The following is a 100,819-nucleotide window of genomic DNA, read 5'->3' as shown; positions in this document are numbered from 1 at the left end:
ATAAGCGCAGCCCCAGCAACTCACTGGCCCGGAAGCCATGAATAAACGCCATCAGGATTAAGCAGCGGTTTCTTTCCGGGAAGGGCATTCTGTCAGTCGCTGACAGCAGTTTTTCGATCTCTTCTTGCGTAAGATATTTTCTTTTCACTAATCATCCTCATCATAATCAAGTAAGAAATAATTTAAAAAGTTACTGATCTGATGAGCTTAATTTTTTATTGAAAAACCTCTATGAGGAAACATCTTAAAATCCAGTTAGTTATTATCATGACATCAGTGTTTTGACTACATAGATTATTGTGTTCTCCGTAACTTGGGTGGATTGTAACTATCCGGCATAATCAATCTGCCAACGAAGGAGAACGCTATGCGTAAAGCTCGTTTTACTGAGCAGTAAATTATCGCTGTGCTTAAGTCGGTTGAAGCCGGACGGACTGCTAAGGATGGTCTGCCACAAGACCTGTATCTCTGAAGCCACCTGGTACAACTGGAAGTCTAAATAGTGAGAAGTTGAAGGAAGATTTTCCGAAGCAACAAAAACGGGAACGTTAAGTCCCCGTTTTTGTTTTTAACAATTATCGATATTACATATTCGCGATAATCGCGTCGCCAAACTCACTACATTTCAGCAGCTTAGCGCCTTCCATCAGGCGTTCAAAGTCATAGGTCACGGTCTTCGCGGCAATCGCGCCTTCCATACCTTTAACGATTAGATCCGCCGCTTCGAACCACTGCATGTGACGCAGCATCATCTCCGCAGACAGAATAATGGAGCCTGGGTTGACTTTATCCTGGCCCGCATATTTCGGCGCAGTCCCGTGAGTCGCTTCAAACAGCGCACACTCATCACCGATGTTCGCCCCCGGTGCAATACCGATACCGCCAACCTGAGCCGCCAGAGCATCGGAAATATAGTCACCGTTCAGGTTCATACAGGCGATAACGTCGTATTCCGCCGGACGCAACAGGATTTGTTGCAGGAACGCATCGGCGATAACATCTTTAACTACGATCTCTTTACCCGTATTCGGATTCTTAATTTTCAGCCACGGACCGCCGTCGATAAGCTCACCGCCAAACTCGTCGCGCGCCAACTGGTAGCCCCAGTCTTTAAACGCGCCTTCGGTGAACTTCATGATATTGCCCTTATGCACCAGCGTGACGGAATCGCGATCGTTGGTAATCGCGTATTCAATCGCCGCGCGAACCAGACGTTTGGTGCCTTCTTCAGAACACGGTTTGATACCGATACCGCAGTGTTCCGGGAAGCGAATTTTCTTCACGCCCATCTCTTCGCGCAGGAACTTGATTACTTTCTCGGCGTCTGCAGAGTCAGCTTTCCATTCAATTCCGGCGTAAATATCTTCAGAGTTTTCACGGAAGATGACCATATCAGTCAGTTCCGGATGTTTCACCGGGCTTGGTGTGCCCTGATAGTAACGAACGGGACGCAGACAAACGTACAGGTCAAGCTCCTGACGCAGCGCCACATTGAGAGAGCGAATGCCGCCGCCAACTGGCGTGGTCAACGGACCTTTAATCGCTACACGGTAATCACGAATTAAATCAAGAGTTTCAGCGGGAAGCCAGACATCCTGGCCATAAACCTGTGTGGATTTTTCTCCGGTGTAAATTTCCATCCAGGAAATTTTACGCTCGCCTTTATAGGCTTTCTCGACGGCGGCATCGACCACTTTAAGCATGGCTGGAGTGACATCAACACCGATACCATCGCCTTCAATAAACGGGATAATCGGATTCTCAGGAACGTTGAGTTTGCCGTTTTGCAGGGTGATCTTTTTACCTTCCGCCGGAACAACTACTTTGCTTTCCATTCACCTCTCCTTCGAGCGCTTCTGGTTTGCTCGTCTGTCATCGCGCTGCATGTGCAATGGCGTCCTGCTGCACGACTGCGTTAGAGCAATTTTTTGTTAATGTTTTGTAATGAGCATGTCAATACTACCCTATTGTTTGCCGCCATGAAAGATACTCGTTATTGCGCTATAATGCGGCAATTAATAAGTTCTGAAAATACCATGCAAAAAACTTCTTTTAGAAATCACTACGTTAAGCGATTCAGCTCACGACAGGCATCTAAACCACGGAAAGAAAACCAGCCAAAACGCGTGGTTTTGTTCAATAAACCTTACGATGTGTTGCCACAATTTACGGATGAAGCAGGCCGCCGCACGTTAAAAGATTTTATTCCTGTGCAAGGCGTTTATGCCGCAGGCCGCCTGGACCGCGACAGCGAAGGACTTTTGGTGCTGACTAATGACGGCGCGCTACAGGCGCGTCTTACGCAACCGGGCAAACGTACCGGCAAGATTTACTATGTTCAGGTAGAAGGCATCCCGGATCACGAAGCGCTGCAGGCGCTTCGTACTGGCGTCACGCTCAACGATGGCCCTACCCTGCCCGCCGGTATTGAGATTGTCGCGGAACCGGACTGGCTGTGGCCACGCACCCCGCCGATTCGCGAACGCAAAAATATCCCTACCGCCTGGTTAAAAGTCACTTTATATGAAGGTCGTAACCGCCAGGTAAGGCGTATGACAGCGCATGTTGGTCATCCAACTTTGCGCCTGATACGTTATGCGATGGGAAACTATACGCTGGATAATCTTGCCAACGGTGAATGGCGGGATGCGACAGAATAAGGAAAAAACATGTTTAAACCGCACGTGACCGTCGCCTGCATAGTACATGCCGAAGATAAATTTTTGGTGGTGGAAGAAACCATCAACGGTAAATCGTTATGGAATCAACCTGCCGGACATCTGGAAGCAGATGAAACGCTGGCGCAGGCCGCCGCGCGTGAACTGTGGGAAGAGACAGGCATTACGGCGCAACCACAGTGTTTTATCCGTATGCACCAGTGGATTGCGCCGGATAAGACCCCGTTCCTGCGCTTTTTATTTGCTATCAAGCTTGATCATATTTGCGCGACCGAACCCCATGACAATGATATCGATTGCTGCCGCTGGGTGAGTGCCGACGAAATTCTGAACGCGCCTAATTTACGATCTCCGCTGGTGGCTGAAAGCATTCGCAGTTATCAAACGGGACAACGTTACCCCTTATCCATGGTGGGCGAATTTAACTGGCCATTTACAGAGGGTGTCAAGTAAAGGGCTGCGTGGTAGAATACGCCGCCTTGAAGTTCAATGTCGCGAGTATTCCAATGTCAGAAAGCCCAAAAAAAGTGATCGTCGGCATGTCCGGCGGTGTCGATTCCTCCGTTTCCGCCTGGCTGTTGCAACAACAGGGTTATCAGGTAGAAGGCCTGTTCATGAAGAACTGGGAAGAGGACGACGGTGAGGAATACTGTACCGCAGCAGCCGATCTGGCTGACGCGCAGGCCGTCTGCGACAAGCTCGGCATTGAACTGCATACCGTCAATTTTGCCGCAGAATATTGGGATAATGTCTTTGAACTGTTCCTTGAAGAATACAAAGCAGGCCGTACGCCGAACCCGGATATTCTGTGTAATAAAGAGATCAAATTTAAAGCCTTCCTTGAATTCGCCGCAGAAGATTTAGGCGCCGACTATATCGCCACCGGCCACTACGTCCGTCGCGCGGATGTAAACGGCAAAAGCCGCCTGCTGCGCGGACTCGACGGCAACAAAGATCAGAGCTACTTCCTCTATACGCTTGGCCATGAGCAGATTGCGCAAAGTCTGTTCCCGGTTGGCGAGCTGGAAAAACCGCAGGTGCGTAAAATCGCCGAAGATCTGGGGCTAATCACCGCAAAGAAAAAAGATTCTACCGGCATCTGCTTTATCGGCGAGCGCAAATTCCGCGACTTTTTAGGACGCTACCTGCCCGCGCAGCCGGGGAAAATCATTACCGTTGACGGCGATGAAATCGGCGAGCATCAGGGTCTGATGTATCATACGCTCGGTCAGCGTAAAGGGCTGGGAATTGGCGGCACCAAAGACGGTAGCGAAGACCCCTGGTATGTGGTGGATAAAGACGTTGAAAACAATGTGTTGATTGTCGCCCAGGGGCATGAACACCCTCGCCTGATGTCAGTAGGCCTCATCGCCCAGCAACTACATTGGGTTGATCGTGAACCGTTCACCGGCACCCTGCGCTGTACGGTAAAAACCCGCTACCGCCAGACCGATATTCCGTGCACGATTAACGCGCTGGATGACGATCGTATTGAGGTCATCTTTGACGAGCCGGTTGCCGCCGTTACGCCGGGCCAGTCCGCTGTCTTTTACAGCGGCGAAGTCTGCCTGGGCGGCGGTATTATCGAGCAGCGACTGCCGCTGACGGTCTGATTATTCAATACACAACATCATTCAAGTCGCCTCAAAGCGGCTTAAAAGATGAAGTGTATTTTATTTGATACAAGGAAGCAGTGATTGTGGCAAAGAATTATTATGACATCACCCTCGCGCTGTCTGGCATTTGCCAGTCGGCACGCCTGGTACAACAACTGGCGCACCAGGGGCACTGTGATGCCGACGCGTTGCACGTTTCACTCAACAGTGTCATTGATATGAATCCCAGCTCTACTCTGGGCGTGTTCGGCGGCAGTGAAGCTAACCTGCGTCTTGGTCTGGAAACGCTGCTCGGCGTGCTGAATGCCAGCAACCGACAAGGACTTAACGCCGAACTGACTCGTTATACACTTAGCCTGATGGTGCTGGAGCGCAAGCTGTCATCCGCCAAAGGCGCGTTGAATACGTTAGGCGATCGCATTAACGGCCTTCAGCGCCAGCTTGACCATTTTGATTTACAGTCAGACACGCTAATGAGCGCCATGGCGGGTATCTACGTGGATGTGATTAGCCCGTTGGGCCCGCGCATTCAGGTGACGGGCTCCCCGGCCGTACTGCAAAGCCCGCAGGTTCAGGCCAAAGTCCGCGCCTCGCTACTGGCAGGTATCCGCGCAGCCGTGCTCTGGCATCAGGTAGGCGGTGGTCGCCTACAGCTTATGTTTTCTCGTCATCGCCTGACGACTCAGGCAAAACAAATTCTTGCTCATTTAACCCCGGAGTTATGATCTATGGAATTATCCTCACTGACCGCCGTTTCCCCTGTCGATGGACGCTACGGCGATAAAGTCAGCGCGCTGCGCGGGATTTTTAGCGAATACGGTTTGCTGAAATTCCGTGTACAAGTCGAAGTACGTTGGCTGCAGAAATTAGCCGCGCACGCAGCGATCAAGGAAGTTCCTGCTTTTGCTGCCGACGCAAACGGTTACCTGGATACTCTCGTTGCAAACTTCAATGAAGAAGATGCCGCGCGCATTAAAACCATTGAGCGCACCACTAATCACGATGTGAAAGCGGTTGAGTATTTTCTGAAAGAAAAAGTCGCCGCGATCCCGGCGCTACATGCCGTTTCCGAGTTTATCCACTTTGCCTGCACCTCTGAGGACATTAACAACCTGTCACACGCGTTAATGCTCAAAACCGCGCGCGATGAAGTGATCCTGCCCTACTGGCGTCAGGTGATTAACGCGGTGAAAGATCTCGCCACGCAGTATCGCGACATTCCTCTGCTCTCCCGCACCCACGGCCAGCCAGCAACGCCTTCCACCCTGGGTAAAGAGATGGCGAACGTGGCATATCGTATGGAGCGTCAGTTTCGCCAGCTAAACCAGGTGGAGATCCTCGGTAAAATTAACGGCGCCGTAGGTAACTATAACGCGCATATCGCCGCCTATCCGGAAGTTGACTGGCATCAGTTCAGCGAAGAATTCGTCACCTCGCTGGGCATCCAGTGGAACCCCTATACCACCCAGATTGAACCGCATGATTATATTGCGGAACTGTTTGACTGTATCGCGCGCTTTAACACCATTCTGATCGACTTCGATCGCGATGTCTGGGGCTATATTGCGTTAAACCATTTCAAACAGAAAACCATCGCCGGGGAGATCGGTTCTTCCACCATGCCGCATAAGGTTAACCCCATTGACTTTGAAAACTCAGAAGGCAACCTGGGTCTGTCTAATGCGGTGTTACACCATCTGGCAAACAAACTGCCGGTTTCCCGTTGGCAGCGCGATCTGACCGACTCAACCGTCCTGCGTAACCTGGGCGTCGGCATCGGCTATGCGCTTATCGCTTATCAGTCCACCCTGAAGGGCGTCAGCAAGCTGGAAGTGAACCGCGATCGTCTGCTTGACGAACTGGATCACAACTGGGAAGTATTAGCCGAACCGATCCAGACCGTCATGCGCCGCTATGGTATTGAAAAACCCTATGAAAAACTGAAAGAATTGACCCGAGGCAAGCGTGTCGATGCCGAAGGAATGAAACAGTTTATTGATAGTCTGGCCCTGCCGGAAGCTGAAAAAACGCGCCTTAAAGCCATGACGCCGGCAAATTATATCGGTCGCGCCGTGACTCTGGTCGACGAACTTAAATAATGCGTGCCTCACCCTCTTTTCTTCAGAAAGAGGGTGACTATTTGTCTGGTTTATTAACTGTTTATCCCCAAAGCACCATAATCAACGCTAGACTGTTCTTATTGTTAACACAAGGGAGAAGAGATGATGCGCGTACTGGTTGTAGAGGATAATGCATTATTACGCCACCACCTGAAGGTTCAGCTCCAGGATTCAGGTCACCAGGTCGATGCCGCAGAAGATGCCAGGGAAGCAGATTACTACCTTAATGAGCACCTTCCGGATATCGCTATTGTCGATTTAGGTCTGCCGGATGAAGACGGTCTTTCCTTAATACGCCGCTGGCGCAGCAGTGATGTTTCACTGCCAGTGCTGGTGTTAACCGCGCGCGAAGGCTGGCAGGATAAAGTTGAGGTTCTCAGCTCCGGGGCCGATGATTACGTGACGAAGCCGTTCCACATCGAAGAGGTAATGGCGCGTATGCAAGCGTTAATGCGGCGTAATAGCGGCCTGGCCTCCCAGGTGATCAACATCCCGCCTTTCCAGGTGGATCTCTCACGTCGGGAATTATCCGTCAATGAAGAGGTCATCAAACTCACGGCGTTCGAATACACCATTATGGAAACGCTTATCCGTAACAACGGTAAAGTGGTCAGCAAAGATTCGCTGATGCTTCAACTGTATCCGGATGCGGAACTGCGGGAAAGCCATACCATTGATGTCCTGATGGGGCGTCTGCGAAAAAAAATACAGGCCCAGTATCCGCACGATGTCATTACCACCGTACGCGGACAAGGATATCTTTTTGAATTGCGCTAATGAATAAATTTGCTCGCCATTTTCTGCCGCTGTCGCTACGGGTTCGTTTTTTGCTGGCGACAGCCGGCGTCGTGCTGGTGCTTTCTCTGGCGTATGGCATGGTTGCGCTGGTCGGCTATAGTGTGAGTTTTGATAAAACCACATTTCGTCTGCTGCGCGGCGAAAGCAATCTGTTTTATACCCTCGCTAAATGGGAAAATAATAAAATCAGCGTTGAGCTGCCTGAACATCTGGACATGCAAAGCCCAACCATGACGCTGATTTACGATGAAACGGGCAAATTATTATGGACGCAGCGCAACATTCCCTGGCTGATTAAAAGTATTCAACCGGAATGGTTAAAAACGAACGGCTTCCATGAAATTGAAACTAACGTAGACGCCACCAGCACGCTGTTGAGCGAAGACCATTCCGCGCAGGAAAAACTAAAAGAAGTACGTGCAGATGACAATGATGCGGAAATGACCCACTCAGTAGCGGTGAATATTTATCCTGCTACGGCGCGGATGCCGCAGTTAACGATTGTGGTGGTCGATACCATTCCGATAGAGCTAAAACGCTCATATATGGTGTGGAGCTGGTTCGTGTATGTGCTGGCCGCCAATTTATTATTAGTCATTCCTTTACTGTGGATCGCCGCCTGGTGGAGCTTACGCCCTATCGAGGCGCTGGCGCGGGAAGTTCGTGAGCTTGAAGATCATCACCGCGAAATGCTCAATCCGGAGACGACGCGTGAGCTGACCAGCCTGGTGCGTAACCTTAATCAACTGCTAAAAAGTGAGCGTGAACGTTACAACAAATACCGCACGACCCTGACCGACCTGACGCATAGTTTAAAAACGCCGCTCGCGGTTTTGCAGAGTACGTTACGCTCTTTACGCAACGAGAAGATGAGCGTCAGCAAAGCCGAACCGGTGATGCTGGAACAGATCAGCCGGATTTCTCAGCAGATTGGCTATTATTTGCATCGCGCCAGTATGCGCGGTAGCGGTGTTTTGTTAAGCCGCGAACTACATCCCGTCGCGCCGCTGTTAGATAACCTGATCTCCGCGCTAAATAAAGTTTATCAGCGTAAAGGCGTGAATATCAGTATGGATATTTCACCGGAGATCAGTTTTGTCGGCGAGCAAAACGATTTTGTCGAAGTGATGGGCAACGTCCTGGACAACGCTTGTAAATATTGTCTGGAGTTTGTCGAGATTTCGGCTCGCCAGACCGACGATCATTTGCATATTTTCGTCGAAGATGACGGCCCAGGCATTCCCCACAGTAAACGTTCCCTGGTGTTTGATCGCGGTCAGCGCGCCGATACCCTACGACCAGGACAAGGCGTGGGGCTGGCTGTCGCTCGCGAGATTACGGAACAATACGCCGGGCAGATCATCGCCAGCGACAGTCTGCTCGGCGGTGCCCGCATGGAGGTCGTTTTTGGCCGACAGCATCCCACACAGAAAGAGGAATAAACATTTCTGTGCGTTCTTCCACGCATCTCGTTAAGCATCCGTTATAATCGGTGTCAGATACCAGCCTGCGGATACTTAACATGGAATACCAATTGACTCTTAACTGGCCCGACTTTCTTGAACGCCACTGGCAAAAACGTCCGGTGGTCTTAAAACGTGGGTTTACCAACTTTATCGATCCGCTCTCGCCGGATGAGCTGGCGGGGCTGGCGATGGAAAGCGAAATCGACAGTCGTCTCGTTAGCCATCAGGATGGCAAATGGCAGGTCAACCACGGCCCTTTCGAAAGCTACGATCATCTGGGTGAGAGCAACTGGTCGCTGCTGGTGCAGGCGGTAAACCACTGGCACGAACCAACCGCCGCGTTGATGCGCCCGTTCCGCGCGCTGCCGGACTGGCGTATCGACGATCTGATGATCTCCTTTTCCGTTCCCGGCGGCGGCGTAGGCCCGCACCTGGATCAGTATGATGTGTTTATTATCCAGGGAACCGGTCGCCGTCGCTGGCGCGTGGGCGAAAAGCTGCAAATGCGTCAGCACTGCCCGCATCCCGACCTACTGCAGGTCGATCCGTTCGACGCCATTATTGACGAAGAACTGGAACCGGGCGACATTCTGTATATTCCGCCTGGATTCCCGCATGAAGGTTATGCCCTGGAAAACGCCATGAACTATTCGGTCGGTTTTCGCGCGCCCAATAGCCGTGAGTTGATCAGCGGTTTTGCCGATTACGTCCTGCAACGGGAGCTGGGCAACACATACTACAGCGACCCGAATATGCCGTCTCGCGAACATCCGGCGGATATCCTGCCGCAGGAGATGGATAAACTGCGCAATATGATGCTCGATTTGATCAATCAACCCGCGCATTTCCAGCAGTGGCTTGGCGAGTTTATCTCCCAGTCACGCCATGAACTGGATATCGCGCCGCCGGAGCCGCCGTATCAGCCTGATGAAATTTACGATGCCTTAAAGCAAGGCGAGGCATTGGTACGTCTCGGCGGGCTTCGCGTATTGCGTATCGGCGATGATGTCTATGCGAATGGCGAAAAAATAGACTCCCCGCACCGCCCCGCTCTGGAGGCGCTCGCCAGCCATATGGTACTGTCCGCCGACAACTTCGGCGCTGCGCTGGAAGACCCGTCTTTTCTCGCGATGCTGGCGGCGCTGGTGAACAGCGGATACTGGTTCTTCGAAGGATAAATTAACTGTAGCGCCGGATGGCGCTTCGCTTATCAGGCCTACAGGGTCAGCGATCCTGTAGGCCTGATAAGACGCGTTAGCGGCGTCATCTGACTTTGCGCCATCCGGCACTCAATCATCCGGCCGCAACATTACGGCTGCTTCGCCGTCAGCTCCGCAATGCGTACAATCACCTGTACCGCTTTTTCCATCCCTTCCAGCGTCACAAACTCATGTTTACCATGATAGTTATATCCGCCAGTAAAGAGATTAGGGCACGGCAGGCCCATAAACGAAAGCTGCGCCCCATCGGTACCGCCGCGAATCGGTTTCATCTCCGGCGTAATATGACAGTCGCGCATGGCCTGCTGGGCGATATCGAGAATATGCGGATACTCAACCACTTTGTCGCGCATATTGTAATAACTGTCTTCAATCACCAGTTCGATGTAGCAGTCCGGATGCAGCCCCTTACCGACTTTTTTGGCAATCTCCATCATTTTGCGTTTGCGCGCTTCAAATTGCTTACGGTCGAAATCGCGAATAATGTAATGCATGTCGGCCCGGTCAACGGTGCCCTTCATGCTGGCCAGATGATAAAACCCTTCGTAGCCTTCGGTGGTTTCAGGCGCTTCATCCGTCGGCACTTCCGCGTGAATCCTCGCCGCCAGCGACAGCGCATTGACCATTACGCCTTTCGCCGTACCGGGATGCACGTTATTGCCGACAATTTTGATATTCACCGAGGCGGCATTGAAGTTTTCAAACTCCAGCTCTCCCACGCCACCACCGTCGACCGTATAGGCCCACTGCGCGCCAAAGGCCTCAACGTCAAAGTGCTTCGCGCCTTTCCCTACCTCTTCGTCAGGCGTAAACGCCACTTTAATTTCGCCGTGGGGAATATTATTCCCTTTCAGCACCGCCAGCGCGGTCATGATCTCCGCAACACCGGCTTTATCGTCCGCACCCAGCAATGTCTTACCATCGGTAGTAATCAGCGTCTGTCCCAGCAATTGATGCAGTACCGGGAACATCACGGGTGACAACACCTCATCGCCAATCCCTAATGCAATATCGCCGCCGCGGTAATTCTCGACAATCTGCGGGTTAACGTTTTTACCGCTGAAATCCGGAGAGGTATCCACATGGGAGATAAAACCAATGGCGGGAATATCACCCTCAACATTGGCCGGGAGCGTCGCCATCAACGTCCCTTTTTCGCTTAATGTAATGTTAACCAGCCCCATCTCTTCGAGCTGCTGTTTGAGCAAACGTAGTAACTTCCACTGTCCCTCAGTGCTGGGAACCTGCCGAACACCCGACTTTGATTGGGTATCCAGCGATACGTAGTGTAAAAAACGCTCAAGTAGTTTATCCATGCAGTCACCCTCACTTTTCGTGACAACATTATTCATAAGCAAGAAAAGACAAATATTGCGTCAGGTCACTTTTATCCCTGCAAACAAGAATATTTCACTTTGACACGCTTTCTGACTATAAAGCTAAGTCAGTAATTCGCAACAAGGATTGGCGATTACAGTGGTTTGCCGTAGAATGACCGCCCTCATTAAGAGTGATTAAGGTGGTTAACCACAAACCCCGCAGCGGTCAGCCATCCGTTGCGTCTACATGGGACAGAGTAAGAAATTGAATAAACAACCGCGTTCGCTTTCACCGCTGGTGCTTTTGTCGGGAATTAGCAAAAGTTTCGATGGCAAAGAGGTCATTTCGCAACTGGATCTGACCATTAACAACGGCGAATTCCTCACGCTGCTTGGCCCTTCCGGCTGTGGTAAAACAACCGTTCTTCGCCTGATTGCCGGTCTGGAAACCGTTGATGCCGGGCATATTATGTTGGATAACCAGGATATTACCCACGTTCCCGCCGAAAATCGTTATGTGAATACCGTATTTCAAAGCTACGCTTTATTTCCGCATATGACGGTGTTTGAAAATGTCGCGTTTGGCTTACGAATGCAAAAAACACCCGCTGCCGAGATAGCGCCTCGCGTAACCGACGCGCTGCGTATGGTGCAGCTTGAAGAATTTGCACAACGTAAGCCGCACCAGCTTTCCGGCGGACAGCAGCAGCGTGTGGCTATCGCCCGCGCGGTAGTGAATAAGCCTCGTCTGTTATTACTGGATGAGTCGCTCTCCGCGCTGGACTATAAATTGCGCAAACAAATGCAAAACGAGCTTAAAGCATTACAGCGTAAACTCGGTATCACGTTTGTTTTTGTCACTCACGATCAGGAAGAAGCGCTAACCATGTCCGATCGTATCGTGGTAATGCGTAATGGCGTTATTGAGCAAGACGGCACGCCGCGTGAAATCTATGAAGAGCCTAAAAATCTGTTTGTCGCTGGTTTCATCGGTGAAATTAACCGCTTTGACGCTACCGTCATTGAACGGCTTGATGAGCAGCGCGTCCGCGCCAATGTCGAAGGTCGGGAGTGCAATATTTACGTCAATTTCGCTGTCGAACCAGGTCAAAAGCTGAATGTCCTGCTGCGACCCGAAGATCTACGCGTCGATGAGATCAACGATGATAACCACATCGAAGGGCTTATCGGCTACGTACGCGAGCGCAATTACAAAGGTATGACGCTGGAGTCGGTGGTTGAACTGGAAAATGGCAAAATGGTGATGGTCAGCGAATTCTTCAACGAAGACGATCCTGACTTCGACCATTCACTTGACCAAAAAATGGCCATTAATTGGGTAGAAAGCTGGGAGGTCGTACTGGCTGATGAAGAACACAAGTAAATTCCAGAATGTAGTGATTGTCACTATCGTCGGTTGGCTTGTGTTGTTTGTCTTTCTGCCCAACCTGATGATCATTGGCACCAGCTTTCTGACCCGTGACGACGCCAGGTTCGTCAAGATGGTCTTTACGCTGGATAACTATGCGCGCCTGCTCGATCCGCTCTATTTTGAAGTGCTTCTGCACTCTCTGAATATGGCGCTGATCGCCACCCTCTCCTGCCTGGTGCTGGGCTATCCTTTTGCCTGGTTTCTGGCGAAGCTACCGGAAAAGATACGCCCGTTATTGCTGTTTTTGCTGATCGTTCCTTTCTGGACCAACTCGCTGATCCGCATCTATGGGCTGAAAATTTTTCTGAGCACTAAAGGCTATCTCAATGAATTCCTGTTGTGGCTGGGTGTGATTGATACGCCGATTCGCATCATGTTCACCCCGAGCGCAGTTATTATCGGCCTGGTTTACATTTTACTGCCGTTTATGGTCATGCCGCTCTACTCCAGCATTGAGAAGCTCGATAAACCGCTACTGGAGGCCGCACGCGATCTCGGTGCCAGTAAAATACAAACGTTCATCCGCATCATTATTCCATTGACCATGCCGGGCATTGTCGCCGGTTGCCTGCTGGTGATGCTGCCGGCAATGGGACTGTTTTACGTCTCCGATTTGATGGGTGGCGCGAAAAACCTGCTGATTGGCAACGTGATTAAGGTGCAGTTCCTGAATATCCGCGACTGGCCGTTTGGTGCGGCCACCAGCATTACGCTGACCATCGTGATGGGACTGATGCTGCTGATTTACTGGCGGGCTTCCCGCTTGTTGAATAAGAAGGTGGAACTTGAATGATCGGTCGACTGCTGCGTGGCGGTTTCATGACTGCCATCTACGCGTATCTGTATATTCCCATCATTATTCTGATTGTGAACTCCTTCAACAGTTCGCGGTTCGGCATTAACTGGCAGGGCTTTACCACTAAATGGTACGAACTGCTGGTCAATAACGACAGTCTGTTGCAGGCCGCTCAACATTCGCTGACGATGGCGATTTTCTCAGCAACCTTCGCCACGCTAATCGGCTCGCTGACAGCGGTGGCGCTTTATCGCTACCGCTTTCGCGGGAAGCCATTCGTCAGCGGGATGCTGTTTGTGGTGATGATGTCGCCGGATATCGTGATGGCGATCTCCTTGCTGGTGCTGTTTATGTTACTCGGCATTCAACTGGGCTTTTGGTCGTTGCTATTCTCGCATATCACCTTTTGCCTGCCGTTTGTGGTCGTCACGGTCTATTCGCGCCTGAAAGGCTTTGATGTCAGAATGCTGGAGGCCGCAAAAGACCTGGGGGCCAGTGAGGTAACGATTTTACGTAAAATCATTCTGCCGCTGGCGATGCCAGCGGTGGCGGCGGGCTGGTTGCTGAGCTTTACGTTGTCGATGGACGATGTGGTGGTCTCGTCGTTTGTCACCGGGCCGGGCTATGAAATTTTACCCTTAAAGATTTATTCCATGGTAAAAGTCGGCGTTTCACCAGAAGTGAACGCGCTGGCGACCGTGTTATTGGTGCTGTCTCTGGTAATGGTCATTGCCAGCCAGCTTATTGCTCGTGATAAAACCAAGGGCCGGTAAGGCCCGTAATTCAGGGGACGTTAAATGAAAAAATGGTCACGCCACCTGCTCGCGGCGGGCGCCCTGGCGCTGGGTATGAGTGCCGCTCATGCCGATGACAACAACACACTCTATTTCTATAACTGGACTGAGTATGTACCGCCTGGACTGCTGGAACAGTTCACGAAGGAGACAGGCATTAAGGTTATTTATTCAACCTACGAATCGAATGAAACCATGTATGCCAAACTCAAAACCTATAAAGATGGCGCGTATGACCTGGTTGTTCCTTCTACATACTATGTCGACAAAATGCGCAAAGAAGGCATGATCCAGAAGATCGATAAGTCGAAATTAACCAATTTCCACAACCTCGATCCGGAAATGCTCAACAAACCGTTTGACCCCAATAACGATTATTCTGTTCCGTATATCTGGGGCGCAACGGCGATTGGCGTGAACAGCGATGCTATCGATCCAAAAACCATTACCAGCTGGGCTGACTTATGGAAACCGGAATATAAAAATAGCCTACTTTTAACCGACGATGCGCGAGAAGTATTCCAGATGGCGCTGCGCAAGCTGGGGTATTCCGGTAACACCACCGATCCGAAAGAGATCAAAGCAGCATATGAAGAGTTAAAAAAACTGATGCCAAACGTAGCGGCCTTCAACTCCGATAATCCGGCGAATCCGTATATGGAAGGGGAAGTCAACCTGGGGATGGTGTGGAACGGCTCGGCCTTCGTTGCTCGTCAGGCTGGCACGCCGCTGGAGGTCGTCTGGCCGAAGGAAGGCGGCATTTTCTGGATGGATAGCCTGGCTATTCCGGCGAACGCGAAAAATAAAGAGGGCGCGCTGAAGCTAATCAACTTCCTGCTGCGTCCTGACGTTGCGAAAGAGGTGGCGGAAACCATCGGCTACCCTACCCCAAACCTGGCGGCGCGTAAGCTGTTAAGCCCGGAGGTCGCCAATGATAAGTCGCTCTATCCGGATGCGCAAACCATCAGCAAAGGCGAGTGGCAAAACGATGTCGGCGACGCCAGCGCAATTTATGAAGAGTATTATCAGAAGCTAAAAGCCGGACGCTAATTCAGCCAAAGCGCCTATCTGGCCTACAGATGAACGTAACATGAATGTAGGCCGGATAAGCGCAGCGCCATCCGGCAAATAGAACTACAGACCTTTCAAGAGCTTATCAACAAATTCCGGCACGACCTGGCTTGCCGGGCCGTAGTGCTTCTCTTCAAACTCGCTACCGACCTGACTTGGCTCAAGATTCAGTTCCACCGTATGCGCGCCGTGCAGTTTTGCTTCATGCACAAAACCCGCAGCCGGATAGACATGACCGGATGTACCGATGGCGATAAAAATATCCGCCATCGACAGCGCCATATATATTTCATCCATGCCGAGCGGCATCTCGCCAAACCACACCACGTGCGGGCGTAGCGGCGCCGGGAACTGGCAGCAGTGACATTTATCTTCCGGCATCACATCACCGTTCCATTCCAGAATCTGGCCACTCTGCGAACAGCGCACCTTCAACAGCTCGCCATGCATATGAATGATGTTGCGATTACCCGCGCGCTCATGCAAATTGTCGATATTTTGCGTCACCAGCAAGAAGCGATCGCCAAGCGTCTCTTCAAGCCTCGCTAACGCCAGATGCGCCGCATTAGGTTGAATTTCCGACTGTTGAAGCTGCTGACGGCGGGCATTATAAAACGTCTGCACCAGCGCCGGATTGCGGGCGAATCCTTCCGGCGTCGCCACATCTTCAACCCGATGCTCTTCCCAAAGACCATCCGCCGCGCGAAACGTACGAATACCAGACTCTGCAGAAATTCCTGCACCTGTAAGGACTAATACTCTTGGGTTTTCCATCATTTCCGGCACCACTCTGTCTCTGAAAAAGATCCGCTGACGCAGACGTTCACGCAACAGACGTTTATTTTTACGAAAGCGGCTTAATCGATGAAACCGACGCGACTGCATAACAACCTCTTTTTTAATTAGTCGGTAAGATGTAAAAAAGCAGCGCCACGCATCCCACCGGCATCCCCATGCCGCGCACGCTCAATACGCGGAACGCGGGCAACAGGGAGGAGATGGCGCGGCAGTCTTTCCGCCAGTTGCGTTGTTATTGCCGTAAAGTTCGATAGTCCGCCTCCGATCACCAACAGGCAGGGATCGACAATCGTCAGTATATTCCCCAGACAAACCGCCAGTAAATCCAGATAGCGCTCAACATGCGCGTGCGCCTGTTCATCGCCCTGCTCCCACAAGGCGATAATCTCCGGTGCCTGTAGCGATTGATGATAATAATGCTGATATAGCCACGCAAAGCCACGCCCGGACAGATAATTCTCAATGCAACCCATCTGACCGCATCCGCAGCGGCGGAGAGGAAAATCAAATCCCATCAACGTTAGCGCGTCCACCGGCAAACGCATATGACCAAACTCGCCGGTGATATAGCTCTGACCGGTAATCGGCTTCCCATTTAGCACCAGACCGCCGCCGACGCCAGTGCCGAGGATAAGGCCCATAACCAAAGGGTATTGCGTGAATTCATCATCCCAGGCTTCGGATAAGGCAAAACAGTTAGCGTCATTGTCCAGACGCACATCGCGATCCAGACGGGCGCTGAGATCGGCGCGCAGTGGCTTACCGCTGGCCGCCGGAACATTCGCGGCGTACAGCGTGCCGTCTTCGGTTTCCGGCATACCGGGTATGCCAATCCCTACCGACCCTTTTACGCTAAATCGCTGGTCGGCTTCCGCGACCAGTTCGCACACGGCGTCTAAAAAGGCGCTATAGCCGGTATGGGGCGTGGGAACCCGTTTTTCCCACAGCAGCCGCCGCGTCGAATCAAATACGCCTAACGCAATCTTTGTCCCGCCAATATCAAACCCGTAATACATCACCGCTCCTTGTTTTTATATCCCGCGATTACTGGCCGCTCAATACTCGCGCAGGGTCAATGTTGCTCGCCCGCCGCGCCGGATACCAGCTCGCCAGTAAGCTTAACAACAACGCCGTGACCAGTACGTAAACAACGTCCAGCCAATGCAATTCGGATGGCAGGAAGTCGATAAAATAGATATCGCCGGACAAAAACTGATGCCCGATCGCCTTTTCAATCCCATTAATAATGGCAGTAAGCTGAAGCGAAACGACAACGCCGATCGCCACGCCAATCAAGCTGCCTAACAAGCCCGCCAGTAGTCCGTACCAAACGAAAATGGCACGAATTAAACCATCTTTCGCCCCCAGTGTTCTTAATACCGCAATGTCGCCGCTTTTGTCTTTTACCGCCATCACTAAGGTGGAAACGATATTAAAACAGGCCACGCCGATCACCAGAATCATCGCCAGATACATAATGGCGCGAATCATCTGGATATCACGATACATATAGCCGTAAGTGCCGATCCAGCTCTTAATGTAGACATAGCTGTTAGTCACCTCACCCGCGTCACGCACGAGTTTATTGGCGTTAAACACGTCATGGACCTTAAGCGCGATACCGGAAACGCTGGACCCCATATCCAGATACTGCTGCGCATCCTCAAGCGGGATCATGGCGAAGCTGTGATCGAGCTGGCCGCTCAGTTGCAGAATCCCGGTGACATGCAAACGCACGCGTTTGGGCTGGAGCAGCTTATGGTCGGCATTCGCATTGGGGATCATGATGGACACCCAGTCGCCCTGTTTCACTTTCAGCGCATCGGCGACACCTTTGCCAATAATGACCTGCTGCTCGCCCGCTTTGAAATGATCCCAGGCGTGATTTTGCACAAATGACGGTAGCGCGCTAAGCTGTAGCTCTTGCTTAGGGTCGACGCCTTTAACCTGAATGGCGCGCAAATTCGCCCCGCTCTCTACCAGGCCGGTAAAGTTGATATACGGCGCGGCGGCGGCAATGCCCGGCACCTTCTGCACTTTTGCCAGAGCTTCACGCCAGTTGGTCCACGGCTGATTGACGGCTTCAATCTCCCCGTGCGGCACCACCGCCAGAATACGATTATTCAGCTCGCGTTCGAAACCGTTCATCGCGCTTAAACCGACAATCAATACCGCTACGCCCAGCGCGATACCGATGGTAGAAATGACGGAAATGAGCGAAACCATACCGCCGCGCCGCCGTCCACGGCTAAAACGCAACCCAATTAACAATGATAAAGGCGACGCCATTACTCAGCCCCCATCAGGCTCAGTTCCGCCGTCAGGCGACCATCGCGCATCTCAAGCTGGCGGCTCATACGTTTCGCCAGTTGCAAGTCGTGAGTCACCACCAGAAATGCGGTTCCCTGCAGACGATTTAACTCGCCCAGAAGCTCAAAAATACTGTCGGCATTACGCGCATCCAGATTACCGGTCGGCTCATCCGCCAGCACCAGACGCGGGTTATTCACCAATGCGCGCGCTATCGCGACACGCTGGCGCTCACCGCCGGAAAGTTCCGAAGGTCGATGGGTTGCGCGATGCTCCAGCCCTACAGCGTGCAGCATTTCTCGCGCCCGCGCGTCAATCTCCGCCGGTTTCTTTTTGCCAATCAATAATGGCATCGCCACGTTTTCCAGCGCCGTAAAATCCGGCAGGAGATGATGAAACTGATAGATAAACCCCAGTTTCTGGTTACGTAATTCCGCTTTTGCCGCAGAAGAGAGTTTGCTCATCGGCTGGCCGCTAAAAATCACATCGCCGGAGGTGGGCGTATCCAGCCCGCCTAACAGATGCAGCAACGTACTTTTACCCGAACCGGAACTGCCGACGATCGCCATCATTTCACCTTCGCCGATACTGAAGCTGACATCGTGCAACACGTCTGTTTGTACGGTGCCTTCCTGATAGCGTTTGCACAGGTTGTCGCATTGCAACAGGATCTTATTCATAACGTAAAGCCTCAGCGGGTTGAGTGGCGGCAGCGCGCCAGGAAGGATAAAGCGTAGAAAGCAGCGCGATGGCCATTGCCACCAGCGCGATAACGATCACCTGTAACGGCTCTATCGCCACGGGCAACGCGGCGCCGTCCAGAAACGCGCCGATGACTGGCATCAGGTTATTCAGTTGGCTGGCAAGCAATGCGCCCAGCGCGGCGCCCAACAGCGCGCCGATAATACCGGCGCTGGCGCCCTGCACCATAAAGACCATCATAATTTGTCGGGGCGTCAGCCCTTGAGTTTGTAAAATCGCCACTTCGCCCTGCTTCTCCATGACCATCAGGCCCAACGAAGTAATAATGTTAAAAGCCGCGACCGCTACAATCAGACTCAGCAGCAATCCCATCATGTTCTTTTCCATGCGCACAGCCTGGAACAACTCGCCTTTGCGTTCGCGCCAGTCCTGCCACTTCGTGCCTTGCGGCAGCGTCTGCTGACTAAGGGTATCGACTTTCAGCGGTTCATCCAGCCATAGACGCCAGCCGGTAATATTGCCTGCCGGGTAGCGCATTAAACGCGACGCGTCCTGAATATTGACCAGCATTTCATAACCATCGACCTCGCTATTGGCGGCAAACGTGCCAATCACCGTAAACAGACGCTGGCTGGGCAGGCGTCCCATTGGCGTAAACTGACTGGCAGATGGCACCATTAGCCTAATCTGATCGCCGCGGTTGACCCCTAACTGTCCGGCGAGCTGCTCGCCGAGGATGACATTATACTTACCCGGCTGTAGTTCGCTTTGCTTCACATTGACCAAATACGGCGTTAACGGATCTTTTTGCGCCGGATCGATACCCAACATCACGCCAACCGCAACACTACGTGCGCTTTGCAGTACAACATCGCCCGTTGTCAGCGGCGCAATACGGTTAACGCCTTGCAGATTCACGGCTTTTTCCGGTATCTGATTCGGGTTAAGAGAGCCATGTTCAGCAGAGAGGATGGCCTGAGGCATCAGACCAAGAATGTTATTTTGCAGTTCGCGCTCAAAACCGTTCATCACCGACAATACCGTGACCAGCGCCATCACCCCCAGGGTAATGCCGATAGTGGAAAGCCAGGAAACGAAGCGACCGAAGCGATCTGCTGCACGCCCGCGCATGTAACGCAGGCCGATGAATAGAGCGACAGGTTGATACATGTAATCCGTCTGGTTGCTGTTAGCAAAGTCCCGAGTATATAAGCGAAAGCGGAATGCGTAAATGTCTGAACCGTAAGAGTTCGTCAGCGTTATTCTGAAAAATGCCGATAAATCAAGTCACTTATGCGTTCATACTTCACCTGTCCGGCGTGTTATCCGGCGGATTCAATTTGCTAATAGGCAACGATCGCGGATAATAAAGAACATTGCTTATCAGTCATATGCCCCTGAATACCTGAGCCCTTCATGCTGTTCCGGCGCGCAGCCAACCATGAAGCAGCCTGAAGGATGACGCGTAGAGTGCGGCGTAAAACAAAAAGAGATACTGACAACCGTTATGCCTGAAAAACAACGTTACACGCTGCCGACAAAAGCGGGCGATCAGCGCCAGTTGGGCGAGCTTACCGGCGCCGCCTGCGCCACGCTGGTGGCGGAGATAGTCGAACGACATGCTGGCCCGGTGGTACTCATAGCGCCTGACATGCAAAATGCTCTGCGACTGCATGATGAAATCCGCCAGTTTACCGATCAGATGGTCATGAACCTGGCGGACTGGGAAACGCTACCGTATGACAGTTTCTCCCCGCATCAGGAAATTATCTCTTCTCGTCTGTCCACGCTCTACCAGTTGCCATCGATGCAGCGTGGCGTCTTGATTGTACCGGTAAACACCCTGATGCAGCGTGTTTGCCCACATAGCTATCTGCATGGTCATGCGCTGGTGATGAAAAAAGGCCAGCGGCTGTCCCGCGACGCTCTGCGCGCGCAGCTCGACAGCGCCGGTTATCGGCATGTCGATCAGGTTATGGAGCATGGCGAATACGCGACGCGCGGCGCGCTGTTGGATCTCTTCCCGATGGGCAGCGAACAGCCTTATCGCCTCGACTTTTTTGATGATGAAATCGACAGCCTGCGTCTGTTTGACGCGGATACCCAGCGTACGCTGGAGGAAGTCGAGGCCATTAATTTGCTGCCCGCGCACGAATTTCCTACCGACAAAACCGCTATTGAGCTTTTCCGTAGCCAGTGGCGCGATACCTTTGAGGTAAAACGCGACGCCGAGCACATCTATCAGCAGGTCAGCAAAGGCACCCTGCCCGCCGGGATCGAATACTGGCAACCGCTCTTTTTCAGCGAACCGCTGCCGCCATTATTTAGCTACTTCCCCGCCAACACTCTGGTGGTGAATACCGGCTCGCTGGAAACCAGCGCCGAACGCTTTCAGGCCGATACGCTGGCGCGTTTTGAAAATCGCGGCGTCGATCCTATGCGCCCGCTTTTGCCGCCGGAAGCCCTTTGGCTACGAGTGGATGAGCTCTTTTCCGAGCTTAAACGCTGGCCTCGCCTCCAGCTTAAGACCGACCATCTGCCGGAAAAAGCCGCCAATACCAATCTCGGTTTCCAGAAATTACCAGATTTGGCTATCCAGGCGCAGCAAAAATCGCCGCTGGACGCGCTACGTAAATTCCTCGAATCTTTCAACGGCCCGGTGATTTTCTCGGTGGAAAGCGAAGGACGTCGCGAAGCGCTGGGGGAGCTCCTTGCTCGCATAAAAATCGCGCCGAAGCGGATTTTACACCTGGACGAGGCGCAGGATGCGGGACGCTATCTGATGATTGGCGCCGCGGAACATGGCTTTATCGACACCCAACGCAATCTGGCGTTGATTTGTGAAAGCGATCTCTTGGGTGAACGGGTCGCGCGTCGCCGCCAGGATTCCCGCCGCACGATCAACCCGGATACGTTGATTCGTAACCTGGCGGAGCTTCACGTCGGCCAACCGGTAGTGCATCTGGAGCACGGCGTCGGGCGTTATGCCGGCATGACCACTCTGGAGGCTGGCGGCATCAAGGGCGAATATCTGATGCTCACTTACGCCAATGACGCCAAACTGTACGTACCGGTCTCCTCATTACACCTGATTAGCCGCTATGCCGGCGGCGCGGAAGAAAGTGCGCCGCTGCATAAACTGGGCGGCGACGCCTGGTCGCGCGCCCGGCAAAAAGCGGCGGAAAAAGTGCGCGATGTGGCGGCGGAACTGTTGGATATTTATGCGCAACGGGCGGCAAAAGAGGGTTTTGCCTTTAAGCATGATCGTGAGCAGTACCAGTTATTCTGCGACAGCTTCCCGTTTGAAACGACGCCCGATCAGGCACAGGCGATTAACGCCGTATTGAGCGATATGTGCCAACCGCTGGCGATGGACAGGCTGGTGTGCGGCGACGTCGGCTTCGGCAAAACCGAAGTGGCGATGCGCGCCGCGTTCCTGGCGGTGGAAAACCACAAACAGGTGGCGGTACTGGTGCCGACTACGCTACTGGCGCAGCAACACTATGACAACTTCCGCGACCGTTTCGCCAACTGGCCGGTACGTATTGAGATGCTGTCCCGCTTTCGCAGCGCCAAAGAGCAGACGCAAATCCTGGCGGAAGCCGCCGAGGGTAAGATCGATATTCTGATCGGTACTCATAAACTGCTACAGAGCGATGTGAAGCTGCGCGACCTCGGCCTGCTGATTGTCGATGAAGAGCACCGTTTCGGCGTGCGCCACAAAGAGCGAATTAAGGCGATGCGCGCCGATGTCGATATTCTGACGCTCACGGCTACGCCGATCCCGCGGACGCTGAATATGGCGATGAGCGGTATGCGCGATCTTTCTATTATCGCCACCCCCCCTGCACGCCGTCTGGCGGTAAAAACCTTTGTCCGCGAATACGATAGCCTGGTGGTAAGGGAAGCGATTCTGCGTGAAGTTCTGCGCGGCGGTCAGGTTTACTATTTGTACAATGATGTCGAAAATATTCAGAAAGCCGCAGAGCGGCTGGCGGAACTGGTGCCGGAAGCGCGAATCGCCATTGGCCACGGGCAGATGCGCGAACGTGAACTGGAACGGGTCATGAACGATTTCCACCATCAACGTTTTAACGTGCTGGTGTGTACTACGATTATCGAAACGGGAATCGACATCCCCACCGCTAACACGATCATCATTGAACGCGCGGATCATTTCGGCCTCGCGCAGTTGCACCAGTTACGCGGCCGCGTAGGGCGCTCGCACCACCAGGCCTACGCCTGGCTGCTGACGCCGCACCCTAAAGCAATGACCACCGATGCGCAAAAACGGCTGGAGGCGATTGCGTCGCTGGAGGATTTAGGCGCCGGGTTTGCGCTGGCGACCCACGATCTGGAGATCCGCGGCGCGGGCGAACTGCTTGGCGAAGAGCAAAGCGGCTCAATGGAAACCATTGGCTTCTCACTCTACATGGAACTGCTGGAAAACGCCGTCGATGCGCTGAAAGCAGGCCGCGAACCGTCGCTGGAAGATCTCACCAGCCAGCAAACGGAAGTCGAGCTGCGAATGCCGTCGTTACTGCCGGATGATTTTATTCCGGATGTTAATACCCGGCTGTCATTCTATAAACGCATTGCCAGCGCTAAGAACGAAAACGAGCTGGAAGAGATCAAAGTGGAATTGATCGATCGCTTCGGCCTGCTGCCCGATCCGGCGCGTAATCTGCTGGATATCGCTCGCCTGCGCCAACAGGCGCAAAAGCTCGGCATCCGAAAACTGGAGGGTAACGAGAAAGGCGGAACGATTGAGTTCGCCGAGAAAAACCACGTTGACCCCGCCTGGCTTATCGGGTTGTTGCAAAAACAGCCGCAGCATTTCCGTCTGGATGGCCCGACCCGCCTCAAGTTTATTCAGGATTTAAGCGAACGTAAAACGCGTATAGACTGGGTACGCCAGTTTATGCAGCAACTGGAAGAAAACGCTATTGCATAAGCGTCAGGCCGGGCGTCATTACCCTGCGTCCGGCCTAATCTTTACAAATTCTTTGCACTTCCCTGCAGTTCCAGACACAGCCAGCCGCCATAATTCTTATTTCCTCTTTTATAAAAATAACCACATAATAATCATGGGCTTATTATAATGTTCGAAAATACGCGACTCTCTCGCTGGTGGGCGTTGCTTGCGCTTACCGCGACCATCATGCTTGCTCTTCCCGCGCAGGCGAATACGTGGCCTCTTCCGCCTCCCGGCAGTCGACTGGTAGGGGAAAATAAATTCCATGTCGTCGAAGACGACGGCGGCTCGCTGGAGGCGATCGCCAAAAAATATAACGTGGGCTTTTTAGCCCTGTTACAGGCCAACCCCGGCATTGATCCTTACGTGCCACGCGCAGGCAGCGTGCTGACGATTCCGCTGCAAACGCTGCTACCGGACGCGCCACGTGAAGGTATCGTCATTAACCTCGCGGAATTACGGCTTTATTATTATCAACCGGGGAAAAATACGGTCACGGTCTACCCTATCGGGATTGGTCAACTGGGCGGCGATACCCTGACGCCAACGATGGTGACAACCATTTCGGATAAACGCGCCAATCCAACCTGGACGCCGACCGCCAATATTCGCGCCCGCTATAAAGCGCAAGGCATCGATCTCCCCGCCGTGGTGCCTGCCGGTCCCGATAACCCGATGGGGCATCACGCGATTCGTTTAGCGGCCTACGGCGGCGTCTATCTGTTACATGGCACTAATGCCGATTTTGGCATTGGTATGCGCGTCAGTTCCGGCTGTATCCGCCTGCGCGACGGTGATATAGAGACGTTGTTCCGTCAGGTCACGCCGGGAACCAAAGTGAATATTATCAATACGCCGATTAAAGCCTCGGTGGAGCCAGGCGGCGTGCGACTGGTGGAGGTTCATCAGCCGCTGTCTAAAAATATAGGCGACGATCCGCAGGTGCTGCCGATTGTGCTGAATGGCCCTATACAGACGTTTAAGGACGCGCCGCAGACCGACGCCGCGGTGATGGAACATGTTATGGAAGTGCGTTCCGGAATGCCGGTGGATGTAACCCGTCACCCGGAGACAAAACCGCAGTCGCTGTAAGCGTTACGGTATTTATAGGCCGGATAAGTAAAGCACCATCAGGCTGGTTTACGCCGGATAGCGGCATAACCGCCTTATCCGACCGACAAAAAAGCCTCGCGATACATCGCGAGGCTTTTTCTTTTTATTGTGGCAATCGCAGTGACATTAATGAGGGTTAATGCTTACTTGTAGATTACCGCCGTACCGTGAAGGGTATTCGGACCGGTGACAGAGGTAATACGAAAAGACTTCGCGCCCATCTCCTCCGCTTTCTGCGCCAGCTGATCTTCCAGCGATCCCAGATTTGTGCCGCCATTCGCAGAAATGGTACCAAACTTCTGTTGACCGTCTGGTGTTGCCTGGACTTCAACGGCGGCGAAACTGGCGAATGAGAGCGAACCAAGTACCACAGCAGCGATGAGGGTTTTTACGTTTTTCATAGTTATGACCTTTAGCAGATGAATGAGTGTCGCAAGCATTAACTTAACGATCGATAAATTAATCATAGATGTGATCTGCATCACGCGTCAATTTCTTTTTATAATGATCGTTATATAATTTATAAAGATGTTATTTTTCATGTGAATAGAATTGATTTATTTTTCTAATGAACACGCTGGAGCCAGAAGTCGTTTGTTTTTATAATAGAGATCCCCCCTTTAAACAGGTACAACGGCATCATGACAACGGATACCACGAGTTGCGCGAAGAAAAGCCGTGGCCGACCAAAAGTGTTCGACAGGGAAGCCGCGCTTGATAAGGCCATGACCCTCTTCTGGCAACACGGCTATGAAGCAACTTCGCTTGCCGATCTCGTAGAGGCTACCGGGGCGAAAGCGCCTACTCTCTATGCGGAATTCACTAACAAAGAAGGATTATTTCGCGCTGTCCTGGATCGCTACATCACTCGCTTTGCCTCAAAGCACGAAGCCCAGCTCTTTTGCGAAGAGAAAAGCGTGGAATGCGCGCTGGAAGATTATTTCACAGAAATTGCTGCCTGTTTTACCAGCACAGACACGCCGGCTGGCTGCTTTATGATTAATACGTCCGCCACCCTGGCCGCCTCCTCGCACAATATCGCCCGTACAGTAAAATCACGCCACGCCATGCAAGAGCAGACGCTCATTCAGTTTCTGCGTCAGCGCCAGGAGCGCGGTGAAATTCCGGCGCACTGTAACCCGCAGGCGCTCGCAGAATATATAAACTGTATTTTACAGGGAATGTCGATTAGCGCCCGTGAAGGAGCCACCTTCGAACAACTGATGCAAATCACGCGCACGACTCTGCGCATCTGGCCTGAATTGCTCAAACCCTGAACGACGCAGTTTCGGATAAAAAAAGCCCCTCAGCCTGAGCGAATGAGGGGCTAACTTGCAGAGTACAGCTTTTTTATGCTTTGTTATTCAGAACCAGTTGGCCATTGCCGTCGAGGGGAATTTGCGTTCCGGGGTCTTTATCCATGCGGATTTTGCCCTGCTGATCGCCAATTTTGTACGTCACGTCGTAGCCAAGCATCTTTTCAGATTTGTCATACACCGTCTTACAGCGTTGCTGCGTGGTAGTGTAAGTATCACTTTCCTGCATTGATCCCTGGATTTGGTTGCCAGCATAACCGCCGCCCAGCGCCCCGACGACCGTCGCCACATCTTTACCACGACCGCCGCCAAATTGATGTCCAATCACGCCGCCTGCTACTGCGCCAAGCACTGAGCCGGCGATACGGTTTTCGTCCTGGACCGGTCTGCGATGCGTGACGGTGACATTACGGCACTCCTGACGCGGCGTTTTTACCGTCTCTTTAATCGGTTTAGCCGATATCACCTGCGCATATTGCGGACCACGATCAAATACGTTGAGACTGGCTACTGCCGCCACGCCCAGCGCAGCCGCTACGCCAATCCCTATACCCGCCAACATTGATTTATTCACGGGAGTTCCTCCTTCGTTGCTATTGGTAACAATTTTGCAACCAGTATGCGAACAAAGCCAATCGGAATGAGGATGAAAAGTGTGGGATGAGACGGTAAATCTGAAGGATTCGGACAACTCCGAAGAAAGATACGGAGAAGCGCTCACCGGTGCGAACAACCGGTGAGCCGCAGAGAAATTAGTGCAGTTTCAGGCGCGGACGAATGACGCGGTTAATACTTCCCACCAGCATCATCAGGCCGGTTTTAAAGTATCCATGCAATGCTATCTGGTGCATACGGTATAACGAGATATACACGAAGCGGGCGATACGTCCTTCAATCATCATTGAACCGCGGGTCAGGTTCCCCATCAGACTACCAACGGTAGAGAAGTTGGACAGCGAGACCAACGATCCATGATCTTTATACTGATAGGATTTCAGCGGCTTGCCATTCATCTGCGCCAGAATGTTATTCATCGCGCAGGTAGCCATCTGATGCGCCGCCTGAGCGCGAGGCGGTACAAAGCCTCCCTCCGGACGTGCGCAGGAAGCACAGTCGCCAATCGCATAAATATCAGGATCGCGCGTGGTTTGCAGCGTCGGTTCCACCACCAGTTGGTTAATGCGGTTAGTTTCCAGACCGCCAATCTCTTTCATAAAATCTGGCGCTTTGATACCCGCCGCCCACACCATCAGATCGGCCTGAATATACTCGCCTTCTTTAGTATGCAGACCGCCTTCGTCGGCGCTGGTGACCATAGTTTGAGTCAGCACGCGAACGCCCAGTTTGGTCAGTTCATTATGCGCAGCGCTGGAGATACGCGGCGGCAACGCAGGCAGAATACGCTCGCCAGCCTCAACCAACGTCACGTTCAGCGCGTCGTTGGTCAGTCCCTTATAACCATAGCTATGTAGCTGTTTTACCGCATTATGCAGTTCAGCCGACAGCTCAACCCCCGTCGCACCGCCGCCAACGATGGCGATATTGACCTTACCGTTCGCTCCCAGATTAGCCGAATATTTGAGGAACAGGTTCAGCATCTCCTGGTGAAAACGGCGCGCCTGATGCGGGTTATCGAGGAAGATACAGTGCTCTTTCACGCCCGGCGTGTTGAAATCATTAGAGGTACTGCCCAGCGCCATCACCAGCGTGTCATACGCGATTTTGCGCTCCGGCACCAGCAGTTCGCCCTTTTCATCACGCAACTCGGCAATGGTGATGGTTTTTGCTTGCCGATCAATATCCATCACCGACCCCAGTTGGAACTGGAAACCATGATTACGCGCATGAGCCAGATAGCTCAGCGCATCCACGCCTTCGTCCAGAGAGCCAGTCGCCACTTCGTGCAGCAGTGGTTTCCACAGGTGGCTGTGATTTCTGTCTACCAGCGTGATTTTCGCTTTTTTCTTGCGCCCCAGTTTATGGCCTAACTGCGTCGCCATTTCCAGCCCGCCAGCGCCGCCACCGACAATCACGATCCTTTTTAATGGTGTAGTCAACGTGACCCCCTTAAATTTATTAACCAATTGTTAATTAAAAGTTATTGCCTTAACCTTTAATTAACAACAAGTTACGTTATTGGACATTGGCTTCTGATATGAGAATAGCATGAACGGTGCATTGGTCATACCAAAATTGATGTGCATCAAGTTTTCATGCTGAAAAGATAGACAACCTGCGAGAATTGAGCATAAAAAAACCAGCCATAAGGCTGGTTATCCCGTTATCGATAATGCCGGATGGCGTTACCCCAGCGTTTTAAACGCTTTGATACGTTGCAAATGCGGCGAAATATTTTTAAATTTGTGAGTCTGTTCCTCATCCCACACAATTTCATAATACTGGTGAAGCGCTTGCGATGATCGTTGGCTGTCCAGCGCTTCGTCATGGCGCGAGAGGATCACCAGACAACGATCGCGATTTTTTTCGCGAAAGTTAGTCACGCACTTTGTGGCGATGTCCGCATATTCTTCCGGGCGATCGATTTTCCCCTCCATGTTTTCATAGGGGAAAAGGTTCGGGTTAAAGACCACCTGACGGATATCGCACAAAAAGCCAATCCGCTCCGCCCAGTAACCGCCCAGCCCCACGCCACAGATTAAAGGGCGATCGTCCACATTCAACTGCAACATTTTGTCCACTTCTTTCAGCAGATGCTGCATATCGTGCTTAGGATGCCGCGTACTGTAGCTTACCAGCCGGACATCCGGGTCGATAAACTGTAATTGCAACACTTTCTCATGGTTGCCCGGACTATTTGAATCAAAACCGTGTAAATAAATAATCATCTGGCACCCTCACGAAAACTCGAGTTAATGACCTGCTTTTTCTTCCTGCCAGCGTTCATGTAACTGGTTGAGCTGGGCGCTGGCTGTTTTCCAGCGCGCTGAGTCCATGAGCTCCCGGCGTGAAAATGAACCTTTATGATACAAACGTGTAACACGTTCTGCTTTGATCGGCGACAGATTATCCAGCACGCTGACTGCGCCTTTACGATTATTGCAGACCAGAATCATATCGCAACCCGCATCCAGCGACGCCTGAGCGCGCTCAGCATAGCTGCCCATAATCGCCGCGCCCTCCATAGACAGATCGTCGGAGAAAATGACGCCGTCAAAGCCCAACTCCTGACGCAGCACCGTTTTCAGCCAGTGCGGCGAACCGCTTGCCGGACGCGGATCGACAGCGCGGTAGATCACGTGGGCAGGCATAATCGCATCCAGCTTATTCTCGCTAATCAGCGTGCGGAACACCGACATATCTTTGCCGCGAATATCCGTTTCAGAACGTGGATCGCACGGCGTCTCTTTGTGGGAGTCCGCCGTGACCGCGCCGTGACCGGGGAAATGTTTACCGGTCGTTTTCATCCCGGCATCATGCATGCCGTCAATAAAGCGCGTCGCCATTGCCAACGCTTTTGCGGGATCGGCATGATAGGAGCGCTCGCCAATCGCCGCGCTGATATGCCCGACGTCCAGCACTGGCGCAAAACTGATATCAATATCCATCGCGATCATTTCGCTGGCCATCAACCACCCCGCCTCCTGCGCCAGTCGTCCCCCCTCTTCCAGCCCATGTAGCGCAAAAAAAGATTGCGCCGCAGGCAGGCGGGTAAATTCTTCGCGGAAACGCTGTACGCGACCGCCTTCCTGATCGACGGCCACCACCAGATGGTTACGCGATGCCGCCCGAATCTGGCGCACTAATTCGCGCAACTGTTCCGGGTCATGGTAATTACGCGTGAACAGAATAAGCCCACCAACCCGCGGATGCGCCAGTATCTCACGCTCTTCCGCATCCAGCTCAAATCCTTCGACATCCAACATTACTGGGCCCACACTGCTCTCCTCATCCTTTCATACGTAGCTGGCGCCAGGTTTCATCGGCCAGCCTGATAAATTGTTGCTCGCCGGTTTGCCGCCAGCGGTATTCGAACCATCCTGCTTTCAGCATAATAACCCAGGGTTGCCATAACCGTATCTGCCGCCATAGCTGCCGCGCGTCGATTCGCGCGCGCGCGGCATAAGCGTTTGCCAGTTGTCGGTGCTGCCGTTCATCCTCAACCCATACCGCCGCCAGCTCCAGCGCAATATCGCCGTCGCCGGCATACTCCCAGTCAATCAGTCTCAGTCCGGCGGGCGTTAATACTATATTGTCGCCATGGACATCCATATGCACAGGCGCAAGCCGCAGCGGGCGGGGTTCACCGTTTTTTTGCAACTGTTTGAGCCGCCGCAACCAAAACGGTGTACGCCTCGCCGGATCGCAACACACCCAGTACTGCGCCAGCAGTGGCGATAGCGCGATACGCCAGCCAAAACGCGGCTGTTGATGCAAATGATACAGTAAGGCCGCCAGCTCGTCGGCATCCGGCAGAGCGGAATTTACCGCGCCATGCAGATATTCTACCGCCATCCAGCCTGACGTATAAAAAAGCGCTCGCGGCGCAAGACTGACCGGCAACCGGGATAAGGCGCGGTAATGACGTAAAAAATGGGCTTGTGGAGCGTCAGGATCGTGATGACGGCGCAAGACGATACGATGCGTATCGTGGGCAATAATACAGCTCCCGCCGCTTAGCCCCTGCGATACGGCGGCGACGGGACGATACTGTGGAAAATAGCGCGACAGGATCTCGTCGCGCGTTAAGGAATTATTGTTGTTGGACCGCACCTTTACCTGACCAGATTATCTCGCCAGTTTGCACCAGCATTAACTGCATCTGTAATGCAGGCGCGTTAACATTACCGGATGCGCTGGAGTAGAGCACATATTGCGCCCCGACATTGCGCGCGATACCGATCGCTTTACTGCGTGTTCCCAGACTATCCTGCGGAGACAACCCTAACTGCTGTTTTGCCATCGAGAGTTGCTGTACGGAGACCAGCGTAAATTTACCATTGTTAGCCAGCGCATGACGTAATGTTTCGGTTGCCTCGTTCGCATTTAACGACCCATTCGTTCGGTTATTCACGCTGTCGACAAGCAATACGCTTCCGGCCGTCACGCCATCAGCCTGCAACATTTTGCTGACCAGCGGTTGCATCGCGCCGTTCCAGTCATAGTGGCGCACCTTAGGCGCTGGCTGGCCCGTTTGATCTTCATGTTCGATCGGCCCCGGTTGCTGGGGAATCGTCGGTACAGACGGCACAACAGGAGGCTGCGGCGGCTGTGCAGGTTGTTCTGGCGCTGGTTTGACCTCTTCAACTGGCGCAGGCTCGCGTTGCGCCATACACCCGGAGAGAAATATCGCCAGCGCTGCGATTGCGGCGTAGCGATGCATTTTTGTCATCAAAGTTCACTCCTCACAAATAAAGATAAAGCCTGACCTTGTGCGCCCCCAGATAATTGGCGCTGCCAAATAGCGTTACCGACGAACGCGCGGGTATGGTTACGCTACGCGGCGCCTCCAGCGGATGCATCTCCAGCCCCCGTGCGTCATACCAGTAGAACCGATAATGAACGGTAATGGGCTCTTGCCTTTCGTTATAGACGCGTGAAGAGGCTGATGGGTGGATATCAGACGCCGTCAGTTCAGGCTGCTCGGCGGTGACGCCCGCCGCCAGAACCGTGGACTCCATCACCAGCGACTGCGCGTCGCTTACCGGAATTTCAGGGTGTGACCGGCAGCCGGTAAGCAGCAGCAAGCCCAGAGAAACCGCGATGCATCCTTTGATCATACTTACAAGCCTTTATGCGCTAGCATCGGACCAAGCGGGCGACCGCCCAGCAGATGCATATGGATATGATAGACCTCCTGGCCCCCATGACGGTTGGTATTCATGATTAAACGATACCCATCTTCGGCAATGCCTTCCTGTTCGGCGATTTTCGCCGCCACGGTGATCATCCGACCTAACGCCTGTTCATGTTCCGCCGTCGCGTCATTGACGGTTGGGATCAGGATATTAGGAATAATCAGAATATGCGTAGGCGCCTGCGGTGAAATATCGCGAAATGCGGTGACCAGATCGTCCTGATAAACGATATCCGAAGGGATTTCACGACGAATAATTTTGCTGAATATAGTTTCTTCTGCCACGACGTTTTCCTTTTTCATAATAGCCCTTGCGGCGCACATGCTACGCCGAGCCATACTGCGAGTATAGAGTATGAGCGAGTTACCGACGCTCTTTCAACTTTAACCCACGATTTATTAAGCGAAAAATGCCTACATGCCGGACTTGCCGCCATATCCCCCTGCCATGACGCCTTCGTACGCTTAAAAAATATTTTCAGTTTCACGGTTTATACCGTTTTACACACTTAATACAAATGCGTATATTTCTCATTTGCATTTTTATGCGCATTAATTGACAAAGAATGAAAAGGTTCAACGTTTTACGTCCTGAACTTACTCCAATAACAAGCAAGGATTTTCAGATGTCTTTCACTCAATACCGCCGGGATAAACACATTCAGTCTACCGCCGCACCATCGTTGTTAGCCATGGGTATTGCGATGGCGTTTATGCCTGCCGCCTTCGCGGCTGAGGATACTGTTATTGTCGAGGGCGCGACGACCATTGACGCCGTAAACCGCGAAGAACAGGATTACAGCGTGAAAACGACCGCAGCGGGCACCAAAATGCCGATGACACAACGCGATATTCCACAGTCGGTCAGTATTGTCAGCCAGCAACGTATGGAAGACCAGCAGTTGCAGACCCTGGGCGAGGTAATGACCAATACGCTGGGGATCAGCGGAAGCCAGGCCGACTCCGATCGCATCAGCTATTACTCCCGCGGGTTTGAAATTGATAACTATATGGTTGACGGTATTCCAACGTATTTTGAGTCCCGCTGGAATCTTGGCGATGCGCTAACGGATACCGCGCTGTATGAGCGCGTGGAGGTGGTTCGCGGAGCGAATGGGCTGATGACCGGAACCGGTAATCCCTCCGCTTCGATCAATATGATCCGTAAACATGCCACCAGTCGGGAATTCAAAGGTAACATCTCAACAGAATACGGTAGCTGGAATAAGCAGCGTTACGTCATGGATTTGCAAAGTCCGCTCACCCCAGACGGCAACGTCCGTGGGCGCATCGTGGCGGGTTATCAGAATAATGATTCCTGGCTGGACCGCTATAACAGTGAGAAAACGTTCTTTTCCGGAATTGTCGATGCCGATCTGGGGGCAACCACTGGCCTTTCAGCCGGTTATGAATATCAAAAAATTGATGTCAACAGTCCAACCTGGGGCGGTCTGCCGCGCTGGAACACCGATGGCAGCAAAAACAGCTATGACCGCGCGCGCAGTACCGCCCCGGACTGGGCTTATAATAACAAAGAGATTAATAAATTCTTCGTCACGCTTAAGCAGCGTTTTGCCGAAAGCTGGCAGGCGACCCTGAATGCGACCCATACCGAGGTCAAGTTCGACAGTAAGATGATGTATATTGATGCCTTAGTGGATAAAGAGACAGGCGCTCTGGCGAGTCCTTACGGCGCAAGCTACCCCGTGGTCGGCGGTACTGGCTGGAACAGCGGCAAGCGCAAAGTAGATGCCATAGATCTCTTTGCCGATGGCGCTTATGAGCTGTTTGACCGTCAGCACAACATGATGTTTGGCGGGAGTTATAGTAAGCAAAATAACCGCTATTTCAGCGCCTGGGCGAACGTCTTCCCGGACGACATTGGCAACTTCAGCGCCTTTAATGGTAATTTCCCGCAAACCAACTGGGCGCCACAAAATCTGGCGCAGGACGATACCACGCATATGAAATCGCTGTATGCCGCCACGCGCATTTCACTGACCGACCCGCTGCATCTGATTCTTGGCGCTCGCTATACCAACTGGCGTGTTGATACTCTGACCTACAGCATGGAGAAAAACCATACCACGCCGTATGCCGGGCTGATTTATGATATCAACGACAACTGGTCCGCTTATGCCAGTTATACCTCTATCTTTCAGCCGCAGAATAAACGCGACAAAGCGGGCCAATATCTGGCTCCGATTACCGGTAACAACTATGAAGCGGGACTGAAATCCGACTGGATGAACAGTCGTCTCACCACTACGTTGTCTGTGTTCCGCATTGAGCAGGATAATGTCGCTCAGGCGACCACTATTCCCATTCCTGGCAGTAACGGGGAGTTCGCCTGGAAACCTACTGACGGAACGGTGAGCAAAGGCGTCGAATTTGAAGTGAACGGCGCAATCACCGATAACTGGCAGATGACTTTTGGGGCCACCCGTTATATAGCCGAGGACAACGAAGGTAACGCCGTGAACCCTAATTTGCCGCGCACCAGCGTGAAGTTATTCACCCGCTATCGTCTGCCGGTGATGCCGGAACTGACCGTCGGCGGCGGCGTGAACTGGCAGAATCGGGTTTACAAAGAAACCACTACGCCGTATGGCACTTTCCGCGCCGAACAGGGCAGCTATGCGCTGGTCGATCTGTTTACCCGCTATCAGGTGACGAAAAATTTCTCCGTACAGGGAAACATTAACAACCTGTTCGATAAAACCTACGACACCAATATTGATGGTTCCATTGTTTACGGCGCGCCGCGTAACGTGAGCCTCACCGCCAATTATCAGTTCTGACAGACTGCCGGATGGCGACATAAATGCCTTATCCGGTCTCCCCCTGTAGGCCTGATAAACGCAGCGCCATCAGGCAATGTAAAACGCCATTAAAAAAGGCAGCCGAATGGCTGCCTTAGTTCTCCCCAACATCATTACTGCTTAGCTGTTACGGATGTACTCATCCATTTCCGTTTTCAGGTTATCGGATTTCGTACCGAAAATAGCCTGAACGCCGGAACCTGCGACCACAACGCCCGCCGCGCCCAGTTTCTTCAGGCCAGCCTGATCCACTTTCGCTACATCGGCCACGCTCACGCGCAGACGCGTGATACAGGCATCCAGGTTGGTAATGTTCTCTTTACCGCCAAACGCCGCCACCAGAGCTGGTGCCATTTCGCTGGTCGCGCCCGCTTTTGCATCATCAGTGGAGTCTTCACGACCCGGCGTTTTCAGATCCAACGCTTTAATCAGCACGCGGAAAACGGTGTAGTACACAATCGCATAACCGGCACCAACAATCGGGAACAGCCACAATTTGCTGCTGTTGCCGGACAGCACGATAAAGTCGATCAGACCATGGGAGAATGAGGTACCGTCACGCATCCCCAGCAGAATACAGATCGGGAATGCCAGACCTGCCAGAATCGCGTGAATAATGTACAGGATCGGCGCCACGAACATGAAGGAGAACTCGATAGGCTCGGTGATACCGGTCAAAAACGAGGTCAGCGCGGCGGAAATCATGATACCGCCCACTTTCGCGCGGTTTTCCGGTTTAGCAGAGTGCCAGATGGCAATGGCCGCCGCCGGCAGACCGTACATTTTGAACAGGAAACCGCCGGATAGCATACCCGCCGTCGGGTCACCCGCCATATAGCGCGGAATGTCGCCGTGGAATACCTGACCCGCTGCGTTAGTGTACTCACCGATCTGCATCTGGAAAGGAACGTTCCAGATATGGTGCAGACCAAACGGCACCAGACAGCGCTCGATGAAACCGTAAATACCAAACGCCACAACCGGATTCTGGTAAGCCGCCCACTGCGAGAACGCCTGGATAGCTGTACCGATTGGCGGCCATACGAAAGACAGCACTACACCGGTAAAAATAGCGGCCAGACCCGAAATGATCGGCACGAAGCGCTTACCCGCAAAGAAGCCCAGATACTCAGGCAGTTTGATACGGTAGAAGCGGTTAAACATATACGCTGCGATCGCACCGGAGATAATACCGCCAAGCACACCCGTATCAGCAAGGTGTTTTGCGGCGATCTCTTCAGCAGGTAAATGCAGAACCAGCGGCGCAACCACAGCCATGGTTTTCACCATGATGCCATACGCCACTACCGCAGCCAGAGCCGAAACGCCGTCGTTGTTGGTGAAGCCTAATGCCACGCCGATAGCAAAAATCAGCGGCATATTGGCAAAAACAGATCCGCCCGCTTCCGCCATAACGTGCGATACAACGGCTGGCAGCCAGCTGAAGTTAGCGGAACCGACACCCAGCAGGATACCTGCGATAGGGAGTACGGATACCGGCAGCATCAGCGATTTACCGACCTTTTGCAGGTTAGCAAATGCATTCTTAAACATAATTGAGAGTGCTCCTGAGTATTTGTGCTTTTCTACGTTCTCACGCATTGGCGAGGGGGGAGAACCCCGCCGTGGACAGGACATCTAAGTGCCCTTTTATTTATTACACAGAGTAAAATAAATACGTCTGATTTTGTTTGACGGCTATCACGTTTCAGCGCCAGATAGCCTAAAAAGTATCACATTCTGACAAAATAGGTTTCTGAATGTTTCTATAAGCTCGTTCACCGCCCATTTTGTGGCGGTGAACTTTACGCGTATTACTTATTAATTACGAGCTTTAAAAAAACTCGTTTAACGGATAGATGACAGGCGAGACGCGTCGATATGGAACAAGCGAGCAAAGTTATCGGTGGTGATCTGCGCCAGTTCTTCAACGGCAACCCCTTTCAATACCGCCATATATTCTGCGACGTCGCGTACCATCGCAGGCTGGTTCTCTTTACCGCGATGCGGCACCGGAGCCAGATAAGGAGAATCGGTCTCTACTAATAAACGATCCAGCGGCACATAACGCGCCGCATCACGCAGTTGTTCGGCATTACGGAACGTTACGATGCCGGAAAAAGAGATATAAAATCCCAGATCCAGCAATTTGCCGGCCGTTTCTCTGTCTTCTGTAAAACAGTGTAGTACGCCGCCGCAATCCGTCACCTTTTCTTCGCGCAGGATAGCCAGCGTATCGGCACGCGCGTCGCGAGTATGCACAATCACCGGTTTTTTCAATTCACGACCAATCTGGATATGATGAATAAAAGACGCCTGCTGGCGTACTTTGGTCTCAGGCGTGTAAAAGTAATCAAGCCCGGTCTCACCCATCGCCACCACATCGTCTTCTGCGGCAAGGAGGCGCAGCGCTTCTACGTCATACGCTTCATCCTGATTTAACGGATGCACGCCGCAGGAAAAAACCACGTTATCGCGCTTGCCCACCAGCTCGCGCATATGGCGATACCCCGGCAGCGTCGTCGCCACCGCTAAACAGAACTTCACATCGCGCACGGCGGCTTTCGCCAGCACATCGTCCACGTCCTTATGCAAAGATTGATAATCCAGGCCATCAAGATGGCAGTGTGAGTCGACTAAAAACATGATGTCTCTCTCAAAGATGAGGAACAGGCAACAGGGCGCCTGGTTGCAGGTAATGCTCGATGCGGAGAATGAGATCGGTTAATACCAGTTCGCGGTTTAATCCGGTCACATGAAGTAATTGTTCACGACAATGGCAAACATCGTTCAGGATTGCCTGAATACGCGCCGGGGATAGCAGCCCCGCCAGCGCGGCAACAACCGCGTCCGTATCAACATTGGCCAGATACGACGCGCCGTGCTGACGTTTAAGCGCGTCTACCAGCAGCGTAGCCAGCCAGTGCAGGCGCGCCGGGGCTTGCTCATGATTGAGCGCCGTTAATAACGCATACCAGTCGCCCGTATGCAAACTGTCCATTAACGCCTGACACAGCGCCTCACGCTGCGCCCAGCGTTCAGACTGCAACAGCGCCAGCGCGGCGCCGGGCGACCCCGCGCTCAGGCGCAACGCCGCGAGTAATGCTTCTTGTGACGATGTCACTTCTCGTGACAACCATGACATCGCATAAGATTCGGACGGCGGCGCCAGATGATGCAGCCGACAGCGGCTACGTAATGTCGCCAACAGACGAGCCGGCTCCGGGCTGGCAAGGAAAAACCAGGTTTGCTCCGGCGGCTCTTCCAGCGTTTTTAGCAACGCATTGGCGGCGGCGTCGGTTAATAACGCCGCATCCGCAATCCACACCACCTTCGCGCCGCCCAGACGGGAGTGCTCGTACAATTTCTCGCTAACCTCGCGTACCGCATCTACGCCGAGGCTGCTTTTTCCTTTATCCGGCGTCAGCGTGTAATAGTCCGGATGCGTGCCAGCCTGCATAAGCTGACAGCCACGGCAATGCCCACAGCTTTTGTGGCCCTCAGGCTGCTGGCATAACAGATAACGGCTCAGCGCATAGCTCAGCGCCTCGTCTCCCATGCCAGCTAAGGCTTGAATCAGTAGCGCATGGTGCCCACGCCCCGCCTGGTAACTTTCTACCAGTTTTTCATAGGCGGGCCGTAACCATGGATACCATTTCATGCCGCTTGCTCCTGCACCCACTTCGTCACCGTGGCGCGAATGTCGCGCATGACGGCATCCAGCGGCTGGGTCGCGTCAATCGTGCGGATACGCGAGTCTTGCGCCGCCAGTTCCAGATAGCGCGCGCGGGTCCGGTTAAAAAAATCAAAAGATTCCTGCTCAATGCGATCCAAATCGCCGCGCGCTCTGGCGCGTTTTAGCCCGACTTCCGGCGTGACATCCAGATACAGCGTCAGGTCAGGACGAAAATCGCCCAGCACGGCATCGCGTAGCGTCGCCAGCATGGTTTGATCGATGCCGCGCCCTCCTCCCTGATACGCCTGGGTCGAAAGATCGTGGCGATCGCCGATCACCCATACGCCTTGCGCCAGCGCGGGTTTGATTACCGTTTCGACGAGCTGTACGCGAGCAGCGTAAAACATCAGCACTTCCGCTTTATCGGTAATCACTTCGTCACCTACCGATCGGATATCCAGCACCAGACTTCTTAGTTTTTCGGCAAGCTGCGTACCGCCCGGTTCGCGGGTAAAAATCATATTGCGAATACCCAGTTGCTCAAGGGTCTCCACCACCACGTCGCGCGCAGTGGTTTTTCCGGCGCCTTCCAGGCCCTCGATGACGATATAATTACTGCCCATTTTTTTCCTTAAGCACTTTCAGGTACTCCTGCACTGACCGATTATGGCTGGCAAGATTGGTGTTAAACGTGTGGCCGCCTTTACCGTCGGCGACAAAATAGAGATACGGCGTTTTCGCCGGATGCGCCGCCGCTTGCAATGACGCTTCGCTGGGCGATGCAATCGGTCCTGGCGGCAGCCCGGTTATGGTATACGTGTTATAAGTCGTCGGCTTTTCCAGATCCGCACGCGACAATTTACCATTATAACTCGCCCCCATCCCGTAAATCACGGTGGGATCGGTCTGAAGGCGCATACCGATTCTCAGACGATTAATAAAAACCGATGCCACCTGATCGCGTTCTCCCGGGACAGCCGTCTCTTTTTCAATAATTGAGGCCATTGTCACCAGTTGGTTCTGATCTTTATAAGGCAGCCCCTCGGCCCGGCCTTTCCAGACAGTATCGACAGCCTTCACCATCTTTTGGTGCGCTCGCTTGAGAATAGCGACATCGCTGGTGTTGGCGGTGTACATCCAGGTATCGGGCCAGAACCATCCCTCCACCCATTCCGGGTGCGCAAGCTTTAATGCCTGAGCGACAGTGGCGTAATCATCATCCGGCAACGTATGGCGGATATACGGCGCTTCTCGTAACTGTTTGAGGTAGTCGCTAAGACGCATCCCTTCCACAAACCGCAACGGGAATTGCGCCTCTTTTCCGCTCTCCAGCAGCTCAAGCATCTCCCGTACGGTCATACCCGGCGTAAAACGGTAGGTTCCCGCTTTAAAGTGCGATAACTCAGGCTCAACACGCAGCAGCCACTGCAATACCCGAGGGCGATTAATGATTTTTTCATCATAAAGCTGGTCGCCAAGCGCCAGCCGTCCCGTTCCCGCCTTGAGCGTAAAGATAGTCTCGTCTTTAATAAGTAACGTGCTGTTCGCCAGATGGCGAACCTTCCACATCCCCACGCCTGCGGCAATACCCAGCACAACCAACAGCAGAAGGAAAACGCCTGACAATTTTTTCATAACTAATTCGGATGCTCACAAAATGGGGCTAAAAATTGAAACAGTGTTCGCGAAGAATACGACGCGCCGTCATAGGCGCGTATGGGAATAATCGGCATTAGCGCGTTGCAGATGATGACCTCATCCGCCTGCCTGACCGCCTCCTCTCTCGCCTGTACTTCGAGGATCTGGAAAGGGGACTGCGTCAGTTTGCGCAAACAAAATTGCCGCATAATACCGTTCACCCCTGCCTGATCCAGACGCGGCGTAGAAACAATGTCGCCTGTACGCCAGAACAAATTAGCCGCACAGCATTCCGTAACCCATCCCTCGCTGTCAAGAACCAGCGCCTCATCGGCGTCCGTCCGCTCAAGATGAGAGCGAATCAACACCTGTTCCAGGCGGTTCAGATGTTTTAATCCGGCAAGATAGGGGTTACGCCCAAGAGGGACAGGGCTAAGCGTAAGAGCAATGCCTTGCTTGCGCCACTGAGAATAATAAGCGGGATAAGCAGAAACGGAGAGGATCCGGGTAGCTGCCTGACAATTCATGGCGCTGTATCCCCTGCCACCGCTACCACGACTAATGATCACTTTCAACACGCCTGAATCATGCCCTACGGCCAACATCGTCATTTCTTGCCGCAGGGTCGCCCAATGGCTAAAAGAGATTCGTAATTTTTCACAGGCAACCTGCAAACGTTGGAGATGCGCTTCCAGATGACAAATGTTGCCGTCAACAATACGTGCGGTCGTAAAGCTGCCGTCGCCGAACTGCGTCGCCCGGTCGCTTACAGCAAGCTTATCCTGCTCATGGCCATTAATTAAAAACATAGTGGCTCCTTATCCGTAGCCTGCTAGTGTGGCAGGATGAATAACACAGAACAAGGGGTGACTTGCCTAATAAAAAAGGCCCGCTAAGCGGACCTTTTCAGTAATGTCTGCCTCTGGCATTACTTAGATCTTTTTAAAGATCAAGGAACCGTTAGTACCGCCAAAGCCAAAGGAGTTACACAGAGCGTACTCCAGTTTTCTTACCTGTCGCGCTTCGTGCGGCACGAAGTCCAAATCGCAACCTTCATCCGGGTTATCCAGGTTAATGGTCGGCGGAATGGCCCGATCGCGCAGCGCCAGAACAGAGAAAATAGACTCTACTGCGCCTGCGGCGCCCAACAGATGGCCGGTCATCGATTTGGTCGAACTCACCATCACTCGGCTTGCGGCATCGCCAAAGACCGACTTAACCGCCTGCGCCTCGGCTTTATCGCCCGCTGGCGTCGACGTGCCGTGCGCGTTGACGTAGCCAATCTGAGCAGGCTCAATAGCAGCATCACGTAACGCGTTAACCATCGCCAGCGCAGCGCCTGCGCCATCTTCCGGCGGCGACGTCATATGGTAAGCATCGCTGCTCATACCAAAGCCGACGATTTCGGCATAGATTTTCGCACCACGCGCTTTTGCATGTTCGTACTCTTCAAGCACCAACATACCGGCACCGTCGCCCAGTACAAAACCATCGCGCTCTTTATCCCACGGGCGGCTGGCCGCCTGTGGATTATCGTTGCGGGTAGAAAGTGCGCGCGCCGCGCCAAAACCGCCTACACCCAGCGGCGTACTGGCTTTTTCAGCGCCACCCGCCACCATCGCGTCCGCATCGCCATAGGCGATGATACGCGCGGCATGACCAATGTTATGCACGCCTGAAGTACAGGCAGTTGCAATAGAGATGCTTGGCCCACGCAGGCCATACATGATAGTCAGATGGCCTGCTACCATGTTAACAATCGTCGACGGGACGAAGAACGGGCTGATCTTACGCGGTCCGCCTTTTACCAGCGAACTGTGGTTTTCTTCAATCAGACCGAGACCACCGATGCCGGAGCCGATAGCGGCGCCAATACGGCTTGCGTTCTCTTCCGTCACTTCAAGGCCAGAATCCTGCATGGCCTGAACGCCAGCGACAATTCCATATTGAATGAAGGCATCCATCTTGCGCTGTTCTTTACGCGAGATAATGTCATCACAGTTAAAATCCTTTACTAAGCCAGCAAATTTCGTTGCATAGGCGCTAGTATCGAAATGGTCGATCAGGCTGATGCCACTCTGACCGGCAAGGAGAGCTTTCCAGGTAGACTCTACGGTATTGCCGACAGGAGACAACATGCCCAGTCCGGTCACAACTACACGACGCTTAGACACGGTTGTCCTCCAGGGAGGGAAAATGATTCTAGTGGGACAAAAAGATAAAACTCAGGCGGTCGAACGACCGCCTGGAGATGTTCACTTACGCCTGGTGGCCGTTGATGTAATCAATGGCAGCCTGAACGGTGGTGATTTTCTCAGCTTCTTCGTCCGGAATCTCAGTATCAAACTCTTCTTCCAGAGCCATTACCAGCTCAACGGTGTCAAGAGAATCTGCGCCCAGGTCTTCAACGAAAGAAGCATTGTTGGTAACTTCTTCCTGCTTAACGCCCAGCTGTTCGCCGATAATTTTCTTAACGCGTTCTTCGATAGTGCTCATACTCTTAAATTTCCTATCAAAACTCGCTTTCGCGATGGTTTTCGTAGTGTATAAAATGTTGAAAAATTTGCAACTAAATCCCGGCAGGTCTTACCACGATTTTACGTTATTTTGCGGCCATTCACCCTAATAACGCAAATATTTTTCTACACGTCTTTTTTCAGGCTGACTCATCGTTGGCTGCGTCCTCTTACTCCGGTCACATAGTAATCTATGCTCCCGGGCTTCTCGGTCTTGCCGCCTTGATTCAACCAGAATAATTTTGTGTATCCCGTGATTAAACCATATACATTCCGCCGTTGACGTGCAGAGTTTCACCAGTGATGTAACTCGCTTCATCAGAGGCTAAAAATGCAACCGCACTGGCGATTTCCTGAGCGCCGCCGAGGCGACCCGCAGGCACCTGCGCCAGGATACCCGCACGCTGATCGTCAGACAGCGCACGCGTCATGTCCGTTTCAATAAAACCCGGAGCCACAACATTGACAGTAATACCACGGGACGCAACTTCGCGCGCCAGTGATTTACTGAAACCGATCAGACCCGCTTTCGCCGCAGCGTAGTTTGCCTGACCTGCATTTCCCATGGTACCAACCACAGAACCAATAGTGATAATGCGACCACAACGCTTTTTCATCATAGCGCGCATTACCGCTTTTGACAGACGGAAAACGGATGATAAATTGGTTTCGATAATATCGTTCCACTCATCATCTTTCATTCGCATCAACAGATTATCACGAGTGATACCGGCATTATTAACCAGGATATCCACTTCACCAAATTCTGCGCGAATATTTTCCAGAACAGATTCAATAGATGCAGGATCGGTCACATTCAACATCAAACCTTTCCCGTTGGCACCTAAATAGTCGCTAATGTTCTTCGCACCATTTTCACTGGTTGCAGTCCCGATAACTTTCGCGCCGCGGGCAACGAGAGTCTCTGCAATTGCGCGGCCTATGCCACGACTTGCACCAGTCACCAGCGCAATCTTTCCTTCAAAGCTCATGGTTTTCCTCTTTTATTGCGTAAGTGCCGCAGACAGCGCCGCCGGCTCGTTCAGCGCCGACGCTGTCAGGGTGTCGACAATACGTTTCGTCAGACCAGTGAGGACTTTACCTGGACCCACTTCATAAAGATGTTCAACGCCCTGCGCCGCGATAAATTCCACGCTCTTCGTCCACTGTACCGGATTGTACAACTGGCGAACCAGCGCATCGCGGATAGCGGCAGCATCGGTTTCACATTTCACGTCAACGTTGTTCACTACCGACACCGTTGGCGCGCTAAAGGTAATTTTGGCTAATTCAACCGCCAGTTTCTCTGCCGCTGGTTTCATCAGAGCACAGTGCGACGGCACGCTCACCGGCAGCGGCAGCGCGCGTTTCGCGCCAGCGGCTTTACAAGCTATGCCCGCACGTTCTACCGCCTCTTTATGCCCGGCGATAACCACCTGCCCCGGCGAGTTAAAGTTAACCGGAGAAACAACCTGGCCTTCGGCAGCTTCTTCACAGGCTTTAGCAATAGAAGCATCATCCAGACCGATGATCGCAGACATGCCGCCGGTGCCTTCCGGAACCGCTTCCTGCATGAATTTACCACGCATTTCCACCAGCCGAACGGCATCAGCAAAATTGATGACGCCAGCACAAACCAGCGCGGAATATTCGCCCAGGCTGTGCCCTGCCATTAACGCAGGCATTTTACCGCCCTGCTGCTGCCAAACGCGCCAAAGCGCGACGGAAGCGGTCAATAACGCTGGTTGCGTCTGCCAGGTTTTATTCAGTTCTTCCGCCGGACCTTGCTGGGTGAGCGCCCACAGATCATATCCCAGAGCCGCAGAAGCTTCAGCAAACGTTTCTTCTACGATAGGGTAATTTGCTGCCATTTCGGCCAACATCCCTACGCTCTGAGAACCCTGACCGGGGAACACAAATGCAAATTGTGTCATGTTTAAATCCTTATACTAAAAACGAATCAGCGCGGAGCCCCAGGTGAATCCCCCCCCGAAGGCTTCAAGCAATACCAGTTGGCCAGCTTTAATTCGCCCGTCACGCACGGCTTCATCCAGTGCGCACGGGACAGAAGCCGCGGAGGTATTACCGTGTCTGTCCAGCGTGACGACAACATTGTCCATCGACATGCCGAGTTTTTTCGCTGTCGCGCTAATGATACGCAGGTTAGCCTGATGCGGCACCAGCCAATCGAGTTCTGAACGATCCAGGTTATTGGCCGCCAGCGTCTCATCGACAATATGCGCCAGCTCAGTGACAGCCACTTTAAAGACTTCATTGCCCGCCATCGTCAGGTAAATCGGGTTATTCGGATTTACGCGATCGGCATTCGGCAGGGTCAGTAATTCACCGTAACGGCCATCGGCATGAAGATGGGTGGAGATGATACCCGGTTCTTCAGAAGCGCTCAGTACGGCCGCGCCTGCGCCATCGCCGAAAATAATGATCGTACCACGATCGCCAGGATCGCAGGTGCGGGCTAATACATCGGAACCGACCACCAGCGCGTGTTTAACCGCGCCGGATTTAACGTACTGGTCGGCAATGCTTAACGCGTAGGTGAAACCTGCGCACGCTGCCGCGACATCAAACGCCGGGCAACCTTTAATACCGAGCATACTTTGAATCTGACATGCCGCGCTTGGAAATGCATGCGTTGCTGATGTAGTAGCCACCACAATCAAGCCAATTTGGTCTTTATCGATCCCCGCCATCTCAAGCGCGCGATTCGCAGCGGTAAAGCCCATCGTCGCGACAGTTTCATTTGGCGCGGCGATATGGCGTTCACGAATACCTGTACGAGTGACAATCCACTCGTCAGAGGTCTCAACCATTTTTTCCAGATCGGCGTTAGTCCGCACTTGTTCGGGCAGATAGCTGCCAGTACCAATAATCTTCGTATACATGTACGCTCAGTCACTTTTCGGTTATATACCGTTACCTGTAAACGTCTGGCACGCTGGCGGCGCCGGGAACACAGCGTTATTATCTGTGCGCCCGCAGGTTTACGCCTTTGCCATCGTCCAGCGGTTCAAATCCGGCTGGGTATACAGATTCCAGGCGAGCGGCAATTCGCTGAGGAACTTGTCGCTGCACCGCCTGCACTGCCTGTTCAATCGCGACTGCAAATGCTCGCTGATTGGCTGCACCATGACTTTTTATCACCGTGCCACGCAATCCTAACAGACAGGCGCCATTATACTGGTCGGGGTTGAGGTGACTGAATCGCCTCGTCAGGCTTTTTTGTAACCAACGTTTTAATAACAGCAGCCACCACGACCGTTTTTTCCCCTCGCCCTGTGATTTCAGCAGTGAAAGGAACATTCTGACAACACCTTCCATCGTTTTAAGTGTGACATTGCCTGTAAAGCCGTCACACACCAGTACATCGGTTTTTCCCGTCAGTAATTCATTCGCCTCAAGGTAGCCGATGTAGTTGATGGTTGGGACTGTTTTTAGCATTAAAGAGGCTTCGCGAATACTGTCGAGGCCTTTGGTTTCTTCTTCCCCGATATTGAGTAGCGCCACGCGGGGATTTTTGATCCCGACGACCTCTTCCGCCAAAACGGCGCCCATCACGGCAAACTGCACCAGCATGGTACTGTCGCAATCGACGTTGGCACCCAAATCAAGCACTACCGTTTTGCCCTTTTGCTGATGCGGTAATACCGTCACCAACGCCGGACGCTCAATCCCCTCAAGAGGCTTGAGCAATAATTTCGCCAGCCCCATCAGCGCCCCGGTATTACCGGCGCTAACGCAAGCTTCGGCTCGGCCTTCTTTCACAAGCTCCAGGGCCACACGCATGGATGTCCCGCGACTGGCGCGGATCGCCTGCGAAGGCCGGGCATCACTGGCAATAACTGACTGTGCAGGGATAATCTGCAGACGCGAACGTTGTTCAAAGTCAGCTTTGGCAAGTAATGGCGTGATAATATCGGGATTCCCGACTAAAAGAAGAGTGAGCTGCGAATTAGCGTTCAGTGCCTGCAATGCTGCAGGCACCGTCACGGAAGGGCCAAAATCGCCCCCCATGACATCTAACGCCAGGGTTAGACGTGTCAAGGTATCGTCGCTGCCTGGTTCGGTGTTTCTCCGCTTACGCGGAGAAATCCTCACTAAGCTTTATCACGCTTGTACTCTTCGGCTTTTACACCACAGGCGCACCTGTGATGCAAAAGGCATTGAGTATCGCGCGATTACTTAGCGATGACCTTACGGCCGCGGTAGTAACCGTCGGCAGTGATGTGGTGACGCAGGTGTTTTTCACCAGAAGTTTTGTCTACAGACAGGCTGGTGACTGCGGTCAGAGCGTCATGGGAACGACGCATGCCACGTTTGGAACGGGTTGGTTTATTCTGTTGTACGGCCATGGACCTTACTCCTCAATTACGGTTTATCCCTGCGTCCGCGGGGAAGACCTATTACTTACGCTTTAAGCTGGCTAATACGGCAAATGGGTTTGGCTTTTGCGCTTCATCAGGCAGTTCGCCAAAGACCATGTCCGCCTCGGACACTTCACAGTGTTCAGAATCATGCACCGGAACTACTGGCAAGGCGAGGATGATTTCATCTTCAACCATTGCAAGCAGATCGATTTCGCCGAATTCGTTTACCTCAATCGGCTCATACGCTTCCGGCAGTGCTTCAGCCTGCTCGTCGGAACGAACAGGGCTAAAACAATACGTTGTGTGAACCTGATGGGTAAACGGTTTCCCGCAACGCTGGCATTCGAGCGACACCGTAACTACCGCATCGCCGGTTAAAACGGCGAGACGCTGGTTATCGATAGCGAACGACATGGAGCATTCCACATCACTGTCCACACTGACTACGGATTCGACGACGCGCTCAACCTGATCGGGGGTATAGATACCCTGGTAATCAAGGCGTTTTTGAGCGGTACGAACCGGATCAAGAGTCAGGGGTAATTTTACCTTTTGCATAGGGCGCGCATATTAACTTCGTAACGTCATATAGTCAAAGAAAAAGGCAGCCTGCGGTTGCCTTTTGCCAATAATTCGCACACATTGCGGGTTATAGACTTATTTTCGCTCAAGACGAGTCAGTATGACCGGCTTGAAGACCGAAGAGCATAGTTTAAGATGGCTCTCATCATTACGCTATATCTGAGGGAAAAAATATGCCCCGCCTCATCCTTGCGTCTACCTCTCCCTGGCGTCGCGCGCTGCTGGAAAAACTGACTATTCCTTTCGAATGCGCCGCGCCGGACGTTGATGAAACCCCTATGCCGGGCGAAGCGCCGCGTCAGTTGGTGTTACGTCTGGCACAGGCTAAAGCGCAATCGCTCGCCGCGCGTTTCCCGAATCATTTGATTATTGGCTCCGATCAAATTTGCGTTCTGGACGGTGAAATTACCGGCAAACCGCTGACGGAAGAAAAAGCGCGTCAGCAATTAGCCAAAGCCAGCGGAAATATTGTGACGTTTTATACCGGACTGGCATTGTATAACTCCGCCTCCGGACACTTACAAACCGAAGTGGAGCCTTTTGACGTTCATTTTCGCCATTTAAGCGAAGTGGAAATAGACGACTATGTCCGCAAAGAGCATCCGCTGCACTGCGCGGGAAGTTTTAAAAGCGAAGGTTTAGGCATTGCATTATTTGAACGTTTAGAGGGCCGCGATCCGAATACGCTGATCGGATTGCCGCTTATTGCCCTGTGCCAGATGCTCAGACGGGAAGAGATGAACCCGCTTAACGCATAGTCGGAGAAGTTTGTAGCACTGTAGGCCTGATAAAGACACGCAAGCGTCACCATCAGGCACTTTCTTACCGGATAACGCTGTAAGCAGCTTATCCGGTCTACAAACGCGTCAGGCAGGCTTACGTAATACCTGTAAACACCGTTTAAGCTGGTCATCCATTGGCGCTTCAATGCGCAATACGTCGCCTGTCCCCGGATGGGTGAATTTCAGCGCGGCGGCATGAAGAAATAGACGCGATAATCCCGTACCCGCCAGTTGCTTATCAAATTCCCGATCGCCGTAGCGATCGTCGAACGCAATAGGATGACCGGCATATTGGGTATGCACGCGAATCTGATGCGTACGGCCCGTTACCGGGCTACAGCGCACCAGCGTGGCGAACGCATAGCGCTCTTCCACCTTAAAGCGGGTTTCTGACGGTTTGCCTTCCTGGCTCACGCGAACAATGCGCTCACCGCTTTGCAGAATGTTCTTTAATAACGGCGCCTGCACGCTTTTGACGTGCGATTGCCACTGACCGCGCACCAGCGCCAGATAATCTTTTTGCATTCCCTTCTCGCGCAGTTGCTCATGCAGCGAACGCAGCGCGGAGCGTTTTTTCGCCACCAACAGCACGCCGGAGGTATCGCGGTCGAGACGATGCACCAGTTCCAGGAATCGCGCTTCCGGACGCAACGCCCGTAACCCTTCGATGACGCCGAAACTTAACCCGCTCCCGCCGTGTACGGCGGTGCCGGAAGGCTTATTCAGCACCAGAATATGGTCGTCTTCATACAAAATGACGTCAGCCAACGCCGCCACTTTTTGTAAATGCGGCGACACGGCCTCTTCTTCGCGTTCAGCAACGCGAACCGGCGGAATGCGGACTTCATCGCCCGCTTCCAGCTTGTATTCCGGTTTGATGCGTTTTTTGTTCACCCGCACCTCGCCTTTACGCAAGATGCGATAAATCATACTTTTTGGTACCCCTTTCAGTTGGGTGCGCAAAAAGTTGTCAATGCGTTGCCCCGCTTCGTCAGCGGCGATGGCAACAATTTTTACGGATGGCGTTTCTGTTTTCATGGGGGGCGATTCTAAATAGCCTGCGAGATTCGCGCCACACATTTTTCTATGCTTATATTAACGTCTACGCCAGCGGATGAACATTTTTCACTGCGGTTTTGCTGGTTATTAAAGCGATCGGCTCGCGCTGGTGAAAAAACTGTGAGTAAGCGGGTGATAAATGGTAAAAGTCATCTTGCTATAACAAGGTTAGCAGTGGAATAATGATGCGGTTTCCGCACCGAAACTTGTTAAAACAAAAAGTTTAGCGGAATAACCCATTTTGTCTGACCGATCATCAACGCAGCAATGGCGTAAGACGTATTGATTTTTCAGACAGTTAGCGGGCTGCGGGTTGCAGTCCTTACCGGTAGATAGGATCTTCTCTGGAGAGTAATGCCCAGGCTGCTTCCCTGATAATTGCGCTGTGTTTCCGTATGAAATACAGGCAACCGACACTCTGCGCCTCTTTGAGCTGACGATAACCGTGAGGTTGGCGACGCGAAATAGTCACGAGGCCATCGGTTCATGCCCGGTAAGGCGTCACCATGCCCGCAGCTTAGTCGTCAACGTAAGAATAATGAGTAAGTTACGATGAAAAGAATGTTAATCAACGCGACTCAGCAGGAAGAGTTGCGCGTCGCCCTTGTAGATGGGCAGCGTCTGTACGATCTGGATATAGAAAGCCCCGGACACGAGCAGAAAAAAGCAAACATCTATAAAGGCAAAATTACCCGTATTGAACCGAGCCTGGAAGCGGCTTTTGTTGATTACGGCGCAGAACGTCACGGTTTCCTCCCGTTAAAAGAAATTGCCCGCGAATATTTCCCCGCTAACTACAGCGCTCATGGTCGCCCGAACATCAAAGATGTGTTACGTGAAGGCCAGGAAGTCATTGTTCAAATCGATAAAGAAGAACGCGGCAACAAAGGCGCGGCGTTAACCACCTTTATCAGTCTGGCGGGCAGCTACCTGGTTTTGATGCCGAATAACCCGCGCGCGGGTGGTATTTCCCGCCGCATTGAAGGTGACGATCGTACCGAGTTAAAAGAAGCGCTGGCCAGCCTGGAGCTCCCTGAAGGAATGGGGCTTATTGTGCGTACCGCGGGCGTGGGTAAATCCGCAGAAGCGTTGCAGTGGGATTTAAGCTTCCGCCTGAAACACTGGGAAGCCATTCAAAAAGCCGCTGAAAGTCGTCCTGCGCCGTTCCTGATCCATCAGGAAAGCAACGTCATCGTACGCGCGTTTCGCGATTATCTGCGTCAGGATATCGGTGAAATCCTGATCGACAACCCAAAAGTGATGGAAATGGCGCGTCAGCATATCGCCGCGTTGGGCCGCCCGGATTTTACCAGCAAAATTAAGCTGTACACCGGTGAAATCCCGTTGTTCAGCCATTACCAGATTGAATCGCAGATCGAATCGGCATTCCAGCGTGAAGTGCGCCTGCCGTCCGGCGGCTCCATCGTCATTGACAGCACCGAAGCGTTAACCGCCATCGATATCAACTCCGCTCGCGCAACTCGCGGCGGCGATATCGAAGAAACCGCGTTCAACACCAACCTCGAAGCGGCCGACGAGATTGCCCGCCAACTGCGTCTGCGCGACCTGGGCGGCCTGATCGTTATCGACTTTATCGATATGACGCCGGTACGTCACCAGCGCGCGGTAGAAAACCGCCTGCGTGAAGCGGTGCGTCAGGACCGGGCGCGTATTCAGATTAGTCATATTTCCCGCTTCGGCCTGCTGGAGATGTCTCGTCAGCGCCTGAGTCCGTCGCTGGGCGAATCCAGCCATCACGTGTGTCCGCGCTGTAGTGGTACCGGCACCGTGCGCGATAACGAATCTCTGTCGCTGTCTATTCTGCGCCTGATTGAAGAAGAAGCGCTGAAAGAGAATACGCAGGAAGTCCATGCCATTGTTCCGGTGCCGATCGCCTCTTATCTGCTTAACGAAAAGCGGACGGCAGTTAACGCTATTGAGACGCGTCAGGATGGCGTCCGCTGTGTCATCGTCCCGAACGATCAGATGGAAACGCCGCACTATTCCGTGCTGCGCGTACGCAAAGGGGAAGAAACGCCGACCCTGAGCTACATGCTGCCGAAACTGCACGAAGAAGCGATGGCGCTGCCTTCTGAAGAAGAGTACGCCGAGCGTAAACGCCCGGAACAGCCTGCGCTGGCGACGTTCGCTATGCCAGATGTGCCTCCGGCGCCGACGCCTGCCGAACCGGCGGTTAGCGTCGCCACGGCGAAAAAGGACAATGTTACCGCCGCGCAGCCTGCACAGCCGGGTCTGTTTAGCCGTTTCCTTAACGCACTGAAACAACTGTTCAGCGGTGATGAAGAGACGAAAACCGTCGAAAAAGCCGCGCCGAAAGCGGAAGAAAAACCGGAACGTCAGCAGGATCGTCGCAAGCCTCGGCAGAACAACCGTCGCGATCGCAACGAACGCCGTGACACCCGTGATAACCGTGCCGAGCGTGATGGCAGCGAGAGCCGCGACGATAATCGTCGTAACCGTCGCCAGGCACAGCAGCAAAATGCAGAAGCGCGCGATACCCGCCAGCAGGAAACGGCGGAAAAAGCGAAAACCGGCGATGAGCAGCAACAGACGCCGCGTCGCGAACGCAACCGCCGCCGCAATGATGACAAGCGCCAGGCGCAGCAGGAAGTAAAAGCGCTTAACCGCGAAGAGCAGCCTGTCCAGGAGACCGAACAGGAAGAGCGCGTTCAGCAGGTTCAGCCACGCCGTAAGCAGCGTCAGCTTAATCAGAAAGTCCGCTTTACCAACAGTGCGGCGGTTGAAACGGTTGACACGCCAGTCGTCGTCGACGAACCGCGCCCGGTTGAAAACGTTGAACAGCCCGTTTCAGCGCCGCGTACCGAACTGGCGAAAGTCGATTTACCGGTCGTTGCCGATATCGCAACGGAGCAGGACGATAGTGTAGAACCTCGCGATAATACTGGCATGCCGCGTCGCTCCCGCCGTTCTCCGCGCCACCTGCGCGTAAGCGGTCAGCGTCGTCGTCGCTATCGTGACGAACGCTATCCGACACAATCGCCGATGCCGTTAACCGTCGCCTGCGCGTCGCCGGAAATGGCATCCGGTAAAGTCTGGGTCCGCTACCCGATTGTTCGTCCTCAGGAAACGCAGGTTGAAGAGCAGCGTGAAGTGGAACTGGCGCTGCCACAAGCTGTCGTCCCTGAACAGCAGGTTATCGCTGCGACCGTGGCGTTCGAACCAGAAACGTCGGTACAGGCAGTAGAAAATGTTGCCGTTAAGCCGCAGATCGTCGCCGAACCACAGGCACCAGAAGCCGTCGACATCGAGACAACGCATCCGGAAGTGATTGCCGCGTCGGTTGATGAGCAGCCGCAACTGATTGCCGAAAGCGATACGCCGGTGGCGCAAGAGGTTATTGCTGACGCCGAACCAGCAGCAGAAACCGCCGACACGTCCATTACGGTTGCTGAAAACGTGGCTGAGGTTGTCGTTGTCGAGCCAGAAGAAGAGACAAAAGCGGAAGCGGCTGTTGTGGAGCACACGGCAGAAGAAACCGTTATCGCACCGGCCCAGGTAGAGGAAAAGACGCAGGATGTTGTCTGCGTTGACGATCATAACCACGCCAGTGCGCCAATGACGCGTGCGCCAGCGCCGGAATATGTGCCGGAAGCCCCGCACCATAGCGACTGGCATCGCCCTTCCTTCCACTTTGAAGGTAAAGGCGCCGCAGGCGGACACAGCGCCACGCGTCACGCCAGCGCTCCGGCGACACGTCCACAGCCGGTAGAATGAGGTAACCGCTGATACAAAGCCGACCACCAGGTCGGCTTTTTTATGCCCCTTGCAGGGCAGTGCATCAGGGCAACACATCCCCCCATGGCGTCTTTTAGTCACTCAAGGCGCTTACGAAATCGGACTGGATAATAAACCGTACGGATGGCGTCGCTACGGGCGCGACAGTATAACGACTAAAAAAATGCCCGCGCCGGGGTGGATGGCGCGGGCAGACAAAACATATCCAGTTTCGTGATATGTTTCAAAAAGAGATGTTACCGGTTCAACTGGAAAAGCGACATTCCCTGCATATCGGTAAACGTTTTATAGGAGGCCTGTAATGCCGCCTGTTGCATCACGTAGGAGGAGATGACCGAGTTCCAGTCCACATCCACCAGATTGCTCATCTGCAGCTTCTGCCCCAGCGCACGGTCACTTCCCAGGGCATCCAGCGTACTGAGTTCGCTCAGTTGCGTCCCCAGTTCCGCACGAACGGTCAGGACATTATTAAGCGAGTTTTTTAAGCCGCGATTCGTTTTATCAATGGCGGCGGCAGCCTTTTCTTTTTCCACATCATTGCCTTTCACCGGCGTTTTGAGCGCTGCAATCGCCGTATCAAGCATGACAAACAAATTCTTTTCAGAGTCCGTGCCATCAGGTTCCGGCACTGCATTGCTGGTAAGGCTATTAAAAATTTGCGCTCCCGTATGGCCAATCACCATCGTGCGTGCGGAATCCACCTGCTGGGTAACACTTTTCTCACCGCCATGGTAATTCCCCGTCGCCTGATCGAAAGGCGCCGCTTCCGTTTTATACCCGGCGAAGATATAGCGACCATTACCGTCAGTACTGTTTGCCAGGTTCATCAACTGATCGCGGATACCCTGTAAATCCGTCGCCAGCGAAGCGCGGTCATCGTCGCTTAACGTGCCGTTTCCGGCATAGACAATTTTTTCCTGTGCGGTTTGAATCGCCGTCGTCACCTGACTGAGTACGCTTTCTTCCAGCGAAACTTTTTGGGTGGCAAAAGTACGCGCCAGGGCGTACTGGCTATTCTGTGCCTGCGCCTGGGAGAGCACCACCGCCTGCGACGCGGCGATCGGATCGTCAGATGGATTGATAACGCGCTTACCGCTAGACATCTGCTCGCCCAACTTCATCCATTCGGACTGAGAGTTAGTGATGCCGCTCATATTTTGCTCATACATCATCTGGGTACTGATACGCATGTCATCCTTCTCCCTTAGCGAATGTTCAGTAACGCATCAAACAGCGCGTTCGCGGTCTGCAATACTTGCGCATTCGCCAGATAATACTGCTGATAACGCTGCAAATTGCCATACTCTTCGTCTAGATTAACGCCGGAAACCGACTGTTGCTGCTTATAAAGCTGTTTAACCACATTCGCCTGCGTGGTGCTGCTGGTTTTCAGCGTTGACGTTTTGTTACCCACATCGCTGACCAGCGTGGCGTAGGCATCGTTAAAGGTTTTGTTGCCGCCCACTACCTTGCTGTTTTGTAAGTCCAACAACGCCTGGCCATTGCGGTTATCGCTATCGCCGGTATCCACATCAGGATCGAGTTTTGACTCGGCAGCCATCGCAATCTCGGCTTCATTCGTCACTTTAACTTTCATGTCGACGATAGCATTACTGACCGGCTTCAGAAGGAAACTGTCGTTCTTCTGCGCGCCGGTGCCCACCGTCACTTTCAGACCGTCAATCTCCAGTTTTCCGTCAACATCTTTTGTCGCCGTGAAGGTGGTGTTATCCGCCAGGCGAGTAACCTTCCAGTCTGTACCGTCAAAAACAATCTGATAATCCGTCGCCTGAACCTTCGTGCTGTCGACCACCTCAGCGGTTAACGATACCGTTTTATCCGCATTATTACTGTTGCTATACACCACCGGCGAGCCAATGCCAAAGAAGTCTTTCCCTTTATTGCCGTCAGCGTCATAACCTTTGGTATGCTGGGCGTTGAATGCATCGGCAAACGCCAGCGCCAACTGGCCCAGTGTATTACGAGTCTGATCCAGATCCTGAGAGCGGAACGTCAGTAGCCCGCCGAGCGAGCCGGTATTCAGCAACTTTTCTGGAATTTCGATGTTACCTGCGGCCTCATCGACATAAGCGACAGTCGTTCGTGTCGGGTCGGCGCTGGAGGGTACTGCCGCCAACTGACGCGCCGTCGAACCCTGCACCAGCGTATAGCCATTGGCCATCGTCAGGTTATAGGTGCCGCCGTCCTGTACGCTCACCTCGACGCCAACAATCTTGTTAAGCTCGCTGACTAACTGGTCACGCTGATCGAGCAGGTCGTTCGGCGATGCGCCCGCGCCTACGCCCGTCAAACGGGAGATTTGATCGTTCAGGTTAGCTATCTGCTTAGCATAATTATTGATTTGCGCCACACTGGAACTAATCGCGATATTGACCTGTTTATCCTGATCGCGCAGATACTGATCGGTGGTTTTGAACTGGTTTACCAGCCCTTCCGCTTTACCAATCAACGCCTGACGCGCCGCAGGATCTTCCGCGTTACTGACTAACGTTTGCAGACTGGTAAAAAAGCTCTGCAACGAGCCAGACAGTGAGCTGGATTTATCGGCCAGCAAGTTGTCGATTTTCGACATTTGTGCATAGCGCGTGCTCAATCCACTACTCTGGTTTTGCGCGCCGCGTAGCTGATTGGTGATAAACGCATCATATTCACGCTGTACGCCGGAAACGTAAACGCCATTACCTATCCAGCCGCCAGACCCTAACGTACTGTTTGCCTGCGCCAGAATAGTTGTCTGCCGGGTATAACCCGCAACGTTATAATTGTTGATGTTATTACTGACCGTACTTAACGCGGCCTGCGCGGCGTTAAGCCCGCTCATGGCGTGATTAATCAAGCTGGACATGATGGTTCCTTTTAATCCTTCAATACTCGTTGTTATCGGCAGCTACTGTGTGGACTTGAGCAATTTAAAAGAGATTATCGATATTCGCGCTGTAGGTTTTGCTGACCTTTTCGCTCATCGCTTTTAACTGCTGAATCATGCTGGTTAATTTACGCGCGTAATTCGGGTCGGTAGCGTATCCGGCGTTTTGCAAGGCCACGGCACCCTGCTCCGCCGTGGCGGCGGTGGTCACAGCGGCGTAGCGTGGATTACGTGTTAACAGCGCGACATAATCCGATAACGCCTCCAGATACGAGCTATAAACGCGGAATTTCGCTTTCACTTTTTTCGCTTCGCCGTTTTCGTATTCGGTGGTGGTGATTTCCGTCACCGGTCCTTTCCAACTGGCGGTAGCTTTCACGCCAAACACGTTATAACTGGGTTCGCCGTCCTCCCGCAGGATTTGCCGCTGCCCCCAGCCGGACTCCAGCGCCGCCTGCGCCAGAATCAGATGATGCGGCACCCCGCTTTGTTCGCTGGCCAGCCGCGCCGGGAGCGAAAGCCGGGCCAGAAAGTCTTTACTGTCACCGGAGAGCGGTTCGTCGCTGCTGTCCGGCGTTTTCGGCATCGCCTTGCGCACCAGTTGGGTCAGTGCCTGATTTTGATAGCTGTTTACCGTTTCCAGTGAGAATTTAAGCGGTACTTGCGGGGCGTCATCCGCAGGCATCGTTTGCCCGCTGGTCATCTGTTTAACCATCATATCCGCCAGCCCCAGTCCCTTGCCGGCGGTCATCTGCTGGGCGATCTGCTGGTCATACATGCTGGTATACAGACGCGTCTGATCGCTGCTGAATAAGCCATCTTTGGGTAAAGCCTCGCGCATACTTTTCAGCATCATCTGAACAAACATCCCTTCCACCTGACGGGCCACCGGACGGATATTCGCCGCCGGGTCCTGGCCCGCTTTCGCTTTGAGTTCGTTCAGAGATTGCGCATCCCAGGCCGCGCTGGCCAACAATTTACCGTCACCAATCATTAGATAATTTCCAATTTGGCGCGTAGACAGCCCGCGCTCTGCATGGACTGCAAAATCGACATCAGATCTATCGGCGTCGCGCCAAGCGCATTTAGCGCGCGCACTACGTTGTTCAAATTGGCGCTGGAACGAATGCTTTGTAACGATCCGCCGCTCTGGCGCAAATCTATTTGAGTCTGTGGCGTCACCACGGTCTGGCCGCCGCCAAATGGCGTATTAGGCTGGTTAACGTTGAGCTGGCGGTTGACCGTCACTGACAAATTGCCCTGCGCCACGGCGCAGCTATCCAGCGTGACTTCCCGATTCATGACCACCGAACCAGTACGCGAGTTGATCACGACTTTTGCATCCTGCGGCGTCACGTTAACTTCCATATTTTGAATGTCCGCCAGAAAACGCACCTGCGAGCTATTGCCGCTGGGTACGCGTACCTGTACCGTTCGCGCATCAAGCGCAGTGGCGCTGCCGTAACCGCGGGCGCGATTGATAGCGTCGGTAATTTGCTGCGCCATCGTAAAATCTTCGTCGTTCAATTGCAGATTAATGGTGTTGCCAGCGCCGAACTGACTCGGCAGCTCGCGTTCGATAATCGCGCCGTTAGTGATGCGCCCGCCGTTAAGCTGGTTAACCTGCACGCTACTGCCGCCTGCGGAAGCGCCCGCGCCGCCGACCAGAATATTCCCCTGCGCCAGGGCATACACCTGGCTGTCCACTCCTTTTAATGGCGTCATTAATAATGTCCCGCCGCGCAGACTTTTAGCGTTCCCCATTGAGGAAACAACGACATCAATCGTTTGTCCCTGTCGCGCAAAAGGCGGATACGACGCCGTCACCATCACCGCCGCCACGTTTTTTAACTGCATGTTGGTGCCGGTAGGGACCGTAATCCCCAGTTGTGACAACATGTTATTGAGCGTCTGGGTGGTAAATGGCGTCTGAGTCGTCTGGTCGCCCGTACCGTCCAGCCCGACCACCAGCCCGTAGCCAATCAGCGAGTTTTCCCGCACGCCCTGGACACTGGTCAGATCCCGGATACGCTCGGCGTGCGCCAGAGTGGTAACCAGTGCCAGAACGATTCCTGCAAGAGCTTTAAACACATACACCTCGCTTACATCGGCGACAAATTAAGGAAGAAACGTTGCAGCCAGCCCATATTTTGCGCTTCGTTAATATAGCCGTTACCGACATATTCAATCCGCGCATCCGCTACCTGTGTCGAGGGTACGGAGTTGCTGCCGCTGATGGTGCGTGGATTTACCACGCCGGAGAAGCGGATGAATTCCGTTCCCTGATTAATCGCGATCTGTTTTTCACCCACGACGTGTAAATTGCCATTAACAAGAACCTGATCGACGGTCACGGTCAGCGTGCCGCTAAAGGTATTGCTGGCATTCGCGCCGCCTTTACCGTTAAAAGAGTTGCCGCCTGAGGCCTCCATATCTGCGCGGGAATTACCGAATAATCCCTGCAGATAACGCGGTACCGTATCAAAACCAAAGCTGGTTTTGCCGTCGCGGCTGGCATTTGCCGACGAACTTTTACTGGCGCTGACGTTTTCCTGTAACACAATCGTGAGCGTATCGCCGATATTACGCGGTCGACGATCTTCAAAAAGCGGCTGATAGCCATAATTAATCGGCTGCGCAGACTGAAATATAGAGCCATTCGCCACTGGCACCGGGCCCGGAATCGGCTGCGCCGTGGTCGCCCCCTGCACGAGCGGCCTGGAGGGTATCCAGGCGCATCCTGTCAGCGTCGCGACCACCAGGGCCATTAATGGGTAAGCGTGAAGCGCGTATTTTTGCATTACCTTCATCTTCAAAATCAGGGAGCCGGTGGCGTCTTCACCCCACCGGCGACCCCTTAGAGTTGCGTCAGTTTCTGCAGCATCTGATCGGTCGTCGATACTGCTTTACTGTTAATTTCATAGGCGCGTTGAACCTGAATCATGTTCACCAGCTCTTCCGCCACGTTAACGTTCGACGTTTCGACATACCCTTGATACAACAGCCCCGCGCCGTTGAGCCCCGGCGTACTTTCGTTCGGCGCGCCGGACGATTGCGTTTCGATATAGAGATTCTCGCCGATGCTTTCCAGCCCGGTGTCGTTCATAAAGGTAGTCAGATTAAGCTGCCCGACCTGAACCGGCGCGGCCTGCCCCTGCTGGGTCACGCTTACCACGCCGTCGCGGCCAATCGTGATGCTTAACGCGTTGGCCGGAATGGTAATTGCCGGCTGCACCTGAAAACCGCCCGCCGTCACCAGTTGGCCGTTCTGGTCCACCTGGAAGGAACCATCGCGAGTATAGGCTGACGTACCGTCCGGCAGCATGACCTGGAAAAAGCCCTGCCCTTTAATCGCCACATCTTTACTGTTGTTGGTCTGCGACAGGTTACCCTGGCTGTGCAGACGCTCCGTGGCGACCGGACGCACGCCGGTACCGATTTGCAGCCCGGAAGGCAGCGTCGTCTGCTCGGACGACTGCGCGCCCGGCTGGCGGATGGTCTGGTACAACAGATCTTCAAATACCGCGCGCTGACGCTTAAAACCATTGGTACTGACGTTTGCCAGGTTATTGGCAATCACATCCATATTGGTTTGCTGCGCGTCCAGGCCGGTTTTGGCGATCCATAATGAACTGATCATAAAATGTCCTGTATTAACTCATCGACAGCAGTTGGTTAGCTCGCCCTTCGTTTTCATCAACGCTGGTGATAACCTTCATCTGCATTTCAAAACGACGTGCGTTGGCGATCATGTCGGTCATGGCTTCAACTGGCTTAACGTTACTGCCCTCCAGTACGCCCGACATAATGCGAATAGATGGATCGGCGGCCAGTACCGCCCCGCGTTCGGCCTGTGCGTCGGCGGTAAGGCGGAATAAACCATCATCGCTCCGCTGTACCTCATTGCCCTCCGCTTTGACCAGCTTCAGTCGCCCAACGGGCGCCACCGTGTTCGGCGGGTCGCCGGGGTTGAGCGCAGAGATCGTGCCGTCTGCCGCAATGGTGATTTCCGACCCTTCAGGAACGGTAATCGGGCCGCCTTCTCCGATAACCGGATGTCCCTGAATGGTTAACTGTCCAGTCGGGCCCACCTGGATATTCCCGTTACGGGTATATCCTTCAGCACCGTCCGCCGCTTGCACTACCAGCCAGCCGTCCTGCTGTAGTGCGACATCCAGCGGGCGAGAGGTGTAGTCCAACTGGCCTGGGGTCATATCCGCCCCCGGTGTCGACGCCGTAACCAATGTGCGCGTCGCTAAAGAGAGGCCATCAACGGGCACCGCGCGTAGCGCATTGAGCTGCGCGCGAAAACCCGGCGTTGAGGCGTTAGCCAGGTTGCTGGCCGTTACCGCCTGCTGGTTAAGCGTCTGACTGGCCGCCCCCATGGCGGTATAAATTGCGTGATCCATTAAGCTATCCCGTCAGGCGCTTAGCGCAGGTTAACCAGAGTATTGAGGATCTGGTCCTGGGTTTTAATGGTCTGCGCATTCGACTGGTAGTTACGCTGCGCGACGATCATATTCACCAGCTCTTTACTCAAATCCACGTTAGAGGCTTCCAGCGCGCCATTCGTCAGCTTACCGAAGTTGCCGGAACCGGCGGTTCCCAACAGCGCTACCCCGGAAGCCTGCGTCGCCGCCCAGACGTTATCGCCCTGGGATGCCAGACCTTCGTTGTTGGCGAAGTTAGCCAGCACAATCTGCCCCAGCACCTGTTCCTGCTCGTTGGAGTAGTTCCCTACCACGGTGCCGTCGTTGTTAATCTGGTAGCTCACCAGATCGCCAGGCTTATAGCCGTTCTGATTAGTGGCGACGATGTTGTTAGCCCCGGTGTTCTGCTGCATGGAGTTAAGGAAGCTGAGGGAGAATGTGGCCGCCGTCGCGCCATTAATCGTACCGGTAGTGATGTTAACCGTACCGCCGGATTGCAGGATCCCGTTTTCATTAAACACCAGCGTTGTAGAAGCCGCCGTTGGCACGGCGGCTGTCGGATCGCTGCTGTCATGGGTGTACACAGCCCATTCATTATTTTTAGTAGAGCTTTTAACGAAATAGACGTTCATGTCATGAGCGTTACCCTGGCTGTCGTAAACAGTAACGGTCCCTTTCTTGTTATACGAATCGGCATCCGCAGGATTAAAGGCTTTCGTCGGCGCAGGATCCGTCGAGTTCAGGTTGATCTGCATTGATGCAGTCGTTGTCGATTTCGCCGCCATCAGCGTGTTCGGAATGGTGATCGGCGCGGGATTCGCCCCCTGCTGAATAGTCGGCGGCGTACCGGTGGCCGGATAGCCGGTCAACTGCATCCCCTGCATATTGACCAGATTACGGTTCTCGTCCAGTTTGAACTGGCCGTTGCGGCTATAGAAAACGGAACCATTGCTGTCCACCAGGCGGAAAAAACCGTTCTGGCTAATCGCGACGTCCAGCCCGCGACCGGTGTTCGTTGTCGTACCGTCGGTAAAATCCTGGGTAATCCCCGCTACTTTTACGCCCAGCCCCACTTTTGAACCAGCGAACATATCGGCAAACGATGCCGTACCGGATTTAAAGCCATAGGTGGCGGAGTTGGCGATGTTATTACCGATAACATCAAGGTTGGTGGCCGCGGCGTTCAGGCCGCTAACCGCTTGAGAAAAAGACATGACTGACTCCTGATAAGTGTAAGGGCTTAGATTATTTGCCGAACTTCGTCGAGTGTGGTGGTGCCGTAGGTACCGAGATCCAACAGGTTGCCGTTGCTGCCCTTCGTCACGCCCTGCACCAGAGCGAATTGCAGCGGTTGCGCTACCAGTTGTGTCCCGCCATTACTGGCGGTAATCGCAATGTTGTAAGAACCATTCGGTACCGCTGTTCCGTCCGTTTGCTTACCATCCCAGGTAAAGGTATGTACCCCGGCTTTCAGCTCGCCGATCTCCAGCGTACGTACCACCCGACCATCTTTATCGGTAATGGTTGCCGTCACTTTGTCCGCGGGTTGTTGCAATTCCACGCCAAACGGCGTTGTGGACGTAACGGCCCCTTCTTCCGCGCCTTTACCCGCCAGAATTGTGGTGCCAGGCACCATAACGCCATGTCCAATCAGCGTGGTCGCCTGTAGCGACTGACTATTGTCGATTTGCCCGGAAATAGCCCCCAGCGTCGTATTCAGTTTTTCAATGCCGCTCACGGTACTGATTTGCGCCAACTGTGTAGTTAACTCATTATTTTGTAAGGGGTTAGTCGGGTCCTGATTCTTCAATTGCGCGACCAGCAAGGTCAAGAAACTGCTTTGCAGATCGGCAGCATTGCTTCCAGTCATCGAACCGCTGCCGGTCGTCGTTTTGACGCCCGTGTTGGTCGGATCATTCATATTTACGGCAATAGACATACGCGCCTCCTTTACTGGCCTAATGTCAGCGTTTTAAGCATCATGCTTTTTACGGTATTCAGGACTTCGACGTTTGCCTGATAGCTGCGCGAGGCTGACATCGTATTGACCATTTCGCCGACCACATCGACGTTGGGCATTTTGACGTAACCGTTAGCGTCCGCCAGCGGGTTGCCTGGCTCATAGACCAGCTTTTCCGGTGCCTGGCTTTCAATCACGCTGGCGACCTTTACCCCGCCAGTGGCCTGACCCGGCGAGGCGTCCACCTGAAAAACCACCTGTTTGGCGCGATAAGGCTGACCGTCTGGTCCGGTGACGCTATCCGCATTCGCCAGGTTACTGGCCGCAACGTTCAACCGCTTGGACTGTGCGGTAAGCGCCGATCCGGCGATATCAAAAATGTTTAACAGCGCCACGAATTAGTTTCCTCCCTGTAGCACATTCATCATGCCTTTGAGTTGGCTACCCAGAACGGTAAGCCCCATCTGATATTTGAGACTGTTATCCGCAAACTGCGTACGTTCCCTGTCCATATCCACGGTGTTGCCATCCAGAGAAGGTTGATCGGGGACGCGGTAAAGCAGATCCACTGCGGGAGAAGAGACCGCCTGGGCGGGAATATGGTGAGAGGAAGTCAACGTCAACGAGACGCCGCCGGTTTCTTCCCGTCCGCGCACCATCACTTTTTTTAACTCACTGGCAAAATCAATATCGCGCGCCTGGTACCCCGGCGTATCGGCATTGGCGATATTCGCCGCTAATATTTCCTGACGTTGCGCGCGCAGATTTAGCGCTTCCTGCTGAAATCGTAAGGCGGCATCGAGCCTGTCGAGCATATCTCCTCCGCAAATGACAAAATTCAGCCGACAGCTTAAATCTCTTCACGCGCGCGTTATCGCCGGAATAAACGCAAAATGCGTCGCTATTTATTGCGTTGATGCTTGCTTCACACGGGTAGAATCCTGTCATTACATCAACCAGGGGGAAGTAACTATGCAAACGGTAAAACGAGGATTCGCCGTGGCGGCTTTGCTATTCAGCCCCCTGGCAATGGCGCAGGACATCAACGCCCAGTTGACAACGTGGTTTTCCCAGCGTCTGGCTGGCTTCAGCGATGAGGTCGTTGTAACGCTCCGTTCACCGCCTACTCTGCCGCCGAGCTGTGAACAGCCAACCTTCAGCATGACAGGCAACGCGAAGCTATGGGGTAACGTCAACGTGGTGGCGCGCTGCGCCAATGAAAAACGTTATTTGCAGGTGAGTGTGCAGGCGACCGGCAATTATGTCGCCGTTGCCGCGCCCGTCGCGCGCGGCGGAAAATTGACGTCGACCAACGTCACGTTAAAACGTGGCAGGCTGGATCAGTTACCGCCGCGGACGGTACTGGATATCCATCAGATTCAGGATGCCGTCAGTTTGCGTGATCTCGCTCCCGGGCAGCCAGTGCAGCTTACGATGATACGTCAGGCCTGGCGCGTCAAAGCGGGTCAACGAGTACAGGTCATCGCCAATGGCGAGGGTTTTAGCGTCAATGCGGAAGGTCAGGCAATGAATAATGCCGCCGTCGCGCAGAATGCGCGCGTGCGCATGACATCGGGTCAAATCGTGAGTGGAACCGTCGATTCTGATGGGAATATTCTTATTAACCTATAATTGTATAAAGATTTTGTCGCGGCTGCCGATGAGATATTCAACCATGATGGTAGCTGGCCGCTACAACGTAACCCTCGATGAGGATAAATAAATGAGCATTGACCGTACCTCACCTTTGAAACCCGTTAGCACTGTCCAGACGCGAGATACCAGCGACACGCCGGTACAAAAAACGCGTCAGGAAAAAACGTCTACCGCGACGAGCGCCAGCGTAAAGTTAAGCGACGCGCAAGCGAAGCTCATGCAGCCAGGCACCAGCGATATTAATATGGAACGCGTCGAAGCATTAAAAACGGCTATCCGTAACGGCGAGTTAAAAATGGATACGGGAAAAATAGCAGACTCGCTCATTCGCGAGGCACAGAGCTACTTACAGAGTAAATAAGCGTATGACTCGTTTGTCAGAAATACTTGACCAGATGACCGCCGTCCTGAATGACCTGAAGACGGTGATGGATGCAGAACAACAACAGCTTTCCGTAGGCCAGATTAACGGCAGCCAGCTACAGCGTATTACAGAAGAAAAAAGCTCGTTGCTGGCGACGCTGGATTATCTGGAACAACAGCGCCGTCTGGAGCAGAATGCGCAGCGTAGCGCAAACGATGACATTGCGGAGCGCTGGCAGGCGATTACCGAAAAAACGCAGCATCTGCGCGACCTCAACCAGCACAACGGCTGGCTGCTGGAAGGGCAAATAGAGCGTAATCAACAGGCGCTGGAGGTACTGAAACCGCACCAGGAGCCTACCCTATACGGGGCTAACGGCCAGACTTCCGTCTCTCACCGCGGCGGTAAAAAAATTTCTATCTAATCATTGCCGGATGGCGACGTTGCGCCTTTCCGGCCTGAATGCTTTGTAGGCCTGATTAGCGCAGCGCTATCAGGCACTAAATTTACGCTGTCCGGCGTACAAACTCTTTCACTTTAAAGCCCAGCACGGCAAGCGCAGCGAAATAGGCCGCAATACCCGCGATCACTACCGCCATCAAACGCAGCAAACGCCATAACATAGACCCTTGCGACCACTCTGGCATAATATGCAACACGCCGAACAGCACGGCGGCCATCACCAGTACGGAAATGATCAGACGCGTCAGAAACCACATCCAACCCGGTTGTGGCGTAAAGATATTCTGTTTGCGCAGTTGCCAATATAACAGAGACGCATTGAGACATGCCGCCAGCCCAATAGAGAGCGATAGCCCGGCGTGTTTCAGCGGTCCAATAAACGCCAGGTTCATTAACTGGGTCATAATTAACGTCACTATGGCGATTTTCACCGGCGTTTTAATATCCTGGCGAGAATAGAAGCCCGGAGCCAGCACTTTTACGACGATCAAGCCAATCAGTCCCACCGAATAGGCGATTAACGCCCGCTGCGTCATCGCCGCATCAAAGGCGGTGAATTTACCGTACTGAAATAGCGAGACCGTCAGCGGCTTCGCCAGAATGCCTAACGCTACCGCGCTCGGCAACGCCAGTAAAAAGCACAGACGCAGCCCCCAGTCCATCAGGCGACAGTACTCATCATGATTGCCGCTGGCAAAGCTTTTCGACAATGACGGCAACAGGATGGTCCCCAACGCCACGCCCAACACGCCGGACGGGAACTCCATCAACCGATCGGCGTAGTACATCCATGAGACCGAGCCGGAGGCCAGAAACGAGGCGAAAATCGTATTGATGATAAGGGAGATCTGACTGACAGAAACGCCCAAAATCGCTGGTCCCATCTGTTTGACCACCCGCATCGCCCCGGTATCGCGAAAGTTAATGCGCGGCAACACCAGCATACCGATCTTTCTCAAATACGGAAGTTGATACACCAGTTGTAGCACGCCGCCGACGGTGACTGCCCAGGCTAACGCCAGCACCGGCGGATTAAAGTATGGCGCGGCGAATAACGCAAAACCGATCATGCTGATATTAAGAAATGTCGGCGCAAAAGCGGGAATAGAGAAGCGATTCCAGGTGTTGAGAATGGCGCCAACCAGCGAAGCCAGCGAGATCAGCAGAATATAGGGAAACGTAATCCGCAGCAGTTGCGTCGTCAGCGCGAATTTATCAGCAGTATCGGCAAAACCCGGCGCGGTTACCATAATGACCCACGGGGCGGCCAGCATACCGGCCACCGTCACGACGGCTAACGCCAGCGTCAACAGGCCGGAAACGTAAGCGACAAAGATCCGCGTCGCCTCTTCACCCTGCTTGCTCTTATATTCCGCCAGGATCGGCACAAAAGCCTGAGAAAAAGCGCCTTCGGCAAAGATTCGGCGTAGTAGATTGGGAAGTTTAAACGCCACAAAAAAGGCGTCGGTCGCCATTCCTGCGCCAAAAATTCTGGCGACAATCGCATCACGGGCAAAACCCAAAACGCGTGAAAACATAGTCATCGAGCTGACGGCAGCCAGCGATTTCAATAAATTCATTTCTTTTGTATTCCAGACCCTGGCGTAAAACTCCTGTATGGCTGATCCATCGACCGGATAACGCATTTCTGCCGTATCCGGCTGTATCACCGCGCCTGACGGCGACGTTAAAATGTCTTATCAGGCCTACAGACTCCCCACGGTTTGCCATTATTCACTGTGAAAAGAGGTATTATGTAGAGTGGGCATATATACCCGTCATACTTCGAGGTGCATGTGCGTTGGCTTTCCTGCAACTCGAATTATTTAGGGTATAGTACCTGGATTACGATGAATTACTACCGCCAGATGTTACAGAGGATTATTCGCTGATGGCGTCCCGCCACAGCGCCTCCACGACGCGCTGGGCCAGAATCGCCTGATCCCCAGCCGTTTCCGGAACCGTCTGATTTTGCACGCAATCAATGAAATGCCGTGCGCATCCGACAAAACCACGCTGTTCAAGCGTCGTTTGCCAGCCCGGAATGGGTTTGATGAGAATACCCTGCCCGCGCTCTTCGCGCCATTCACGCATATCCGTCACCTCATACAGCCCGCCGTCGGTGACGGCCTGGACCGATTCACGCTGACTTCCAGCGCGCCGGTGCATACTGGTGGTAATTTGTAGTTTGTCGGCGGAAAAATGATGTTCCGCATAGCGCATTTCGCCGGACTCGCTGGTGAGCAACGTGCCGCTGGCCAGGCGCGCCTCGCCGCCCGCCAGCCACAGCGCGGTATCCACGACGTGCAAATAGTCATCGAGCAAAGTAAAACGTAAGTCGTGCGGCCCGACGCTATCGGTACGATGTTTATCCATACGCAGTGACGCCGCAGTGCCGAGGCGCGTTTTCAATTCGCGATACAGCGGCGCGAAACGGCGATTAAAGCCAACCATCAGCGTCAATTTTTTTTGCGCCGCCAGCGCCACCAGCCGCTCGGCATCACGTAGATTTTCCGCCAGCGGTTTATCCACGCAAACATGGACGCCAGCGTTGAGAAGTTCGCTGACCACAGCATAGTGGCTTGCGGTACTGGAGTGGACGAAGACCGCATCGCAGCCGGACGCTAAATTCGCCAGCGAATCCACATACGGTATGCGCCAGCTTTCGCAGATACGTAAGGCTTTATCCCGCGAAGGAGACCAGGCGCCCTGTAGCGTCCATCCGGCGGTGTGGGTTAATACCGGCAGCCAGGCTTTCTGCGCAATACCGCCTAACCCGACAATGCCAATCCGTAATGTTCTCACATTACTCTCCCAGGTGAGCTAACAAAGAATCCAGCCGCTGCTTTAACTCCGCCACTTCGCTTTCCAGCGCTTCGACGCGCGACTGAAGATCGCCCGACGTGCTTTCCGGCGCAGGCGTCTGGAGAGACAGTTCATCGACGTCGCCGCAAAAAAGGTGCATATAGCGGCTTTCACGCTTACCCGGTTCACGCGCCAGACGGACGACATACGGGCCATCCTCACGGCTGGCAAGCCGCTCCAGCGTGGATTCAACTTCCGCCATGTCGCTGAATTCATGCATCCGCGACGCCCGGCTGCGCAACTCGCCGGGCGTTTGCGCACCGCGCAGCAGCAGCGTGGTGACAAGCGCCACTTCCGCCGCGCTAAGTTTCAGGTCGCCAAACTCGGAATTACAGAAACGCTGTTCATATTTTGTGACGCGATTGCCAAACCCGCTGACCGTACGTAAGAAATGGCGTTTTACCAGGTTATCGAGCTGTTCCTGTACCGCCTGTTCCGTCAGGTTCATCACCGGTTCACGGTTAGTTTTCTGGTTGCAGGCCGTCACCACGCCGTTAACGGAGAGCGGATACTGTTCCGGCGTTGTTACCTGCTTTTCCAGCAGACAGCCAATCACTCGCGCTTCAGTGGCGGTTAATTCATATTTCATCGTTTTCTCCCTTTCGCTTTCACTCGCCCGGTAAGCCGCTCAACGTCCTGGCGTCCATTCCGGCGTCGTTAATGCCGTCAGTACATGATCGCGCCATTGTCCATCAATCAACAGGTAATCTTTCGCATAACCTTCTTTCTCAAAACCAAGCCGCGCAAGCAGCGCGCCGCTACGTTTGTTGTGCGGCATATAGTTCGCCATGATACGGTGGATATGCTGAGTGCGCTGCATATAGCGAATCGCAGCGGTTAAGGCTTCAAACATCAGCCCCTGCCCCTGCCACTTCTGCGCAATGGAATAGCCCAGATAGCAGGCATGAAAAGAACCGCGCACCACATTGGAAAAATTCGCCACGCCGATAATTTCTTTTTCTTCCGGATCAAGCAGCGCGAAATAGAAGGCGGAGCCCTGTTTGTGAAATTCACCGATCATTCCCAGACGCGCCTGCCACCCTGAAGGATAACAATGACTTTCATCTCGGACCGGCTCCCACGGTTTTAAAAAATGACGATTTTCCGCGTAATAATCGGCCAGACGCCAGGCATCACGCTCATGCACTAAACGCACCACCAGACGGTCGGTGGTTAAGCGCACTTTTGGCACGTTACTGCGATAGCCAAACATTCTATACCTACTCCTTCCTGTAACGTCTTCAGCACGCCAGTAACCTTACTATACCTGCGCAACCAGGCTCTGTGAAAAGCGCAAATCGTCATTTTTTGAATTGCTGCCACATTTTGATGAAAACTCTCGATTAAAAAGGACTTTTGATAAAAAAATATTGTCCCGCTAATGGTAGGAAAAAACGAAACGCAGCCGCAGAATAGTAGACGCTCATCTTTTGTTTCCCGGGAGGGGAAATGTCGCGCGTCTCGCAGGCGAGGAACCTGGGTAAATATTTTCTTCTCATCGATAACATGTTAGTAGTGCTGGGTTTTTTCGTTGTCTTCCCGCTCATCTCCATTCGCTTTGTCGATCAAATGGGGTGGGCTGCGGTGATGGTAGGGATCGCGCTCGGCCTGCGCCAGTTTATTCAACAAGGACTGGGCATTTTTGGCGGCGCCATTGCCGATCGCTTTGGCGCGAAACCGATGATTGTCACCGGTATGCTGATGCGCGCCGCAGGCTTTGCCACCATGGGCATCGCGCATGAGCCCTGGCTCTTATGGTTTTCCTGCATTCTTTCCGGTCTCGGTGGTACGCTTTTCGACCCGCCGCGCTCAGCGTTGGTGGTCAAATTAATCCGCCCGGAGCAACGGGGCCGCTTCTTCTCTCTGTTGATGATGCAGGACAGCGCGGGCGCGGTGATTGGCGCGCTGCTGGGAAGCTGGTTGCTACAATACGATTTTCGCCTGGTCTGCGCGACGGGCGCTATTTTGTTCATATTATGCGCCATTTTCAACGCATGGTTGCTTCCGGCCTGGAAGCTATCAACGGTCAGGACGCCGGTGCGAGAAGGAATGCGCCGCGTCATGAGCGATAAACGGTTTGTCACCTACGTGCTGACGCTGGCGAGCTATTACATGCTGGCGGTACAAGTCATGTTAATGCTGCCGATTATGGTAAACGATATCGCCGGTTCGCCTGCTGCCGTGAAATGGATGTACGCTATCGAGGCGTGTCTCTCGCTGACGTTGCTCTACCCGATTGCTCGCTGGAGCGAAAAGCGTTTTCGGCTGGAGCATCGGCTGATGGCCGGTTTGTTCGTCATGTCGCTGAGCATGATCCCCATCGGGATGGTAGGCAATTTACAGCAGCTTTTTACGCTTATTTGCGTTTTCTACATCGGCTCGGTTATCGCCGAACCGGCGCGCGAAACGCTCAGCGCGTCGCTAGCAGACGCACGGGCGCGGGGAAGCTATATGGGCTTTAGTCGTCTGGGATTAGCCATTGGCGGCGCGATTGGTTATATCGGCGGCGGCTGGTTGTTTGATGTGGGTAAAGCGCTTGCGCAGCCTGAACTACCGTGGATGATGCTCGGTATTATCGGCTTTATCACCTTTTTAGCTTTAGGCTGGCAATTTAGTCATAAGCGCACGCCGCGCCGTATGCTGGAACCCGGCGCCTGATTTGATACCTGCCGTTATCTCCTCCATACTGGTCAGGAACCGACAGTCAAATGGAGGAGAAACGTGAAGCTTTATATTTACGATCATTGCCCTTTCTGCGCTAAAGCCCGCATGATTTTCGGCCTGAAGAACATCCCCGTTGAACTTAACGTGTTACAAAATGACGACGAGGCGACGCCCACCCGGATGATTGGTCAAAAGATGGTGCCCATCCTGCAAAAAGATGATAGTCGCTATCTTCCTGAAAGTATGGATATTGTACATTATATCGACAACTCCGACGGTAAACCGCTGTTGACCGGGAAGCGCAATCCTGCCATTGAAGAGTGGTTGCGCAAAGTTAACGGTTACGTTAATCAGTTACTGCTACCGCGATTTGCAAAATCCGCTTTCGATGAATTTTCTACCCCTGCGGCGCGCCAGTATTTTATCCGCAAAAAAGAAGCCTCATCCGGCAGTTTTGACAACCATCTAGCCCACTCTGCCGGACTGATTAAAAAGATCGGCGATGATTTACGCTCGCTGGATAAACTTATCGTACAGCCTAACGCCGTTAACGGCGAATTATCAGAAGATGATATTCATCTGTTTCCGCTTCTGCGTAATCTGACGCTGGTCGCCGGTATCCACTGGCCGACGAAAGTCGCGGACTATCGCGATAATATGGCGAAGCAGACGCAAATTAATTTACTCTCCTCAATGGCTATCTAACGCCCGCCAGGCGGCACCCCTCTCTTGCCGCCTTTTTCAGCTTTTTCTACTGGCGTCATGTCCGCTGGCGCGACATGCTGCTTTATGTCAGGATTAGGGCACAGGCAACATGTTGAGGAACGCCATGAAAAAGTTTTTTTTTGCCGCTGCGCTCGTAGTTAGCGGCCTGTTAGTGGGTTGTAATCAACTTACGCAATACACCATTAGTGAACAAGAAATTAATCAAGCGCTTGAAAAACGGAATAATTTCTCAAAAGATATTGGTCTGCCCGGCATTGCCGACGCGCATATCGTACTGACTAATCTTGCCAGCCAGATTGGTCGGGAAGAGCCTAATAAAGTCACCCTCACTGGCGATGCCAGGCTGGATATGAATTCCCTCTTCGGCAGTCAAAAAGCGACGATGAAGCTCAAGCTAAAAGCTCTGCCGGTCTTTAATAAAGAAAAAGGCGCCATCTATCTTCAGGAGATGGAAGTAGTAGACGCCACCGTGACGCCGGAGAAGATGCAATCTGTGCTACAAACGCTCCTGCCCTATTTAAATCAGTCTTTACGTAACTACTTTAACCAGCAGCCCGCTTACGTGTTGCGTGAGGACAGTAGTAAAGGCGAAGCGTTAGCGAAGAAATTCGCGAAAGGTATTGAAGTTAAACCTGGTGAAATCGTTATTCCTTTCACCAATTGATATCGGAGGGCGCGCTCGCGCCCTTTTTTTTACGTGCAAACGAAAACGTTTCCGCTTATCCTTTGTTTCCGGCAAAAAGACTATTCCTCAGCCGGAGCTTATTAATGACTGCACCATCCCAGGTTTTAAAGATCCGCCGCCCGGACGACTGGCACATTCACCTTCGCGATGGCGACATGTTAAAAACGGTCGTACCCTATACCAGCGAAATTTATGGCCGCGCTATCGTGATGCCAAACCTGGCGTCCCCCGTTACGACTGTTGATGCGGCGATCGCCTACCGCCAGCGTATTCTCGATGCGGTGCCCGCCGGGCATGATTTCACGCCGTTAATGACCTGCTATTTAACGGATTCGCTCGATGCCGATGAACTGGAGCGTGGTTTCCATGAAGGCGTGTTTACTGCGGCTAAGCTTTACCCGGCCAATGCCACCACTAACTCCAGTCATGGCGTAACGTCAATCGACGCTATCATGCCGGTACTGGAGCGGATGGAAAAACTTGGAATGCCATTGCTGGTCCACGGTGAGGTGACCCATGCGGATGTTGATATCTTCGATCGCGAAGCGCGTTTTATCGACACCGTAATGGAACCGCTACGCCAGCGTCTGACCGCGCTTAAAGTGGTCTTTGAACATATCACGACCAAAGATGCCGCGCAGTATATACGTGACGGCAACGACTACCTGGCGGCGACCATTACGCCCCAACATTTAATGTTTAACCGTAATCATATGCTGGTCGGCGGCATTCGTCCTCACTTGTACTGTCTACCGATTCTGAAACGCAATATTCACCAGCAGGCGTTACGCGAACTGGTCGCCAGTGGTTTTACGCGCGCCTTCCTGGGGACGGATTCAGCACCGCATTCGCGTCATCGTAAAGAGACCAGTTGCGGATGCGCCGGTTGTTTCAACGCCCCCTCCGCCCTTGGCAGTTATGCCGCCGTGTTTGAGGAAATGAACGCGCTGGCGCACTTTGAGGCCTTCTGTTCACTGAATGGCCCGCAATTCTATGGTCTGCCGGTGAATGAGGGCTGGGTGGAACTGGTACGCGATGAACAACAGATACCGGTAAATATCGCGCTGGCTGATGATACGCTGGTGCCTTTTCTGGCGGGTGAAACAGTACGCTGGTCAGTAAAAAAATAAAAAATGCGCTTACCTGTTGCTATATATTGCATTTAACTGTATATATATCCAGTATATTCAACAGGGGGTCATTATGCGTATTGAAGTCACTATAGCCAAAATGTCACCTCTGCCTGCCGGTGCGATTGATGCGCTGGCGGGCGAACTCTCCCGCCGTATTAGCCATCATTTTCCTGAAAATTTGGGTAACGTCACCGTGCGTTACGCTACCGCTAACAACCTGTCCGTTATTGGCGCATCAAAAGAGGATAAAGAACGCATTAGCGAGATTCTCCAGGAGACCTGGGAGAGCGCTGATGACTGGTTCATCAATGAATAAAAAATGATATGCAGTGATGTAAGTTTTGCCGGGTCGCCCCGGCTTTTTTATTTGCGCAACTGATGAATATTTCGCCTGACCCTCAAAATAATTGCACAACATCCTAAAAAAATATGAATAAACTGTCGCTTTATTGTTCATATAATTCTTAAAAAGAGAAATTTATCCTCCCGTCTCTTTAAAAACACAGTGAATAGCCTTATTAATTGGTATACTGAAGTTGCTTCAGAAGAAAAACACGCATTGAACCTCGAGAACCGTTGTCTTATAACACGTACCAGGGGGGCATGATGGAAAAGAATAATGAAGTCATTCAGACCCATCCGCTTGTTGGATGGGATATCAGCACCGTCGATAGCTATGATGCGCTGATGCTGCGTTTACACTACCAGACCCCAAATCGTCCGGAACCGGAAGGGACTGAAGTTGGTCAAACGCTCTGGTTAACGACAGATGTAGCCAGGCAATTTATTTCGATATTAGAAGCCGGCATCGCCAAAATAGAATCAGGCGATTACCAGGAAAATGAGTATCGTCGCCATTAGCGTGACGCGCTCCCCTCTCTCAGGCACCGTAAGGTGCCTCACTTATTTCCGGCTTGTATATCTCAGCGCAGTTATTTACCCTGAAATCATCGCGATAGCAGAGAGAAGCTGATGAAATACGACCTTATTATTATCGGCAGCGGTTCGGTTGGCGCCGCCGCTGGTTATTACGCCACCCGCGCCGGGCTAAAGGTCCTGATGACCGATGCGTATATGCCGCCTCATCAACAGGGCAGCCATCACGGCGATACCCGTCTTATCCGCCACGCTTATGGTGAAGGCGAAAAATATGTCCCACTGGTGCTTCGCGCCCAGGCGCTTTGGGATGAACTCTCCGCGCACAATGAAGAGTCTGTTTTCGTCCGCTCCGGCGTCGTTAACCTCGGCCCGGCCGATTCCGCTTTCTTAGCCAACGTCGCGCGAAGCGCGCAACAGTGGCAATTGAACGTCGAGCGCCTGGACGCGACGGCCCTAATGACGCGCTGGCCGGAAATTCGCGTACCCGATAATTATATCGGGCTGTTTGAAGCTGACTCCGGTTTCCTGCGCGGCGAATTAGCCATTACCACATGGCTTCGTCTGGCCCGAGAGGCAGGCTGCGCACAGCTATTCAACTGCCCGGTAAGCCATATTCACCATGATGATAACGGTGTGACGATAGAGACGAGTGAAGGCCGCTACCACGCCAGTAAAGCGCTGATTAGCGCGGGCACCTGGGTAAAAGCGCTGGTGCCGGAACTGCCCGTTCAGCCCGTACGCAAAGTCTTTGCCTGGTTTCAGGCCGATGGACGTTACAGTGCTAAAAACTGCTTTCCGGCCTTTACCGGCGAAATGCCCAACGGCGATCAATATTACGGTTTCCCGGCGGAGAATGATGAGTTAAAAATCGGCAAACACAATGGCGGACAGCTAATACAGACTCAGGAAGAGCGCAAGCCCTTTGCCGCCGTTGCCAGCGATGGCGCAGAAGCATTTCCTTTCCTGCGTAACGTACTGCCGGGGATCGGCGGTTGTTTATATGGGGCGGCATGTACCTATGATAATTCGCCGGACGAGGATTTTATTATCGATACGCTGCCTGGCCATGAGAATACGCTTGTCATCACTGGACTCAGCGGACATGGTTTTAAATTCGCCCCGGTGTTAGGAGAAATCGCCGCGGATTTTGCGTTGGAAAAAACGCCCTCCTTTGATCTGACGCCGTTCCGGCTTTCCCGTTTTAGCCAATAATTTGTCGGCCTCATAAAGGGGCCGTTTATTAAGGTAAGCTATGCGTCGTCTATTTCATTTTCTGATGAATAACATTCGCGAGCATTTCATGCTTTACGTTATTCTTTGGTCGCTGCTGGCGGTGATGGATATCGTTTATCTCTTTTTCTTCTGATTTCTTATCATTGACGTTAACTGACATTTCATGAAAGTTCCTCACTTTTTATTTCATGACGTTGAAGCACAACAATGATGCCAGTTCCTCCCGTAGTGCGGTTATCGGGGTGAAATATCTCGAAACTTCTGAAGCTGAATCGCAAACAACATCAAAATTATTGAAATAAAAATAAATATCATTCAGATTCTTATTTATCAGTTGCATTCAGCGCTTTTCCACGCCATTTTCGTTCTCTCGTGAAATATTCATTGGTGTGTTTATGCAATTTAAAAATACTCCACAGCGCTATGGCATGGTTTCCGCCGCGCTCCACTGGCTGACCGCCCTGGTGGTCTATGGCATGTTTGCGTTAGGTTTATGGATGGTCACGCTCAGTTATTACGACGGCTGGTATCACCAGGCGCCGGAATTACATAAAAGTATTGGCATGTTACTGATGATGGCGCTGATCGTGCGTATTATCTGGCGGCTTTATTCTCCACCGCCCGTTGCGTTGGCCAGCTATTCCCGTTTAACGCGCGCTGGTGCCGCTGCTGGTCATCTCCTCCTGTATCTCCTGCTCTTTGCGATCGTCATTAGCGGCTACCTGATTTCCACCGCCGACGGTAAACCGATTAGCGTCTTTGGCTGGTTTGAGATTCCGGCAACGCTTACGGACGCGGGAGCGCAGGCTGACATCGCCGGAACGCTGCATCTGTGGTTTGCGTGGTCGCTGGTCATTATCTCGCTCTCGCATGGGGTAATGGCGCTAAAACACCATTTCATCGATAAAGACGACACTCTGAAACGTATGACAGGAATGTCGTCATCTGACTATGGAGCTCAAAAATGAAAAAAAACCTGCTGGGATTCACCCTCGCATCCTTGTTATTCACGACCGGTTCCGCCGTGGCGGCGGAGTATAAAATTGATAAAGAAGGCCAACATGCGTTCGTAAATTTCCGTATCCAGCATCTGGGCTACAGTTGGCTATACGGCACCTTTAAAGATTTCGACGGCACGTTCACTTTTGATGAAAAAAATCCGTCGGCAGACAAAGTGAACGTGACTATTAACACCAATAGCGTCGACACTAACCATGCCGAACGAGACAAACACCTGCGCAGTGCGGAATTTCTTAATGTTGCGAAATTCCCGCAGGCAACCTTCACCTCTACCAGTGTGAAAAAAGAGGGGGATGAACTGGATATTACCGGCAATCTGACGCTCAATGGCGTGACAAAACCGGTGACGCTGGAAGCGAAACTGATGGGCCAGGGCGACGATCCGTGGGGCGGTAAGCGCGCGGGCTTTGAGGCCGAAGGAAAAATTAAGCTGAAGGATTTCAATATGACTACCGATCTCGGCCCGGCGTCGCAAGAGGTGGAGCTTATCATCTCAGTAGAAGGCGTTCAGCAGAAGTAACGCCTGGCGAAATGCCGGATTGCGGCCTTTACGCCGCTATCCGGCAAAATATTACTCTGCCGGATCGGGAATGCTCAGTTTGCTATTAAGCCGACCACGCGATTTATTAAAAATTTTGTTGCCGTTCTCGCGACCCGCGCGACGTCGGCGCTGTTCCTCCTCCGGCAAGGTCAACTCTTCACAGCATTGTTCGCTACAGCAGCCGTTAAATTTACTGGCGCACTGCGGACACTGGATAAACAGCAGATGGCAACCGTCGTTTTTGCAGTTGGTATGGCTATCGCAGGGCGCGCCGCACTGATGGCAATGCGCGATAACCTCATCCGAGATTCGTTCGCCCATTCGCTCATCAAACACAAAGTTTTTGCCGATAAAGCGAACGGGAAGCCCCTGCTCGCGCGCGCGACGGGCGTACTCAATGATGCCGCCCTCAATATGCCAGACTTTATTAAAACCGTTGTGTTTCATCCAGGCGCTGGCTTTCTCACAACGAATACCGCCGGTACAGTACATCACTATCTTTTTATCAGCATGTTCCCGCAGCATTTCAACCGCTTTTGGCAACTGTTCGCGAAACGTATCCGCCGGGATTTCCAGAGCATTTTCGAAATGGCCGACTTCATATTCATAGTGGTTGCGCATATCAATAAAGACCGCGTCAGGATCGTCCAGCATCGCATTAACATCTGCCGCCTTCAGATAATCGCCGACATTACTGGCGTCAAAACTCGGATCGTCAATACCGTCAGCGACGATACGGTCGCGGACTTTCATACGCAGCACCCAAAATGACTTTCCGTCATCCTCCAGCGCGATATTTAAACGCAGCCCGTCCAGCGCGGGATCGAACGCATAAAGCTGTTGACGAAACGTCTCTACCTTACTTTGCGGCACGCTGATTTGCGCATTGATGCCTTCATGCGCCAGGTAAACACGGCCAAAAACGCCCAACGCCGTAAACACCTGATACAACGCGTCCCGCGTCTGTTGCGGTGAGGCGATAGTAAAATATTTATAAAAAGAAATTGTCGTACGTGGCTCGCTTTCCGCCAGCATTTTGGCTTTCAGCTCGTCATTAGAAATGCGGTTGTGTAACACTGGCATGGTGTACGTATCCTGCAATCAGCAAAAAATAAAGTGGGCAGGCATGATAAAGCAAGCCTCGCCAATTTACATCCACACATTTTGCGCTACATTTCTTGCTCCACACTAAACAATTAACAACAATTGTCGATTTAATCGCCACTCCCCTGCTCCATATTTTTGCTCAACGCAAAAAGATGCGAGAATACGGGGAATTGTTCGTTGAAAGACAGGATAGAAATGACGAAGTTGCCTAAGTTCTCCGTGGCTTTACTGCACCCACGTTATTGGTTAACCTGGTTGGGTATAGGCGCGCTTTGGTTGGTCGTGCAACTCCCCTACCCGGTCATCTATAAATTGGGTTGCACATTGGGTCACCTGGCTCGACGCGTAATGAAGCGCCGCGCGAAAATCGCCTATCGCAACCTTGAATTATGCTTTCCGGAAATGAGCGCGCAGGAACGCCACACCATGGTGGTCAAAAACTTTGAATCCGTCGGCATGGGCGTGATGGAAACCGGCATGGCCTGGTTCTGGCCCGATCGGCGAGTGACCCGCTGGATGGAAGCGAGTGGTCTGGAGTATATCCGTGAAGTTAAGGCGCAGGGGCTCGGGTTCATTCTGGTAGGAATACATTTCCTTACCCTTGAGTTTGGCGCCCGCATGTTTGGTATGCATAATCCGGGTATCGGGGTTTATCGGCCAAATGATAATCCGTTGCTCGACTGGTTGCAGACCTGGGGGCGCTTACGCTCCAATAAATCGATGTTGGATCGCAAAGATCTGAAAGGCATGGTTAAGGCATTGAAAAGCGGTGAATTAATCTGGTATGCGCCGGATCACGATTATGGCCCACGCGCCAGCGTATTTGTGCCGTTATTCGCCGTCGATCAGGCCGCCACGACCTCCGGTACCTGGATGCTCGCGCGCATGTCTAAAGCCTGTATTATCCCCTTCGTGCCTCGCCGTAAACCTGATGGGAAAGGCTACGAACTGATCGTTCTTCCTGTGGAATATTCGCCTCCGCTGGAAAGCGCAGAAGCAACTGCCGCGTGGATGAATAAGATTGTTGAGCAGTGCATTATGATGGCGCCAGAGCAGTATATGTGGCTGCATCGCCGCTTTAAAACCCGCCCTGAAGGCGTACCGTCACGCTATTGACAGGATTGCAGCCGTCAGGCTGCAATCTTTCCCCTCTTTTAGCTTTAAAAGCTCCCCACATTGCGAGGCTGGTAAGGTCGGCGCATAATTAGTACGCTCATAATTAAATTGATGATAGCGCAAACCGCGCATCATACTGTGGAACGCTATGTCACCCTCTGATGTCCCCATAAACTGGAAACGCAATCTAACCGTTACCTGGCTGGGCTGTTTTTTAACCGGCGCGGCATTCAGTCTGGTCATGCCTTTTCTTCCTCTCTACGTTGAGCAACTCGGCGTAACAGGCCATAGCGCGCTGAACATGTGGTCCGGGCTGGTCTTTAGTATTACGTTCCTCTTTTCAGCTATCGCGTCCCCTTTTTGGGGCGGTCTGGCGGATCGTAAAGGGCGTAAGATCATGCTGTTGCGTTCCGCTCTCGGCATGGCCATTGTGATGCTGTTAATGGGCATGGCGCAAAATATCTGGCAGTTTCTGATCCTCCGCGCGTTATTAGGCCTGCTGGGCGGATTTATTCCCAACGCCAATGCGCTGATCGCCACTCAAGTGCCGCGCCACAAAAGCGGCTGGGCGTTAGGGACGCTCTCTACTGGCGGCGTCAGCGGCGCTCTGCTTGGCCCACTTGCGGGTGGTCTGCTCGCCGACCATTACGGCCTTCGCCCGGTCTTTTTTATTACCGCCAGCGTTTTGTTTATCTGTTTTCTGCTCACCTTCTTTTTTATTCGCGAGAATTTCCAGCCGGTGAGCAAAAAAGAGATGCTTCACGTTCGGGAAGTGGTCGCCTCGCTAAAAAATCCCCGCCTGGTGTTAAGCCTGTTTGTTACCACGTTGATTATTCAGGTGGCGACCGGCTCTATAGCGCCCATCCTGACGCTCTATGTGCGTGAACTCGCGGGAAATGTCAGTAATATTGCGTTCATTAGCGGGATGATAGCTTCCGTTCCCGGCGTAGCGGCACTACTTAGCGCTCCTCGCCTCGGTAAGCTCGGCGACAGAATTGGCCCGGAAAAAATCCTTATCGTCGCACTGATTATTTCCGTACTGCTGCTGATTCCAATGTCTTTTGTGCAAACGCCGTGGCAGCTCGCGCTATTGCGGTTTCTGCTTGGCGCGGCAGATGGCGCGTTACTGCCAGCCGTACAAACCCTGCTGGTTTACAACTCTACCAACCAAATAGCCGGGCGCATATTCAGTTACAACCAATCTTTCCGCGATATCGGCAACGTCACCGGCCCTTTAATGGGCGCCGCAATTTCCGCGAGCTATGGCTTCCGCGCCGTATTCTGCGTCACGGCAGGCGTCGTGTTGTTCAATGCTATCTATTCATGGAATAGCTTACAACGGCGCAGACTGGCAACAGAATGATTTTTGCGCTTTCATACTTGCAATATCGCAGAATCAGCTATTCTTTCCCTAAATACCTCATCAAATCAAAGGGAGATACTGATGACCATGTATGCCACGCTGGAAGAAGCTATCGATGCAGCCCGGGAAGAATTTCTGGCTGACCATCCAGGCCTCGAACAAGATGAAGCGAATGTGCAGCAGTTCAACGTTCAGAAATATGTACTGCAGGATGGGGACATCATGTGGCAGGTCGAATTTTTCGCCGATGAAGGTGAAGATGGAGAATGTCTGCCTATGCTGAGTGGTGAAGCCGCGCAAAGCGTGTTTGACGGTGATTATGATGAGATAGAAATCCGTCAGGAATGGCAGGAAGAGAATACATTGCATGAATGGGATGAAGGGGAATTTCAGCTTGAACCCCCGCTTGATACTGAGGAAGGCCATACCGCGGCGGACGAATGGGATGAGCGTTAATTACTCATAAGGCCCGTGGTGGATATCGAGCGGCAGTAGCAGTGTATCGAAGATCAGTGAAAAAGGCAGATCGACGATAGTGATATAGCGCCATGCGGAATCACGCATATCCCACTGCACGCCTGGATAATACTGGTTGCCGTGTCCCTGTCCGGGGATCGTTCTGCTGATAATGCTGCCGCAGCCGCTCAGCGCAATCACCATTATGCTCACCGCGAATATACGCACCTGATACCTCATTTCAGTATAAAAATACCGGCATCACGCCGGTATTTTTCACATTATCCCAGGCCTGATAAGCGTTGCGCCATCAGACCTGAAAACCTTATCCCGCTGACGATGTTCGTCCCTGCAACGCCTGCGGATTCAGGACGAGAGACTGATAATGGTTTACCCAGGAAGAGTATCTCTCCGGCGCATTCCAGACCCGATAGTGTAAACGCGCCATCGTCACCGGATCGCTGAGCAAAACCAGACGCCGATCGCGGTTCAGTTTCTCCGGCGTTTCGTTTAGCGCCTGCTCCACATGACGATCGCGGGCTATTTCCAGCACCTTACTGGCGCGGTGACGCGCGGTGGCCATCGCGGTCGCCAGCGCATTAAGCGACGGGTTAAATACCGCATGCATAAAGCCATCGTCCAGAATACGGCGGCGATTCATCTCCAGATATTTATCGGTATCGACCAACACCTGAGGCGGCGAATACTCTTCCGGGATCAGGAACAGCTTCCAGCGTTTGGTACGCAATCCTACCGTTGAACGACTAGAGATCACCGAAACAAATGGCGACAGAATCAGCGAAAAGACAATCGGCGCCAGCCAGAACAGAAAGCGTAAATCCAGCCACGCCATACCCACAGCCCAGACTAGCCCCAGCAGCAGTTGAGAGCCGTGGCGCATAAAGGCCTCTCCCCACGGCGTAGAATCATCGTCGCGTTGCGGTGAGTTCCAGACCACTTCCCAGCCGAGAAACGCGCTGACCACAAATACTGTATGAAACAGCATACGCACCGGCGCCAGCAACACGGAGAACAGCACTTCCAGCAACAGCGACAGCGTAACGCGCCAGAAACCACCATACTCTTTGGTGCCTTTACACCAGATCAGCATAATACTGAGCAGCTTCGGCAGGAACAGCAGCACCATCGTGGACGCAAACAGCGCGATTGCCAGTTCTGGACGCCACTGCGGCCAGACCGGAAAAAGCTGGCGCGGCTGAAGGAAATATTGCGGCTCCGTTAACGCATGAACGACTTGCAGAGCGGTAGAAAGCGCGAGGAACATAAACCACAACGGCGCAGACAGATATGACATCACCCCCGTCAGGAACACGGCGCGATGCACCGGGTGCATTCCTTTCACCAGGAACAAACGAAAGTTCATCAGGTTGCCGTGACACCAGCGGCGGTCGCGTTTAAGCTCATCCAGCAGGTTTGGCGGCAGCTCTTCATAGGAGCCGGGCAGATCGTAAGCGATCCAGACGCCCCACCCTGCCCGACGCATCAGCGCCGCCTCCACAAAGTCGTGGGAAAGAATCGATCCGGCGAACGAACCTTCTCCCGGCAGCGGCGCCAAAGCGCAGTGCTCAATAAACGGCTTCACGCGGATAATAGCATTGTGCCCCCAGTAGTGCGACTCCCCCAACTGCCAGAAGTGCAGCCCGGCGGTAAACAGCGGCCCATAGACACGGGTCGCGAACTGCTGACAGCGAGCATACAGAGTGTCCATCCCCGACGCTTTCGGCGAGGACTGGATAATCCCGGCGTTTGGATTCGCTTCCATCAGGCGCACCAGACCGCTCAGACACTCGCCGCTCATCACCGAGTCCGCATCCAGCACCACCATATAGCTGTACTGATTGCCCCAGCGGCGGCAAAAATCGTCAATATTGCCGCTCTTACGTTTCATGCGGCGGCGGCGGCGGCGATAAAAAATTTGCCCTTCGCCCTGCACTTCCGCGATAAGCTCCATCCAGGCCTTTTGCTCCGCCACGCAGATATCCGGGTTATAACTGTCGCTGAGAATATAGACGTCAAAATGTGCGGCGTTGCCCGTGGCTTTAACGGACTCCCAGGTCGCGCGCAGACCGGCGAAAACGCGGCTAACGTCTTCATTGCAGATAGGCATGATCAGCGCCGTCCGGTGTTCCGGATTGAGGGGCTCATCGCCTACCGTAGACGCGGAGATGCTGTACTTATCGCGCCCGATAAGCAGTTGCAGAAAGCCCATCAGCGCCGTCCAGAATCCGGCTGACACCCAGCAGAACAGCACGGCAAACAGAATCAGGATACCGGTTTGCAGCACGTAGGGCAGGAGCTGCATAAAAGAGACCCAAATATCCTGCCCCACCATATCCATAGGATTGATTAGCGCCCATCCCTGATAAGGCAGAATGGTCTTCATATACCAGGTCGCGACGACCGTTTGCGCCAGAGTCAGAATTAACAGAATATAGCGGCGTATGGTGCCGACGGTACGCCATTTTTGCTCGCTCGCCTGCTCTTCTTTTGTCAGACGAGAAACATAGCGCGGCGTTACATCCCGCCCACGCAGGCGATCCCAGAAACGACCAACCGGGTTGGTTCGCCAGGGATCGGGAAACATCGAAGAGCGCGTCGCTTTTGGCATGGCCTGCAACTGATCGCGCCCTTCATCATCTTTAATTAGCTGCCCCTGCGCCAATGAATCCGGCCAGGCGTGTTCAAGGCGGGCTTTTACGGAACCCTGCGGTGAATCGTCTTCTCGCGAGTAAGTCCGATGCTCGGCATCCAGCGCCTGATGCACGGCGCGGATGTCAGTTTTCGGCAATGCCGCTTTCTCACGTTCGGAAAGCAGCAGTGCGTCAATATACTCAGTTGTTTTATTCATTGGCAGGTAACTGGTAGCTCCAGGTTTCACTTAGCGTCTGATCGGCATTCACCAATGCGGCACGCATTTCCGTGGTTTTCTTCGCGTCTTTGACTTTCACGCGCAGCATTAAACGCCAGCCTTTGGTGACCGGGTTATAGCGTACATTACTGTCAACGATTTCGCCGTTATCGCCAATGCTGGTTTGCGCAGCGACAGGCGTATCCGGCGGCAGTTTTTTCATGTCGGCACCAACAAAATCCACCACGAAGGCAATAGTGCCGTCGGGCTGGCGAATCAGATTCGACTGTTTAACGTCACCCGTTGAGCGGCGTGTTTGCAGCACCCAGGCATTATCCGGCGCATGAAGTTTATCTTCATCACGGCTGAAGGTCAGAGTGTATTTGAAGTTCATCTCTTTACCCGGTTCCGGCAGTTGATCCGGAGTCCAGTAAGCGACGATGTTATCGTTGGTTTCATCATTGGTCGGAATTTCAACCAGCTCAACCTTACCTTTGCCCCAGTCGCCTTTCGGGGTAATCCAGGCGCTTGGACGCAGATCGTAGCGATCGTCTAAATCTTCAAAGCGCGAGAACTCGCGGCCACGCTGCAACAGGCCGAATCCCTGAGGGTTCTCCATCGCATAGCTGCTCACGGCAAGGTGTTTTGGATTGTTTAGCGGACGCCAAATCCACTCGCCATTACCCGCATGAATGGATAAGCCGTTCGAGTCATGCAGTTCCGGACGATAGTTGGTCGTCGGCGACGGCTGGTTCGGCCCAAACAGGAACATACTGGTTAATGGCGCAACACCCAGCTTGCCCACTTTGTCACGCAGATAGACTTTTGACTGCACGTCCACCACGGTATCGCGGCCAGGAATGATCACAAAACGGTAGGCGCCGGTCGCACGCGGAGAATCCAGTAATGCATAGACGGTCAAACGCTTATCGGTTGGTTTTGGACGCTCAATCCAGAACTCGCGAAAGCGGGGAAATTCTTCACCAGACGGCAAGGCGGTATCAATCGCCAGGCCGCGTGCAGATAGGCCGTACACCTGACCTGCGCCAATAACACGGAAATAACTGGCGCCAAGCATACTGACGATTTCGTCGTTCTTATCTTTACTGTTGATGGGGTACAAGACTTTGAACCCGGCGAAGCCTAAATCTTTTACCGTATCTTTATCGTGCTGGACATTGCCGAAATTGAAGTAATCCGGGCTGTATTTGATTCTTTTGACCGTCGTCGCCGTCACTTCGTTGATCTTGACCGGCGTATCGAAGTACATCCCCTGATGGTAAAATTCGAGCTTAAATGGGGTCTTTAAGTTGTTCCAGTAGGCTTTGTCGCTGTTAAACTGGATCTGCTGATAATCCGCATATTTCATGTCGCGGAAAACGGAGGGCAAGTTGCTTTTAGGCGCCTCATAGCCTTTCCCGGCTAAAGTTTGAGCTTGTTTTGCTACGTCATCAATACTGAACGCCCAGCTTGATGATGCGTAGAGCGTTAACATAACAGCTGCGCCCAACCAACGCATTTTCATCATTTGTCGTTTATGTTTCATAATAAGTAAGCACTTCCCCCTTTGTGTGCTTATATCGATCCGATCCATTTTAATGGATAATCAGGCATTACGACAACTGAATCCAGGCTTTGTTCAGCACGCTGGCTCATGGATTAAGCACCTCTCGCGCCTGTTTTCACTTTGCGTGCTTATCCTGGAGACAGGTTGTCGGAGTTGGTGTAGGGTTGCCACCGAATGTAACCATAATTCGCCTTATGGATAAGGTGAACAATCTGAGAATACGTGACCTTATATGAGCTCTGTACCCGCGCCGCGTGAATATTTTCTTGACTCTATCCGCGCATGGTTGATGTTGTTAGGGATTCCCTTTCATATCTCGTTGATCTATTCCACTCACAGTTGGCATGTCAATAGCGCCTCGCCATCCTGGTGGCTAACCCTGTTTAACGATTTTATCCACTCTTTTCGTATGCAGGTGTTTTTTGTTATTTCCGGTTATTTTTCGTACATGCTATTTTTACGTTACCCGTTAAAACGTTGGTGGAAAGTACGGGTAGAGCGTGTGGGTATTCCCATGCTTACCGCGATCCCTTTGCTTACCTTGCCGCAATTTATCATGTTGCAATTTGTCAAAGGAAAAACAGAGAACTGGCATATGCTCTCTGCTTATGAAAAATATAATACGCTAGCGTGGGAGCTCATTTCACATCTGTGGTTTTTACTGGTACTGGTGATATTAACGACAGTCAGTATCGGAATTTTTACCTGGTTCCAAAAAAGGCAGAAAACAAGCAAGCCTCGTCCCGCCGCCATTTCACTGGCCAAACTTTCGCTTATTTTTTTCCTGCTGGGAGTGGGTTACGCCGCCATCAGGCGCACTATTTTCATCGTGTATCCGGCTATCCTCAGTGACGGCATGTTCAATTTTATTGTGATGCAAACGCTATTTTATGTGCCCTTCTTTATTCTCGGCGCGTTGGCCTTCATTCACCCCGAGCTGAAAGCGCGCTTCACCACGCCATCACGCGGATGCACTTTAGGCGCTGCTACTGCTTTTATCGCTTATTTACTGAATCAACGTTATGGGAGCGGCGACGCCTGGATGTACGAAACCGAATCCGTGATTACGATGGTAATGGGGCTGTGGATGGTGAACGTGGTATTTTCACTGGGACATCGCTTGTTAAACTTCCAGTCCGCGCGTGTAACCTATTTCGTGAACGCTTCACTGTTTATCTATCTGGTGCATCATCCCTTAACGCTTTTCTTTGGCGCGTATATTACGCCGCATATCTCTTCCAACCTGATAGGGTTCTTGTGCGGGCTGATATTTGTCATTGGTATTGCGTTAATTCTGTACGAAATTCATTTACGCATCCCGCTTCTGAAATTTCTCTTTTCAGGTAAACCGCCTGTAAGACGAGAAAGCCACGCTACGATCGGGTAGTTTTCCGCGCGCCGGCTCAAAGCAGCCATTCAACAGGTAAAATTGCCGCCAACCGTACCAAAACCCGCTGCCAGAAACGTGTAGCGGGTTCTTTCTTTAACACCTTTTCCTCTTCTTGCTGACGATCGATCCAGTTAATTCTTCCCCAGCGATCCAGCCGGAGTTGCCAGGCCGCATCACGTTGGCTCTGCGTAAAACGCTTATGGATGAGCGTCGCCAGCGTTTCACTTTCAATTACAAAACCCATTTCGGTATTTAAAAGCGTTGAACGGGGATCAAAATTAAGCGACCCGATAAACACCTTACTACCATCAATGCTGAACGTTTTAGCATGTAAGCTGGACCCTGAGTTCCCGGTGAGTCCGCGATCATGTACGACGGTTTCATGCTCGCGGGTCGGTTTCAGTTCGTAGAGCTCCACGCCATAGCGCAGTAACTTCTTTCGCCAGCGCGCGTACCCCGCGTGAACAACCGCCACATCGTTTGCCGCCAGGGAGTTAGTCAAGATGGCGATCTTCACGCCTTTCCTGACCAGATTAAGCAACTGCGCTACGCCTGCGCGCGTAGGGACAAAGTAAGCGGAAATAATGTCGATACGCTCCGTCGGCGAGCCCATCACGTCAAATAATCGCTGTGGAAGAAGTGAATGGCGCTGCGCTTTCCCCTCGCCTTTAGAAGGGTCGTCGCTCAGCAACCGGGTTTTTGCCCAAATCAGCGGCAACGTTCCACGATCCAAATCCGCCATAAACTGACTGGTTTCCAGCTTATGCAGATAGCGGCGGGTGATTTCATCATTATACCAGGACTCGGGAAGTTCGATACGCTGCGTCAGTTCCTGCTCAGAAAGGGATAGCACTTGCTGTAATGTCGATACTGAACTACAACGCCAGTAACGTTCAAAATCATTGGCGACATCGTTGACCACGGGGCCAATTGCCATCACGTCCAGATCGGAAAATAGCGGCTCCTCGCCAGCGCCGAAATAGGCATCGCCGATGTTGCGCCCGCCGACCAGCGTCACTACGCCGTCGGCAGTGTAACTTTTATTGTGCATTCGCCGATTAAGCCGCGCAAAATCCGTCAAATATCCCAGCGCGCGTAGTGTACGAAAAGAGAAAGGATTAAACAGACGAACTTCGATGTTGGGATGGCTATCCAGCAACCGTAACGTATCATCAAGACCGGGCGTATTGTTATCATCCAGCAACAGACGAACATGAACGCCGCGTTTCGCCGCCGACAACAGTACCGAAAAGAGCAGCCGCCCGGACATATCGTCTTCCCAAATATAGTACTGCACATCCAGCGTCCGCGCCGCCATTTCGGTCAGGCGGTAGCGGGCGGCAAACGCATCCAGACTGTTATCCAGAGCGAGAATGCCGCACTTTCCAGGATGGCGCGCACATAGCGGTTCAACGGCACGCTCCAGGCGTGTTTTATCAGGCAGGGTCGTCGCCTTGCTGAGTAAGTAATCTTGCGTAAAGCCGGGCAGTTTCTTCATCATAACAGACAAAGTATACCTGTTCAGGCAGAGCGTAACGGGTAATAAAATCTGAAACCGTCCTGACGGCGATTTCAGCAGCCTGGGCGCGAGGATAGCCATAAACGCCAGTGCTAATTGCCGGAAAAGCGATAGAACGATAGCGATTCGCCTCGGCAAGCAGCAAACAATTCCGGTATGCCTCTTCGAGTAACTCAGCCTCCTGGTGTTCGCCGCCTCGCCAGACGGGCCCCACCGTATGAATAACTGCCTTTGCAGAAAGCTTGCCGGCAGGCGTGATAACCGCATGTCCTGTCGGACATTCGCCCTGTTGCTGGCGGATTTGTTTACAGGCGTCCAGCAATGCAGGTCCCGCCGCGCGATGAATAGCGCCGTCTACGCCGCCGCCTCCCATTAATGACGGGTTAGCGGCGTTGACAATCGCATCGACACTAAGTTGAGTGATATCACCCTGTATGACCTGAAGACGTGATGTCATAGTCCCCCCTTTGTCTCACCTTATCTGCAAAGTGTACAGCAGGGCTTTCAACAGAGTCGCTCTTTTTATACCTATGACGCAGCCGTTAACGGTATTCAATATTCATAACCGCCAGACTTTTTTGCGCATTGAGGTAATGAAGCCGCACCGTCGCAATAGACTGAATATCCCGCGGCAATGCAGGCGCCTGCCGAAGGTCAATCCTGTGTACTTGCTTTTTACCTTCGCGTAGGCAGGTTAAATCAATATTTTCGGCGTGAGTATAAACATCGCACGATGGCTCAACAATAGCGCCGTGAAAATGGATAACGCCCCCCTGTACCGTTTGTTGCCCCATCGCAGAATGAGTAAAAAAAGCGCAAATGCACAGGCTTACACCCGGGATATTTTTCTTTATTACGGACATGTTAACTCCTCAATGATTAGTCATCCTCGAGGGTTCGGCGTTACTCTTTAGCGCCATGCCGAGACGATGAAACGCTTTTATCGTCTTTTTATACCCAGGCCAGCCCATCTATTTCCGCTACCATCAAAAAACTACTGTGCAGAAGGCGGCCATTGTTGTGATAAATGCAGCGATTGTCCGTCTGAAACAGTAACAATAATTTTAACCGAGTCCTCTGAAGAGATATTTACACTAAGTCGAGACAACTCAATCGGTTGATTAGCAGGTAAAGATAGCGTCTGTTTTTGCTGTGTATGGCTTTGTCCCCCAGCCCCGTCACGCACAGAGAGAATTTGCACCTGACAGACGCAGGGTTCGTTTAATGTTACCAGGGGGATTACCGTGTAAATATCACCTTGCTGGGTCGTGGTAAAAGTAATCTGATTTGAAAGTGCGGCAAGAAGCAATAAGGTATGCATAATTTCCTCCCGAAAAAAAAACAGGGCTTACGCCCTGTTTTTTATTAGCTCTGACGCTAAATTAATACTGGTTAGCCGTAGCGTTGTTGCCAAAACCAACCTGACGCACCATTACGCTGGAATCAGATGCGGTCTGATTAACCAGCGCAGCGTTATTACCGCCGTATTGACCAACAGTAATATCGGAGTTTTTAGCGTTCCACTGATCGATGGTGGCATTGTTTCTGAAACCATTCTGAGTCAGTTCAATGGTACTATTATCTGCCCCCTGGCCCACATCGGCACCGTTACCATAACCGCTCTGGGTAATGGTCGTTTCAGATTTACGGGCATCGCTTTGCAGAGCAAGCGCAGCGTTAGCAGAACCGTACTGATAGATGCTCAACGTTGAATCCGGGCCGGAACTATTGCCGCCGCCGTTATGATTACCGCCGCCGCCCCATTGTGGAACGACGCCTGCCAGAGCACTGCCAGAAACTACGATTGCTGCGAATGCTGCCACTTTTAAAAGTTTCATGGTAAAACCCCCATCGGATTGATTTTAAAAGTCGTAACGGTATTAGCGTTGGGTGACGCGAATAGCCATATGCGACTGTTTCTGTACTACAACTGCTGTTTTCTGCGTACCGTGTTGAGTAATATTGGCTTTATTTCCAGAACCTTTCTGGATAATGGCCGCACTATTACCGTAAGCGCTTTGCGATATACTGGCATCGTTGGCATTGCCTGTCTGTTCAATATATGCAAAGTTATAATTCCCTGCCTGGTCGACTCTCGCCCGGTTATTCCCTCCTTCTTGTGAAATAACGGACAATAGTTTTGAACCTTCCTGGCGTACCCTGGCACTATTATCCGTGCCGACTTGACCAATAATGGCTGCCTGATTAAATGAAGACTTACTTAATTCATTTACCGCAAAATTATATTCTGAGCGAGCCAGATCATAATTAGTCGCGGTTGCAATCCCAGGCGCACCCAGTATTGTCAACATCATAAATAACAATTTGTTTTTCATGCTGTCACCCTGGACCTGGTCGTACATAGCAAAATTTATCTATAGCCTTACAGATTGTTAACGACATGCATTTCTTGTTAGCGCGTCGTTACGATGAAGAGTATGTCCGTGGAAACATTTTTAATAACTCACCCACGAGTGGTATTTTTTTATTTAAGCTCATACCAAAGTGCTAATAAGATGATAATTACATGATTATTTATAATTAATTTTTGGCCGCAGAAGATAGTGTATCGCGAAACAAAAACATGAAGTGTTGTTATATGTTACGCCGCCCTGAAGGTGCTATTATGCTTCCCCGGGAGGGCAATTCGTACAAGACGTGACACACTTCGTTTTTTTTGCCTTTGTGTTGTCCAGGTTAATGCAGCATCTCGAATTTTAAGAAAAAATAAAATCAAGACGTGATGAATAATAATAAAAATCATTTTAAATCAATATATTAATATAATTTGTATGATTTTTCAAATCTATGCAATAACAGCAAAATGTACAACTTTACTATCAAATCTAAACTTCAAAAAAACCCAAAAACAATATTTTAATATATATTTTTACATTCTGTTACAAGTTTAACACTTGCTTTAAGATTTGTAATGGCTAGATTGAAAACAGTTAAAAGTATTTTCTCAAATATTTTTCTCTTTCTGGACGATGGGCTATTTCAACCCACAGCAGTGCAACATCTGTCAGTACTTCTGGTGCCTTTATTTTATGGGGGCAACTGTCAGATGTGCGATTAAAAAAGTGGAGTTTCATCATGTTTAATGAAGTCCATAGTAGTCATGGTCATACACTATTGTTGATCACAAAGCCATCCCTGCAAGCTACGGCATTATTGCAACATTTAAAACAATCGCTGGCCTTAGCCGGAAAACTGCATAATATTCAACGTTCTCTGGAAGATATTTCTGCTGGTTGTATTGTTTTAATAGATATGATGGAAGCGGATAAGAAGCTTATCCACTATTGGCAGGATAATTTAAGTCGGAAAAACAATAATATAAAAACATTATTGTTAAATACCCCTGACGATTACCCCTACCGTGAAATTGAAAACTGGCCTCATATTAACGGCGTGTTTTACGCCGCCGAAGACCAGGAACACGTGGTCAGCGGATTACAGGGAATTCTGCGAGGCGAGTGCTATTTTTCACAAAAATTAGCCAGTTACCTGATTACACACTCAGGGAATTACCGCTACAACAGTACCGAGTCAGCATTACTGACCCATCGTGAAAAAGAGATCCTCAATAAGTTACGTATTGGCGCATCTAATAATGAAATCGCCAGGTCGCTATTTATCAGCGAGAATACGGTTAAGACACATCTTTATAATCTTTTCAAAAAGATAGCTGTCAAGAATCGTACCCAGGCAGTTTCATGGGCAAACGATAATCTCAGGCGGTAAGGCCATGAAACGCTATCTGAGCTGGATGGTAGCAGCAGAGTTACTGTTCGCTACCGGAAACCTGTATGCCAATGAAGTTGAGGTCGAGGTTCCCGGATTATTAACCGACCATACCGTCTCTTCGATAGGACATGATTTCTATCGTGCATTCAGCGACAAATGGGAAAGCGAGTACACCGGTAATCTGACCATTAATGAAAGACCCAGTGCGCGTTGGGGAAGCTGGATCACCATAACGGTAAATCAGAGCGTTATTTTCCAGACCTTTTTATTTCCAATGAAAAGAGACTTCGAGAAAACCGTAGTCTTCGCATTAGCGCAAACAGAGGAAGCATTAAATCGCCGACAAATAGATCAAACGCTATTAAGTACGAGTGATTTAGCGCGTGATGAATTCTAAAACATGATTTTTATCCGGAGGCTGTCATGCGTATTAAACATGCAGTAGTGCTGCTCATGCTTTTTTCGCCATTAACCTGGGCCGGAAATATGACGTTCCAGTTCCGTAATCCTAACTTTGGCGGTAATCCCAATAACGGCTCCTTTTTATTGAATAGCGCCCAGGCGCAAAATTCATATAAAGACCCCAATTATGATGACGATTTTGGTATCGAAACCCCCTCAGCGTTGGATAACTTTACGCAGGCTATTCAATCACAAATTCTGGGCGGCTTGTTGACCAATATTAATACCGGGAAACCAGGACGTATGGTGACCAACGATTTTATTATCGATATCGCTAATCGCGACGGACAGCTCCAGCTCAACGTCACGGACAGAAAAACGGGAAGAACCTCGACTATCGAAGTGTCAGGTTTACAAACTCAGTCAACCGATTTTTAAGCTACAGTCACTAAAGGATATAAATCATGCCGCGCTTACTTATTTTGGTTGCCGTTTTATTGTTGAGTGGATGCTTAACTGCCCCGCCTAAACAAGCTGCGAAACCGACATTAATGCCCCGCGCACAAAGTTACAAAGATTTGACGCACTTGCCTGTACCCACCGGTAAGATCTTTGTTTCGGTATATAACATTCAGGATGAAACGGGCCAATTTAAACCTTACCCGGCAAGTAACTTTTCCACGGCTGTGCCGCAGAGCGCAACGGCTATGTTGGTTACCGCGCTGAAAGATTCGCGCTGGTTTATCCCACTGGAACGACAGGGCTTACAGAATCTTTTGAATGAACGAAAAATCATTCGCGCAGCCCAGGAAAACGGTACCGTGGCGATGAATAACCGTATCCCGCTTCAGTCGCTGACGGCGGCAAATATTATGGTGGAGGGTTCTATTATTGGTTATGAAAGCAACGTCAAATCCGGCGGGGCCGGCGCAAGATATTTCGGTATTGGCGCTGATACGCAATATCAGTTGGATCAGATTGCTGTCAATCTGCGCGTGGTTAACGTCAGCACGGGCGAAATCCTTTCTTCGGTGAATACCAGTAAAACCATCCTTTCCTATGAAGTACAGGCGGGCGTGTTCCGCTTTATTGATTACCAGCGCTTACTGGAAGGCGAAATCGGCTACACCTCGAACGAACCGGTGATGCTGTGTCTAATGTCAGCCATTGAAACCGGCGTTATCTTCCTCATTAACGATGGTATCGATCGCGGACTGTGGGATTTGCAGAATAAAGCGGACAGGCAAAATGATATTCTGGTAAAATACCGTGAGCTGTCAGTGCCACCAGAATCCTGATGAATACGAAAAAGCGTGGGGAAGAACCCCACGCTTTTTTATTTTGTGACCGCCGTATGCGCTGAATGTTGCTCGCGACGTGATGCCAGCCATAGCCCACTATTTTTCATGGCATAGCCAAAGATTAGCCCCAGCGCCAGCGACGGTAACACCAACCGCTAGTCACCCTGTCCTGCAAATGTCGCACAGGCGCCGATAAATGTTCCCGGTACAAAAGAAAGCAATAGCTGCTTTGCCTGAATACACATCAGGAATGCCACGATCCCCGTCAACACGTAACTGACAATTTCCAGATGCGGCGCCAGCGCGCTGCCGTGAATAATGACCAGCGCCCACACCATACCGCTTAACAGCGTACAGGCGGAAATCAACAATCCCTTAAAGCCGCCCTGCGGACAGGCGAAATAAGCCGTGCAACCTAAAAAACCGGCCCAGCTTAGCAACCCCAGGGAGACGGCCACCCATCCCCATATTCCAGAAAGGATGCCCGTCGTGATAGCAATAGAAAGAAGTATGTTCATGGTGCGCATCATAGCAGAAAAGCGCCCAATTAATGAGATCGCGCACACATTTTATGCAATTTAATAAAACGAGTTACAGTTTAAAGTGATTAACATCACATTATTCTTCATCTTCTTCCTGAAGTTCATCCCACATGGCCCCTATCGCATCACGCGTTAGTGGCGCCAGGGTGCGCCAGAATGGCGTAACGGCATGAGCTTCAACTTTACCAAGGAAGGTATTGCACCAGGGAAGCAAATAATCGGCAAATAAGGTTTCCAGCGCTTCACTTTCATCTTCGGCAGACTGATCTTCCAGCCAGGAGGCAGCGAGCAATAAAGTGCCAATGTGATCGGCAGGCGTATCGCCCAGCGGCATCCCTCGCGACGTTAAAAAAGCGCGCACCTCAGACTCTTCCGCGCCTTCGATCCACGCGCTGCGGTATGGCGGTACCGCGCACTCTTCCCCGACAAATAACGCGTTGTAATCGGTGGAAATCTGCGTGATATCACAGCTTTTCTGTAAACGCGCCAGCATGTCATCCTGCTCCAGCGGCCAGTTTGCCGCCAGCTTACCTTCACGGATTAACGTAAACAGCGGAACCAGTAAAGGATCTTGCGGTTGGCGGTAATACAACGATCCCAGCACACGGCACAGGATTGAAAACTCATTCATTGATATCTTCCCGTAAATAACGATTAAAGTTCGGCAAATTCCGGTACAGGCGCCATACCGCGTGATTCGAGAAAGGCCAGTAAGCGCTGCGGCGAGACGTTCAGGATTCGATCTTCCGGGAAGTTCACCGCATCCAGAATTTTCCGGCACTCGGTGAAATCGCCAAGCGTAAAGGCCGTATGGGAATCAGAGCCTAACGCTACCCAGCCTCCCGCATCGCGTACGGCGGCAGCGACCGCGCGGCAATTATCTTCGCTTCCTTTACGCGAATGCAGAAAAGAAGAGTTGTTGATTTCCAGCGCTACATGGTGTTTCGCCGCCGCCTGCGCGATGGCATTAACATCCACGGGATACTTTGGATTTCCGGGGTGGCTAATAATATGCACCTTGCCGTTGGCGATGGTTGCGATCATTGCCTGGGTATTGGTTTCTTTATCATGCGGCGCAAAAACGGGCTCATGAAAGCCTGCGATAATCAGATCCAGCGAGTCGAACATCTTTCCGGAACAATCAATTTCACCGTTAATATTCTTGATATTCGCCTCAATACCACGCAGTATCCCCACGCCGTCAACCAGACGCGGCCAGATGCGCATGTTAATAAAATGCCAGTGATGCGGCGCATCTTCCATGTCCGGACCATGATCGGTAATCGCAAAAAGTTTAATGCCTTTGCGTTTGGCTTCCGCGATATAATCGCTCAGCGTACTGTAGGCATGAGTGCTGGCGACGGTATGCATGTGCAGATCAACGGGATACATTGCTCTCTCCTGTAGTCATTTCCGACAAGGATAGCAGGTATCGCCAGCGTTTTTTAGCGAAACCCGGCCCACGCCGGGTTGATGTCAGTATCCTCTCGCACGGTCCACTTGCCCCGTCACCAACTCCCCCTTCGCCAGCTGGGTAATGGTGCGGGCAATATAATCGATGGCTTCTGCCGGACGGGTTACTGCCGCAATATGCGGCGTCATGGCGACTCGCGGATGGTGCCATAATGGGCTTTCCTGCGGTAACGGTTCCTGGCTAAAGACATCCAACATCGCGCCTTTTAGCTTGCCGCTATCAAGCGCGGCAAGCAAATCCGTCTCCTGAACATGAATACCGCGCGCGAGATTCAGCACGTAAGCGCCATCCGGCAATTGATCCAACAATTCGCTATTGATAATTCCCACCGTTTGGGCCGTATTCGGCAGCAGGTTAATCAGCACCCGAGTCTGGTTCAGGAAAGCGCGCAGTTCTTCACGCCCAGCATAACTTTCCACGCCAGGCCAGGATTTGCGGCTACGACTCCAGCAACGTAACGGGAACCCCCACACCTGTAGACTTTCTGCCACTTTTGAGCCCAGTACCCCTGCGCCCATGATACCGACGCTAAATTCCTCGCGGGTATATTCCGGCAACGGTTTCCATATCGCCTGATTTTTCAGCGACTGATAATCATCGAAACGACGGAACCAGTGTAATACCTGGCTGACGGCATATTCCTGCATTTGCAGGACCATACCGGTATCTTCCAGGCGGAATAGAGGAATGGAGGCATCCAGCATTTCCGGATGCGCATTTAATTTACTCAGAATTGAATCCACCCCCGCGCCCAGCGCAAAGACGGCTTTTAACCGTCTTCCGGCCAGCATTTCAACCGGGGGCTGCCATACAAGCGCATAGTCTGCGGGGTTGTTATCACCGGCCTTCCATTCACGAACGCGCGCATGAGGGAAGACCTTCTCCAGCGCATTCACCCACCAGGCGGCGTTAAATGTCGGGTGATAAAAAATTATCTCCATGTTATCTCCTGAGCAGTATTGTGCGGAATGTGATTGCGCCTGCTGTCAGCGTTTTCAACGGGATGTGCAGCATAGCAAATTTCCCGGCGCGGGCAAAAAAAGCAGTTTTCGCTTATTAAAGCCACAGATTGGTGGAAGTTTGTATAAACGCGTTTTTTTTAAAAAAAGTTGATTGACGTAGAAAGGATATTTCCCTACATTAGCGCCCGTTCCAGTAATGCTGGAGCGACAATTTGGTGAGGTGTCCGAGTGGCTGAAGGAGCACGCCTGGAAAGTGTGTATACGGCAACGTATCGGGGGTTCGAATCCCCCCCTCACCGCCATCTTAAAGAAAGAGCTCGTACGAAAGTACGGGCTTTTTTTCTCATTAAGTCACCTTACCGGGGGGATGAGAACACCCGACCGGGGTTCGACAACTGGCGCAGCCAGTTGGACAGACGACGAGCCTGCGAGGAGACTGCCCGCAGGGCGAGCGCAGCGAGTCAATCCCCCCCTCACCGCCATCTTAAAGAAAGAGCTCGTACGAAAGTACGGGCTTTTTTTCTCATTAAGTCACCTTACCGGGGGGATGAGAACACCCGACCGGGGTTCGACAACTGGCGCAGCCAGTTGGACAGACGACGAGCCTGCGAGGAGACTGCCCGCAGGGCGAGCGCAGCGAGTCAATCCCCCCCTCACCGCCATCTTAAAGAAAGAGCTCGTACGAAAGTACGGGCTTTTTTTTCACCTAAAGCCACCCTACAGGCTGAGGAATCCCCAGAAAAAAAGACAGGCATAGAGTTTTGTGATCTACTGATTGCGCTAACAAATTCAATGAGATCACCTCTATGCCTGCCCGAACATTATGCCAGAAATTTTTCCGTGGCGCTCTGAGCCCGTTTCATCAATATCGTCAGAATGCTCTTCTTGATGCTACCGTGGCTTTGACCCGTGGTGTATCACTTACTCTGACAAGCATCGGTCGCTACCTTCCTGGTTCAGCACAAGTCAAAAACAGGATAAAACGCGTTGACCGCCTGTCAGGTAATACCTCTTTGCATGAGGATATCCCGTTGATATTCCGTAATATTACATCACTCCTTACTCGCCAGTTTTCCTGGTGTGTTATCGCTGTCGACTGGAGCGGTTACCCGTCCAGGAATATCACATCCTTCGTGCCAGTCTTATCTGTGATGGGCGTTCAATCCCTCTGCTTAGTCGGCTTGTACCTTCAGCAAAGCAAAATAATTCGCTGATACAAAAAGAATTTCTCGATGATCTTCACCGGTGCGTAAATCCCAAAGCAAAAGTCATACTTATTACAGATGCGGGGTTTCAGAGTGCATGGTTTCGGCACATAAAATCACTGGGGTGGGACTTTATTGGCCGCATAAGGGGAACGGTTCAATTCTGTCTGCTGCATGATGGCGAAAGATGGCTGAAAATAACGGATGTTCGGGGTAAAGCAAGCCCGGAATATCCGGGAGCAGGATGGCTTGCCCGGGCGGAATATGCCCGGTGTTCAGGCCATTTTTATCTTCATAAAAGGGAAACCAGAGGACGTAAAAACCAGCGTTCCAGAGGGCGATTATCCAGCCCAACGACAGAAAAAGAAAAACGGGCAGACATTCCGCCAGATCGCCATGAACTGGCATGCCGATCACCGGCGCTGGTCTGAACACTATGCGACGAACATCCGGCGCAGGCTGGAAATGTATGTATTCCCGGATATCGGGGACAAATACATCGATCAAATCGTCACAGAGGATCTGCTGTTTACCCTGCGCAAAGTGGAGAACAAAGGCTTTCTGGAGATCACCGCGCGGCTGAAAAATTACGTCACCGGGATCATGCGTTATGCGGTGAAAAAGCAGCTAATCAAATCAAACCCCGCTCTGGATCTGGACGGTGAATTTACGCCGCCGGAAACACAGCATTACCCGGCCCTGCCGCTTGAGAAACTACCAGAATTATTATCCCGGACGGATAACTACTCCGGCAGGCTGCTGACACGGTATGCGCTTAAGCTGTCGCTGCTGTTCTTTGTGCGCTCCAGCGAACTGCGCTTTGCCCGCTGGAGTGAGATCGACTGGCAGCAGAAGCTCTGGATAATCCCGGTAGAACGGGAGCAGATCGAAAACGTGCGCTTCTCTCATCGTGGTACAAAGATGAAAACGCAGCACATTGTTCCATTGTCTGAGCAGGCGATGGCGATCCTGAAACAAACTGAAGCGCTCTCCGGGCATCTGGCGTTTATTTTCCCCGGCGAATACGACCAGGACAAGTGCATGAGCGACAACACCATCAACAAAGCATTGCGCGTGATGGGCTACGACACCCGAAAAGAGATCTGCGGTCACGGCTTCCGGGCGATGGCGTGCAGTGCGCTGAGTGAGTCGGGACGGTGGAGCAAAGAAGCGATTGAAAAGCAAATGAGTCACCAGGAAAGAAACAGCGTCCGTGCCGCCTATATTCATAAGGCAAAATATCTGGAGGAGCGGATCGCTATGATGCAGTGGTGGGCGGATTATCTGGATGCAAGCATGGATCTGTATGTGTCACCTTACCAGTATGCAGGCAACCTTAAGGAGGCCTCGTAACATGCCCCCCAAAGTCCGGTCGTTCTTTGCCCCGTTCAGGGGCAAAGAAACCATTCACGATCGGCTCACGAATTGCCCGGGATTCAGTTCCGGCACGGCACGGAATCCTGTCGTTTTTTTAAAGTTCATATTATGAACAAAATTATTCATTGAATCAGAAGGATCAATGGCATCCATATTCAGACGATCCAGTACCTGCCTGGTTACAGCCACACTAAGAATAGGTAACTCTTCCGGATAGCCCGTTGCAGTATTCAGCAATTCATCCACAGCAGTTACAATCACCATGTCATCAGGGAGCAGGTTAAGTAACTCGCGGGCCACCCGCAAAACACAACTACAGATATAATCCTGAAGTAATTCATTCCGTTTACCGACCGGCATTTTCTTTACAGACAGTTTCCCGCTTTTCAGTAATGATTTAATTTCAGTGGGGATGACATGTCCACCATGAACATGCAACGTCACCAGCAACACCCCGGATATCTCATCAATACAGAAGTGGATCGATGACCCCAATTCACTGAGTTCATCAAACGGAGCGAAAAACTCAATAGCATTTATTCTGGCCCGAGGCTCGCCATCCAGAATGCCAGTGGCAATTCCGGTCTGCTGTTCATGATCTGCAGAATCCTGCTGCCACTGCTGATAGAGTGAATCAAAGTTATCCTGGTCGTCCTTTTTCGCGACGTCAACGGCTTCATTCAGTTTCTGTTTTTTCTTCCTGTCGATCTTCAGCAATCGGGACAAAAAACCGGGGCGGTAGTTTTGCACAGCCTGTCTGGCCTGCGCTTCTTTGCTACCGAAAAAAACAGGCTGCACAGGGGCATCAGCCCGGGCTATTGACAGCCAGTCAACAGGATCTCCGCATCCTTTATGCACCGACTGCAATACATCAATATAATTATTCCAGACGTCAACTTCATATTCAGCCTGTTCCAGTTCGGCCATCCGGGCATACGCTTTTTGCTGCTTTTGCAGTTCGCGTCTGCGCTTTTCTGCATCACGTTCAATTCGCCGGGAAGTCGCCTGTAATGAACGAATGGTGCCTTTCCATCCCATATAATAATCCACTCCTTTAACCAGCAATATATCCGGGAGCAACGCTCTCGTTGTGTACTGAACCAAATTGAATGACGACGCGGAATCCTCCCCCTCCTGACTTTTCCAGGTATCTTCCAGCGCACGGCGGAAAACGTGGTATTCTCAAATCACGAGCCACACATTCATTATGCCCTGGTCATATAACTTCCATCCGTATTTCATGATTTTCTTTATTTATCATCAGACGTTTTCAGCATCAGTGAATTCCCCTCCAGTGACACGGTACGCGCCTTATCAGGATCGAGGTCATCCCGTGTC

The 100,819-nt window shown here is 52.2% G+C and carries 101 protein-coding genes, 1 tRNA gene and 2 pseudogenes; 42 read left to right on the top strand and 62 right to left on the bottom strand.

Annotation, left to right across the window (positions count from 1 at the left end):
• Together F4V72_RS21455 and icd are read right to left on the bottom strand one after the other, a co-directional pair.
• Positions 1–148: tyrosine-type recombinase/integrase (locus tag F4V72_RS21455; RefSeq protein ID WP_143191455.1), on the bottom strand; the 148-nt coding region annotated here is incomplete at its 3' end.
• Positions 149–584: 436 nt separating this feature from the next.
• Positions 585–1,835, bottom strand: a complete 1,251-nt coding sequence (gene icd, locus F4V72_RS21450; RefSeq protein WP_000444464.1) for an NADP-dependent isocitrate dehydrogenase — start codon at positions 1,833–1,835, stop codon at positions 585–587.
• Between the two features lie 171 nt (positions 1,836–2,006).
• Between icd and rluE the strand changes: the two genes are divergently transcribed.
• The 8 genes from rluE (at position 2,007) to F4V72_RS21410 (ending at position 9,856) form a co-directional block, all read left to right on the top strand.
• The gene (rluE, locus tag F4V72_RS21445; protein WP_023248266.1) at positions 2,007–2,660 is read left to right on the top strand and encodes a 23S rRNA pseudouridine(2457) synthase RluE; all 654 of its coding nucleotides are present in this window, start codon (positions 2,007–2,009) and stop codon (positions 2,658–2,660) included.
• A 9-nt stretch (positions 2,661–2,669) separates the two neighbouring features.
• Positions 2,670–3,131, top strand: a complete 462-nt coding sequence (locus F4V72_RS21440; RefSeq protein ID WP_023248265.1) for an NUDIX hydrolase — start codon at positions 2,670–2,672, stop codon at positions 3,129–3,131.
• A gap of 53 nt (positions 3,132–3,184) precedes the next feature.
• Positions 3,185–4,291, top strand: a complete 1,107-nt coding sequence (mnmA, locus tag F4V72_RS21435; RefSeq protein WP_048591292.1) for a tRNA 2-thiouridine(34) synthase MnmA — start codon at positions 3,185–3,187, stop codon at positions 4,289–4,291.
• A gap of 86 nt (positions 4,292–4,377) precedes the next feature.
• Complete coding sequence (gene hflD / locus F4V72_RS21430; protein ID WP_053509585.1) at positions 4,378–5,019, top strand: high frequency lysogenization protein HflD; 642 nt, start codon at positions 4,378–4,380, stop codon at positions 5,017–5,019.
• Between the two features lie 3 nt (positions 5,020–5,022).
• Positions 5,023–6,393 (top strand): adenylosuccinate lyase, encoded by a 1,371-nt coding sequence (gene purB, locus F4V72_RS21425; protein WP_023248262.1) that lies wholly within the window; start codon positions 5,023–5,025, stop codon positions 6,391–6,393.
• Between the two features lie 126 nt (positions 6,394–6,519).
• On the top strand, positions 6,520–7,191 hold the full coding sequence (gene phoP / locus F4V72_RS21420; protein WP_001537766.1) for a two-component system response regulator PhoP: 672 nt from the start codon (positions 6,520–6,522) through the stop codon (positions 7,189–7,191).
• Positions 7,191–8,654: a two-component system sensor histidine kinase PhoQ gene (gene phoQ / locus F4V72_RS21415; protein WP_023248261.1), complete on the top strand. Its 1,464-nt coding sequence runs from the start codon at positions 7,191–7,193 to the stop codon at positions 8,652–8,654. Before phoP ends, phoQ begins: the two co-directional genes overlap by 1 nt.
• An 80-nt stretch (positions 8,655–8,734) precedes the next feature.
• Entirely contained in the window at positions 8,735–9,856 is a 1,122-nt protein-coding gene (locus tag F4V72_RS21410; protein WP_023248260.1) for a cupin domain-containing protein, read from the top strand.
• 131 nt (positions 9,857–9,987) lie between these two features.
• Here F4V72_RS21410 and pepT read toward each other — a convergent pair whose 3' ends face one another.
• Positions 9,988–11,214 carry a peptidase T gene (gene pepT, locus F4V72_RS21405; protein WP_053509503.1) on the bottom strand — a complete coding sequence of 409 codons (1,227 nt, stop codon included), beginning with the start codon at positions 11,212–11,214 and terminating at the stop codon, positions 9,988–9,990.
• A 250-nt stretch (positions 11,215–11,464) separates the two neighbouring features.
• On the opposite strand from pepT, the gene potA reads away from it, so the two are divergent.
• The 4 genes from potA to potD are packed head-to-tail and all read left to right on the top strand — an operon-like array spanning position 11,465 to position 15,289.
• Positions 11,465–12,601 (top strand): spermidine/putrescine ABC transporter ATP-binding protein PotA, encoded by a 1,137-nt coding sequence (gene potA / locus F4V72_RS21400; RefSeq protein WP_023248258.1) that lies wholly within the window; start codon positions 11,465–11,467, stop codon positions 12,599–12,601.
• A complete protein-coding gene (gene potB / locus F4V72_RS21395; RefSeq protein ID WP_023248257.1) occupies positions 12,585–13,442 on the top strand; it encodes a spermidine/putrescine ABC transporter permease PotB in 858 nt (285 codons plus the stop codon). Before potA ends, potB begins: the two co-directional genes overlap by 17 nt.
• A complete protein-coding gene (gene potC, locus F4V72_RS21390) occupies positions 13,439–14,218 on the top strand; it encodes a spermidine/putrescine ABC transporter permease PotC (protein ID WP_053509505.1) in 780 nt (259 codons plus the stop codon). Before potB ends, potC begins: the two co-directional genes overlap by 4 nt.
• 24 nt (positions 14,219–14,242) lie before the next feature.
• Entirely contained in the window at positions 14,243–15,289 is a 1,047-nt protein-coding gene (gene potD / locus F4V72_RS21385) for a spermidine/putrescine ABC transporter substrate-binding protein PotD (RefSeq protein ID WP_023248255.1), read from the top strand.
• An 84-nt stretch (positions 15,290–15,373) separates the two neighbouring features.
• On the opposite strand, the gene cobB is transcribed toward potD, so the two are convergent.
• The 5 genes from cobB to lolC are packed head-to-tail and all read right to left on the bottom strand — an operon-like array spanning position 15,374 to position 20,290.
• The gene (cobB, locus tag F4V72_RS21380; protein ID WP_023248254.1) at positions 15,374–16,195 is read right to left on the bottom strand and encodes a Sir2 family NAD+-dependent deacetylase; all 822 of its coding nucleotides are present in this window, start codon (positions 16,193–16,195) and stop codon (positions 15,374–15,376) included.
• Positions 16,196–16,212: 17 nt separating this feature from the next.
• Complete coding sequence (gene nagK, locus F4V72_RS21375; protein ID WP_023248253.1) at positions 16,213–17,124, bottom strand: N-acetylglucosamine kinase; 912 nt, start codon at positions 17,122–17,124, stop codon at positions 16,213–16,215.
• A 28-nt stretch (positions 17,125–17,152) separates the two neighbouring features.
• Entirely contained in the window at positions 17,153–18,397 is a 1,245-nt protein-coding gene (lolE, locus tag F4V72_RS21370) for a lipoprotein-releasing ABC transporter permease subunit LolE (protein WP_150342503.1), read from the bottom strand.
• Complete coding sequence (lolD, locus tag F4V72_RS21365) at positions 18,397–19,098, bottom strand: lipoprotein-releasing ABC transporter ATP-binding protein LolD (protein WP_001033714.1); 702 nt, start codon at positions 19,096–19,098, stop codon at positions 18,397–18,399. The genes lolE and lolD overlap by 1 nt, the downstream gene beginning before the upstream one ends.
• A complete protein-coding gene (lolC, locus tag F4V72_RS21360; protein WP_170245771.1) occupies positions 19,091–20,290 on the bottom strand; it encodes a lipoprotein-releasing ABC transporter permease subunit LolC in 1,200 nt (399 codons plus the stop codon). Before lolC ends, lolD begins: the two co-directional genes overlap by 8 nt.
• 337 nt (positions 20,291–20,627) lie before the next feature.
• Here lolC and mfd point away from each other — a divergent pair, with 337 nt between their 5' ends.
• The gene (gene mfd / locus F4V72_RS21355) at positions 20,628–24,074 is read left to right on the top strand and encodes a transcription-repair coupling factor (protein ID WP_053509509.1); all 3,447 of its coding nucleotides are present in this window, start codon (positions 20,628–20,630) and stop codon (positions 24,072–24,074) included.
• Positions 24,075–24,221: 147 nt separating this feature from the next.
• Entirely contained in the window at positions 24,222–25,187 is a 966-nt protein-coding gene (gene ldtC, locus F4V72_RS21350) for a L,D-transpeptidase LdtC (RefSeq protein ID WP_023248249.1), read from the top strand.
• A gap of 164 nt (positions 25,188–25,351) precedes the next feature.
• Here the strand turns inward: ldtC and bhsA are convergent, their stop codons facing one another.
• Positions 25,352–25,609 (bottom strand): multiple stress resistance protein BhsA, encoded by a 258-nt coding sequence (gene bhsA / locus F4V72_RS21345; RefSeq protein ID WP_023248248.1) that lies wholly within the window; start codon positions 25,607–25,609, stop codon positions 25,352–25,354.
• Positions 25,610–25,849: 240 nt separating this feature from the next.
• On the opposite strand from bhsA, the gene F4V72_RS21340 reads away from it, so the two are divergent.
• Positions 25,850–26,485, top strand: a complete 636-nt coding sequence (locus F4V72_RS21340; RefSeq protein WP_114048753.1) for a TetR/AcrR family transcriptional regulator — start codon at positions 25,850–25,852, stop codon at positions 26,483–26,485.
• A gap of 73 nt (positions 26,486–26,558) precedes the next feature.
• Here F4V72_RS21340 and F4V72_RS21335 read toward each other — a convergent pair whose 3' ends face one another.
• The 8 genes from F4V72_RS21335 to hinT all read right to left on the bottom strand — a co-directional run bounded on the left by F4V72_RS21335 (position 26,559) and on the right by hinT (position 32,624).
• The gene (locus F4V72_RS21335) at positions 26,559–27,098 is read right to left on the bottom strand and encodes a glycine zipper 2TM domain-containing protein (RefSeq protein ID WP_001043449.1); all 540 of its coding nucleotides are present in this window, start codon (positions 27,096–27,098) and stop codon (positions 26,559–26,561) included.
• Positions 27,099–27,276: 178 nt separating this feature from the next.
• Entirely contained in the window at positions 27,277–28,581 is a 1,305-nt protein-coding gene (ndh, locus tag F4V72_RS21330; RefSeq protein ID WP_023248246.1) for an NADH-quinone dehydrogenase, read from the bottom strand.
• A gap of 246 nt (positions 28,582–28,827) precedes the next feature.
• Positions 28,828–29,370, bottom strand: a complete 543-nt coding sequence (gene ycfP / locus F4V72_RS21325; RefSeq protein WP_023248245.1) for an alpha/beta hydrolase YcfP — start codon at positions 29,368–29,370, stop codon at positions 28,828–28,830.
• Positions 29,371–29,394: 24 nt separating this feature from the next.
• On the bottom strand, positions 29,395–30,420 hold the full coding sequence (gene nagZ / locus F4V72_RS21320; protein ID WP_023248244.1) for a beta-N-acetylhexosaminidase: 1,026 nt from the start codon (positions 30,418–30,420) through the stop codon (positions 29,395–29,397).
• Between the two features lie 10 nt (positions 30,421–30,430).
• Positions 30,431–31,255: a thiamine kinase gene (gene thiK / locus F4V72_RS21315; protein WP_053529966.1), complete on the bottom strand. Its 825-nt coding sequence runs from the start codon at positions 31,253–31,255 to the stop codon at positions 30,431–30,433.
• Positions 31,236–31,874, bottom strand: coding sequence for a penicillin-binding protein activator LpoB (lpoB, locus tag F4V72_RS21310; protein WP_023248242.1), 639 nt, complete (start codon positions 31,872–31,874; stop codon positions 31,236–31,238). The genes thiK and lpoB overlap by 20 nt, the downstream gene beginning before the upstream one ends.
• A gap of 13 nt (positions 31,875–31,887) precedes the next feature.
• Complete coding sequence (locus tag F4V72_RS21305) at positions 31,888–32,262, bottom strand: YcfL family protein (RefSeq protein ID WP_023248241.1); 375 nt, start codon at positions 32,260–32,262, stop codon at positions 31,888–31,890.
• Between the two features lie 2 nt (positions 32,263–32,264).
• Positions 32,265–32,624, bottom strand: coding sequence for a purine nucleoside phosphoramidase (hinT, locus tag F4V72_RS21300; protein ID WP_023248240.1), 360 nt, complete (start codon positions 32,622–32,624; stop codon positions 32,265–32,267).
• A gap of 341 nt (positions 32,625–32,965) precedes the next feature.
• Between hinT and fhuE the strand changes: the two genes are divergently transcribed.
• A complete protein-coding gene (fhuE, locus tag F4V72_RS21295) occupies positions 32,966–35,140 on the top strand; it encodes a ferric-rhodotorulic acid/ferric-coprogen receptor FhuE (RefSeq protein ID WP_070802692.1) in 2,175 nt (724 codons plus the stop codon).
• A 141-nt stretch (positions 35,141–35,281) separates the two neighbouring features.
• Here fhuE and ptsG read toward each other — a convergent pair whose 3' ends face one another.
• The 14 genes from ptsG to yceD form a co-directional block, all read right to left on the bottom strand.
• Positions 35,282–36,715, bottom strand: a complete 1,434-nt coding sequence (ptsG, locus tag F4V72_RS21290) for a PTS glucose transporter subunit IIBC (RefSeq protein WP_023184882.1) — start codon at positions 36,713–36,715, stop codon at positions 35,282–35,284.
• Between the two features lie 294 nt (positions 36,716–37,009).
• Positions 37,010–37,807 carry a metal-dependent hydrolase gene (locus F4V72_RS21285; RefSeq protein WP_063390355.1) on the bottom strand — a complete coding sequence of 266 codons (798 nt, stop codon included), beginning with the start codon at positions 37,805–37,807 and terminating at the stop codon, positions 37,010–37,012.
• A 10-nt stretch (positions 37,808–37,817) separates the two neighbouring features.
• Entirely contained in the window at positions 37,818–38,822 is a 1,005-nt protein-coding gene (gene holB / locus F4V72_RS21280) for a DNA polymerase III subunit delta' (RefSeq protein WP_023248237.1), read from the bottom strand.
• Entirely contained in the window at positions 38,819–39,460 is a 642-nt protein-coding gene (gene tmk, locus F4V72_RS21275) for a dTMP kinase (protein WP_000535399.1), read from the bottom strand. The genes holB and tmk overlap by 4 nt, the downstream gene beginning before the upstream one ends.
• A complete protein-coding gene (yceG, locus tag F4V72_RS21270) occupies positions 39,450–40,472 on the bottom strand; it encodes a cell division protein YceG (protein WP_053509517.1) in 1,023 nt (340 codons plus the stop codon). Before yceG ends, tmk begins: the two co-directional genes overlap by 11 nt.
• A 2-nt stretch (positions 40,473–40,474) precedes the next feature.
• The gene (pabC, locus tag F4V72_RS21265; protein ID WP_053509519.1) at positions 40,475–41,284 is read right to left on the bottom strand and encodes an aminodeoxychorismate lyase; all 810 of its coding nucleotides are present in this window, start codon (positions 41,282–41,284) and stop codon (positions 40,475–40,477) included.
• 123 nt (positions 41,285–41,407) lie between these two features.
• Positions 41,408–42,649, bottom strand: a complete 1,242-nt coding sequence (fabF, locus tag F4V72_RS21260; RefSeq protein WP_023248234.1) for a beta-ketoacyl-ACP synthase II — start codon at positions 42,647–42,649, stop codon at positions 41,408–41,410.
• Between the two features lie 85 nt (positions 42,650–42,734).
• Positions 42,735–42,971 (bottom strand): acyl carrier protein, encoded by a 237-nt coding sequence (gene acpP / locus F4V72_RS21255; RefSeq protein WP_000103754.1) that lies wholly within the window; start codon positions 42,969–42,971, stop codon positions 42,735–42,737.
• A 277-nt stretch (positions 42,972–43,248) separates the two neighbouring features.
• Positions 43,249–43,983, bottom strand: a complete 735-nt coding sequence (gene fabG, locus F4V72_RS21250; protein WP_000007236.1) for a 3-oxoacyl-ACP reductase FabG — start codon at positions 43,981–43,983, stop codon at positions 43,249–43,251.
• A 12-nt stretch (positions 43,984–43,995) separates the two neighbouring features.
• On the bottom strand, positions 43,996–44,925 hold the full coding sequence (gene fabD, locus F4V72_RS21245; RefSeq protein ID WP_053529971.1) for an ACP S-malonyltransferase: 930 nt from the start codon (positions 44,923–44,925) through the stop codon (positions 43,996–43,998).
• A 15-nt stretch (positions 44,926–44,940) separates the two neighbouring features.
• A complete protein-coding gene (fabH, locus tag F4V72_RS21240) occupies positions 44,941–45,894 on the bottom strand; it encodes a beta-ketoacyl-ACP synthase III (RefSeq protein WP_023248232.1) in 954 nt (317 codons plus the stop codon).
• 79 nt (positions 45,895–45,973) lie between these two features.
• Entirely contained in the window at positions 45,974–47,053 is a 1,080-nt protein-coding gene (gene plsX / locus F4V72_RS21235; protein ID WP_001518286.1) for a phosphate acyltransferase PlsX, read from the bottom strand.
• A 134-nt stretch (positions 47,054–47,187) separates the two neighbouring features.
• Positions 47,188–47,361 (bottom strand): 50S ribosomal protein L32, encoded by a 174-nt coding sequence (gene rpmF / locus F4V72_RS21230; protein WP_000290727.1) that lies wholly within the window; start codon positions 47,359–47,361, stop codon positions 47,188–47,190.
• Between the two features lie 51 nt (positions 47,362–47,412).
• On the bottom strand, positions 47,413–47,934 hold the full coding sequence (gene yceD, locus F4V72_RS21225) for a 23S rRNA accumulation protein YceD (RefSeq protein ID WP_023248231.1): 522 nt from the start codon (positions 47,932–47,934) through the stop codon (positions 47,413–47,415).
• Between the two features lie 197 nt (positions 47,935–48,131).
• Between yceD and F4V72_RS21220 the strand changes: the two genes are divergently transcribed.
• Positions 48,132–48,716, top strand: coding sequence for a Maf family protein (locus F4V72_RS21220; protein ID WP_023248230.1), 585 nt, complete (start codon positions 48,132–48,134; stop codon positions 48,714–48,716).
• Between the two features lie 108 nt (positions 48,717–48,824).
• Here the strand turns inward: F4V72_RS21220 and rluC are convergent, their stop codons facing one another.
• Positions 48,825–49,778 carry a 23S rRNA pseudouridine(955/2504/2580) synthase RluC gene (rluC, locus tag F4V72_RS21215; RefSeq protein ID WP_023248229.1) on the bottom strand — a complete coding sequence of 318 codons (954 nt, stop codon included), beginning with the start codon at positions 49,776–49,778 and terminating at the stop codon, positions 48,825–48,827.
• A 573-nt stretch (positions 49,779–50,351) separates the two neighbouring features.
• On the opposite strand from rluC, the gene rne reads away from it, so the two are divergent.
• The gene (rne, locus tag F4V72_RS21210; protein ID WP_070804105.1) at positions 50,352–53,555 is read left to right on the top strand and encodes a ribonuclease E; all 3,204 of its coding nucleotides are present in this window, start codon (positions 50,352–50,354) and stop codon (positions 53,553–53,555) included.
• Between the two features lie 257 nt (positions 53,556–53,812).
• On the opposite strand, the gene flgL is transcribed toward rne, so the two are convergent.
• The 11 genes from flgL to flgB form a co-directional block, all read right to left on the bottom strand.
• On the bottom strand, positions 53,813–54,766 hold the full coding sequence (gene flgL, locus F4V72_RS21205; RefSeq protein ID WP_023248227.1) for a flagellar hook-associated protein FlgL: 954 nt from the start codon (positions 54,764–54,766) through the stop codon (positions 53,813–53,815).
• A gap of 14 nt (positions 54,767–54,780) precedes the next feature.
• Positions 54,781–56,442 (bottom strand): flagellar hook-associated protein FlgK, encoded by a 1,662-nt coding sequence (gene flgK / locus F4V72_RS21200; protein WP_023248226.1) that lies wholly within the window; start codon positions 56,440–56,442, stop codon positions 54,781–54,783.
• A gap of 64 nt (positions 56,443–56,506) precedes the next feature.
• On the bottom strand, positions 56,507–57,457 hold the full coding sequence (gene flgJ / locus F4V72_RS21195) for a flagellar assembly peptidoglycan hydrolase FlgJ (protein ID WP_053529975.1): 951 nt from the start codon (positions 57,455–57,457) through the stop codon (positions 56,507–56,509).
• Positions 57,457–58,554, bottom strand: coding sequence for a flagellar basal body P-ring protein FlgI (locus F4V72_RS21190; protein WP_023248224.1), 1,098 nt, complete (start codon positions 58,552–58,554; stop codon positions 57,457–57,459). Before F4V72_RS21190 ends, flgJ begins: the two co-directional genes overlap by 1 nt.
• Before the next feature lie 11 nt (positions 58,555–58,565).
• Positions 58,566–59,264: a flagellar basal body L-ring protein FlgH gene (gene flgH / locus F4V72_RS21185; protein WP_023248223.1), complete on the bottom strand. Its 699-nt coding sequence runs from the start codon at positions 59,262–59,264 to the stop codon at positions 58,566–58,568.
• A 56-nt stretch (positions 59,265–59,320) separates the two neighbouring features.
• On the bottom strand, positions 59,321–60,103 hold the full coding sequence (gene flgG / locus F4V72_RS21180) for a flagellar basal-body rod protein FlgG (protein WP_000625851.1): 783 nt from the start codon (positions 60,101–60,103) through the stop codon (positions 59,321–59,323).
• Between the two features lie 13 nt (positions 60,104–60,116).
• On the bottom strand, positions 60,117–60,872 hold the full coding sequence (locus F4V72_RS21175; RefSeq protein WP_023248222.1) for a flagellar basal body rod protein FlgF: 756 nt from the start codon (positions 60,870–60,872) through the stop codon (positions 60,117–60,119).
• Between the two features lie 20 nt (positions 60,873–60,892).
• Positions 60,893–62,107, bottom strand: coding sequence for a flagellar hook protein FlgE (gene flgE, locus F4V72_RS21170; RefSeq protein WP_023248221.1), 1,215 nt, complete (start codon positions 62,105–62,107; stop codon positions 60,893–60,895).
• A gap of 26 nt (positions 62,108–62,133) precedes the next feature.
• Positions 62,134–62,832 (bottom strand): flagellar hook assembly protein FlgD, encoded by a 699-nt coding sequence (gene flgD / locus F4V72_RS21165; RefSeq protein ID WP_023248220.1) that lies wholly within the window; start codon positions 62,830–62,832, stop codon positions 62,134–62,136.
• Positions 62,833–62,843: 11 nt separating this feature from the next.
• Complete coding sequence (flgC, locus tag F4V72_RS21160) at positions 62,844–63,248, bottom strand: flagellar basal body rod protein FlgC (RefSeq protein ID WP_023248219.1); 405 nt, start codon at positions 63,246–63,248, stop codon at positions 62,844–62,846.
• Between the two features lie 3 nt (positions 63,249–63,251).
• The gene (gene flgB / locus F4V72_RS21155) at positions 63,252–63,668 is read right to left on the bottom strand and encodes a flagellar basal body rod protein FlgB (RefSeq protein WP_023184862.1); all 417 of its coding nucleotides are present in this window, start codon (positions 63,666–63,668) and stop codon (positions 63,252–63,254) included.
• A gap of 157 nt (positions 63,669–63,825) precedes the next feature.
• Between flgB and flgA the strand changes: the two genes are divergently transcribed.
• From flgA to flgN, 3 genes are all read left to right on the top strand, one after another.
• On the top strand, positions 63,826–64,485 hold the full coding sequence (gene flgA / locus F4V72_RS21150; protein ID WP_023248218.1) for a flagellar basal body P-ring formation chaperone FlgA: 660 nt from the start codon (positions 63,826–63,828) through the stop codon (positions 64,483–64,485).
• A gap of 91 nt (positions 64,486–64,576) precedes the next feature.
• Positions 64,577–64,870 (top strand): flagellar biosynthesis anti-sigma factor FlgM, encoded by a 294-nt coding sequence (gene flgM, locus F4V72_RS21145; RefSeq protein WP_023248217.1) that lies wholly within the window; start codon positions 64,577–64,579, stop codon positions 64,868–64,870.
• Between the two features lie 4 nt (positions 64,871–64,874).
• Positions 64,875–65,297 (top strand): flagella biosynthesis chaperone FlgN, encoded by a 423-nt coding sequence (gene flgN / locus F4V72_RS21140; RefSeq protein ID WP_000197544.1) that lies wholly within the window; start codon positions 64,875–64,877, stop codon positions 65,295–65,297.
• 82 nt (positions 65,298–65,379) lie between these two features.
• Here flgN and murJ read toward each other — a convergent pair whose 3' ends face one another.
• From murJ to rimJ, 4 genes are all read right to left on the bottom strand, one after another.
• Positions 65,380–66,915, bottom strand: a complete 1,536-nt coding sequence (gene murJ, locus F4V72_RS21135; RefSeq protein ID WP_023248216.1) for a murein biosynthesis integral membrane protein MurJ — start codon at positions 66,913–66,915, stop codon at positions 65,380–65,382.
• A gap of 301 nt (positions 66,916–67,216) precedes the next feature.
• Entirely contained in the window at positions 67,217–68,140 is a 924-nt protein-coding gene (locus F4V72_RS21130; RefSeq protein ID WP_063390351.1) for a Gfo/Idh/MocA family protein, read from the bottom strand.
• A gap of 1 nt (position 68,141) precedes the next feature.
• Complete coding sequence (locus F4V72_RS21125) at positions 68,142–68,789, bottom strand: YceH family protein (protein WP_063390350.1); 648 nt, start codon at positions 68,787–68,789, stop codon at positions 68,142–68,144.
• Between the two features lie 39 nt (positions 68,790–68,828).
• The gene (gene rimJ / locus F4V72_RS21120) at positions 68,829–69,413 is read right to left on the bottom strand and encodes a ribosomal protein S5-alanine N-acetyltransferase (protein ID WP_000468203.1); all 585 of its coding nucleotides are present in this window, start codon (positions 69,411–69,413) and stop codon (positions 68,829–68,831) included.
• A gap of 236 nt (positions 69,414–69,649) precedes the next feature.
• Here rimJ and mdtH point away from each other — a divergent pair, with 236 nt between their 5' ends.
• From mdtH to F4V72_RS21070, 10 genes are all read left to right on the top strand, one after another.
• Positions 69,650–70,858: a multidrug efflux MFS transporter MdtH gene (gene mdtH / locus F4V72_RS21115; protein WP_136058232.1), complete on the top strand. Its 1,209-nt coding sequence runs from the start codon at positions 69,650–69,652 to the stop codon at positions 70,856–70,858.
• Between the two features lie 63 nt (positions 70,859–70,921).
• Positions 70,922–71,569, top strand: coding sequence for a glutaredoxin 2 (gene grxB / locus F4V72_RS21110; RefSeq protein WP_023248212.1), 648 nt, complete (start codon positions 70,922–70,924; stop codon positions 71,567–71,569).
• Positions 71,570–71,693: 124 nt separating this feature from the next.
• Complete coding sequence (locus F4V72_RS21105) at positions 71,694–72,254, top strand: lipoprotein (RefSeq protein ID WP_000713055.1); 561 nt, start codon at positions 71,694–71,696, stop codon at positions 72,252–72,254.
• Positions 72,255–72,358: 104 nt separating this feature from the next.
• On the top strand, positions 72,359–73,405 hold the full coding sequence (gene pyrC / locus F4V72_RS21100) for a dihydroorotase (RefSeq protein ID WP_053509535.1): 1,047 nt from the start codon (positions 72,359–72,361) through the stop codon (positions 73,403–73,405).
• Between the two features lie 73 nt (positions 73,406–73,478).
• The gene (dinI, locus tag F4V72_RS21095) at positions 73,479–73,724 is read left to right on the top strand and encodes a DNA damage-inducible protein I (RefSeq protein WP_136058231.1); all 246 of its coding nucleotides are present in this window, start codon (positions 73,479–73,481) and stop codon (positions 73,722–73,724) included.
• A 290-nt stretch (positions 73,725–74,014) separates the two neighbouring features.
• Positions 74,015–74,269: a biofilm formation regulator BssS gene (gene bssS, locus F4V72_RS21090; protein WP_000414441.1), complete on the top strand. Its 255-nt coding sequence runs from the start codon at positions 74,015–74,017 to the stop codon at positions 74,267–74,269.
• Positions 74,270–74,380: 111 nt separating this feature from the next.
• A complete protein-coding gene (gene solA / locus F4V72_RS21085; protein WP_136058230.1) occupies positions 74,381–75,499 on the top strand; it encodes an N-methyl-L-tryptophan oxidase in 1,119 nt (372 codons plus the stop codon).
• 40 nt (positions 75,500–75,539) lie between these two features.
• A complete protein-coding gene (locus tag F4V72_RS21080; protein ID WP_001253281.1) occupies positions 75,540–75,653 on the top strand; it encodes a YceO family protein in 114 nt (37 codons plus the stop codon).
• A 262-nt stretch (positions 75,654–75,915) separates the two neighbouring features.
• A complete protein-coding gene (locus F4V72_RS21075; protein ID WP_023246049.1) occupies positions 75,916–76,488 on the top strand; it encodes a cytochrome b in 573 nt (190 codons plus the stop codon).
• Positions 76,485–77,060, top strand: coding sequence for a YceI family protein (locus F4V72_RS21070; protein WP_000739887.1), 576 nt, complete (start codon positions 76,485–76,487; stop codon positions 77,058–77,060). The genes F4V72_RS21075 and F4V72_RS21070 overlap by 4 nt, the downstream gene beginning before the upstream one ends.
• A 51-nt stretch (positions 77,061–77,111) precedes the next feature.
• On the opposite strand, the gene F4V72_RS21065 is transcribed toward F4V72_RS21070, so the two are convergent.
• The gene (locus F4V72_RS21065) at positions 77,112–78,164 is read right to left on the bottom strand and encodes a rhodanese-related sulfurtransferase (RefSeq protein ID WP_023246048.1); all 1,053 of its coding nucleotides are present in this window, start codon (positions 78,162–78,164) and stop codon (positions 77,112–77,114) included.
• 219 nt (positions 78,165–78,383) lie between these two features.
• On the opposite strand from F4V72_RS21065, the gene F4V72_RS21060 reads away from it, so the two are divergent.
• The 3 genes from F4V72_RS21060 to F4V72_RS21050 all read left to right on the top strand — a co-directional run bounded on the left by F4V72_RS21060 (position 78,384) and on the right by F4V72_RS21050 (position 81,123).
• A complete protein-coding gene (locus tag F4V72_RS21060; protein ID WP_053529979.1) occupies positions 78,384–79,304 on the top strand; it encodes a Kdo(2)-lipid IV(A) acyltransferase in 921 nt (306 codons plus the stop codon).
• Positions 79,305–79,452: 148 nt separating this feature from the next.
• Positions 79,453–80,667: a multidrug efflux MFS transporter MdtG gene (gene mdtG, locus F4V72_RS21055; protein WP_053529980.1), complete on the top strand. Its 1,215-nt coding sequence runs from the start codon at positions 79,453–79,455 to the stop codon at positions 80,665–80,667.
• Between the two features lie 81 nt (positions 80,668–80,748).
• Positions 80,749–81,123: a MysB family protein gene (locus F4V72_RS21050; protein WP_023246045.1), complete on the top strand. Its 375-nt coding sequence runs from the start codon at positions 80,749–80,751 to the stop codon at positions 81,121–81,123.
• On the opposite strand, the gene F4V72_RS21045 is transcribed toward F4V72_RS21050, so the two are convergent.
• The 3 genes from F4V72_RS21045 to mdoG all read right to left on the bottom strand — a co-directional run bounded on the left by F4V72_RS21045 (position 81,124) and on the right by mdoG (position 85,520).
• Positions 81,124–81,351: a YceK/YidQ family lipoprotein gene (locus tag F4V72_RS21045; protein ID WP_023246044.1), complete on the bottom strand. Its 228-nt coding sequence runs from the start codon at positions 81,349–81,351 to the stop codon at positions 81,124–81,126. It lies immediately after the preceding gene.
• Between the two features lie 97 nt (positions 81,352–81,448).
• Positions 81,449–83,992 (bottom strand): glucans biosynthesis glucosyltransferase MdoH, encoded by a 2,544-nt coding sequence (gene mdoH, locus F4V72_RS21040; protein WP_023246043.1) that lies wholly within the window; start codon positions 83,990–83,992, stop codon positions 81,449–81,451.
• On the bottom strand, positions 83,985–85,520 hold the full coding sequence (gene mdoG, locus F4V72_RS21035) for a glucans biosynthesis protein MdoG (protein WP_023246042.1): 1,536 nt from the start codon (positions 85,518–85,520) through the stop codon (positions 83,985–83,987). The genes mdoH and mdoG overlap by 8 nt, the downstream gene beginning before the upstream one ends.
• A gap of 271 nt (positions 85,521–85,791) precedes the next feature.
• On the opposite strand from mdoG, the gene mdoC reads away from it, so the two are divergent.
• Positions 85,792–86,946, top strand: coding sequence for a glucans biosynthesis protein MdoC (gene mdoC / locus F4V72_RS21030; RefSeq protein ID WP_023246041.1), 1,155 nt, complete (start codon positions 85,792–85,794; stop codon positions 86,944–86,946).
• A gap of 16 nt (positions 86,947–86,962) precedes the next feature.
• On the opposite strand, the gene F4V72_RS21025 is transcribed toward mdoC, so the two are convergent.
• The 6 genes from F4V72_RS21025 to csgB form a co-directional block, all read right to left on the bottom strand.
• On the bottom strand, positions 86,963–88,450 hold the full coding sequence (locus tag F4V72_RS21025) for a phospholipase D family protein (protein ID WP_023246040.1): 1,488 nt from the start codon (positions 88,448–88,450) through the stop codon (positions 86,963–86,965).
• Positions 88,386–88,925, bottom strand: a complete 540-nt coding sequence (gene ymdB / locus F4V72_RS21020; RefSeq protein ID WP_023246039.1) for an O-acetyl-ADP-ribose deacetylase — start codon at positions 88,923–88,925, stop codon at positions 88,386–88,388. Before ymdB ends, F4V72_RS21025 begins: the two co-directional genes overlap by 65 nt.
• Before the next feature lie 85 nt (positions 88,926–89,010).
• Positions 89,011–89,331, bottom strand: coding sequence for a type 1 fimbrial protein (locus tag F4V72_RS21015; RefSeq protein ID WP_023246038.1), 321 nt, complete (start codon positions 89,329–89,331; stop codon positions 89,011–89,013).
• Positions 89,332–89,462: 131 nt separating this feature from the next.
• On the bottom strand, positions 89,463–89,789 hold the full coding sequence (gene csgC, locus F4V72_RS21010; protein ID WP_023246037.1) for a curli assembly chaperone CsgC: 327 nt from the start codon (positions 89,787–89,789) through the stop codon (positions 89,463–89,465).
• A gap of 61 nt (positions 89,790–89,850) precedes the next feature.
• Positions 89,851–90,306 (bottom strand): curli major subunit CsgA, encoded by a 456-nt coding sequence (csgA, locus tag F4V72_RS21005; protein ID WP_000771416.1) that lies wholly within the window; start codon positions 90,304–90,306, stop codon positions 89,851–89,853.
• 42 nt (positions 90,307–90,348) lie between these two features.
• A complete protein-coding gene (gene csgB / locus F4V72_RS21000; RefSeq protein ID WP_023246036.1) occupies positions 90,349–90,804 on the bottom strand; it encodes a curli minor subunit CsgB in 456 nt (151 codons plus the stop codon).
• Between the two features lie 760 nt (positions 90,805–91,564).
• Here csgB and csgD point away from each other — a divergent pair.
• From csgD to csgG, 4 genes are read left to right on the top strand one after another with little or no spacing between them, the layout of a single operon-like run.
• A complete protein-coding gene (csgD, locus tag F4V72_RS20995; protein ID WP_085347931.1) occupies positions 91,565–92,215 on the top strand; it encodes a biofilm master transcriptional regulator CsgD in 651 nt (216 codons plus the stop codon).
• A gap of 4 nt (positions 92,216–92,219) precedes the next feature.
• Positions 92,220–92,615: a curli production assembly/transport protein CsgE gene (gene csgE / locus F4V72_RS20990; protein ID WP_023246034.1), complete on the top strand. Its 396-nt coding sequence runs from the start codon at positions 92,220–92,222 to the stop codon at positions 92,613–92,615.
• Between the two features lie 26 nt (positions 92,616–92,641).
• Positions 92,642–93,058, top strand: a complete 417-nt coding sequence (csgF, locus tag F4V72_RS20985) for a curli production assembly/transport protein CsgF (RefSeq protein ID WP_023246033.1) — start codon at positions 92,642–92,644, stop codon at positions 93,056–93,058.
• Between the two features lie 26 nt (positions 93,059–93,084).
• A complete protein-coding gene (gene csgG / locus F4V72_RS20980) occupies positions 93,085–93,918 on the top strand; it encodes a curli production assembly/transport protein CsgG (protein ID WP_023246032.1) in 834 nt (277 codons plus the stop codon).
• Positions 93,919–93,956: 38 nt separating this feature from the next.
• On the opposite strand, the pseudogene F4V72_RS20975 reads toward csgG, so the two are convergent.
• From F4V72_RS20975 to ghrA, 4 genes and pseudogenes are all read right to left on the bottom strand, one after another.
• Positions 93,957–94,439, bottom strand: a pseudogene (locus F4V72_RS20975) (DUF1097 domain-containing protein).
• A 100-nt stretch (positions 94,440–94,539) separates the two neighbouring features.
• Complete coding sequence (locus F4V72_RS20970; protein ID WP_023246030.1) at positions 94,540–95,094, bottom strand: TorD/DmsD family molecular chaperone; 555 nt, start codon at positions 95,092–95,094, stop codon at positions 94,540–94,542.
• Between the two features lie 23 nt (positions 95,095–95,117).
• The gene (locus F4V72_RS20965; protein ID WP_023246029.1) at positions 95,118–95,855 is read right to left on the bottom strand and encodes a phosphatase; all 738 of its coding nucleotides are present in this window, start codon (positions 95,853–95,855) and stop codon (positions 95,118–95,120) included.
• A gap of 84 nt (positions 95,856–95,939) precedes the next feature.
• On the bottom strand, positions 95,940–96,878 hold the full coding sequence (ghrA, locus tag F4V72_RS20960) for a glyoxylate/hydroxypyruvate reductase GhrA (protein ID WP_136058227.1): 939 nt from the start codon (positions 96,876–96,878) through the stop codon (positions 95,940–95,942).
• Positions 96,879–97,113: 235 nt separating this feature from the next.
• Here ghrA and F4V72_RS20950 point away from each other — a divergent pair.
• From F4V72_RS20950 to F4V72_RS20940, 3 genes and pseudogenes are all read left to right on the top strand, one after another.
• Positions 97,114–97,201, top strand: a tRNA-Ser gene (locus F4V72_RS20950).
• A gap of 504 nt (positions 97,202–97,705) precedes the next feature.
• Positions 97,706–98,475 (top strand): annotated as a pseudogene (locus F4V72_RS24545) (IS4 family transposase); the annotation flags it as partial.
• Positions 98,369–99,457, top strand: coding sequence for a tyrosine-type recombinase/integrase (locus F4V72_RS20940; protein WP_249042128.1), 1,089 nt, complete (start codon positions 98,369–98,371; stop codon positions 99,455–99,457). The pseudogene F4V72_RS24545 and the gene F4V72_RS20940, both read left to right, overlap by 107 nt.
• Positions 99,458–99,511: 54 nt before the next feature.
• On the opposite strand, the gene F4V72_RS20935 is transcribed toward F4V72_RS20940, so the two are convergent.
• Positions 99,512–100,519, bottom strand: coding sequence for a hypothetical protein (locus F4V72_RS20935; protein ID WP_063390345.1), 1,008 nt, complete (start codon positions 100,517–100,519; stop codon positions 99,512–99,514).
• Positions 100,520–100,819 lie beyond the last annotated feature (300 nt).

Source organism: Salmonella enterica subsp. diarizonae (assembly GCF_008692785.1).
GTDB lineage: Bacteria > Pseudomonadota > Gammaproteobacteria > Enterobacterales > Enterobacteriaceae > Salmonella > Salmonella diarizonae.
The sequence above is the reverse complement of the archived record's forward strand: the minus strand, read 5'-3'. Positions and strand labels throughout refer to the sequence as shown.

Bases quoted from the DNA above. Each gene is read 5' to 3' on its own strand.
- icd (WP_000444464.1), bottom strand. From the start codon at position 1,835: ATGGAAAGCAAAGTAGTTGTTCCGGCGGAAGGTAAAAAGATCACCCTG.
- rluE (WP_023248266.1), top strand. From the start codon at position 2,007: ATGCGGCAATTAATAAGTTCTGAAAATACCATGCAAAAAACTTCTTTT.
- F4V72_RS21440 (WP_023248265.1), top strand. From the start codon at position 2,670: ATGTTTAAACCGCACGTGACCGTCGCCTGCATAGTACATGCCGAAGAT.
- mnmA (WP_048591292.1), top strand. From the start codon at position 3,185: ATGTCAGAAAGCCCAAAAAAAGTGATCGTCGGCATGTCCGGCGGTGTC.
- purB (WP_023248262.1), top strand. From the start codon at position 5,023: ATGGAATTATCCTCACTGACCGCCGTTTCCCCTGTCGATGGACGCTAC.
- phoP (WP_001537766.1), top strand. From the start codon at position 6,520: ATGCGCGTACTGGTTGTAGAGGATAATGCATTATTACGCCACCACCTG.
- phoQ (WP_023248261.1), top strand. From the start codon at position 7,191: ATGAATAAATTTGCTCGCCATTTTCTGCCGCTGTCGCTACGGGTTCGT.
- F4V72_RS21410 (WP_023248260.1), top strand. From the start codon at position 8,735: ATGGAATACCAATTGACTCTTAACTGGCCCGACTTTCTTGAACGCCAC.
- pepT (WP_053509503.1), bottom strand. From the start codon at position 11,214: ATGGATAAACTACTTGAGCGTTTTTTACACTACGTATCGCTGGATACC.
- potA (WP_023248258.1), top strand. From the start codon at position 11,465: ATGGGACAGAGTAAGAAATTGAATAAACAACCGCGTTCGCTTTCACCG.
- potB (WP_023248257.1), top strand. From the start codon at position 12,585: ATGAAGAACACAAGTAAATTCCAGAATGTAGTGATTGTCACTATCGTC.
- potC (WP_053509505.1), top strand. From the start codon at position 13,439: ATGATCGGTCGACTGCTGCGTGGCGGTTTCATGACTGCCATCTACGCG.
- potD (WP_023248255.1), top strand. From the start codon at position 14,243: ATGAAAAAATGGTCACGCCACCTGCTCGCGGCGGGCGCCCTGGCGCTG.
- cobB (WP_023248254.1), bottom strand. From the start codon at position 16,195: ATGCAGTCGCGTCGGTTTCATCGATTAAGCCGCTTTCGTAAAAATAAA.
- nagK (WP_023248253.1), bottom strand. From the start codon at position 17,124: ATGTATTACGGGTTTGATATTGGCGGGACAAAGATTGCGTTAGGCGTA.
- lolE (WP_150342503.1), bottom strand. From the start codon at position 18,397: ATGGCGTCGCCTTTATCATTGTTAATTGGGTTGCGTTTTAGCCGTGGA.
- lolD (WP_001033714.1), bottom strand. From the start codon at position 19,098: ATGAATAAGATCCTGTTGCAATGCGACAACCTGTGCAAACGCTATCAG.
- lolC (WP_170245771.1), bottom strand. From the start codon at position 20,290: ATGTATCAACCTGTCGCTCTATTCATCGGCCTGCGTTACATGCGCGGG.
- mfd (WP_053509509.1), top strand. From the start codon at position 20,628: ATGCCTGAAAAACAACGTTACACGCTGCCGACAAAAGCGGGCGATCAG.
- ldtC (WP_023248249.1), top strand. From the start codon at position 24,222: ATGTTCGAAAATACGCGACTCTCTCGCTGGTGGGCGTTGCTTGCGCTT.
- bhsA (WP_023248248.1), bottom strand. From the start codon at position 25,609: ATGAAAAACGTAAAAACCCTCATCGCTGCTGTGGTACTTGGTTCGCTC.
- F4V72_RS21340 (WP_114048753.1), top strand. From the start codon at position 25,850: ATGACAACGGATACCACGAGTTGCGCGAAGAAAAGCCGTGGCCGACCA.
- ycfP (WP_023248245.1), bottom strand. From the start codon at position 29,370: ATGATTATTTATTTACACGGTTTTGATTCAAATAGTCCGGGCAACCAT.
- lpoB (WP_023248242.1), bottom strand. From the start codon at position 31,874: ATGACAAAAATGCATCGCTACGCCGCAATCGCAGCGCTGGCGATATTT.
- F4V72_RS21305 (WP_023248241.1), bottom strand. From the start codon at position 32,262: ATGATCAAAGGATGCATCGCGGTTTCTCTGGGCTTGCTGCTGCTTACC.
- fhuE (WP_070802692.1), top strand. From the start codon at position 32,966: ATGTCTTTCACTCAATACCGCCGGGATAAACACATTCAGTCTACCGCC.
- ptsG (WP_023184882.1), bottom strand. From the start codon at position 36,715: ATGTTTAAGAATGCATTTGCTAACCTGCAAAAGGTCGGTAAATCGCTG.
- F4V72_RS21285 (WP_063390355.1), bottom strand. From the start codon at position 37,807: ATGTTTTTAGTCGACTCACACTGCCATCTTGATGGCCTGGATTATCAA.
- holB (WP_023248237.1), bottom strand. From the start codon at position 38,822: ATGAAATGGTATCCATGGTTACGGCCCGCCTATGAAAAACTGGTAGAA.
- tmk (WP_000535399.1), bottom strand. From the start codon at position 39,460: ATGGGCAGTAATTATATCGTCATCGAGGGCCTGGAAGGCGCCGGAAAA.
- yceG (WP_053509517.1), bottom strand. From the start codon at position 40,472: ATGAAAAAATTGTCAGGCGTTTTCCTTCTGCTGTTGGTTGTGCTGGGT.
- pabC (WP_053509519.1), bottom strand. From the start codon at position 41,284: ATGTTTTTAATTAATGGCCATGAGCAGGATAAGCTTGCTGTAAGCGAC.
- acpP (WP_000103754.1), bottom strand. From the start codon at position 42,971: ATGAGCACTATCGAAGAACGCGTTAAGAAAATTATCGGCGAACAGCTG.
- fabG (WP_000007236.1), bottom strand. From the start codon at position 43,983: ATGAGCTTTGAAGGAAAGATTGCGCTGGTGACTGGTGCAAGTCGTGGC.
- fabD (WP_053529971.1), bottom strand. From the start codon at position 44,925: ATGACACAATTTGCATTTGTGTTCCCCGGTCAGGGTTCTCAGAGCGTA.
- fabH (WP_023248232.1), bottom strand. From the start codon at position 45,894: ATGTATACGAAGATTATTGGTACTGGCAGCTATCTGCCCGAACAAGTG.
- rpmF (WP_000290727.1), bottom strand. From the start codon at position 47,361: ATGGCCGTACAACAGAATAAACCAACCCGTTCCAAACGTGGCATGCGT.
- yceD (WP_023248231.1), bottom strand. From the start codon at position 47,934: ATGCAAAAGGTAAAATTACCCCTGACTCTTGATCCGGTTCGTACCGCT.
- F4V72_RS21220 (WP_023248230.1), top strand. From the start codon at position 48,132: ATGCCCCGCCTCATCCTTGCGTCTACCTCTCCCTGGCGTCGCGCGCTG.
- rluC (WP_023248229.1), bottom strand. From the start codon at position 49,778: ATGAAAACAGAAACGCCATCCGTAAAAATTGTTGCCATCGCCGCTGAC.
- rne (WP_070804105.1), top strand. From the start codon at position 50,352: ATGAAAAGAATGTTAATCAACGCGACTCAGCAGGAAGAGTTGCGCGTC.
- flgL (WP_023248227.1), bottom strand. From the start codon at position 54,766: ATGCGTATCAGTACCCAGATGATGTATGAGCAAAATATGAGCGGCATC.
- flgK (WP_023248226.1), bottom strand. From the start codon at position 56,442: ATGTCCAGCTTGATTAATCACGCCATGAGCGGGCTTAACGCCGCGCAG.
- flgJ (WP_053529975.1), bottom strand. From the start codon at position 57,457: ATGATTGGTGACGGTAAATTGTTGGCCAGCGCGGCCTGGGATGCGCAA.
- flgH (WP_023248223.1), bottom strand. From the start codon at position 59,264: ATGCAAAAATACGCGCTTCACGCTTACCCATTAATGGCCCTGGTGGTC.
- flgG (WP_000625851.1), bottom strand. From the start codon at position 60,103: ATGATCAGTTCATTATGGATCGCCAAAACCGGCCTGGACGCGCAGCAA.
- F4V72_RS21175 (WP_023248222.1), bottom strand. From the start codon at position 60,872: ATGGATCACGCAATTTATACCGCCATGGGGGCGGCCAGTCAGACGCTT.
- flgE (WP_023248221.1), bottom strand. From the start codon at position 62,107: ATGTCTTTTTCTCAAGCGGTTAGCGGCCTGAACGCCGCGGCCACCAAC.
- flgD (WP_023248220.1), bottom strand. From the start codon at position 62,832: ATGTCTATTGCCGTAAATATGAATGATCCGACCAACACGGGCGTCAAA.
- flgB (WP_023184862.1), bottom strand. From the start codon at position 63,668: ATGCTCGACAGGCTCGATGCCGCCTTACGATTTCAGCAGGAAGCGCTA.
- flgA (WP_023248218.1), top strand. From the start codon at position 63,826: ATGCAAACGGTAAAACGAGGATTCGCCGTGGCGGCTTTGCTATTCAGC.
- flgM (WP_023248217.1), top strand. From the start codon at position 64,577: ATGAGCATTGACCGTACCTCACCTTTGAAACCCGTTAGCACTGTCCAG.
- flgN (WP_000197544.1), top strand. From the start codon at position 64,875: ATGACTCGTTTGTCAGAAATACTTGACCAGATGACCGCCGTCCTGAAT.
- murJ (WP_023248216.1), bottom strand. From the start codon at position 66,915: ATGAATTTATTGAAATCGCTGGCTGCCGTCAGCTCGATGACTATGTTT.
- F4V72_RS21125 (WP_063390350.1), bottom strand. From the start codon at position 68,789: ATGAAATATGAATTAACCGCCACTGAAGCGCGAGTGATTGGCTGTCTG.
- rimJ (WP_000468203.1), bottom strand. From the start codon at position 69,413: ATGTTTGGCTATCGCAGTAACGTGCCAAAAGTGCGCTTAACCACCGAC.
- mdtH (WP_136058232.1), top strand. From the start codon at position 69,650: ATGTCGCGCGTCTCGCAGGCGAGGAACCTGGGTAAATATTTTCTTCTC.
- F4V72_RS21105 (WP_000713055.1), top strand. From the start codon at position 71,694: ATGAAAAAGTTTTTTTTTGCCGCTGCGCTCGTAGTTAGCGGCCTGTTA.
- pyrC (WP_053509535.1), top strand. From the start codon at position 72,359: ATGACTGCACCATCCCAGGTTTTAAAGATCCGCCGCCCGGACGACTGG.
- dinI (WP_136058231.1), top strand. From the start codon at position 73,479: ATGCGTATTGAAGTCACTATAGCCAAAATGTCACCTCTGCCTGCCGGT.
- bssS (WP_000414441.1), top strand. From the start codon at position 74,015: ATGGAAAAGAATAATGAAGTCATTCAGACCCATCCGCTTGTTGGATGG.
- solA (WP_136058230.1), top strand. From the start codon at position 74,381: ATGAAATACGACCTTATTATTATCGGCAGCGGTTCGGTTGGCGCCGCC.
- F4V72_RS21080 (WP_001253281.1), top strand. From the start codon at position 75,540: ATGCGTCGTCTATTTCATTTTCTGATGAATAACATTCGCGAGCATTTC.
- F4V72_RS21075 (WP_023246049.1), top strand. From the start codon at position 75,916: ATGCAATTTAAAAATACTCCACAGCGCTATGGCATGGTTTCCGCCGCG.
- F4V72_RS21070 (WP_000739887.1), top strand. From the start codon at position 76,485: ATGAAAAAAAACCTGCTGGGATTCACCCTCGCATCCTTGTTATTCACG.
- F4V72_RS21065 (WP_023246048.1), bottom strand. From the start codon at position 78,164: ATGCCAGTGTTACACAACCGCATTTCTAATGACGAGCTGAAAGCCAAA.
- F4V72_RS21060 (WP_053529979.1), top strand. From the start codon at position 78,384: ATGACGAAGTTGCCTAAGTTCTCCGTGGCTTTACTGCACCCACGTTAT.
- mdtG (WP_053529980.1), top strand. From the start codon at position 79,453: ATGTCACCCTCTGATGTCCCCATAAACTGGAAACGCAATCTAACCGTT.
- F4V72_RS21050 (WP_023246045.1), top strand. From the start codon at position 80,749: ATGACCATGTATGCCACGCTGGAAGAAGCTATCGATGCAGCCCGGGAA.
- mdoH (WP_023246043.1), bottom strand. From the start codon at position 83,992: ATGAATAAAACAACTGAGTATATTGACGCACTGCTGCTTTCCGAACGT.
- mdoG (WP_023246042.1), bottom strand. From the start codon at position 85,520: ATGATGAAAATGCGTTGGTTGGGCGCAGCTGTTATGTTAACGCTCTAC.
- mdoC (WP_023246041.1), top strand. From the start codon at position 85,792: ATGAGCTCTGTACCCGCGCCGCGTGAATATTTTCTTGACTCTATCCGC.
- F4V72_RS21025 (WP_023246040.1), bottom strand. From the start codon at position 88,450: ATGATGAAGAAACTGCCCGGCTTTACGCAAGATTACTTACTCAGCAAG.
- ymdB (WP_023246039.1), bottom strand. From the start codon at position 88,925: ATGACATCACGTCTTCAGGTCATACAGGGTGATATCACTCAACTTAGT.
- F4V72_RS21015 (WP_023246038.1), bottom strand. From the start codon at position 89,331: ATGTCCGTAATAAAGAAAAATATCCCGGGTGTAAGCCTGTGCATTTGC.
- csgC (WP_023246037.1), bottom strand. From the start codon at position 89,789: ATGCATACCTTATTGCTTCTTGCCGCACTTTCAAATCAGATTACTTTT.
- csgA (WP_000771416.1), bottom strand. From the start codon at position 90,306: ATGAAACTTTTAAAAGTGGCAGCATTCGCAGCAATCGTAGTTTCTGGC.
- csgB (WP_023246036.1), bottom strand. From the start codon at position 90,804: ATGAAAAACAAATTGTTATTTATGATGTTGACAATACTGGGTGCGCCT.
- csgD (WP_085347931.1), top strand. From the start codon at position 91,565: ATGTTTAATGAAGTCCATAGTAGTCATGGTCATACACTATTGTTGATC.
- csgE (WP_023246034.1), top strand. From the start codon at position 92,220: ATGAAACGCTATCTGAGCTGGATGGTAGCAGCAGAGTTACTGTTCGCT.
- csgF (WP_023246033.1), top strand. From the start codon at position 92,642: ATGCGTATTAAACATGCAGTAGTGCTGCTCATGCTTTTTTCGCCATTA.
- csgG (WP_023246032.1), top strand. From the start codon at position 93,085: ATGCCGCGCTTACTTATTTTGGTTGCCGTTTTATTGTTGAGTGGATGC.
- F4V72_RS20970 (WP_023246030.1), bottom strand. From the start codon at position 95,094: ATGAATGAGTTTTCAATCCTGTGCCGTGTGCTGGGATCGTTGTATTAC.
- F4V72_RS20965 (WP_023246029.1), bottom strand. From the start codon at position 95,855: ATGTATCCCGTTGATCTGCACATGCATACCGTCGCCAGCACTCATGCC.
- ghrA (WP_136058227.1), bottom strand. From the start codon at position 96,878: ATGGAGATAATTTTTTATCACCCGACATTTAACGCCGCCTGGTGGGTG.
- F4V72_RS20940 (WP_249042128.1), top strand. From the start codon at position 98,369: ATGCCCGGTGTTCAGGCCATTTTTATCTTCATAAAAGGGAAACCAGAG.
- F4V72_RS20935 (WP_063390345.1), bottom strand. From the start codon at position 100,519: ATGGGATGGAAAGGCACCATTCGTTCATTACAGGCGACTTCCCGGCGA.